This window comes from Enterobacter cloacae complex sp. P6RS (assembly GCF_014982245.1).
In the GTDB taxonomy this organism is placed as follows: domain Bacteria; phylum Pseudomonadota; class Gammaproteobacteria; order Enterobacterales; family Enterobacteriaceae; genus Enterobacter; species Enterobacter bugandensis.
In genome coordinates this window covers 1-115343 of the sequence record NZ_JADCLB010000016.1, presented here as the reverse complement: position 1 = coordinate 115343, position 115343 = coordinate 1, and the positions used below count along the sequence as shown (strand labels likewise).

The 115343-nt window shown below is 57.5% G+C and carries 99 protein-coding genes (1 of these 99 running past the window's edge); 41 read left to right on the top strand and 58 right to left on the bottom strand.

The genetic code is table 11. The annotated features are described in order from the left end of the window. Window positions 1–474, bottom strand: partial view of a hypothetical protein gene (locus tag INF73_RS10130; RefSeq protein ID WP_193540221.1) — the 5' portion only. 318 nt of this gene lie to the left of the window's left edge; 474 of the gene's 792 nt are visible here — the first part of the coding sequence; it begins with the start codon at window positions 472–474; its stop codon lies off the left edge, out of view. Between the two features lie 311 nt (window positions 475–785). Here INF73_RS10130 and INF73_RS10125 point away from each other — a divergent pair, with 311 nt between their 5' ends. Beyond that, on the top strand, window positions 786–1229 hold the full coding sequence (locus tag INF73_RS10125; protein ID WP_063438008.1) for a PACE efflux transporter: 444 nt from the start codon (window positions 786–788) through the stop codon (window positions 1227–1229). A gap of 99 nt (window positions 1230–1328) precedes the next feature. Next, on the top strand, window positions 1329–1700 hold the full coding sequence (locus INF73_RS10120) for a VOC family protein (protein ID WP_028013164.1): 372 nt from the start codon (window positions 1329–1331) through the stop codon (window positions 1698–1700). A gap of 57 nt (window positions 1701–1757) precedes the next feature. Here the strand turns inward: INF73_RS10120 and INF73_RS10115 are convergent, their stop codons facing one another. Continuing rightward, window positions 1758–2513, bottom strand: coding sequence for a DeoR/GlpR family DNA-binding transcription regulator (locus tag INF73_RS10115; RefSeq protein WP_193540220.1), 756 nt, complete (start codon window positions 2511–2513; stop codon window positions 1758–1760). 86 nt (window positions 2514–2599) lie between these two features. On the opposite strand from INF73_RS10115, the gene INF73_RS10110 reads away from it, so the two are divergent. Both INF73_RS10110 and tam read left to right on the top strand, forming a co-directional pair. Continuing rightward, window positions 2600–3184 carry an NUDIX domain-containing protein gene (locus INF73_RS10110; protein WP_063154080.1) on the top strand — a complete coding sequence of 195 codons (585 nt, stop codon included), beginning with the start codon at window positions 2600–2602 and terminating at the stop codon, window positions 3182–3184. 83 nt (window positions 3185–3267) lie between these two features. Continuing rightward, window positions 3268–4026, top strand: coding sequence for a trans-aconitate 2-methyltransferase (gene tam, locus INF73_RS10105; protein WP_193540219.1), 759 nt, complete (start codon window positions 3268–3270; stop codon window positions 4024–4026). A 6-nt stretch (window positions 4027–4032) separates the two neighbouring features. Here the strand turns inward: tam and INF73_RS10100 are convergent, their stop codons facing one another. From INF73_RS10100 to INF73_RS10075, 6 genes are all read right to left on the bottom strand, one after another. Next, window positions 4033–5223 (bottom strand): cytochrome c biogenesis protein/redoxin, encoded by a 1191-nt coding sequence (locus tag INF73_RS10100; RefSeq protein WP_193540218.1) that lies wholly within the window; start codon window positions 5221–5223, stop codon window positions 4033–4035. Between the two features lie 136 nt (window positions 5224–5359). Then, the gene (locus tag INF73_RS10095; protein ID WP_193540217.1) at window positions 5360–6658 is read right to left on the bottom strand and encodes an ATP-binding protein; all 1299 of its coding nucleotides are present in this window, start codon (window positions 6656–6658) and stop codon (window positions 5360–5362) included. After that, entirely contained in the window at window positions 6655–7395 is a 741-nt protein-coding gene (locus INF73_RS10090; protein WP_049137820.1) for a response regulator, read from the bottom strand. Before INF73_RS10090 ends, INF73_RS10095 begins: the two co-directional genes overlap by 4 nt. 44 nt (window positions 7396–7439) lie before the next feature. Continuing rightward, window positions 7440–8435, bottom strand: coding sequence for an alpha/beta fold hydrolase (locus tag INF73_RS10085; RefSeq protein WP_193540216.1), 996 nt, complete (start codon window positions 8433–8435; stop codon window positions 7440–7442). Window positions 8436–8580: 145 nt separating this feature from the next. Then, window positions 8581–9021 (bottom strand): GNAT family N-acetyltransferase, encoded by a 441-nt coding sequence (locus tag INF73_RS10080; protein WP_028013156.1) that lies wholly within the window; start codon window positions 9019–9021, stop codon window positions 8581–8583. A 12-nt stretch (window positions 9022–9033) separates the two neighbouring features. Then, window positions 9034–9504, bottom strand: a complete 471-nt coding sequence (locus tag INF73_RS10075) for a GNAT family N-acetyltransferase (RefSeq protein WP_193540215.1) — start codon at window positions 9502–9504, stop codon at window positions 9034–9036. A gap of 144 nt (window positions 9505–9648) precedes the next feature. On the opposite strand from INF73_RS10075, the gene INF73_RS10070 reads away from it, so the two are divergent. Then, entirely contained in the window at window positions 9649–10197 is a 549-nt protein-coding gene (locus INF73_RS10070) for a GNAT family N-acetyltransferase (protein WP_028013154.1), read from the top strand. On the opposite strand, the gene INF73_RS10065 is transcribed toward INF73_RS10070, so the two are convergent. The 8 genes from INF73_RS10065 to sad form a co-directional block, all read right to left on the bottom strand. Beyond that, complete coding sequence (locus INF73_RS10065; RefSeq protein WP_193540214.1) at window positions 10185–11099, bottom strand: bestrophin family protein; 915 nt, start codon at window positions 11097–11099, stop codon at window positions 10185–10187. The genes INF73_RS10070 and INF73_RS10065 overlap by 13 nt on opposite strands. 200 nt (window positions 11100–11299) lie before the next feature. Continuing rightward, the gene (locus tag INF73_RS10060; protein ID WP_193540213.1) at window positions 11300–12751 is read right to left on the bottom strand and encodes a tagaturonate reductase; all 1452 of its coding nucleotides are present in this window, start codon (window positions 12749–12751) and stop codon (window positions 11300–11302) included. Between the two features lie 116 nt (window positions 12752–12867). Next, window positions 12868–13395 carry a GNAT family N-acetyltransferase gene (locus INF73_RS10055; RefSeq protein WP_059355145.1) on the bottom strand — a complete coding sequence of 176 codons (528 nt, stop codon included), beginning with the start codon at window positions 13393–13395 and terminating at the stop codon, window positions 12868–12870. 83 nt (window positions 13396–13478) lie between these two features. Further along, window positions 13479–14444: a sensor domain-containing diguanylate cyclase gene (locus tag INF73_RS10050; protein WP_028013150.1), complete on the bottom strand. Its 966-nt coding sequence runs from the start codon at window positions 14442–14444 to the stop codon at window positions 13479–13481. Window positions 14445–14614: 170 nt separating this feature from the next. Next, window positions 14615–14977 carry a DUF4186 domain-containing protein gene (locus INF73_RS10045; protein ID WP_193540212.1) on the bottom strand — a complete coding sequence of 121 codons (363 nt, stop codon included), beginning with the start codon at window positions 14975–14977 and terminating at the stop codon, window positions 14615–14617. Then, on the bottom strand, window positions 14977–15903 hold the full coding sequence (gene glsB / locus INF73_RS10040; RefSeq protein WP_028013148.1) for a glutaminase B: 927 nt from the start codon (window positions 15901–15903) through the stop codon (window positions 14977–14979). The genes INF73_RS10045 and glsB overlap by 1 nt, the downstream gene beginning before the upstream one ends. Before the next feature lie 62 nt (window positions 15904–15965). After that, window positions 15966–17555: a methyl-accepting chemotaxis protein gene (locus INF73_RS10035; RefSeq protein WP_193540211.1), complete on the bottom strand. Its 1590-nt coding sequence runs from the start codon at window positions 17553–17555 to the stop codon at window positions 15966–15968. A 107-nt stretch (window positions 17556–17662) separates the two neighbouring features. Next, on the bottom strand, window positions 17663–19051 hold the full coding sequence (gene sad / locus INF73_RS10030; RefSeq protein ID WP_193540210.1) for a succinate-semialdehyde dehydrogenase: 1389 nt from the start codon (window positions 19049–19051) through the stop codon (window positions 17663–17665). Between the two features lie 98 nt (window positions 19052–19149). Between sad and INF73_RS10025 the strand changes: the two genes are divergently transcribed. Beyond that, window positions 19150–20028: a LysR family transcriptional regulator gene (locus INF73_RS10025; RefSeq protein WP_028013145.1), complete on the top strand. Its 879-nt coding sequence runs from the start codon at window positions 19150–19152 to the stop codon at window positions 20026–20028. Here the strand turns inward: INF73_RS10025 and INF73_RS10020 are convergent. The 3 genes from INF73_RS10020 to INF73_RS10010 form a co-directional block, all read right to left on the bottom strand. Then, complete coding sequence (locus INF73_RS10020; protein ID WP_193540209.1) at window positions 19982–20464, bottom strand: GNAT family N-acetyltransferase; 483 nt, start codon at window positions 20462–20464, stop codon at window positions 19982–19984. The genes INF73_RS10025 and INF73_RS10020 overlap by 47 nt on opposite strands. A 90-nt stretch (window positions 20465–20554) precedes the next feature. Next, a complete protein-coding gene (locus INF73_RS10015; protein WP_048999560.1) occupies window positions 20555–21349 on the bottom strand; it encodes a PhzF family phenazine biosynthesis protein in 795 nt (264 codons plus the stop codon). Window positions 21350–21375: 26 nt separating this feature from the next. After that, window positions 21376–22164 carry a PhzF family phenazine biosynthesis protein gene (locus INF73_RS10010; protein WP_028013142.1) on the bottom strand — a complete coding sequence of 263 codons (789 nt, stop codon included), beginning with the start codon at window positions 22162–22164 and terminating at the stop codon, window positions 21376–21378. 177 nt (window positions 22165–22341) lie between these two features. Here INF73_RS10010 and INF73_RS10005 point away from each other — a divergent pair, with 177 nt between their 5' ends. Next, window positions 22342–23538 carry a sugar transporter gene (locus INF73_RS10005; protein ID WP_041909997.1) on the top strand — a complete coding sequence of 399 codons (1197 nt, stop codon included), beginning with the start codon at window positions 22342–22344 and terminating at the stop codon, window positions 23536–23538. 46 nt (window positions 23539–23584) lie between these two features. Here the strand turns inward: INF73_RS10005 and INF73_RS10000 are convergent, their stop codons facing one another. Beyond that, window positions 23585–24250, bottom strand: a complete 666-nt coding sequence (locus tag INF73_RS10000; protein ID WP_028013140.1) for a MarC family NAAT transporter — start codon at window positions 24248–24250, stop codon at window positions 23585–23587. Window positions 24251–24506: 256 nt separating this feature from the next. On the opposite strand from INF73_RS10000, the gene marR reads away from it, so the two are divergent. The 3 genes from marR to marB are packed head-to-tail and all read left to right on the top strand — an operon-like array spanning window position 24507 to window position 25594. Further along, entirely contained in the window at window positions 24507–24941 is a 435-nt protein-coding gene (gene marR, locus INF73_RS09995; RefSeq protein WP_028013139.1) for a multiple antibiotic resistance transcriptional regulator MarR, read from the top strand. Window positions 24942–24961: 20 nt separating this feature from the next. Next, window positions 24962–25342 carry an MDR efflux pump AcrAB transcriptional activator MarA gene (marA, locus tag INF73_RS09990; protein ID WP_008502237.1) on the top strand — a complete coding sequence of 127 codons (381 nt, stop codon included), beginning with the start codon at window positions 24962–24964 and terminating at the stop codon, window positions 25340–25342. 33 nt (window positions 25343–25375) lie between these two features. Beyond that, complete coding sequence (gene marB / locus INF73_RS09985; protein WP_028013138.1) at window positions 25376–25594, top strand: multiple antibiotic resistance protein MarB; 219 nt, start codon at window positions 25376–25378, stop codon at window positions 25592–25594. Between the two features lie 38 nt (window positions 25595–25632). On the opposite strand, the gene eamA is transcribed toward marB, so the two are convergent. Then, window positions 25633–26532, bottom strand: a complete 900-nt coding sequence (gene eamA / locus INF73_RS09980) for an O-acetylserine/cysteine exporter (RefSeq protein WP_028013137.1) — start codon at window positions 26530–26532, stop codon at window positions 25633–25635. A 194-nt stretch (window positions 26533–26726) separates the two neighbouring features. Here eamA and ydeE point away from each other — a divergent pair, with 194 nt between their 5' ends. After that, window positions 26727–27920: an efflux MFS transporter YdeE gene (gene ydeE / locus INF73_RS09975; RefSeq protein WP_028013136.1), complete on the top strand. Its 1194-nt coding sequence runs from the start codon at window positions 26727–26729 to the stop codon at window positions 27918–27920. Window positions 27921–27963: 43 nt separating this feature from the next. Here ydeE and zinT read toward each other — a convergent pair whose 3' ends face one another. The 8 genes from zinT to INF73_RS09935 form a co-directional block, all read right to left on the bottom strand. Next, a complete protein-coding gene (zinT, locus tag INF73_RS09970; RefSeq protein ID WP_028013135.1) occupies window positions 27964–28605 on the bottom strand; it encodes a metal-binding protein ZinT in 642 nt (213 codons plus the stop codon). A gap of 52 nt (window positions 28606–28657) precedes the next feature. Further along, the gene (urtE, locus tag INF73_RS09965) at window positions 28658–29356 is read right to left on the bottom strand and encodes an urea ABC transporter ATP-binding subunit UrtE (RefSeq protein WP_193540226.1); all 699 of its coding nucleotides are present in this window, start codon (window positions 29354–29356) and stop codon (window positions 28658–28660) included. Between the two features lie 9 nt (window positions 29357–29365). Continuing rightward, window positions 29366–30163 (bottom strand): urea ABC transporter ATP-binding protein UrtD, encoded by a 798-nt coding sequence (gene urtD, locus INF73_RS09960; protein WP_193540208.1) that lies wholly within the window; start codon window positions 30161–30163, stop codon window positions 29366–29368. Continuing rightward, window positions 30163–31236: an urea ABC transporter permease subunit UrtC gene (gene urtC, locus INF73_RS09955; RefSeq protein ID WP_193540207.1), complete on the bottom strand. Its 1074-nt coding sequence runs from the start codon at window positions 31234–31236 to the stop codon at window positions 30163–30165. The genes urtD and urtC overlap by 1 nt, the downstream gene beginning before the upstream one ends. Then, window positions 31236–32810 carry an urea ABC transporter permease subunit UrtB gene (gene urtB, locus INF73_RS09950; protein WP_028013131.1) on the bottom strand — a complete coding sequence of 525 codons (1575 nt, stop codon included), beginning with the start codon at window positions 32808–32810 and terminating at the stop codon, window positions 31236–31238. The genes urtC and urtB overlap by 1 nt, the downstream gene beginning before the upstream one ends. Window positions 32811–32834: 24 nt before the next feature. Beyond that, a complete protein-coding gene (gene urtA / locus INF73_RS09945; protein ID WP_193540206.1) occupies window positions 32835–34106 on the bottom strand; it encodes an urea ABC transporter substrate-binding protein in 1272 nt (423 codons plus the stop codon). Between the two features lie 202 nt (window positions 34107–34308). Beyond that, window positions 34309–35412 (bottom strand): cobalamin-independent methionine synthase II family protein, encoded by a 1104-nt coding sequence (locus INF73_RS09940; RefSeq protein ID WP_193051945.1) that lies wholly within the window; start codon window positions 35410–35412, stop codon window positions 34309–34311. Between the two features lie 150 nt (window positions 35413–35562). Continuing rightward, complete coding sequence (locus INF73_RS09935) at window positions 35563–35982, bottom strand: rhodanese-like domain-containing protein (RefSeq protein ID WP_193540205.1); 420 nt, start codon at window positions 35980–35982, stop codon at window positions 35563–35565. A 73-nt stretch (window positions 35983–36055) separates the two neighbouring features. Here INF73_RS09935 and ftrA point away from each other — a divergent pair, with 73 nt between their 5' ends. Further along, on the top strand, window positions 36056–37063 hold the full coding sequence (ftrA, locus tag INF73_RS09930; RefSeq protein WP_063154049.1) for a transcriptional regulator FtrA: 1008 nt from the start codon (window positions 36056–36058) through the stop codon (window positions 37061–37063). Between the two features lie 156 nt (window positions 37064–37219). On the opposite strand, the gene INF73_RS09925 is transcribed toward ftrA, so the two are convergent. After that, window positions 37220–37582, bottom strand: a complete 363-nt coding sequence (locus tag INF73_RS09925; RefSeq protein ID WP_045260501.1) for a hypothetical protein — start codon at window positions 37580–37582, stop codon at window positions 37220–37222. A 246-nt stretch (window positions 37583–37828) separates the two neighbouring features. Here INF73_RS09925 and INF73_RS09920 point away from each other — a divergent pair, with 246 nt between their 5' ends. After that, a complete protein-coding gene (locus INF73_RS09920; RefSeq protein WP_047368536.1) occupies window positions 37829–38059 on the top strand; it encodes a DUF2554 family protein in 231 nt (76 codons plus the stop codon). On the opposite strand, the gene INF73_RS09915 is transcribed toward INF73_RS09920, so the two are convergent. Together INF73_RS09915 and INF73_RS09910 are read right to left on the bottom strand one after the other, a co-directional pair. Next, entirely contained in the window at window positions 38060–40024 is a 1965-nt protein-coding gene (locus INF73_RS09915) for a U32 family peptidase (RefSeq protein ID WP_193540204.1), read from the bottom strand. A gap of 80 nt (window positions 40025–40104) precedes the next feature. Further along, entirely contained in the window at window positions 40105–40632 is a 528-nt protein-coding gene (locus INF73_RS09910; protein ID WP_045260498.1) for a helix-turn-helix domain-containing protein, read from the bottom strand. A 92-nt stretch (window positions 40633–40724) separates the two neighbouring features. On the opposite strand from INF73_RS09910, the gene INF73_RS09905 reads away from it, so the two are divergent. Continuing rightward, window positions 40725–41897: a benzoate/H(+) symporter BenE family transporter gene (locus INF73_RS09905; RefSeq protein ID WP_028013122.1), complete on the top strand. Its 1173-nt coding sequence runs from the start codon at window positions 40725–40727 to the stop codon at window positions 41895–41897. Here the strand turns inward: INF73_RS09905 and INF73_RS09900 are convergent. Next, complete coding sequence (locus INF73_RS09900; RefSeq protein ID WP_047365191.1) at window positions 41871–42743, bottom strand: helix-turn-helix transcriptional regulator; 873 nt, start codon at window positions 42741–42743, stop codon at window positions 41871–41873. The genes INF73_RS09905 and INF73_RS09900 overlap by 27 nt on opposite strands. A gap of 172 nt (window positions 42744–42915) precedes the next feature. Here INF73_RS09900 and INF73_RS09895 point away from each other — a divergent pair, with 172 nt between their 5' ends. Then, the gene (locus INF73_RS09895; protein WP_047365193.1) at window positions 42916–43812 is read left to right on the top strand and encodes a DMT family transporter; all 897 of its coding nucleotides are present in this window, start codon (window positions 42916–42918) and stop codon (window positions 43810–43812) included. Between the two features lie 33 nt (window positions 43813–43845). Here INF73_RS09895 and INF73_RS09890 read toward each other — a convergent pair whose 3' ends face one another. Next, window positions 43846–44520: a DUF3313 domain-containing protein gene (locus tag INF73_RS09890; RefSeq protein WP_028013119.1), complete on the bottom strand. Its 675-nt coding sequence runs from the start codon at window positions 44518–44520 to the stop codon at window positions 43846–43848. A gap of 134 nt (window positions 44521–44654) precedes the next feature. Further along, window positions 44655–46250 (bottom strand): ABC transporter substrate-binding protein, encoded by a 1596-nt coding sequence (locus tag INF73_RS09885; protein WP_047368531.1) that lies wholly within the window; start codon window positions 46248–46250, stop codon window positions 44655–44657. Window positions 46251–46361: 111 nt separating this feature from the next. Between INF73_RS09885 and pepT the strand changes: the two genes are divergently transcribed. After that, complete coding sequence (gene pepT / locus INF73_RS09880) at window positions 46362–47591, top strand: peptidase T (RefSeq protein ID WP_136485857.1); 1230 nt, start codon at window positions 46362–46364, stop codon at window positions 47589–47591. Here pepT and tehB read toward each other — a convergent pair. Together tehB and tehA are read right to left on the bottom strand one after the other, a co-directional pair. Further along, the gene (tehB, locus tag INF73_RS09875) at window positions 47588–48181 is read right to left on the bottom strand and encodes a tellurite resistance methyltransferase TehB (RefSeq protein WP_193540203.1); all 594 of its coding nucleotides are present in this window, start codon (window positions 48179–48181) and stop codon (window positions 47588–47590) included. The two genes, pepT and tehB, sit on opposite strands and share 4 nt — an antisense overlap. Beyond that, window positions 48181–49182: a dicarboxylate transporter/tellurite-resistance protein TehA gene (gene tehA, locus INF73_RS09870; RefSeq protein WP_041910036.1), complete on the bottom strand. Its 1002-nt coding sequence runs from the start codon at window positions 49180–49182 to the stop codon at window positions 48181–48183. Before tehA ends, tehB begins: the two co-directional genes overlap by 1 nt. Window positions 49183–49304: 122 nt before the next feature. On the opposite strand from tehA, the gene ydcK reads away from it, so the two are divergent. Then, entirely contained in the window at window positions 49305–50285 is a 981-nt protein-coding gene (gene ydcK / locus INF73_RS09865; protein ID WP_193540202.1) for a YdcK family protein, read from the top strand. On the opposite strand, the gene rimL is transcribed toward ydcK, so the two are convergent. From rimL to INF73_RS09845, 4 genes are all read right to left on the bottom strand, one after another. Further along, complete coding sequence (gene rimL / locus INF73_RS09860) at window positions 50280–50828, bottom strand: 50S ribosomal protein L7/L12-serine acetyltransferase (RefSeq protein WP_193540201.1); 549 nt, start codon at window positions 50826–50828, stop codon at window positions 50280–50282. The genes ydcK and rimL overlap by 6 nt on opposite strands. Before the next feature lie 44 nt (window positions 50829–50872). Continuing rightward, window positions 50873–52528, bottom strand: a complete 1656-nt coding sequence (locus tag INF73_RS09855) for a glucan biosynthesis protein D (RefSeq protein WP_193540200.1) — start codon at window positions 52526–52528, stop codon at window positions 50873–50875. A gap of 242 nt (window positions 52529–52770) precedes the next feature. Further along, window positions 52771–53544, bottom strand: a complete 774-nt coding sequence (locus INF73_RS09850) for a transporter substrate-binding domain-containing protein (protein WP_025756391.1) — start codon at window positions 53542–53544, stop codon at window positions 52771–52773. A 22-nt stretch (window positions 53545–53566) separates the two neighbouring features. Then, window positions 53567–54736: a pyridoxal phosphate-dependent aminotransferase gene (locus tag INF73_RS09845; RefSeq protein ID WP_063438032.1), complete on the bottom strand. Its 1170-nt coding sequence runs from the start codon at window positions 54734–54736 to the stop codon at window positions 53567–53569. Window positions 54737–54850: 114 nt separating this feature from the next. Here INF73_RS09845 and INF73_RS09840 point away from each other — a divergent pair, with 114 nt between their 5' ends. Then, window positions 54851–55693 (top strand): LysR family transcriptional regulator, encoded by an 843-nt coding sequence (locus INF73_RS09840; RefSeq protein WP_193531858.1) that lies wholly within the window; start codon window positions 54851–54853, stop codon window positions 55691–55693. On the opposite strand, the gene INF73_RS09835 is transcribed toward INF73_RS09840, so the two are convergent. Both INF73_RS09835 and INF73_RS09830 read right to left on the bottom strand, forming a co-directional pair. Continuing rightward, a complete protein-coding gene (locus INF73_RS09835) occupies window positions 55680–57185 on the bottom strand; it encodes a carboxylesterase/lipase family protein (RefSeq protein WP_193540199.1) in 1506 nt (501 codons plus the stop codon). The genes INF73_RS09840 and INF73_RS09835 overlap by 14 nt on opposite strands. 43 nt (window positions 57186–57228) lie before the next feature. Further along, the gene (locus tag INF73_RS09830; protein ID WP_048999543.1) at window positions 57229–58572 is read right to left on the bottom strand and encodes a VOC family protein; all 1344 of its coding nucleotides are present in this window, start codon (window positions 58570–58572) and stop codon (window positions 57229–57231) included. A 506-nt stretch (window positions 58573–59078) separates the two neighbouring features. Here INF73_RS09830 and INF73_RS09825 point away from each other — a divergent pair. The 8 genes from INF73_RS09825 (at window position 59079) to INF73_RS09790 (ending at window position 65617) form a co-directional block, all read left to right on the top strand. Next, entirely contained in the window at window positions 59079–59264 is a 186-nt protein-coding gene (locus tag INF73_RS09825) for a general stress protein (protein WP_004150795.1), read from the top strand. 94 nt (window positions 59265–59358) lie between these two features. Continuing rightward, window positions 59359–59853 carry a ferritin-like domain-containing protein gene (locus INF73_RS09820; RefSeq protein ID WP_048999542.1) on the top strand — a complete coding sequence of 165 codons (495 nt, stop codon included), beginning with the start codon at window positions 59359–59361 and terminating at the stop codon, window positions 59851–59853. A 23-nt stretch (window positions 59854–59876) separates the two neighbouring features. Next, window positions 59877–60080 (top strand): hypothetical protein, encoded by a 204-nt coding sequence (locus INF73_RS09815; protein ID WP_008502273.1) that lies wholly within the window; start codon window positions 59877–59879, stop codon window positions 60078–60080. A gap of 25 nt (window positions 60081–60105) precedes the next feature. Further along, window positions 60106–60612: a ferritin-like domain-containing protein gene (locus INF73_RS09810; RefSeq protein WP_028013107.1), complete on the top strand. Its 507-nt coding sequence runs from the start codon at window positions 60106–60108 to the stop codon at window positions 60610–60612. A 17-nt stretch (window positions 60613–60629) separates the two neighbouring features. Then, window positions 60630–61502, top strand: coding sequence for a manganese catalase family protein (locus INF73_RS09805; RefSeq protein WP_028013106.1), 873 nt, complete (start codon window positions 60630–60632; stop codon window positions 61500–61502). Window positions 61503–61569: 67 nt separating this feature from the next. Further along, a complete protein-coding gene (locus INF73_RS09800) occupies window positions 61570–62973 on the top strand; it encodes a cytochrome ubiquinol oxidase subunit I (protein WP_028013105.1) in 1404 nt (467 codons plus the stop codon). Then, window positions 62973–63983, top strand: a complete 1011-nt coding sequence (gene cydB, locus INF73_RS09795) for a cytochrome d ubiquinol oxidase subunit II (RefSeq protein WP_048999541.1) — start codon at window positions 62973–62975, stop codon at window positions 63981–63983. Before INF73_RS09800 ends, cydB begins: the two co-directional genes overlap by 1 nt. 8 nt (window positions 63984–63991) lie before the next feature. Beyond that, window positions 63992–65617, top strand: coding sequence for an alpha-amylase family protein (locus INF73_RS09790; RefSeq protein ID WP_048999540.1), 1626 nt, complete (start codon window positions 63992–63994; stop codon window positions 65615–65617). Here INF73_RS09790 and INF73_RS09785 read toward each other — a convergent pair whose 3' ends face one another. From INF73_RS09785 to INF73_RS09770, 4 genes are read right to left on the bottom strand one after another with little or no spacing between them, the layout of a single operon-like run. Further along, window positions 65618–66604, bottom strand: a complete 987-nt coding sequence (locus tag INF73_RS09785) for an SDR family oxidoreductase (RefSeq protein ID WP_048999539.1) — start codon at window positions 66602–66604, stop codon at window positions 65618–65620. It abuts the gene before it with no gap. Between the two features lie 17 nt (window positions 66605–66621). Then, the gene (locus INF73_RS09780; RefSeq protein WP_047368522.1) at window positions 66622–67140 is read right to left on the bottom strand and encodes a 2-oxo-tetronate isomerase; all 519 of its coding nucleotides are present in this window, start codon (window positions 67138–67140) and stop codon (window positions 66622–66624) included. A gap of 11 nt (window positions 67141–67151) precedes the next feature. After that, on the bottom strand, window positions 67152–67598 hold the full coding sequence (locus INF73_RS09775) for a DUF421 domain-containing protein (RefSeq protein ID WP_028013100.1): 447 nt from the start codon (window positions 67596–67598) through the stop codon (window positions 67152–67154). 9 nt (window positions 67599–67607) lie between these two features. Beyond that, window positions 67608–68111 carry a hypothetical protein gene (locus tag INF73_RS09770; protein ID WP_048959564.1) on the bottom strand — a complete coding sequence of 168 codons (504 nt, stop codon included), beginning with the start codon at window positions 68109–68111 and terminating at the stop codon, window positions 67608–67610. 139 nt (window positions 68112–68250) lie between these two features. On the opposite strand from INF73_RS09770, the gene INF73_RS09765 reads away from it, so the two are divergent. From INF73_RS09765 to INF73_RS09750, 4 genes are all read left to right on the top strand, one after another. Further along, window positions 68251–68640: a YdeI family stress tolerance OB fold protein gene (locus tag INF73_RS09765; protein ID WP_045630393.1), complete on the top strand. Its 390-nt coding sequence runs from the start codon at window positions 68251–68253 to the stop codon at window positions 68638–68640. Between the two features lie 64 nt (window positions 68641–68704). Next, window positions 68705–69589: an SDR family oxidoreductase gene (locus INF73_RS09760; RefSeq protein ID WP_028013098.1), complete on the top strand. Its 885-nt coding sequence runs from the start codon at window positions 68705–68707 to the stop codon at window positions 69587–69589. A gap of 182 nt (window positions 69590–69771) precedes the next feature. Then, window positions 69772–70695 (top strand): LysR substrate-binding domain-containing protein, encoded by a 924-nt coding sequence (locus tag INF73_RS09755; RefSeq protein ID WP_028013097.1) that lies wholly within the window; start codon window positions 69772–69774, stop codon window positions 70693–70695. Window positions 70696–70950: 255 nt separating this feature from the next. Then, a complete protein-coding gene (locus INF73_RS09750) occupies window positions 70951–73332 on the top strand; it encodes a glucose/quinate/shikimate family membrane-bound PQQ-dependent dehydrogenase (RefSeq protein WP_193540198.1) in 2382 nt (793 codons plus the stop codon). 76 nt (window positions 73333–73408) lie between these two features. Here the strand turns inward: INF73_RS09750 and INF73_RS09745 are convergent, their stop codons facing one another. From INF73_RS09745 to INF73_RS09730, 4 genes are all read right to left on the bottom strand, one after another. Next, complete coding sequence (locus tag INF73_RS09745; RefSeq protein WP_048959568.1) at window positions 73409–75103, bottom strand: methyl-accepting chemotaxis protein; 1695 nt, start codon at window positions 75101–75103, stop codon at window positions 73409–73411. 160 nt (window positions 75104–75263) lie between these two features. Then, a complete protein-coding gene (locus INF73_RS09740; protein ID WP_041910069.1) occupies window positions 75264–76382 on the bottom strand; it encodes an S-(hydroxymethyl)glutathione dehydrogenase/class III alcohol dehydrogenase in 1119 nt (372 codons plus the stop codon). 31 nt (window positions 76383–76413) lie between these two features. Further along, on the bottom strand, window positions 76414–76689 hold the full coding sequence (locus tag INF73_RS09735; protein ID WP_028013093.1) for a metal/formaldehyde-sensitive transcriptional repressor: 276 nt from the start codon (window positions 76687–76689) through the stop codon (window positions 76414–76416). A gap of 91 nt (window positions 76690–76780) precedes the next feature. Then, on the bottom strand, window positions 76781–77719 hold the full coding sequence (locus INF73_RS09730) for a LysR family transcriptional regulator (protein ID WP_047368519.1): 939 nt from the start codon (window positions 77717–77719) through the stop codon (window positions 76781–76783). An 89-nt stretch (window positions 77720–77808) separates the two neighbouring features. On the opposite strand from INF73_RS09730, the gene INF73_RS09725 reads away from it, so the two are divergent. The 3 genes from INF73_RS09725 (at window position 77809) to INF73_RS09715 (ending at window position 79467) form a co-directional block, all read left to right on the top strand. Further along, a complete protein-coding gene (locus INF73_RS09725) occupies window positions 77809–78285 on the top strand; it encodes a GNAT family N-acetyltransferase (protein WP_047368518.1) in 477 nt (158 codons plus the stop codon). A 121-nt stretch (window positions 78286–78406) separates the two neighbouring features. Further along, window positions 78407–79075, top strand: coding sequence for an epoxyqueuosine reductase QueH (locus INF73_RS09720; protein ID WP_028013090.1), 669 nt, complete (start codon window positions 78407–78409; stop codon window positions 79073–79075). 119 nt (window positions 79076–79194) lie between these two features. After that, on the top strand, window positions 79195–79467 hold the full coding sequence (locus INF73_RS09715) for a YqjD family protein (RefSeq protein ID WP_028013089.1): 273 nt from the start codon (window positions 79195–79197) through the stop codon (window positions 79465–79467). A 25-nt stretch (window positions 79468–79492) separates the two neighbouring features. On the opposite strand, the gene INF73_RS09710 is transcribed toward INF73_RS09715, so the two are convergent. Next, window positions 79493–80956, bottom strand: coding sequence for an EAL domain-containing protein (locus INF73_RS09710; protein ID WP_193540197.1), 1464 nt, complete (start codon window positions 80954–80956; stop codon window positions 79493–79495). Between the two features lie 283 nt (window positions 80957–81239). On the opposite strand from INF73_RS09710, the gene INF73_RS09705 reads away from it, so the two are divergent. Continuing rightward, window positions 81240–82124 (top strand): hypothetical protein, encoded by an 885-nt coding sequence (locus tag INF73_RS09705; RefSeq protein WP_028013087.1) that lies wholly within the window; start codon window positions 81240–81242, stop codon window positions 82122–82124. Window positions 82125–82158: 34 nt separating this feature from the next. On the opposite strand, the gene INF73_RS09700 is transcribed toward INF73_RS09705, so the two are convergent. The 4 genes from INF73_RS09700 to INF73_RS09685 all read right to left on the bottom strand — a co-directional run bounded on the left by INF73_RS09700 (window position 82159) and on the right by INF73_RS09685 (window position 105045). Then, window positions 82159–83334: an HlyD family type I secretion periplasmic adaptor subunit gene (locus tag INF73_RS09700; RefSeq protein WP_193540196.1), complete on the bottom strand. Its 1176-nt coding sequence runs from the start codon at window positions 83332–83334 to the stop codon at window positions 82159–82161. Then, window positions 83331–85508, bottom strand: coding sequence for a type I secretion system permease/ATPase (locus tag INF73_RS09695; RefSeq protein WP_193540195.1), 2178 nt, complete (start codon window positions 85506–85508; stop codon window positions 83331–83333). The genes INF73_RS09700 and INF73_RS09695 overlap by 4 nt, the downstream gene beginning before the upstream one ends. Before the next feature lie 72 nt (window positions 85509–85580). Continuing rightward, complete coding sequence (locus tag INF73_RS09690; protein ID WP_193540194.1) at window positions 85581–103586, bottom strand: Ig-like domain-containing protein; 18006 nt, start codon at window positions 103584–103586, stop codon at window positions 85581–85583. Window positions 103587–103707: 121 nt separating this feature from the next. After that, window positions 103708–105045 (bottom strand): TolC family outer membrane protein, encoded by a 1338-nt coding sequence (locus INF73_RS09685; protein ID WP_193540193.1) that lies wholly within the window; start codon window positions 105043–105045, stop codon window positions 103708–103710. Between the two features lie 716 nt (window positions 105046–105761). Here INF73_RS09685 and INF73_RS09680 point away from each other — a divergent pair. Beyond that, window positions 105762–106505 carry a DeoR/GlpR family DNA-binding transcription regulator gene (locus INF73_RS09680; RefSeq protein ID WP_028013082.1) on the top strand — a complete coding sequence of 248 codons (744 nt, stop codon included), beginning with the start codon at window positions 105762–105764 and terminating at the stop codon, window positions 106503–106505. A gap of 13 nt (window positions 106506–106518) precedes the next feature. Continuing rightward, entirely contained in the window at window positions 106519–107586 is a 1068-nt protein-coding gene (locus tag INF73_RS09675; RefSeq protein ID WP_193540192.1) for an oxidoreductase, read from the top strand. Window positions 107587–107630: 44 nt separating this feature from the next. On the opposite strand, the gene cybB is transcribed toward INF73_RS09675, so the two are convergent. Beyond that, complete coding sequence (cybB, locus tag INF73_RS09670; protein WP_032644876.1) at window positions 107631–108161, bottom strand: cytochrome b561; 531 nt, start codon at window positions 108159–108161, stop codon at window positions 107631–107633. A gap of 189 nt (window positions 108162–108350) precedes the next feature. On the opposite strand from cybB, the gene gap reads away from it, so the two are divergent. After that, window positions 108351–109352 (top strand): type I glyceraldehyde-3-phosphate dehydrogenase, encoded by a 1002-nt coding sequence (gene gap / locus INF73_RS09665; protein WP_028013079.1) that lies wholly within the window; start codon window positions 108351–108353, stop codon window positions 109350–109352. Window positions 109353–109405: 53 nt separating this feature from the next. Here gap and INF73_RS09660 read toward each other — a convergent pair whose 3' ends face one another. Next, entirely contained in the window at window positions 109406–110200 is a 795-nt protein-coding gene (locus INF73_RS09660; RefSeq protein ID WP_193067061.1) for a YdcF family protein, read from the bottom strand. A gap of 202 nt (window positions 110201–110402) precedes the next feature. On the opposite strand from INF73_RS09660, the gene INF73_RS09655 reads away from it, so the two are divergent. The 4 genes from INF73_RS09655 to INF73_RS09640 all read left to right on the top strand — a co-directional run bounded on the left by INF73_RS09655 (window position 110403) and on the right by INF73_RS09640 (window position 115269). Further along, window positions 110403–112055: an MFS transporter gene (locus INF73_RS09655; RefSeq protein WP_048959898.1), complete on the top strand. Its 1653-nt coding sequence runs from the start codon at window positions 110403–110405 to the stop codon at window positions 112053–112055. A gap of 22 nt (window positions 112056–112077) precedes the next feature. Then, on the top strand, window positions 112078–113160 hold the full coding sequence (locus tag INF73_RS09650) for an HlyD family secretion protein (RefSeq protein ID WP_047368507.1): 1083 nt from the start codon (window positions 112078–112080) through the stop codon (window positions 113158–113160). Beyond that, the gene (locus INF73_RS09645; protein WP_193540191.1) at window positions 113157–114536 is read left to right on the top strand and encodes an efflux transporter outer membrane subunit; all 1380 of its coding nucleotides are present in this window, start codon (window positions 113157–113159) and stop codon (window positions 114534–114536) included. The genes INF73_RS09650 and INF73_RS09645 overlap by 4 nt, the downstream gene beginning before the upstream one ends. Window positions 114537–114609: 73 nt before the next feature. Continuing rightward, the gene (locus INF73_RS09640; protein WP_045261395.1) at window positions 114610–115269 is read left to right on the top strand and encodes an O-methyltransferase; all 660 of its coding nucleotides are present in this window, start codon (window positions 114610–114612) and stop codon (window positions 115267–115269) included. Window positions 115270–115343: the final 74 nt, after the last annotated feature.

The window sequence follows — 115343 nt, the reverse complement described above, 5'->3', positions numbered from 1 at the left end:
GTTACTGACGGCAACCGGATCTTCGGCATGAACCTGACTCGAAAAGATGCTACGGGTTGTCTGCGCAATAAATTTCTCAAGATTCAGGGGCTCAGCCTGACGATTAGGCCGGGAGAGGGCGCTGAGATAACTTGAAAAGTAGGTTTTCACCCCCAACTGAACGTCAGGCATGGTTTCGACATACCAGTGGATCCGGTGAGAAAGCGGCGTCAGTCTCGCATCACTTTCCAGAGCATGCGAGAGCTTTCTGAAGCGGGCCGCCTCTTTACCGGAACGGTTATCCGCAGTCTTGAACTCAATCAGCCGCAGCGTGCCGGGGAAGGAAAGCAGAACATCAGCCAGCGCCTTGTCTTCAGGCGTCTGCTGGAGCAGATTGACAGATGCTGGCAACACATGTCCGCGAAGTTGAGCCCCGACAGAGACGCCTAATGCGTACAGAAAATTACCAATAACCACGTTCTCATATAATTTCATTGCCTGCTTTCCCTCCACAGTTTGTCGCGCGGCTCCGCAAGTATTATAATGTCCTGCAAGAAGAAGATAGGGGGATAGGTAAGTGTATGATTAATCGCATTCTGTGGGCGGTTATGAACTAAATGAACGACGGACTAAATTTAACATAATATACATTATGCGCACCAACGTAATGCCAGTCAAAATCTGCCTTTCTACGGTCGTGATTGCCCCGGTTCATTGATAGCTTGTGAAATCCCAACCTCTACGTTTATCCAATGTTAAAAGACGTTTTGATATACTCCTGGCTTTGACCACCGCTGTGTAGACTTATGGAAATCGAGCTCAATAAAAGCTTCAAAGAAAGGATTTTCCACGCTGTCATTTTTGAAGTGACGGCCAACGTTATCATCGCTCTGTCTCTTGCGTGGCTGATGAACGTTTCGGTACTCCAGTCGGGTTCGTTGTCGGTGATATCAGCGCTTACCGCAACGGTCTGGAATTTTGTCTTCAATAAGTTCTTTGACTCCCTTCAGAAAAAACATCAGTTCCAACGAACGTTTCTCGTTCGCGCCATCCATGCCGTTGGGTTTGAAACGGGCCTTATCATCTCCTTAATCCCTGTGGCCATGTTCATGCTGAATTTAACGATCGCGGAGGCATTTTTTGTTGAGATTGGCCTTGTACTGTTTTTCCTGCCATACACGATGCTTTTTAACTGGCTCTATGATTATCTGCGTTGGACATTCGTAGGAAGTAAACGGTCTGCTGTGTAGCGAGTATTGATATCGGTCACATTCGCAACCCCTTGATCGTGATGGACTCCACTCTCTTTCTATACTTCTCATTTCACCATCACTTTTGAGGAGTCCATAATGTTTGATCATGTAAAATTCGGCGTCAGCGATTATGAGAAAAGTAAAACCTTCTTCCTCATGTCGCTTCAACCGCTCGGTGTCGAACTCGTCGATGAAGGCTCTCCTGACTATGGCGTCGAAATGAGTTCCGGCGATGTTTCTCTTTGCCTTTTTCAGTCGAATGATAAACCCGCTCCGCTTCATCTGGCCTTTGTGGCCACGACACGCCAGCAGGTTGATGACTTTTACCATGCCGCGCTGCGCGCAGGCGGACGCGACAATGGCGCACCGGGATTACGCTCCTACGGTAAAAATTACTATGCCGCATTTGTCATTGCGCCTGATGGTCATAATATCGAAGCGGTATGCCATGCCCCCGAAGAAAGATAACTTAATTTCACCCGCTTGCGAGTACCCGCGCCAGCCAGTTTTCTGGCTGGCTCACGCTCAGGCCAATACGACCGATACCCCTTTTTCCGATACCGCATTGACCCAGTCGCGGTCGGTATCGCCTTCGACGACAATCGTATTCGCCAGCGCCACATCGCCAATAACAAATGATGACGCCGTATTTATTTTTTCCGGCGACGCCAGGACAACCGTCTCGGCGGCTCTGCCGGAAAATGCACGTTTGATGCACGCCTCTTCGAAATCTCCGGTCGTCAGCCCTGCTTCCGGATGGATACCTGTCACGCCCATAAAGAACAGATCCGCATGAATGTTTTCGATACCTTCGATGGCCGCCGCGCCGACGGCGACAATCGAGTGTTTATACAAACGGCCGCCGATCAGAATCACCTCAATATAAGGGTGATTAACAAGCCCCAGGGCAATGCTCGGACTGTGCGTCACCACGGTAATACGCAGGTCATGCGGTAAAAAAGCGAGCAATTCTGAAGTGGTCGTTCCACCGTCAACGATCACCACCTGGCCCGAAGAAATCAGCTGTGCCCCCTTCTGCGCCACCTTTCTTTTGGCATCCATTTTAACGGACTGTCGTTCCGCGAAAGGCACAGTAGCGGAAGACGACGGCAGCGCGCCGCCGTGAACCCGCTGTAAACGCCCTTCTGCCGCCAGCTCGCGCAAATCGCGTCGGATGGTGTCTTCAGAGACGTCGAAGAGAACGCTAAGCGCTTTAGACTGGACCTGTCCTTCGGCGCCGAGCTTTTCAAGGATCAACTGTTTTCGCTGACTGGTGAGCATGCTGTATTCCTGATGTTGCATGTTTAATCTTGAAAATGCACGATAATGCTGATATTGATAGTTACTCTACGTAAGGAGGACGAAACGTGCAATCAAAACGTGCAGATGTGCGCATCATTGACAGTGAAACCCTGTCCGATAACTGGTACTTACTTAAAAAATATACCTTTGACCTTCAAAGACGCGATGGCGAATGGCAGCGGCAAACGCGTGAAGTTTATGACCGGGGGAACGGCGCTACGATCCTGCTCTACAACCGTGACCAAAAAACGGTGATTCTGACCCGCCAGTTCCGCTTCCCGGTCTTTATTAATGGCCATGAGGACAATCTGATTGAGGCGGCGGCCGGCCTGCTTGATAACATGGATCCGGAAAGCCGCATTAGAGCAGAGGCGGAAGAAGAGACCGGGTTTAACGTGTCGAGCGTGCAGAAAATCTTTGAAGCCTACATGAGCCCAGGCTCCGTCACGGAGAAACTCTATTTCTATATTGCCGAGTATCAGCCGAAGGACAAAACCAGCGCAGGCGGCGGTATCAAAGCGGAGGGAGAAGATATCGACGTGCTGGAAATGCCCTTTGAAGAGGCATTGCGGGGAATTGATACGGGCAAAATCGTCGACGGAAAAACCATCATGCTGCTCTACCATATTGCACTGAAAGGCATTCTGTAACCTGCCGCTCGCCCGACGCCTGTCCCGGTGCAGGTGTCGGCCTGTGCTATCCTTGCTGAAACACGCAAAACGGAGATCTGAAGATGGCCGACTGGAACCCTTCGCTTTATCTGCAATACGGCGCTGAACGAACGCGCCCTGCCGCCGAGCTGCTTGCCAGAATTCCCCTGAGTGACGTTGCCACCATCGCCGATTTGGGCTGCGGGCCGGGAAACAGCACCGCGCTGTTGCAGCATCGCTGGCCAAAAGCGCAGATTGTCGGCGTTGATAACTCACCGGCTATGCTGGAAGAGGCGCGCAGCGCACTGCCCGACTGTCAGTTCGTTGAGGCCGATATCCGCCAGTTCAGGCCAGGCCAGCCGTTGAACCTCATCTATGCGAACGCATCCCTACAGTGGATACCTGACCATTACGATCTCCTGCCGCATCTGGCGTCACTGCTCGCGCTCAATGGCGTGCTGGCGATCCAGATGCCGGACAACTGGCTTGAGCCCACGCATGTGGCGATGCGTGAAGTGGCGCTGGAGCAAGGCTACCCGGACCGTGGCCGCGAGCCGCTGCCTGGCGTGCATGCCTATTACGATATCCTGGCGGAGGCCGGCTGCGATGTGGATATCTGGCGGACAACCTATTTCCATAAAATGAGTTCGCACCAGGCCATTATTGACTGGGTCAGCGCGACCGGTTTACGCCCGTGGCTCCAGGAACTGAACGAGAGCGAGCAGCAACGTTTCCTGAAACGCTACCATGAACTGCTGGAAGAGCAGTATCCGCTCCAGGAAAACGGGCAGATACTGCTGGCTTTTCCTCGACTGTTTATGGTTGCCCAGCGTCAGCCCTGAATGGCGCTATGAACGGGCCTCTTTGAGCAGCTGCTGGATAACCTTTTCCTGCTGCTCATAATTCCCTTCGCCAAACGAGGTATAGCGTAGCTGACCTTTAGCATCGAAATAGTAGTGTGCGGGCCAGTACTGGTTGCCGAAAGCGTTCCAGATCTGATAGTTGTTGTCCGTCACAACCCGGTACGGCAGTTGCCATTTATTTACCGCGTCTTTCACCGAGGCGATCGGTTTCTCCCAGGGGTATTCAGGCGTGTGTACCCCTATGACGACCAGGCCCTGAGACTGGTATTTTGTTGCCCAGTCGCGCACGTGCGGAAGCGTATGCTGGCAGTTAATGCAGTCCCAGGTCCAGAAATCGATCAGAACCACCTTCCCGCGCAGTGATTCAGACGTGACAGGGTCACCATTTACCCACCCTGTCCCACCGCTTAATGAAGGCAGCTGGCTGCTGGGTTCGGTCATGACGACCGGTTGAAGCTTCGCCGGTTGCGCGGCGGGCTTTGCCAGATTCAGCAGCGCGGTTTCAAGACGATCCGCGACGCCGTTTGCGCCTTGCAGAACAGACGTCATCCCCGTTGCGTTAAAGACGACGGCCGCTAACATCACCACGCCTGCCCCCTGACGTAACTTTTCCATCAGCGCCGATCTTGCTCTCAGCGGCGCCATCAGCGTGCGGCCTCCGAAAACGAGCAGGCCCAGCATCAGCGCGCAGCCGCTACCATAGGCGGCCAGCAAGGCTCCTGTGGCAATGGCCGAATGTCCGGCAATATTGATGCTGAAAATGGCGCCCAGAATCGGTCCCGCACAGGGAGACCAGAGCAGCCCGACGGCAAGCCCGGCCAGAAAAGCCGATGCCATACCACGCGTTTGCCCGCTTCGGGTGTTGAGGACATTTCCCGCGCTGACTGCCGGCCCGGCGATACGCTGGGCAAAGGCCGGAAAAACTAAGGCCAGCGCGGCCGTGGCCAGGACGATAAGCGCGATCCAGCGCCCGACGATAGTTGCCTCTGCTATCCACTCGCTGGCGACGGTGACGACCATCGCCACCAGGGTGAACATGACGATCATCCCCGCGAGCAGCGCCAGAATATGTCGCCGCTGCCCCTGAAAACCGGCGAACAGGAGAGGAATTACCGGGAGCGTACATGGACTGAGCAGGCTTATCATCCCGCCCAGGAAAGCAATTATCAGAAACATAGATACCTCACAATACAAGTCCTGCGACGCTGCAGTGAAGCTATTTCATCGTGCGGATGTGTTCAGGATATGTGTAAAAGCATGGGTTTTTGTCTGGCTCTGTATCGGCCACGCGGGGAGATACAGAACCGTACAATTAAAGGCGCGGGAGAGTAATCGAAACGTCCAGCCCGCCCTCTGCGCGGTTCTCCAGCTTTAGCTTTCCGTCCAACTGAGCGGTGAGCTGCGCTGCGATCGCCAGGCCAAGGCCCGTTCCGCCGGTGTCGCGGTTGCGTGATGTTTCCACCCGATAAAACGGCTGTAATACCGCCTCCAGCTCGGCATCCGGTATCCCCGGCCCGCCGTCCATGATGTGAATCACCACCTCTCCGGGAGCCGAGTCATCAATGCTAATGGTGGCGTAGTCGCCAAATTTCAGGGCGTTATCCAGCAGGTTGGTCATCACCCGGCGCAGCGCCTGTGGACGCGTGACGATGGGCAAACGGTTTTCGCCTGCCTGAAACTGCACGTTTTTACCGATGTCCTGATAATCGCAGGCGATGCTGTTTATCCAGGCGTTAAGCTCCAGTTTCAGCGAGGTCTCTTCCAGTGATTCTGATGACCGGGCATACGCAATACCCTCACGCACCAGACGAGACATATTATCAAGGTCGTTTAAGAGCTTGTCGCGCAGGTCAGGCTGATCCGCCATTTCAACACGAAGCTTCATGCGGGTAATGGGCGTCTGGAGATCGTGCGATATGGATGCCAGGATCTGCGCCCGCTCCCTGAGATAGGACTGAATGCGCGCCTGCATCGCGTTGAAGGCATGTGCTGCCCGCTGCACCTCGACCGGCCCCTTTTCCGTCATTGGCGAATTGGCAGCCGGGTCCAGGGAGTCTACCGCGCGGGTAAACTGTGAAAAAGGCCGTATCACCTGGCGTACGGCGATCCAGGAGCAGGCAGCCAGCACGAGCAACTGCAGAATAAGAACAACGGGCAGCCAGCTGGCGACCGGAGGCATCCGTGGGATCAGGTCAATGGTCAGCGGCGCGCCATCATGTAACGTTAGATGCGCCTGGATATGTGAAATGGCGCCGGGAACGGCGGTGAAGCTGAGCGGGTACTGTGCTGCAAGCGTCGCTTTTAAGGTTCGGATGGCGTCCCGGGAGCGCTTGTCCGTCGGCGCGTTGCCAGGATCTCCCGGCCCCAGAATATAGCGGTAGTTACCCCGTTCAAGGCGCGGCAACCAGGCCGCGCGCTCGCTGGCGGGTAAGCGGTCTAAAATAGCCACGCTGGTCGCGACATCGTATTCCAGATTACCGAGCATCACCGTTCGGGCGCTGTGCATTCGCTCTATCATGACCAGCGTCAGGCTCAGGGCATTGGCGAGCAACAGGCCGGGCAGCACGACGATCAGCAAGCGGGCCAGCAGCGAGCGAGGCCAGAGCGTCATTCGTTAGCCTCTATGATGGTGACCGGCATGGTAAACACATATCCCTCGCTGCGCACGGTTTTGATATACGCGGGCGTGCGGGCATCTTCATTCAGACGCTGGCGAACCCGGCTAACCAGCAGGTCGATTGAGCGTTCAAACAGCTCGGCGTCACGCCCCTGCGTCAGGTTGAGCAGCTGATCGCGGGTCAGCACCCGCTGCGGGTGGTCAAGGAAAACGCGCAGCAGGCGATACTCCGCCCCGCTGAGCGCCACAATCACCCCTTCCGGGTCGATCAGGTGGCGGGCAACGGTATCGAGCTGCCATTCGCCGAACGTCACCAGCCGCCCTGCTTCCGTCACCTGTAAATTGGGCGGCATCGTGCGAAAACGGCGTAAAATCGCTTTGATACGCGCCAGCAATTCTCGCGCGACGAAAGGCTTTACGACGTAATCGTCGGCTCCCATCTCCAGACCCAGGATCCTGTCCGTCTCCTCGTTACGCGCCGTCAGCATCAGGATGGGCAGATCTTTATATTTCCCGACGCGTAATTGCCGACACAGCGTAAGCCCGTCGTCGCCGGGCATCATAACGTCCAGCACCACCAGGTCGATATGCTGCTTGTCCAGCACGACGCGCATCTCTTTGCCGTTTGCCGCGCCGGAGGCGCGATAACCGGACTTAACGAGATAGTCGATAATCAGTTCACGAATATCCCTGTCGTCATCGACGACAAGGATATGATCAATATGCTCCACCGAAATCTCCAGACCGAAGGGTAACGTACTGAAAATAGCACATTTCAGAGTTTGTCAGCGTCAACAACTGCCTTGACGAAATCCTGCGGATCTTCCTGAGGCGGATTGTGCCCCACGGTTGCGCCGAAGGTACGGTGTTCATACTTACCGGTGAATTTACCCGCGTAGGCCTGCGGTGCCGGATGCGGCGCCCCGTTGTTTCCGCCTTCGATGGTGATCGTCGGAACGGCGATATTCGGCAGCGTGGCCAGTTTTTGCTCGTAGGCGTCGTATTTGCGCTCGCCTTTTTCCAGCCCTAAGCGCCAGCGATAGTTGCTGAGCGTTACCGCAACGTGATCCGGGTTATCAAGGGATTTGGCGCTGGCGTTAAAGACAGCGTCGCTAAATTTCCAGTCAGGTGAGGCCTGAGACCAGATCAAACGAGCGAAGTCATGCGTGTTTTTGGCATAGCCTTCAGCGCCGCGCTCGGTGGCGAAATAGAACTGATACCACCACTGCTGCTCCGCTTTTGGCGGCAACGGCTGTTTACCAATCTGCTGGCTGCTGATGAGATAACCGCTTACCGAAACGAGCGACTTAACGCGCTCTGGCCACAGCGCCGCAACGATATCGGCCGTACGGGCACCCCAGTCATAGCCTGCAAACACCGCCTGCTTGATATTCAGGGCGTCCATCAGGTTCACGATATCTTTCGCCATCGCGGAAGGCTGGCCGTTGCGCAGCGTTTTTGCCGACAGGAAGCGCGTAGTACCGTAGCCGCGCAGAGAAGGCACAATCACGCGGTAGCCTTTTGCCGCCAGCGCAGGCGCGACTTCAGCGTAGCTGTGAATATCGTAGGGCCAGCCGTGTAACAGAATGACCGGTTGGCCGTCTTTAGGACCAATGTCGACATACCCGACGTTAAGATCGCCGGCGTTAATTTGCTGTGGACGATCGAAAGCCGCCGCTAAGTTAGTGCCGGTGACTTCGGCCTGACATGACATGACGGTGCCAAGGGAAACGGTGAGAGCAAGCGTTGAATAAGCGAGTTTGCTGAACATGTTGGTATCTCCGGTTGAGTACAATTCACGGGGATATAACAACAGTTCAATGTATAGCGGATATGTGCGGAAACGCGTTTATTGCAAGCCTGTGTATGTATCTGGAACACGGATACAGTGTGATACAAACACAGGCATTTTTGCCTTAAAGGGAGAGACGATAGCGGACGTAATCGTCAGCGTCACCGTATCGATCGTAGAGTTTACGTGCCGGATTGTTCTCCCGGGTAACCCAGTAGAGCTTTGACCACCCTTCGCGCTTGCCTTCCGCTATCAAGGCATCAATCAACGCCTTACCCGCTCCCGCGCCGCGCTCGGCTGCATCAACAAACAGATCTTCCAGGTAGCAGATGGGCGCGGTTGACCAGGTTCCTTCGTGCAGAACACACATTGCGAAACCGATGACCTTTGCGTCTTTCTCTACCACCCGACAGAACATCGGTGAATGCGCTGAGAGCGCCCTTTCCCATGTCGATGCGGTAACGGACTCCTCGAGGTAGCAATCATAAAAATGGGTATAGCCATCCCACAGCGGTCGCCACTGGGGATAGTCATCTTCGCGTAGAGGTCTTACCGTGACAGCCATGCGTTCCTCACATTACAAGTCGATTGCCATTTCAAAACAGCGTAAATCAGCCCCCGCCATACGCGAGTGATGATAGTTTTCGCGCAGCGTCACAAACCCCAGCTTCTGATAAAAGGCGTGGGCGTTAGGCGTTGCATCCAGCCTCAGGCGGGGTATCCCCCGGCTGCGCGCCTCGTGTGTAAGCGCCTCGATAATTCGGGTCGCCATACCTTTTCCGGTGGCTGAAGGCAAGGTGAATATGGCCTCCAGGCAATGGGTATCGAGATCCAGATAGCCGGTAGCCGCAATGACGCCCTTCTCGTCTTCCACCACGTAAAAAGGGTAATCAATGACCATTTGACGGTAATGCTCGGGCATAAGATCCGGCGTCCAGCGTGCAATCACGTCAGCGTCGTAGCTGGTTTTGCAGCCGTGACGAATCGCCTGATTGCGTATATTCCAGAGTATTTCGGCTTCCTGTGCATGAGCAGTTCGTAACGTCATATCACCTCTTCAATATTTCGCCATGAAAGAGACGTTGCCCATTTTTGGTAGTGAATAACCACAGCACGCCTCACCAGAATGTGATAGAGGTGAAAATACCAGAACGCAAACAAAAACATAACGCTTAAATAAGGAGATCCGCAGATGACAATACCGACCCTCACGACAGAACGTCTCCTGCTGAAACCGCTGGTCGCCGAAGATGCGGTTCAGATTCAAAAGCTGTATCCGCGCTGGGAGATCGTCCGCTATTTGGTTTCTTCCGTGCCCTGGCCCTACCCGGATAATGGCGCGGAAAACTATGTGAATAACGTCGCGCTGCCGGATATGGCAAAAGGGATAGCCTGGATCTGGAGCATCCGCCGTCGTGAGGTGCCGGATGCGTTGATGGGGATTATCTGTCTGTACGATGTTGACGATAATAACCGCGGATTCTGGCTGGCGCCGGAGTTTCAGGGACAGGGATATATGCGTGAGGCCAGCATTGCAGCGACGGATTACTGGTTTAATACGCTCAACAAACCCGTTTTGCGGGCGCCGAAGGCCGCCGCGAACAGCCGCTCCCGTCGTATTTCAGACAGCAGCGGCATGCGGCTCATCAGAACAGAAAAGAAAGCCTACGTCAGCGGGATATTGGACTCCGAACTGTGGGAGATCACCCGCGACGAGTGGAACGCCCATCAGGTCAGCTGATAGTACTTATCCGGCAACAGCCTCTCCGGAATGTTCTCTTCATCGTTCATCTGCAGCAGATCGCGTTCCATCATGTTGCAGATGGCGTCCAGCGGAAGGTCGTTATCTTCTGTGCCAAACGGGTCTTCCAGCTCTTCCGCCAGGGTGTCCAGCGAGATAAAGGTGTATGAGATCAGCGCCGAGACAAACGGCGTCATGTAGTGCAGATCCACAACCAGCGCGAACGGCAGCATGATGCAGAACAGATACACCGTGCGGTGCAAAATCAGCGTATAGGCAAACGGCACTGGCGTTGTCGCAATCCGTTCACAGCCGGAAAGGACGATGGACATATCGTTGAGGCGGTTGTTCAGGCTGTGGAACAGGATGTCCGAAAGCTGCCCGTTACGCCGCCGCACGGCCAGCCACTCCCCCATGACCAGCAAAATACGGTTCGCCGGCGAGTTGGCGCCCATTACCTGAGCTAAAACGTCCGGGGCAAGATAGCGAGAGAGCTGGTCAGCGTTCATTTCTCGGCGCAGGGTCATGCGCAGGCAGTTGGCAAAGGCGATCTGCAGGCGGACAAATTCCCCCAGGTGCTTATCGTCCGGCAAGGTGTTTTTTACCTCGCGAAACAGCGAGCGTGCCGCTATCATCAGTTGCCCCCACAGCTGGCGAGCCTCAACGTAGCGTGAATAGCAGGCGTTGTTTCTGAAACCAAGAAAGATTGCGATCGCCACGCCGAGAATGCTAAATGGCGCCACCGTAAATTTGATGCCCAGCGAGGTATACCACGGCAGCATCAGGATAACGGCGATAGAAAGCAGGAAGTTGAGCAGCAGTCGGGTATAGATTTTGGGGAGTACCGAACCGTGCCAGACAAAAATCAGTTGTAGCCAGTGCTGTTTAGGACGAACAATCATAGTGAGTTTCAGGCAAGAAAAGAGCGTGGCTATTAAACGTGATCCCCATCACGGTTGCAAGCATGTTAACGGAACATTGCATTCTCTCACCTGAAGAACGAAAACCGCACGGTGCTGCATTTGATTTTAAAAACAGGGTAAATAGTATGTTGTAACTAAAATAATGCCTGTTTAAACCCGGCCGAGGCCGGGTCACGTAATTAGCAAAGCGGCTTCACCGCTGCGCGCATGCCCTTCAGCAGAATGGCATCAAGATCCCGCGTCACCTGATCAACCAGACCGTCCACCTTCGTCAGGTCCTGCTCCCAGTGCGCTTCTACGCTCAGCACGGCGTGCACCAGTTCGCGGGTAGCGAGCTGATTATCGCGATGCTGCGCCCATAGCTGTTGATAACGTTCCAGCCAGAACGCATCATCCTGCACCGGATAGTTCTCTCCGTTACGCTCCGCGCGATAAAATGCGATCAGTGCCGCTAACGCAAACGTCAGACGCGCTGGCAGTTGACCTGAGGACTTCTGCCCTGCCAGCAGCTGCGGAAGAATACGCGTGCGATACTTGGTCATGCCGTTGAGCGCGATGGAAAGCAACTGGTGTCTGATGTAGGGATTTCGAAAACGCCCTGTTACCGCGCTGGCGAACGACTCCAGTTCGTCGCGGGGCAAATCGAGAACCGGAATAATTTCCTCATAAATTGCTTTTTCGACGAAAGCGCACACGTCTTCATCATTCATCGCCTCGCCAACCGTATCCAGCCCGGCCTGATAGGCCACCGGTACCAGCGCCGTGTGCGCACCGTTGAGAATGGCGACTTTACGCTCTTTATAGGGCTTGATGTCGTCGACAATCAGCACGTTTAACGGGTACTTATCCAGGCGCAGTTCACCAGCCAGCGAGGCTGGCCCCTGAATGACAAACAGATAAAAGTGTTCAGCCGTGTCCAGGAACCCATCGTGATAACCCAGCTCGGCCTCAAGCGTGTCCACTTCATCGCGCGGGTAACCGGTTACGATACGGTCAACCAGCGTTGAGCAGAAGTGGTTTGCCTCGTTCAGCCACTGGATAAATGCGGCAGGCAGCGCCCACTCCTGGGCATAGCGCAACACAAGTTCACGCAATGCGTCACCGTTGTAGTCAATCAGTTCACACGGAATGATTACCCACCCCTTGTCAGGCGCGCCGTTAAAGTGGCTAAAGCGCTCAAACAGCAGGCGCGTTAGCTTCGCCGGGTAGCTGACGGCAGGCGCATCGTCGAACTTATCCCCCGCGTGATAGCTGATTCCGGCTTCGGTGGTGTTCGAGAAAACAAAGCGCATATCCGGACTGTGTGCCAGTTTCAGAAAGGCGTCGTAATCGTCGTAGACGCTGATTTCACGGTTAACAGAGTGGATAAGTCGGGCTTCGCTCACCTCTTCGCCCTGCTCATTCAGGCCACGAATGATGGTGGTGTACAACCCATCCTGCGTGTTCAGCGACGGCGGGAAGTCGCTCTGAATAGGACGAACGATAACCACACCGGCGTTGAGATCGGTATGTTCATTCAAAAGGTCAATTTGCCAGTCGACAAACGCACGCAGGAAATTGCCTTCGCCAAACTGAATAATGCGTTCGGGATACTGCGCACCGGGAAAATCACGACGGTTGAGCGTGTTCACAAGAGGGTTCCTTTTATGATTAGTCATACAGCCTGATAAGATTGGTACGATAACTTATCAAAACTTTACGACCAGAAACCCTGTTTCGATCAATCCCCGGCGTGGTTGTGAAAAAATTATAAGAATTTATAGAACACCGACGTGGCCGTCATAGCGCCGTCCGGCATCAGGGCATAGCGCGGGATCTCACCGACCTTTTGCCAGCCGGCACGCTGGTAGAAGGTTTCGGCGCCGCTGCCGGTGGAGGTATCGAGCACCAGAACCGAAATGTTTCTGGCCCGGGCCTCAGCTTCCAGCGCTTCCATCAGCGCCATTGCGGCCCCTTTTCGACGCGCTTTTTCATGAACCAGCAGCTTTGCCACGTCCGCACGGTGCGGCTGGTTTTCCGGCTGGTCGGTAATCAGTTGCACCGTGCCAATGACGCCCTCCTGCGGATCAATACTGGCCAGCACCACGCGCTCGTTGCGCCCTACGCTGTCAGCTATGCCGAGCCAGAATGAACGGGCCTTCTCCAGGTTAAAGGGCAGCATAAAGCTGACGGATGCGCCGCCGTTTACGCAGTTTTCGAGGATCCCGGCCAGCGCATCAAGATAGGTGAGAATGTCGTCGCGGGTGAGGTTTTTGATTTGCAGTGAGGTATTCATTTTTTTGTCCTTAGGATGAATACCCTCACTTTGCATTTAACATTTCATTAACGCAAACGGAACGGTCATACGCTTTTGTTATGTCATCTGGCCCGCTGCCGCTGCTGCTTCATGGCATACATTTTTTCATCGGCATCTTTGAGCCACTGCTGCAGGTCGTTGCCGTTATGATCGAATTCGCTCAGCCCCCAGGAGAACAGAAGCGACCACGGATGTAGCTTGCGTGCATTGTAGTTTTCGACCTGCTCGGCGAGATACTGCATGGCAATCCACGCGCCCTTCTCATCCGTATCAGCAAACAGCACGGCAAACTCATCGCCACCAAAACGAACCAGCATATCCGCTTCGCGGAAAGAGGCGCGCATCAGCTGCGCCATGGTCTTTAACGCCTTATCCCCCTCTTCGTGCCCGTAGCGATCGTTAATCTCCTTGAAACGATCCAGATCCAGCCAGCCGAGCGTTAACGGCTCCGCCCGGCGACGGGCGATGGAGAGCGTGAACCGCACGAGCTGGTTAAAGCCCCGTCGGTTGAATAATCCGGTCAATTCATCCGTGGTCGCCGCGCTGATTGCCGCAAACTCATCTTCAGCCAGCGCGCCCAAATCCCCCAGCACGGCGAGATCGGTCGCTGAGAACTCCCGCGGTGCGTAGTCAATCAGGCAAAGCGAGCCAACGCTTGCGCCGTTGCGTAAACGCAGCGGAAAGCCTGCGTAAAACCGCACGCGAGGTTCGCCGGCCACCAGCGGGTTGTCCGCAAAACGATCGTCCTGAAGCATATCCCCGACGATCAGCGGTGCTTCGGTGAGGATGGTATGGCCACAAAAAGAGATGTTGCGCGGAACGGAATCGGGTGCCTGCCCATCCGCCGACTTAACGATCAGCGTATGCTCATCAATAAGGTTGACCATGGCCAGCGGTACCTGGAAAAAGCGTTTTGCCAGACGCGTTAAGCGGTCAAACGCCGGGGAACTGTCAATCTCAAGCAGACCCGATTCGCGCAGCGCGTTAAGTCTGTCAATTTCATTTTCAGGTGTTGCAGGTGCTTTCATAATGTCTCCTGACGTAAAGCGTTACTCAAAGCGTAGCTTAAACCGAGACATTGTCAGCGTTCGACGTCCTGTTAAGCCGCTATCCATTTCACGTCAATGCGTTATGACGATTTGCTCGTCCGCCAGCCGGGTACGAAGCTGCAGGCGGTAAGCGCAGAACGCATTAAATATCATTTTTGGGCGTTCATCTGTATCACCAGCCAGCGGTGGATCACGCTGACGATATAATGTTGCTGCTGCGCGCTCAACTGCACGCCCTGGGGAATGTTATGCCATTTTGCCAGACAGCTCCGACAGCAGGTCGCGGTGGCATGCTGGGCGATAAACACCGGGTGGCCACGCATGGGCGTCTGCTTGCCGTCGTTTGCGGGTTGCGCGGGTGCAAGGCGTTTAGCGACAAAATCGGCGGCATGCTGGTCAATGGTATCGGGGCCTTTGTCCCAGCAGTACTGTCGTTCCTTATTGCCCAAGCGGAAGCGCGAGCGATACGTCGATCGCGCCAGGCGGGAAAAGAGGGGATCCAGGTCTGACATCAGTATACAGAACGTCCCAGGCGCTGGGTCAGCTTCTCCAGAACCGCCACGCCGGCAAGTGAATTTCCCGTTTCATCCAGCTCCGGGCTCCAGACGGCAATCGCCATTTCATGCGGCACAATTGCCACCACCCCGCCGCCTACGCCCGATTTGGCCGGAAGGCCAACCCGCCAGGCAAACTCCCCGGCGTTCTGATACATGCCGCTGGTAGCCATCAGGGCGTTAACCTGACGCGCCTGAAGCGGGGAAACCACCTCCTGATCGAGATGCGGCGCGTGCCCCTGGTGCGCAAGGAACAGAAACGTCTGAGCCAGCTCAACGCAGTTCATCTTCAGGGCGCAGTAATGGAAGTAGTTTTGCAGCACGGTCGCCACGTCGTTGTGGAAGTTACCGAAGGATTTCATCAGCCAGGCGATAGCCGCGTTGCGGGCGGAGTGTTCAAACTCCGAGCGCGCCACCACCGAATCATAGGCAATATCGTCCACGCCAGAAAGCTGGCGAACAATCTCAAGCATTCGCTGACGCGGTGCGCTGAGGCGGCTTTGCAGCATATCGCAGACCACCAGCGCCCCGGCGTTGATAAAGGGGTTACGCGGTTTACCCTGCTCGATTTCGAGCTGAAGCAGTGAGTTAAAGGGCTGACCGGACGGATCTTTTCCCACGCGCTGCCAGATCTCTTCTTCCTCATACTGGCGCATCGCCGCGACCAGACTCAGCACTTTAGAAATAGACTGAATAGAAAAGCGTTCAGTGGCATCGCCTGCCTGGTATCGCTGTCCGTCTATGGTACAGATAGCGATGCCCAGCTTATTCCCGCTCACCGAGGCAAGGGCCGGAATGTAGTCGGCCACCTTCCCCTTTCCCAATAACGGACGAACCTGCGCCAGAATCTCGTCCAGCATCTCATTATGGATGACCGCAGCCACTCTTTGCTCCTTGCCCTCAGGCTAAAACGGGCTGCGAGTATAACAGAGGCTAATGTATTGCGTCAGGCGCTAAGACGAAAACGCGAAACGGCCTGCAATAAAAGATCGGACTGCTTTTGCAGGCGTTCAGAGGCCTCCGAGGCGTCAGAAACCAGCAGATCCGTCTGGCGCGAGACCTGATTCAGCGCCTGTAGCTGGCGCGTCATCTGGTGAATACTTTCTCCCTGACTGAGCGTGGCGGTCGAGATTTCATTCAGCAAACTGCTTAGATTGCCCACCAGACCGGTGACCTGCTGCAGGTTCTCTTCCATCAGATTCACGGCGCGGGAGCCGTCCTCAATGCCCTGCACGGAGCGGTTGATCAAATCCTGAATGGTCTGCGTCGAGTGGCTGCTCTTTCGCGCCAGGAGCCCGACTTCCCGGGCGACGACGGCAAACCCGCGCCCCTGGTTTCCGGCATGGGCGGCCTCAATGGCGGCGTTGAGCGCCAGAATGTTAGTCTGAAACGCCACGCTGTCGATCATCGCCACGATCCCGCGCATCTCGGACGATCGCTCAACGATCGCCTGCATGGAGGCATTCACGGTCGACATCATCTGGTCGCCTCCTACGGCAGCCTGACGCGCTTCATCCGCGCGCGAGCTGGCGAGGCGGGCATAGCCGGTATTCCCTTCCACGTGGGTTTCCAGCGCCGCGATATGCGCTGTAACCTCCTCCAGCTCCTTTGCCTGACGCGCCGACTGCTGGTACAGCTTCTGGTTTCCCTCCGCGAGGGAGCCAATGTTCTCCACCATCGTGGCTGTGGCGTGGCTGACCTGCGTCACCAACTGCTGCAGGCCGCGCTGCATGGTGGCAATGCTGTCGCTGAGCTGCCCCGTCTCCCGGTTAAAGCGCATCACGTTTGGCGGCGTGCCGGAGAGATCTCCAGCGGCCAGCCGGTTAATATGCGCAATAAGCCGACGCAGCGGCGTAATCACCCACCTGGACATACCGAACCAGACGGCTGCGGCGATGGCGAGCAGCAGAACCGGTGCCAGCAGGAACAACGTTTGCAGACCGGAGAGCTGCGCCATTAAAGCCTGACGCCCCTGCATGGCCTGCTTCTCGCTGGTCTGCTGATAGCGCGCGTAGTTGGCGTTAAAGTCGGTCTGAAACGCCTGTGCCGGCACGGCAAAAAAGGCATCAATCGAGTTGGTTCTGACAAGCGCTTCCGATTGCTCCTTAATGGCATCGTAGAAAAGCTGGTAACTGTTAATCAGCGCCTCATCTTTTGGCGGGCTGAGCGCCAGCCAGGCCTTCCATGCCTGCTGAGAAACCGCCAGCGACTTTTGTGCGTCGTCCATCAGGCTGTGCCAGCTTCCTTCCGAGCCGGTTTCTTTATCCTGCATAAACCAGACGCCGGAGCGGTTGAGCAGATCGCTCGCCGCCAGCAGGGAGACGCGTGCCAGATCCAGCTTGCTCTGCTGCTGATACGCCAGCAGGTTTTGCCGTTCATTGCGCTGAGCTTCCTTCAGGGAGGCGTTCAGCAGAAAGGATGAGGAGAGCTGCAGCGCGGAGAAAAGGCCAATAATACAAAAGATACCCGTCAGCAGGCCAAACTGGCGAGGGATAAGACGCTGCGCAATACGGCGAAAAATTTGCGTTAGGTTCATAATTTTCTTCAGTAACAAGACGTTAGACGCGTGCGAGTCTACGAAACGAAAATGACAGAACCATTGCAGATAAATGACAACGGCCCTCGTGATGAGGGCCGAATAAATTACACGCGATCCTTCCACACCGTCTGCACATTACAGAACTCGTGCAAACCAAAATGGGAAAGCTCGCGGCCAAAGCCACTTTTCTTCACGCCACCAAAGGCCACACGCGCGTCGCTGGCGCTGTATCCGTTGATAAACACCCCACCGCACTCCAGCTCGCGAGAGAATTTATCCGCAAGCGCTGCGTCGGCGGTGAAGACCGTGGCAGACAGGCCAAAGTCGCTGTCATTGGCAAGCGTCAGGGCGTGCGCCGCGTCTTTCGCAACGGTAATGGCCGCGACCGGACCAAACAGCTCCTGGCGGAAGGCCGTCATCGACGGGGTGACGTTCGCCAGCACGGTTGGCGCGTAATAATTCCCCTCACCGCTGATTTTTTCTCCCCCCAGCAGCAGCGTTGCCCCTTCTGCCAGGCTCGCCTGCACCTGCTGATGCAGTTCATCGCGCAGATCATAGCGCGCCATCGGGCCAAGGTAGTTCTCTTCTTCATCCGGCGCGCCCATCTTTAACGCGGCGACGGCGTCAACGAAGCGTCGGGTAAAGGTGTCTGCAATACCCTCTTCCACAATGAACCGTTTGGCCGCCGCGCACACCTGCCCGGTATTCTGGTAGCGCCCTGCTACCGCCGCCTTCACGGCAAGATCCAGGTCGGCATCGTTGAGAACGATGAACGGGTCAGAACCCCCAAGTTCAAGAACGCATTTTTTCAGCGCCGCCCCCGCCTGCGCGCCAATGGCTGCCCCGGCGCGCACGCTGCCGGTGACGGTTACCGCCGCAATGCGACGATCGTTAATCGCCTGGCTTACGCCGTCATTGGTGGCGTTCACCCAGCCGAATACCCCTTCAGGGAAGCCGGCGTCCGCAAAAATCTGCGCGATAAGTTCCGCCGAGCCGAGCACGTTGGGCGCGTGTTTGAGCAGATAGCTGTTACCTGCCAGCAGGATCGGCACCGCGCCGCGCAGCACCTGCCAAAGCGGGAAGTTCCACGGCATCACCGCCAGAATTGGCCCCAGCGGACGATACTCGATGACCGCGTTGTTATTCTCGACCTGCGTGGGTTCAGCATTCAGCATCGCCGGGCCATGTTCGGCATACCAGTCGCAAAGGCCCGCTGATTTCGCCACTTCCGCCCGCGCCTGCTGAATGGGTTTTCCCATCTCGCGGGACATCATCCGGGCCATCTCTTCCGCGCGACCGCGCAGCGCGGTGCCGAGATCGCGCAGCTTCTGCGCCCGGTGGGCTACGCTTTCGCACCGCCAGTGACGAAAGCCCGCATCAGCCAGCGCGATGGCACGTTCAACCTCTTCCTGCGTCGCCCACGGATACGAGGCGAGCGTTTCGCCCGTTGCAGGGTTAACGGACAGAGCATGTGTAGCAGATGAATATTTCATGATGTTCTCCACGCATTTCGGTTGATTAAGTGTGGCTCACTCTGCTATTTCTTAAAAATGAATAATACTGACCACCTTATTCACGAAACGAGAATACTATGGACTTAACCCAGCTTGAAATGTTCAACGCCGTCGCGCTGACGGGCAGCATCACCCAGGCGGCGCAGAAGGTGCATCGCGTTCCTTCGAATCTGACGACCCGCATCCGCCAGCTGGAGGCCGATCTTGGCGTGGAGCTGTTTATCCGTGAGAACCAGCGTTTGCGCTTATCTCCCGCCGGACATAACTTCCTGCGCTACAGCAGGCAGATCCTGGCGCTGGTGGATGAAGCGCGCATGGTCGTAGCGGGCGATGAGCCGCAGGGGCTATTTGCCCTCGGCGCGCTGGAGAGCACCGCCGCCGTGCGCATCCCTGAGACGCTGGCGCAGTTTAACCAGCGCTATCCGCGCATCCAGTTTGCCCTTTCTACCGGACCGTCCGGGACGATGATTGATGGCGTACTGGAGGGAACCCTGAGCGCCGCCTTTGTCGACGGGCCGCTGTCGCACCCGGAGCTGGAGGGGATGCCGGTCTACCGGGAAGAGATGATGCTGGTCACCCCTGCCGGGCAGACAGAGGTAACGCGCGCTGCGCAGGTGAGCGGCAGCGATGTTTATGCCTTTCGCGCAAACTGCTCGTATCGCCGACACCTGGAGAGCTGGTTTCATGCAGACAGAGCCGCGCCGGGACGCATTCATGAGATGGAGTCCTATCACGGCATGCTCGCCTGCGTCATCGCGGGTGCGGGCATCGCGCTGATGCCGCGCTCAATGCTGGAAAGTATGCCGGGCCATCATCAGGTTGAAGCCTGGCCGCTGGCGGAAAACTGGCGCTGGCTCACTACCTGGTTGGTGTGGCGACGCGGAGCGATGACCCGCCAGCTGGAAGCGTTTATAGCGCTGCTAAACGAACGTCTTCAACCAGCGCCTTCTCCATAAACAGGCTGAGCGGATCGTCCACATACGGGGCAAACGCCGGACGCCGATCGTAGCCGCTTCGTTCATAAAGACGAATCGCGGCATGCTGTTTGATGCCCGTTTCCAGCCGTACGGTATGGCAGTGACGGCTCAGGGCCTCATCTTCCAGCGCGGCCAGCAGCTTCTCAGCCAGATGTTGCCCGCGATGGGCCGGCTCGATATAAACCCGCTTCATCTCCCCCGTTCCGTCGCCGTTAAGCACGATAGCTCCACAGCCAACGGCCTGAAGCTGCGGGTCGCGGACGATCATCAGGATAAGGGATGTCGCGGGCAGTTCTGAAAGATCGAGCAGATGGTTGCTTTCGGCGGGATAGAGTTCGCTCTGATAACGGTCGAGGGCCGCAATCAGCCTAAGAATGTCCGGGTGACGTGCAGATTCAGAGGTAATGGAATACATGGCAGGCTCCTTGCTTTATTTGTGATACTCAATGTCAACATAGCGCAGGCCTGCCAGGCTGCTTCATAGTATTAACTTATCGCGCAGCCGCTAGCGTAAAAAGATCCGCCCTTTCAGGTACAGGGTGGCCTGGCCGGCAATGAGTACGCGGTCGCCCTTCAGCTCGCAGCGAAGATCCCCGCCGCGGTACGACACCTGGCGGGCGTTGAGCGACGTCTTACCCAGCCTTTCACTCCAGTAAGGGATCAGCATGCTGTGCGTGGACCCGGTAACCGGATCTTCCGGCACCCCTTCGCCCGGGCAGAAAAAGCGGCTGACGAAGTCATATTCCCCTTCGCCCGGCGCGGTTACGCAGACCATTTTGCCCAGCGGAACCATCGCGCCAATATCCGGCATTAATGCCTCCACCTGCTGCTGGCTCTCCAGCACCACGAGGTAGTCTCGCCCGACGCGCACCTCTTTTGCCGCCGGGATGCCCAGCGCGCTAAACAGTGCAGGCGGTGGGTTATCGACGACCTCCGTGGACCATGCGGGGAAATTCAGCGTCAGCCAGTCGCCGCTGCGTTTGACCGTCAGCTCCCCTACGAAGCGCGTGGTAAAGTGGATTTCCGTATGCGGATAGTCCAGATACTCAAAAATGACGTGTGATGCCGCGAGGGTCGCATGGCCGCAGAGGTTAATTTCATGCAGCGTGGTGAACCAGCGCAGTTCAAATCCGCCGTCGGTTCGCACAAAAAACGCGGTCTCCGACTGGTTATGCTGCTGTGCCATTTTGAGAAGCGTCTCGTCCGGCAGCCACTCTTCCAGAGGACATACCGCTGCCGCGTTGCCGCCAAAGGTTTTGTCGCTGAAGGCATCCACCAGATAAAAATCAATTTCCCGCATTGTCTCTTCCTCTTTTGTTATCAGTTTTAGCGCAGATACACAGTGCCTTTCAGGTAGCACGACGCCTGACCGCTCATCAATACGCGCTCCCCTTTCAGCTCGCAGCGCACATCCCCGCCGCGCGCCGAAACCTGACGGGCAAACATTGCAGTTTTCCCCAGCTTTTCGCTCCAGTAGGGGATCAGCATCGTGTGCGCGGATCCGGTCACCGGATCTTCCGGAACGGCAACGCCCGGTGAGAAGAAGCGGCTGACAAAGTCATATTCCCCTTCACCCGGTGCCGTCACGCTCACTTTATGCTCGCCCGGCGTCATCGCCGAAAAGCGCGGCGCAAGTGCTTCAACCTGCCGGGGATTTTCCAGCACAATCACCCAGGCGCGGCCTTTACGGGCTTCAACGTAATGGCGGATACCGAGCGCCGCGAGCATCTCCGGCGGCGGCGTCTCTTCTCGGGTCGGACACGCCGGGAAGTCCAGCGTCATCCACTCTCCCTCCCGGCTGACCGTCAGTCGGCCAGAGGCGGTATCAAAGTGGATCCGCGAGTCGGGGTAATCGAGTTCATTAAACAGAACGTACGCGGCGGCCAGGGTGGCGTGACCGCAGAGATTGACTTCAGTGAGCGTGGTAAACCAGCGTAGCTCAATGCCGCCCTTAGTGCAGACGAAAAATGCGGTTTCCGACTGATTATGCTGCTGCGCCATTTTCAGTAACGTTTCATCCGGCAGCCATTTGTTCAGCGGGCAAACCGCTGCCGGATTGCCGCCGAACGAGATATTGCTGAATGCATCTACCAGATAAAAATCAATCTCCTGCATTGTCTTACCGCCTGTTTTTGCTGTGTCGTACTTTTATATTCAATGAAAACAACGCCCCCGGCTACCGCTTTCATAAGGTAAATATTGAGATCTGCGTCACATAATGGTTGAGTTTTCGCCGTATGGCGTTTTAAGATCGCCTTCTCATCTTTCCAGCAACGAATCTCCGACATCCCTATGACAACGAACACAGTTTCCCGCAGGGTCGCGTGGCTACGCGTGGTCACGCTGGCCATTGCCGCATTTATTTTTAACACCACAGAATTTGTTCCGGTTGGGCTGTTGTCTGACATAGCAGAAAGCTTCCAGATGGAAACGGCGCAGGTGGGGATTATGTTAACTATCTACGCCTGGGTGGTGGCGCTGATGTCTTTGCCGTTTATGTTGCTGACCAGCCAGATGGAGCGGCGCAGGCTGTTGATCGGCCTGTTTGCCCTGTTCATTGCCAGCCATGTCCTGTCGTTTATGGCGTGGAATTTTACGGTGCTGGTCATTAGCCGCATCGGCATTGCCTTTGCCCACGCGGTGTTCTGGTCGATCACCGCGTCGCTGGCTATTCGACTCGCGCCGGCGGGTAAACGCGCCCAGGCCTTGAGCCTGATTGCCACCGGTACCGCGCTGGCGATGGTGCTGGGGCTGCCCATTGGCCGCATCGTGGGACAGTACTTCGGCTGGCGTACCACCTTCTTTGCCATCGGCATGGGCGCGCTGGTGACGCTGGTGTGTCTGATTAAGCTGCTGCCCGCGCTGCCAAGCGAACACTCCGGCTCGCTGAAAAGCCTGCCGCTGCTGATGCGTCGCCCGGCGCTGCTGAGTATCTACCTGCTTACCGTTATCGTGGTCACCGCGCATTACACGGCGTACAGCTACATTGAACCGTTTGTGCAGGTGGTCGCGGGCTTTAGCGCAAACTTTGCCACCCTCTTACTGCTCATTCTCGGCGGCGCGGGCATTATTGGCAGCGTGCTGTTTGGTAAACTGGGTAACCAGCATGCCTCCTTGCTGGTGAGCAGCGCCATCGGCCTGCTGCTGGCGTGCCTGGTGCTGCTGCTCCCTGCGTCAGGCAGCGAAAGCCAGCTGGCGATCCTGAGCCTGTTCTGGGGCGTGGCGATCATGATTATTGGTCTCGGCATGCAGGTGAAAGTCCTGGCCCTGGCGCCGGATGCCACGGACGTGGCGATGTCGCTGTTCTCGGGGATATTCAATCTGGGGATTGGCGCGGGGGCGCTGGTGGGCAATCAGATTAGCCTGCACGTATCGATGTCGGCGATTGGCTATCTGGGGGCGATTCCGGCGCTCGTCGCGCTCGTCTGGTCGGTACTCATCTTCCGCAAGTGGCCGGTGGCGCTGGAGGAACAGGGGCAACACGGGTGAGGTGCGCTTGTGCCGGGCAAGGCGTAGCCGCCACCCGGCAATGACATCAGTGGTAGGTCTTAATAATCTCCAGCACGCCGTTAATAATAAACTGCACGCCCATACAGACCAGTAAGAAGCCCATCAGACGGGAAATCGCCTCGATACCGCCCTTGCCCACCCAGCGCATGATCGCACCGGAACTGCGCAGAGACGCCCACACGATAATCCCAATAAGCGCAAAAATTAGCGGCGGCGCAACGGTCAGTACCCAGTCCGGGAAGGTAGAGCTGTCGCGCACCGTCGATGCAGAACTGATGATCATCGCGATGGTACCCGGCCCGGCCGTACTCGGCATGGCCAGCGGTACGAAAGCAATATTCGCGCTCGGTTCGGACTCCAGCTCTTCAGATTTGCTGGTTGCCTCCGGAGACTCGTGCGCTTTTTGCGCCGGGAACAGCATGCGGAAGCCGATAAAGGCCACAATCAGTCCGCCCGCTATACGCAGCCCGGGAATTGAAATCCCGAAGGTGTTCATCACCAGCTGTCCGGCGTAGTAGGCCACCATCATAATGGCAAACACATACACCGAAGCCATCATCGACTGATGGTTGCGCTCGGCGCTGTTCATATTCCCTGCCAGCCCCAGGAACAGCGCCACCGTCGTTAACGGGTTAGCTAACGGCAGCAGTACCACCAGCCCGAGACCAATTGCTTTAATCAAATCCAACATAGTGCGTCGTTGTCCTTATCCACATTTAACATCGCAATTATAGGGTGAAAGTGTGACGTTCAGCCATCGGCGCAACGTAACGATAGTTTTCCTTTGGGAACGATACCCGTTTGTTATCTTCCTGATTTGAAAGGTTGCAAAAATCGTTCATGAAACGTTTTAGCAATTCGTGGCATCGGCTGATTCATTCAGTTGACTTATACTTGCCTGAGCAATAATATCTGCCGTGATTAAACTACTTGCCAGGGCAACCATTGTGAAAAGCACCAGTGATATCTTTAACGACGTTGTTCCGCTGGGTCGTCTTATTCATATGGTTAACCAGAAAAAAGATCGCCTGCTCAATGACTACCTGTCACCGCTGGATATCACCGCAACACAGTTCAAAGTGCTGTGTTCCATTCGCTGCGAAGTGTGTATCACGCCGGTTGAGCTGAAAAAGGTGCTCTCTGTCGATCTGGGTGCGTTAACCCGCATGCTCGATCGTCTCGTCTGCAAAGGATGGGTAGAACGAAGCCCTAACCCGAATGACAAACGCGGCGTACTGGTCAGGCTCACCAGCGATGGTGCGGCTATGTGCGAGCAATGTCATCAATTAGTAGGACAAACACTGCATCAGGAACTAACAAAAAACTTAACGGCAGATGAAGTGGCTACCCTTGAGCTTTTGCTGAAGAAAATACTGCCGTAAACAGAAAAAGAGGTATGACGATGTCCAGACGCAATACTGACGCTATCACTATTCATAGCATTTTGGACTGGATCGAAGATAACCTGGAATCGCCGCTCTCCCTTGAAAAAGTGTCTGAGCGTTCAGGTTACTCCAAATGGCACCTGCAACGGATGTTCAAAAAAGAGACCGGTCATTCATTAGGTCAATATATTCGCAGCCGCAAGCTGACGGAAATTGCCCAGAAACTGAAAGAAAGCAATGAACCGATCCTTTATCTGGCGGAGCGTTACGGATTTGAATCACAGCAAACCCTCACGCGTACGTTCAAGAACTATTTTGACGTGCCGCCTCATAAGTACCGAATCACCAGCGTGCCGGGTGAATCCCGTTACCTGTATCCGTTAAAACACTGTAGTTAATCATCGCCTGTAAAAGACGTAACCGAGGAAAAAATGAAAGTTACCGCCTCCGCCGCCCTCGCCTTGCTGGTGCTGTTTTCCAGCCAGACCTTCGCGGAGCAAACCCCAGGTGCAACGCAGCAAAATAATCATGACACGATGATTTTGCCGTCAGCACATGACCAGTCGCCTTATGATTTCAACCACATGGGTGCTGGTAGCGACAAATCCGACGAATTAGGCGTGCCTTATTATAATCAGCACGGCCTCTGATTCGTTTTTGCCCCGCAGCCGCGGGGCTTTTTTATGCCCTATCCCCTTACCCGCGCCGCCCGGCGAACCCGCAGGCCAAACACGTTGATGTACAGCCCGGCCATGATCAGCACGGCACCGAGCAGCTGCAGCGCGCTCAGCGTTTCATCCAGCAGTATCGCCGCACTGGCAAGCCCCACTACCGGAACCAGCAAAGACAGCGGCGCGACGCGCCAGGTCTCATAGCGTCCCAGCAGCGAACCCCAGATCCCGTAGCCCACGATGGTGGCGACAAACGCCAGATAGATAAGAGAAAGGATCGTGGTCAGATCGATCTCGACCAGGCTGTTCAGCATCACCTCCGGGCCATCCAGAATAAACGACGCCACCAGAAACGGGATTATCGGAATCAATGCGCTCCAGACCACCAGGGACATCACCTGAGGCCTCGCCTCGTGCTGCATAATCAGCTTATTGAAAATATTGCCGCACGCCCAGCTCAGCCCCGCCGCCAGCGTGAGCATAAACCCGAGCAGCGCCACATCCTGACCGTTCAGGCTGGCTTCAATCAGCACCAGCACGCCAAATACCGCCAGCGTTATCCCCGCCAGCTGCTTGCCCTGCAGGCGTTCGCCAAACACAAATGCGCCGAGAATAATGGTAAAGAACGCCTGCGCCTGTAACACCAGCGAGGCCAGGCCGGCCGGCATGCCGAACTTGATGGCGCAGAAGAGAAACGCGAACTGGCCAAAACTGATGGTCAGACCGTAGCCCAGTAGCAGTTTTAACGGGATTTTCGGACGGGCGACGAAAAAGAGCGCCGGGAATGCCACCAGCATAAAACGCAAACCTGCCAGCATCAGCGGGGGCATGTTGTGCAATCCCAGCTTGATGACCACAAAATTGAGCCCCCATACCACGACCACCAGCAACGCCAGCAGTCCGTCTTTACGCGTCATACCCTGCCCCTGAATTATTAATAATTTGTTAACACTTCAAGGTAACAGAAAAAAGTGTGCCGCGAGAAGATCATTATTTCTGGCAGGCAGCTGAAGCACTTAGGGATAAATCGGGTGCTATACAAGCCCCTTATGTCATGGTAATCCTGTTAACACTCGTCTAAAAAAAGCATAAGCAACCGTCGGGAAGGAATATGAAACCATCTCTCAGGCGCTCAACCGCAGCGCTGCTGGCATCGTCATTGTTATTAACCATCGGTCGGGGGGCAACGCTGCCGTTCATGACCATTTATCTCACGCGCGTGTTTAATATGAGCGTCGAGAATATTGGTTATGCCCTGACGATTGCGCTGACCGTTGGCGTGGTGTTCAGCCTGGGATTTGGCATTCTGGCCGATAAGTTTGATAAAAAACGCTATATGCTGATCGCGATCGTGGCTTTTATCGCCGGTTTTGTCGCGATCCCGCTGGTGGATAACGTCACCCTGGTAGTGCTGTTCTTTTCCCTGATTAACTGCGCCTATTCCGTCTTTTCGACGGTGCTGAAAGCCTGGTTCTCGGACGTGCTGACCTCCAGCCAGAAAGCGCGCGTCTTCTCGCTCAACTACAGCTTCCTGAACATTGGCTGGACGATAGGGCCGCCGATTGGCACCCTGCTGGTGATGTACAGCCTGCAGCTGCCGTTCTGGCTGGCGGCCTTCTGCGCCGCGCTGCCGCTCGGGTTTATACATTTCTTCGTGCAAAAAAGCGTCGCGCTGGATACCGCCGAGGAGAAGATGCCCTGGCAGCCGTCGGTGCTGCTGAAAGATCGCGCCCTGTTCTGGTTCACCCTCTCCGGCCTGCTCGCGTCTTACGTGGGTGGATCGTTCGCCAGCTGCATTTCGCAATACGTACTGGCCGCCAATGCCGACAGCGATTTTGCCCAGAAGGTGGTCGCCGTGGTGCTGCCCGTTAACGCCGCCGTGGTGGTAACGCTGCAGTACGCGCTGGGGCGGAAGATCTCCGCCAGCAATATTCGGCCTTTAATGACCGCCGCAACGCTGTTTTTTATCCTGGGGCTCGGAGGCTTTATGCTCTCCGGGGAGAACCTGATTTACTGGGGCATCGCCGCCGCCATCTTTACGCTGGGTGAGATTATCTACGCACCGGGTGAATACATGCTGATCGACAACATCGCCCCGCCGGGGATGAAGGCGAGCTATTTTTCCGCGCAGGCGCTGGGCTGGCTCGGCGCGGCGGCAAACCCGATGATCACCGGCATCATCCTGACCAACCTGCCGCACTGGTCGCTGTTTGCAATCATGATGGTTGCCATCGTCGTTGCCTGGCTGATGATTTTGCGGGGAATGAGCGTGAAGGCGTGGAACGAATCCCCCAAAGCGGCGTAAAATATGGCCGGGTAAGGCGAAGCCGCCCCCCGGCAATAACGCATCAGTGGTGCAGCATCTCCTCCACCACCTGCTCTTTGTACATCTCGTTTGGATAATAGGTCGGCCAGTTGTCCATCTCTTTCAGCAGCGCCTCGTGGGAGGTATTGCCCATAAAAATATGGAAGTGCGATGAGGCTTTCGGCCCGATGATGTGGTCGCTGAACTGCACGAACTTCGGCGCCTTGCTGTCGGCATCCTTACACTCAAACAGATAGCGAACGCCTTTTTTGCCCGATGCGTAGGTCAGAATTTTGTAGCCACTGTAGTCATACTGACAGCTGCTGACCGCCTTGCCTCTGTGGAATTCCATTACGTTATTTTCAATGCCGATGGCATCCACGTCCGTGGCATATCCCTTGCGGTAATACGCTTTCACCTCGTCAAAGGTTTTGCTTTTATCCTTCTGCGCTTTCTGTTTGAAGACCGGATCCAGCGAACCGTCAAGCAGGAACGGATACACCGACTGCCAGGTGCCGTCCCAGTCAGACAGCGTTCTGTCCTTCACGTCTTTATCCTCAAACACGCCGTTCGCCGCTTTCTGTTCCGCTTCGGTCATCTGATGGCCGTGCGAGTGAGCAAACAGCTGGCCGCTGACCAGCAGCGCCCCCAGAGTCATGGCAAATTTTCCAATATGTGCAGCCAAAGTAACGCCCTCATTCCGTTTTATAAGAATGAAGATGTTATATTATAACATTTCAGATCGCAACCAGCCCGCGAACGCCCTCCTGCTCCATATTTTCGCCCCTTCCGCGCTGAATGATAGTGCCGCGGGACATCAGGAGATAGCTGTCGGACAGCTCGGCGGCAAAGTCGTAAAACTGCTCGACGAGCAGGATTGCCATATCGCCTCTGTTTGCCAGGGTGCGGATCACCTGGCCAATCTCTTTGATGACGGAAGGCTGTATGCCTTCCGTCGGTTCGTCCAGAATCAGCAGCTGCGGACGGCTCGCCAGCGCGCGCCCAATCGCCAGTTGCTGCTGCTGTCCGCCGGAGAGATCGCCCCCGCGGCGGTGCTTCATCTCTTTGAGAACCGGAAACAGCTGCCAGATCTCGTCAGGAACCTGCTTTGCCTCGCGGGCGGAAAAACGCGACAGCCCAAGCAAAAGGTTCTCTTCCACGGTCAGGCGCGGGAAAATCTCGCGACCCTGCGGGACATACGCCACGCCGGACTGCACCCGCTGGTGCGGCCTGCTGTGGGTGATCGTTTTACCCTGCCAGATGACCTCCCCGGTTTTCGCCGGGATCAGCCCCATCAGGCACTTCAGCAGCGTGGTTTTCCCGACGCCGTTGCGTCCCAGCAGACAGGTGACTTCACCGGGAGCGGCTTCGAAGCTCACGCCGCGCAGGATATGGCTGCCGCCGTAGTACTGATTCAGTTCGTTAACCTGTAACATCATCGCTCCTTAGCGGCCCAGATAGACCTCAATCACCTGCTCGTTGGCCTGCACCTCGCGAAGCGAGCCTTCCGCCAGCACGCGCCCCTGATGCAGCACCGTGACGTGGTCGGCAATCGTTTCAACAAAGCCCATGTCGTGCTCCACCACCATCAGGGAATGCTTGCCCGCCAGGGTTTTGAACAGCTCGGCGGTGTATTCCGTTTCCGCATCGGTCATCCCGGCGGCGGGTTCATCCAGCAGCAGCAGGTGCGGGTCCTGCACCAGCAGCATGCCGATCTCCAGGAACTGTTTCTGCCCGTGCGAAAGCAGCCCGGCGCGACGGCCCCGCTCGCTGCCAAGGCGCAGAAGAACCAGCATCTCGTCAATGCGGTCCCGCTGCTCGCCGTTGAGTTTTGCCCGCAGGCTCGCCCAGACGGATTTATCGGTTTTCATGGCGATCTCAAGGTTCTCCCACACCGTCAGCGCTTCAAAGACCGTGGGTTTCTGGAATTTTCGGCCAATCCCCTGACGGGCAATGGCCGCAGGCTCCAGCCCGGTCAGGTCGATGGACTGGTCGTAAATCGCTCTCCCGCTTTTGGGTCGGGTTTTGCCGGTGATCACGTCCATCAGCGTGGTTTTACCCGCCCCGTTGGGGCCAATCACGCAGCGCAACTCGCCCACGCCGATATTCAGGGAGAGATCGGTCAGCGCCTGGAAGCCGTCGAAACTGACGTTAATGGCCTCAAGCTGAAGCACCGGGTCAGTCTGGTCCCGGTAGCGATCGCCGGGCAACTGGCGGGTAAATAACTCTTCCGTTGGCTGCATTATTTCTCTCCCTTACGCAACAGACCGTAGACGCCGCGCGGCAGGAACAGCGTGACGGCGATAAAAATCAGCCCCAGAAACAGCTGCCAGTACTCCGGCATGGCAACGGTAAAGAAGCTTTTCGCCCCGTTCACCAGCGCCGCGCCAATCACCGGCCCCACCAGGGTGCCGCGCCCGCCCAGCGCCACCCAGATGGCGGCTTCTATCGAGTTGGTCGGCGACATTTCACCGGGGTTAATAATGCCCACCTGCGGAACGTACAGCGCCCCCGCCAGGCCGCACAGCACGGCAGAGAGCGTCCAAACCAGCAGCTTGAACCCGCGCGGATCGTACCCGCAGAACGTCAGGCGGTTTTCCGCGTCGCGCACGGCGGTAAGGATGCGGCCAAACTTGCTCTTCGCCAGCGCAAATCCGGTGCCCAACGCCAGAAGCAGCAACAGCACCGTCGCCAGGAACAGCGCGATGCGGGTTGCCGTTTCCGTCACCGAAAACCCGAGCAGCGTGGTGAAGCCGGTAAAACCGTTATTGCCGCCAAAGCCGGTTTCGTTGCGAAAGAACAGCAGCATGCCCGCGTAGGTCAGCGCCTGGGTCATAATCGAGAAGTAAACCCCTTTGATCTTCGAGCGGAAGGCAAACCAGCCAAACACCAGCGCCAGCAAACCCGGCACCATCACGATCAGCACCAGCGCCCAGGCAAAGTGCTGGGTGCCCCACCAGAACCACGGCAGCTCGCTCCAGGAGAGAAACGACATAAACGCGGGCAGGCCGTCGCCTGACGCCTGGCGCATCAGGTACATGCCCATCGCATAGCCGCCCAGGGCGAAAAAGATGCCGTGTCCAAGAGAGAGCATGCCGGCGTAGCCCCACACCAGATCCAGCGCCACCGCAACGATGGAATAGCAGAGGATCTTGCCGATGAGCGTCAGCATCCAGGTCGACAGCGCCAGCGGATGCGTGGCGGGCAGCAAGGCGAAAAACGGTAAAATCAGCAGACACGCCACCAGCAGGCTGCCCGCAATCTGTGTCGTGCGCGGCGCTTTACGCGCCAGCGTTAAGGTCAGCGGCTGGCTCATCAGTCAATCACCCTCCCTTTCAGCGCAAACAGCCCCTGAGGGCGCTTCTGGATAAACAGGACGATCGCCACCAGAATCACGATCTTGCCCAGCACCGCACCCATCTGCGGCTCAAGGATTTTATTGAATATGCCCAGCCCGAACGCGGCGGCCACGCTGCCTGCCAGCTGGCCTACGCCACCGAGAACGACTACGAGGAACGAGTCGATGATGTACCCCTGACCAAGCTCCGGCCCGACGTTACCAAGCTGGGATAACGCCACGCCGCCTAACCCGGCGATCCCTGAGCCCAGCCCAAACGCCAGCATATCGACGCGCCCGGTCGGTACCCCGCAGCAGGCGGCCATGCTGCGGTTTTGCGTCACCGCGCGCACGTTCAGACCAAGACGGGTTTTATTCAGAATCAGCCAGGTGAAGAACAGCACCAGCAGCACGAAGCCCAGCACCACAATGCGGTTCCACGGCAGGGTCAGGTTGGCAAAAACCTGCACCCCGCCGGAAAGCCATGCCGGGTTTGCCACCTCGAGGTTCTGGGCACCAAAGGTCATGCGTACCAGCTGGATGAGCATCAGGCTGATCCCCCAGGTCGCCAGCAGCGTTTCCAGCGGACGACCGTACAGGTGACGGATCACGGTGCGCTCCAGCACCATTCCAATGCCCGCCGTCAGGCAGAACGCTACCGGCAAGGCGATAACGGGATAGAGCGCCAGCCACTGAGGGGCAAGCCCGGCCATAGCCTGCTGCACCATCCACGTGGCATACGCCCCCAGCATCAGCATCTCGCCGTGCGCCATGTTAATGACGCCCAGCAGACCGTAGGTGATCGCGAGCCCCAGCGCGGCCAGCAGCAGCACCGACCCCAGAGAAAGCCCCATAAACGCCTGGCCCAGCAGATCGCCCCACATCAGGCGATGCGTAATCTGGCTAAGGCTCTCTTCTGCGGCCGCGCGCACGCCGGCATCCGGCTCGGTCTGCGCCTGGGTAAATGGAGTGAGTCTGGACTGTACGTCCGGATCGTCTGACTGGCCCAGCAGTTCGACGGCCCTGCGGCGCACCTCCGGCTGCGGGCTCGCCAGCTGGAGGTTTGCCACCGCCAGCAGCAGCGCCTGACGCGCCACGGCGTCCGCTTCATCCCCGGCGCGCTTTTCAAGAAAAGCGAGCATGTCGGGCTGAGCATCACGCTGGAGCTGACGGGCTGCAGCCCGTCTTTCGGTGACACTGTCACTAACAAGCTGATGCGTGGCAATGGCCGTTGCAGCCAGCACGCGCAGCCGGTTTGTCAGGCGTACGGCTTTGGTTTGCCCTACTGCCGCGCGGGCCTCATCGAGCGAAACCATTTCGCCATTACGCTTCGCAAAGGCGTGCTTTTGGCTGTCGGTATACAGGTTTTCCTTTTGCAGGGACTGAAGCAGCGGAAGCCTGGCGGCATCCGGCGCGGCGGCCCACTGCGTGAGGAGCTCCGCCTGCTGGCCGCGGCTGGCGGCAACAAAACGATCGGCATCCGATGCCTGCGCCATCCCTGGCAGCAGTCCGGAAAGCCATACAAGAGCGCTGAACATGCGCATGGCGTTCATGACGTTTCTCCCTGTGGCAATGGCCTAGTTGCTGGCGGTTTTCATCGGCTGGTCGGGCTTTTTGTCATTCCCGGCGATGAACGGACTCCACGGCTGGGCGCGCACCGGCTGTTCCGTCTGCCAGACCACGTTGAACTGCCCGTTGCCTTCAATTTCACCGATCATGACCGGCTTATGCAGATGATGGTTGGTAGCATCCATGGTGAGCTTAAAGCCAGACGGCGCCTTAAATGACTGACCGGCCATCGCCGCGCGCACCTTATCCACGTCGGTGGTGCCCGCTTTTTCCACCGCCTGCGCCCACATATGGATCCCCACGTAAGTCGCTTCCATCGGGTCGTTGGTCACCACGGTATCGGCATTCGGCAGCTTGTGCGCCTTCGCATAGGCTTTGTAATCCGCGACGAACGCCTGGTTGGTTGGATTATCCACGGACTCAAAGTAGTTCCACGCCGCTAGGTTACCCACCAGCGGTTTGGTGTCGATTCCGCGCAGCTCTTCTTCGCCGACGGAGAACGCCACCACCGGCACGTCGGTGGCCTTCAGCCCCTGGTTAGCCAGCTCTTTGTAGAACGGCACGTTGGAGTCGCCGTTAATGGTCGACACCACGGCGGTTTTGCCGCCGGCGGAGAATTTCTTGATGCTGGCGACGATGGTCTGGTAGTCGCTGTGACCAAACGGGGTGTAAACCTCTTCGATGTCCTTATCCTCAACCCCTTTTGAATGCAGGAACGCGCGCAGGATCTTGTTGGTGGTGCGCGGGTAAACGTAGTCGGTACCCAGCAGGAAGAAGCGCTTCGCCCCGCCGCCGTCCTCGCTCATCAGATATTCCACCGCCGGGATGGCCTGCTGGTTCGGCGCCGCGCCGGTATAGAAGACGTTTGGCGACATCTCTTCGCCTTCATACTGCACCGGATAGAACAGCAGGCCGTTCAGCTCCTCAAACACCGGCAGCACGGATTTGCGCGAAACCGACGTCCAGCAGCCGAACACCACCGCCACTTTATCCTGGCTCAGCAGCTGGCGAGCCTTCTCGGCAAACAGCGGCCAGTTTGAGGCTGGATCCACCACCACAGGCTCCAGTTTCTTACCCAGCACGCCGCCTTTGGCGTTGATCTCGTCGATGGTCATCAGGGCGACGTCCTTCAGCGGGGTTTCGGAGATGGCCATCGTGCCGGACAGAGAGTGCATGATCCCCACTTTGATGGTGTCGGCCGCCTGCACGCCAAAACTCATTCCCATCGCCACGACGGACGCGGATAACGCAAAGGCTTTTAATAAGGTACGACGCTGCATATTTTCACTCCTGAAAAAGAACGCTGTGCGAAAACGTCCGTTACGGCATGGACGCGGAAATAAAGGTGTCAGCGAAGCAGGAGCAAAAAGGATGCCAGAATGGAGGAAGCGCTATTGCAGGAGACAGACGGCAGGATGTAAAGAGAACGACTCAGAATGGCACAGCGCTGCACTTTTATAATGCAGCGCTGAGGAAGCGCTTTTACCAGACTTCGCTGGCGATCTGCGTCACCAGACGGACCTTATCCCACTGCTGGGACTCGCTCAGGCTGTTGCCCTCTTCGGTGGAGGCAAAACCGCACTGCGGGCTGAGGCAGATTTGATCTTTCGACACGTATTTCGCCGCCTCTTCCAGACGGGCCTTCACGCCTTCCGGGTTCTCCAGCTCACCGTTTTTCGTGGTGATCAGGCCCAGCACCACCTGCTGCTTGCCAGGGCGAACGAAGCGCAGCGGCGCGAAATCCCCGCTGCGGTCGTTATCGTATTCCAGGAAGAATGCGTCAACGTTGACCGTCCCGAACAGCACTTCCGCCACCGGCTCGTAGCCGCCTTCGGAAATCCAGGTTGAACGGAAGTTACCGCGGCAGACGTGCAGCCCGATGGTCAGGTCCTCTGGCTTGCCTTCCAGGGCCTTGTTCAGTACGCGGGCATAGATTTGCGCCAGCTCATCGGCATCGTCGCCGCGCTCGCGGATCTGACGGCGCTGGTCGTCCGAGCAGAGGTAGGCCCAGACGGTGTCGTCCAGCTGCAGATAGCGGCAGCCCGCGTCGTAGAATGCGCGTATCGCGTCGCGCCAGGTGGTCGCCAGATCGTCGAAATAGTCGTTCAGATCCGGATACACCGTCGCGTCGATGTCTTTGCGCCCGCCGCGGAAATGGAGCACGCTTGGGCTGGGAATGGTCATCTTCGGCTGGGCATTGCCGCTGATGCTTTTCAGATAGCGGAAGTCTTCCAGCATCGGGTGATCGCCAAAGCCCAGCTTGCCGGTCACGCGCACGCCGTGGGCTTTGGTTTGTACTCCGTTGAACTGAATCCCCTGCTGTGAATCGTAACGCTCAACGCCCTGAAGACCGTCGAAGAAATCGAAGTGCCACCAGGCACGGCGAAATTCACCGTCGGTCACCACATGCAGGCCGCACGCGCACTGCTGCTCGACGACGTGGCGAATAGCCTCGTCCTCCACCGCGCGAAGCTGTCCGGCATCAATCTCGCCGCTGGCGAACTTCAGGCGAGCCTGCTTGATGGCATCCGGGCGTAAAAAGCTGCCGACTACGTCGGCGCGGTATGGGGCGTGCTGTCGTTGCATGGAAATCTCCTCAGTCTGCCGGTATTAATTGCCCGCAGTGATAATTCATCATTTGAATCTTTAGACTTCTGGATGTCTAAATGTCCAAAAAAGATGTCATACCTGACCGTTTCCGGCAAACGAGAAAATTTCACGGGTGTTGAAAAAAATTCATCTTAACAGCGCGTCAGCGTGCGCCTGGCTGGCAAAGGCGTAGCGTTCATCTTCCCAGCCGGTGATACCGCCGAGCATGATTTTGACCGGCAGCCCGAGACGCGCCAGCTTCAGCGCCGCCCTGTCCGCGCCGTTACAGTGTGGCCCCGCACAGTAGACGACAAACAGCGTCCTTTCCGGCCATTGAGCCATGCGCTCAGCGGTCATCTGGCTCCAGGGCATATGCAGTGCGCCCGGCACATGGCGGCGGGCAAACTGCTCCGGGCTCCCCACCACGTGCAGCAGCACGAAGTCCTGCTCATTATTGGCGATGGCGTGATGCACGTCGGCGCAGTCGGTTTCGACGCTCAGGCGACGCAGAAAATGGGTAACGGCTTCCTGCGGCTCGGCAGCCGGAAATTCAGTAACATAGCTCATGATCCTTCCTCATCTTTGGCGTTTGTGTTAACACTACTCTATCCACAAATTCAGCCCGTGAATGCGCTCGCTTATGCCAGAAAACAGCAAAAAGATGACAAACTTAAGACAGGTTACCCGTCCGCAGGTGGTGGTGCTGGCGTATGACGGGCTATGTACCTTTGAGTTTGGCGTGGCGGTTGAGATTTTTGGCCTGCCGCGTCCTGAGCTGGGCGACGACTGGTATCGTTTTGCGGTGGCGAGCGTAGATAGCGGAGAATTGCGGGCGACCGGCGGGATCCGCATCGTTACCGATGGGGACTTGAGCCTGCTTGCGTCGGCGGACCTGATCGTGGTTCCCGGCTGGCGGGGGCTGGACTCACCGGTTCCTCCGGCGCTCTGCGAGGCGCTGCGCCAGGCCAGCGCGCGCGGATGTCAGCTGCTGTCCATCTGCTCGGGCGTGTTCGTGCTGGCCGCTACGGGGCTGCTGAACGGACGTAAAGCCACGACGCACTGGCGCTACATTGACGCGCTTAAGGTCCGCTACCCTGACATCGAGGTGGTTGAGGATGTGCTCTACCAAGACGAGGGCGATATCCTGACCTCCGCGGGCAGCGCGGCGGGAATCGATCTCTGTCTGCACATCGTCCGGCGGGACTATGGCATGGAAACCGCCAACAGCGTGGCGCGTCGGCTGGTGATCCCCCCTCACCGGGATGGTTCACAGCCGCAGCAGTTGAGCCGCCCAGTGGCGCAGCTGCGGGAAAGCCAGCGCCTGGGCCAGCTGTTTGATTTTCTGCACACGCACCTTGTCGAGCCGCACAGCGTCGACTCGCTGGCGCGTCGGGTCGGCATGAGCCAGCGCACCTTTCTTCGTCGCTTCGAGGCGGCAACGGGCACGACGCCCGCACGCTGGCTGCTTAATGAACGCCTGCTGAGAGCAAAAGATTATCTGGAGAGCAGCCGTTTAAGCATCGACAGCATCGCGGAACAGACCGGGTTTGGTCAGGCGTCGACGCTGCGTCATCATTTTCGTCAGCAGTTTGCGCTTTCCCCGGCTCAGTATCGCAAACAATTTTCACGTTCTGATACTGCCCGCTAGCGGCAAAAGCGCAAAAAAAAACCGCCATTATCTGGCGGTAAATGCTTGCATGGATAGATTTGTATTTTGGTCTCTACGTCCCCGACGCTCCATGGTCGGGCAGCGGATCTCATACAAACTAACACTGGCTGTCTCAACGAAAGCTAAACAGCCTGATTAACTCGCGCTGGTGTTGATTTGCAAATAGCGCATCAGGCCCTGCTCAGCGCTCTGCCTGGCATCATCGTTAAGGGCCTCGAGATAAAACGATCGCGATACGCCATAGGGAGCCTTTTCAGAGGGATAAACCGCAAACTGGAATGTTTTTCCCCGTGCCGGATGGGTGCAGTCTAATTCCCAGCGCTGTTCATTTACTCTTTTACTAGTGCAGGCTACGCGTCCATAGTCGCTGGTTAAATAGGAACCAACGCGAATTTCAGCGGACTGAATATATTCTGGTTCGTCATTACCTGCATAACGAATCGCTGCAACGGCACCTACCGCAACAGCCAGAAGCGAAAACGCTATTATTTTTTTCATTTATGAATGACCCATTCCTTAGCCAGAGATTCACTATTATATAGGATTTATCCTTAATGCGAACATCCAACTGTGGACCAGAAATGGGAGGTTTGCAAAAACGCACATATATTTTAAGAAAAATCTTAATCGGTATTATGAACCCACGTTATTTGACATTTTCTTTGCGCTATTTTGAAATATTGAATAATAACCCCAAACAATAATTGGCATGATTAACCCGCGCTGTTCTTATTGGGTGAATTTATGTTCAAAAAAGGGCTATCTTTTATCATGCTTATTTGTGCCCTCTTTTCCGGCCAGCTGATGGCCGGGCACAAAGGCCATGAATATGTTTGGGTAAAGAATGTGGAGCATCAGCTGCGGCATGAGGCCGACAGTGACGAGTTACGCAGTGTAGCGGAAGAGTCAGCGGAGGGTTTGCGCGAACACCACCTGTGGCAGAAATCGCGCAAACCGGACACGCACGTAAGGTAATTAACTGCCCTTGCGTTTCGGAAGGGTTTTCATCAGATCGTCCGGGCTCACGGACGCAACGATGCTGCCCGGCGGTGGCATTTTGAAAATGTGGTTTTTCATTTTGCCAATAACATGCATTTCACAAGGACGGCAGTCAAACTTCAGGGTCAGGACTTCGTCACCGTTGACCAGCTGCATGGGGGTGGCCTTCCAGCTTTTAATATTCCCTTTCGCCTGTTTCGGGCACAGGTTAAAAGCAAAGCGCAGGCAGTGCTTGGTGATCATCACCGGCACATCGCCCCTCTCTTCGTGCGCTTCATAGGCCGCGTCGATAAGCTGCACGCCGTGGCGATGATAAAATTCACGCGCTTTATGGTTGTAAACGTTGGCCAGAAACGATAAATGGGTGTCCGGATACACAGGCGCAGGAACGGATTCGGCCTTACGGCTGCCGCGCGGGTACTGCGCCAGGCGTGCGGCATCCAGCATCTCTGCCGTTTCGCGGCGGAACTGGTTCAGCAGGCTGTTCGGCACGAACAGCGCGTCCGGCAGATTAACCTCGATGGCGCGCGCGTAGTAAATCGTCTGGCCCAGCTTCGCTACGCCGTCCTTCAGGCTGTTAAGCGCTTTCTCCGCGTTGTTTGCCACCTCGAACAGGCCATCAAGCGTATGCGTTACGCTGATGCCGTCTTCGCAGGTCATGGTCAGGATCAGCTGCTCTTCCCAGCCGCCCAGCTCAATGTCCACCGCGATGCGACGCTCGCTGGAGGTTTTCAGCAACGCCTGCTGCCAGTTATGATCCAGGTTACGGTTGAGCGGCGCGTTCGGCCTTGCCTTGTAGAGATCGGCAGGCATTTCATTCGGCCAGACGCGGTAGCGGTTCTCGCCGGTTTTTTCGACCGTGTTGGCGCGGAAGCCCACCACTTCACGCTTAATCATCACGTTCAGGCCGTCGCCGTTCGCCAGCGGCTCGGTCACTTCAACGTCCAGGTGATCTTTCGCCACTTTCAGCACCTCGCCGACCGGTAAACCGATAAACTTCGGTGAGTCAAACGCGCCAATATCCCCTTTGCGGGCGTTCACGAAATAGTCCGTGCTGCCGCGGTGGAAGGTTTTGTCCGTTGACGGAATAAAGAAATGTTCGGTACGACCGGCCGAGGCGCGCGCCAGGTCACCGCGATCTTCGATGATGGCGTCCAGCATCTGGCGATAGTGCGCGGTGATGTTCTTCACGTAGCTCATATCTTTGTAGCGCCCTTCAATCTTAAAGGAACGCACGCCCGCGTCGATCAGCGCGCCCAGGTTGGCGGTCTGATCATTATCCTTCATGGAAAGCAGGTGTTTTTCGAACGCCACCACGCGACCTTGATCGTCTTTCAGGGTATACGGCAGACGGCAGGCCTGCGAGCAGTCGCCGCGGTTGGCGCTGCGGCCCGTCTGGGCGTGGGAAATGTTGCACTGGCCGGAATAGGCCACGCACAGCGCGCCGTGGATAAAGAATTCGATCGTCGCGTCGGTTGCCTGGTAAATATCGCGGATCTGATTGAGGTTCAGCTCGCGGGCCAGAACGATCTGCGAAAAGCCCACGTCGGAGAGAAACTTCGCCTTCTCAACCGTGCGGATATCGCACTGGGTGCTGGCATGCAGCTCGATAGGCGGAATATCCAGCTCAAGCACGCCCATATCCTGAACAATCAGGGCATCGACGCCGGTCTGGTAGAGATCGGTAATCAGACGCTGCGCGGGCTCCAGCTCATCATCATGAAGAATGGTGTTCAGGGTCACGAACACTTTCGCCCCGAAACGGTGGGCGAACGGCACCAGATCGGCAATATCGCGCAGGCTGTTGCTGGCGTTATGGCGGGCACCGAAGCCAGGGCCGCCGATGTAGACGGCGTCAGCGCCATGAAGGATCGCTTCACGGGCAATGGCGGCGTCGCGGGCCGGGCTTAAAAGTTCAAGATGATGGGATTGCAGGCGCATACTTCGTCGTTATCCGTTATGGTCAAAATGGCGGCTATTGTAGTCAGAAGTATGCGCCAGCGAAACAGTTTTGCGTAGCCTCAGCGGGGATAATGGATCAGAGAGTGAAAATGCACCGGCCTGTCGCTGCTGTTGCGGTAGGCGTGCGGTTTATCACCGGCAAAACGGACGCCAGAATCGGCATGCACCGTCTGCCACTCGTCGTTGATGTTCATCTCCAGCTCGCCGCTGATGACCACCACATGTTCAATCACGCCTGCCTCATGCGGCGTGGACTCGCTCAGGGCACCCGGTGCCAGCGTGATGGAGAAATGATCGAACCGGAGCGTCTCATCCCAGGGAAAGAGCGGTTTGACCACCATCGCCTGCTGCTGTGAATCAAACACAGCCGGCCTGTCCGCCTCGGGCGTAATGAAAGCGGAAAACGGGACGTTCAGCCCGGTGGCAATTTTCCACAGCGTCGACACCGTCGGGCTGGACTCATTGCGCTCGATTTGCCCGAGCATCGCTTTCGACACGCCCGTTTCGTCCGCCAGCTTCGACAAACTCCAGCCGCGCGCCTGGCGCAGCGTTTTCAGCGTTGCTGCAAGATGTTGTGTAATGTCCATGCTCCCTCCTGATGGCCCTGAGCATACCACTTGTACGCTATAGCGCACAGTGTTACCTTATCGCGGACGTTATAACGCACAGCGGAGTTTCTATGCGCCCTACCTCTCATCTCGTTCCAGTCGTACTGGCTGGATTTGTCGCCGTTCTGGTCGGTTACGCCAGTTCGGCAGCCATCATCTGGCAGGCCGCCGCGGCGGCAGGCGCCAGCGCGCAGCAGATTGCGGGCTGGATGACCGCGCTGGGGGTTGGGATGGGCGTCAGCACGCTGGCGCTCTCCTGGTGGTATAAAGCTCCGGTGCTGACCGCCTGGTCTACGCCCGGCGCGGCGCTACTCGCCACCAGCCTGCACGGCGTGACGCTGGCCGAGACAATCGGCGTGTTTATCTTCGCCAACGCGCTCATTTTACTCTGCGGCATGACCGGGCTTTTCGCCCGCCTGATGAAGCTAATCCCACACTCACTGGCTGCGGCCATGCTGGCAGGCGTACTCCTGCAGTTTGGGCTGCATGCATTTGCCCATCTGGACGGGCACTTTCTGCTGTGCGGCAGCATGATTGCCGCGTGGCTGCTGGCGAAAGCGCTGGCACCGCGCTATGCAATCGTCGTTACGCTGCTGGTGGGCGGGATCGTGGCATGGGCGGGAGGTGACGTTGTCACCGATAAAATCACCATTTCCTTCGTGACACCTGAGTTTATTGCGCCCACGTTCACCTTCACCAGCCTGGTGAGCATCGGCTTGCCCTTCTTCCTGGTGACCATGGCCTCGCAAAATGCGCCCGGTTTCGCGACCATGAAAGCGTCCGGCTATCCGCTGGCGGTCTCACCGCTCATTATTTTTACGGGCGGGCTGGCGCTGCTGCTGTCCCCCTTCGGCGTCTTTTCCATCTGCATAGCCGCCATTACCGCCGCTATCTGTCAAAGCCCGGATGCCCACCCCGATGCCGGTAAACGCTGGCTGGCGGCCATCGCGGCCGGCGGGTTTTATCTGCTGGCGGGAGTGTTCGGCGGATCCATCACCGGGATAATGGCAGCGCTGCCGCTCAGCTGGATCCAGACGCTGGCCGGTCTGGCGCTGCTGGGCACCATCAGCGGAAGTTTATATCAGGCGCTGAATCATGAAGCGGAGCGCGACGCGGCTATCGTCACGTTTCTGATGACCGCAAGCGGCGTCACGATCCTGGGCATCGGCTCGGCATTCTGGGGGCTGGTGCTGGGCGGCGTAAGCTATGCCCTGTTTTCACGCGCTCGCCGCGCGCAGCTGTGACGGCGTGATGCCCATGACGCTGCGAAAACGGTTACTGAAGTGGCTGGCGGAGTTAAACCCGCAGGCCAGCGCGATATCCGTCAGCGGCGTCGAGGTATGCTGCACCAGGTTTTTCGCTTTTTCCATGCGCCGTTGCATGACGTACTGATGCGGCGCCAGCCCCGTCGACTGGCGGAACATGCGGGCAAAATGGTATTCGCTGAGTGCGGCCTGCGCCGCCAGATCGGCCAGCGTCAGGGGCTGTCCGAGGTTTTCTTCAATAAAAGCCAGCACGTTGCGCAGAACAAACGGCGATAGCCCGCCGGTAACGACCGGGAGCTTCCACTGAACGTTGGCGTAGTTTTGCAGCAGGTGGGTCAACAGCAGCGTAGAGGCCGTGCTCAGGGTGAGCTGGTTGGCCTGCTGCTGCCAGTCGCAGCCGAGCAGAAACTGGCGGTACAGCGCGGTGATCTTCGGGTCGCTGCCAAAAATGCGCTCGTCCAGAGTCAGCGACAGGGGCCGCTTGTCCCAGATTTTTTCGCCCACATCGCGCAGGTGTTCATCGGTGCAGTAGAGATGGACAAACGACAGGTCATCGCGAATATCCCAAGTCGATTCGCTCTCTTTCGGCATCAGACAGAAACGGTCCGGTCCCCCGCCGTTCTTCCAGCCGCCCGGCGTCTTTTGATAGCTTTCGTAACCGTCGGCAACGTACAGGCTAAGGGTATGATGATTGCTTTTAACCGTTATCGTATCGTGCTTGTTGTACCACGCCGCCAGCTGAATGCCGGAATTGAGCGCGACCGTTTCCCGCAGGACCGCATTCTGCTGGCGAAGCGTTTCAAAGGTATCGTAAGCGTGAGACATAACCGTTAGCGCGTTATTGAGTGAACTGTCAGTCTAAGAACTGTTGTCCCCCGTTGCCAGCCCCGGAAAAGAAAAAAGCGCAAGATTTTGCAAGTCTACCGCAAGCCGGTGAAAGCCCCAGAGCGATGACAGCGCCATACTGCGGGCTTCCGTGGTTTGATAAGAGAAAAATATGAACGCGTTATTATACGGACTGGTGGTGATCATCTGGGGAACCACCTGGATTGCCATTTTTCTGCAGCAGGGTCCCGTACCCGCCCCCGTCTCTATTTTCTGGCGTTTCGCGGTGGCCAGCGCCACGATGATGGTGGTGTTACTTGCCCTGCGCCGGTTGCGTAAGCTGGCGCTGCGGGATCATCTGTTCTGCATGCTTCAAGGATGCTGCGTCTTCTGCTTTAACTTCTGGTGTTTTTATACCGCGGCGGCACACATCAACACCGGGCTGGAATCGGTGATCTTCTCCATGGCGGTGCTCTACAACGCCATTAACTGTTTTATTTTCTTTGGACAGCGCCCGCCCGCGCGTTTTTGGACGGCGGCGGCGCTGGGTCTTGTAGGGATCGTGACCCTTTTCTGGGACGACCTGCTGGCCAGCGGCTGGAGCGTATCGCTTCTGACGGGCATTGGCCTTTCCGCCCTCGGCACGTACGGCTTCTCGCTGGGCAATATGATCAGCATGCGCCATCAGCGCAGAGGTCTGGAAACCATGACCACCAACGCCTGGGCTATGCTTTACGGCACGCTGGTGATGGGGGGTATTGCGCTCTTCAGAGGCGACAGTTTTACCCCGGAATGGACGGTCACCTATATGGGCGCGCTGCTCTATCTGGCCCTCTTCGGCTCGGTGATTGCCTTTGGCGCCTACTTCACGCTGGTGGGACGTATCGGCCCCGGGAAAGCGGCCTACAGTACGCTGCTCTTCCCGCTGGTGGCGCTCTCTATCTCAACGGTGTATGAAGGTTACGTCTGGCACATCAACGGTATCGTCGGTTTGCTGCTGATTCTGGGCGGGAATATGGTGATGTTCACGAAACCAGAGACCTGGTTCAGGCGCCTGCGTACGGCGTAAAAAAACGGCCTGCGCAATGCAGGCCGCTTAACGTTATTTCGCTGTTTTATGCACGTCAAACATGGTGGCGTCCGTCGCCATGTCGTCAACAACCTGCTTCAGCGTCGCAAAGGTCATCGGCGTACTTTCGTTATTCAGCTCTTTACCTTCACCTTTACGAACCACCTTCATCACCGGTTTATTGGTGGCCGCGTCGATCAGCTCACCTTCAAAGTAGAGATGGGTATCCATGGTGCGATGGCCGGTAGCCATCTGCGTACCTGCTACCACCAGCGCGACCGGCACCACTTCATAGAACTGCAGGCCTTCTTTCTGCGAACTCACCCCGGTAATAGCACCGCGGAAAATCAGGCTGTGTTTACCCGGCGTGGTCACAATCGGCTTACGGGTACCAATAGCCGTTTTCATTTTGTTATTGGTGTAATTCAGCAGCTCATCAAGGGTTTGTTTCCCGATCTGAGTCGTCGGTTTTGGCGTTGGATAATAGGTGATTGGCGTCCAGATAATGCTGTCATAGTTGGCTTCGTTATAGGAAGGGTCAACCCAACGCAGCGTTGGTTTACCCGTTGCAGACGTCGTCTGCTGCAAGCCGGAATAATCTTTTAAAAAGCCTGAATATTGTTCTGGAGCCGCGACTTTTGAAGAACAGCCCGCCACTGCCAATAAACCCGTAAGCACTGCAACTTTAAAAAAAGTTTGAGTACGCATGATAGTTTTCCATGTAATCTGCAAGTATGCATTTGAAGTTATAGCAAAAGTTCGGTGGGTTTGTTGTGACAAAAAATGACGTGGGGAGCACAAATTGCGAAAAGAATGCCCGGCAGCGTACCGGGCAGAGAAAATTACTGATTAATATCCACCTGCCAGAACAAATGTTTACCAAACGGATCGATTTCGTAACCTGTCACCTCTTTGCGCACCGGTTCGAAGATCGTTGAATGCGCAATCATAACCGCCGGCATCTGGTCATGCATGATCTGCTGCGCCTCTTTATACAGCGCCACGCGCTTGTCGCGATCGGTAGTTGATTTTGCCTCCGCGATAATTTTATCGAACGGCTTATAGCACCACTTCGCCGAATTCGAACCGCCGTTGGCCGAGGTGCAGGTAAACAGCGGGCCAAAAAAGTTATCCGGGTCGCCCGTTGCGGTCGTCCAGCCCATCAGGGCAGCCTGATGTTCACCGTCCTTCACGCGCTTGAGATATTCGCCCCATTCGTAGGTGACAATTTTGGTCTGCACCCCCACCTTCGCCCAGTCAGCCTGAATCATCTCCGCCATCCGTCTGGCGTTCGGGTTATAGGGCCGCTGGACGGGCATCGCCCACAGGTCAATACTCATGCCGCCGGCTAAACCGGCCTCTTTCAGCAACGCTTTGGCTTTTTCAGGATCGTAATCGTAATCCTTCAGCTCGCTGTCAGCGCTCCAGACGCCCGGCGGCAGCAGGTTTTTCGCAGCGGTGCCGGTGCCGTGGAACACCGCGTCGATAATGGCCGGCTTATTGATCGCCATCGCCAGCGCCTGGCGAACCTTCACGTTATCCAGCGGCGGCTTTTGGGTATTAAACGCCAGGAACCCCGTGTTCAGCCCGGCCTTGCTCATCAGCGTAATATCTTTATTAGCCTTCATACGCGGCAGATCCGCCGGGTTCGGGAACGGCATCACCTGGCATTCGTTTTTCTCAATTTTGGCAAAACGCACGGAGGGATCCGGGGTGATGGTAAAGACCAGCCTGTCCAGCTTTGATTTCCCCTGCCAGTAGTCGGCAAACGCCGTAAACAGAATGCGGGAATCCTTCTGATATTGCGCCAGCTTAAACGGCCCGGTGCCAATGGGCTGCATATCCACCTTCTCCGGCGTGCCCGCTTTCAACATTGCATCGGCATACTCCGCGGAGAGGATCGAGGCAAAATACCATGCCAGATCCGCAACAAACGGCGCTTCAGGGTGCGCCAGGGTAAAGCGCACCGTGTGGTCATCGACTTTATCAATAGCGGTAATCAGGCTGCCAAACTCCAGGCTTTCGAAGTTGGAATAGCTGCCGTTAGAGACGTTGTGATAGGGATGGTTCACGTCCTTCTGGCGCATAAACGAGAAGATCACGTCATCGGCGTTAAAATCGCGGGTCGGCGTGAAGAATTTATTGCTCTGAAACTTCACCCCTTTACGCAGATGGAAGGTATAAACCTTGCCGTCGTCGCTCACCTCCCAGCGCTCTGCCAGGCTCGGCACCAGCTCCGTGGTACCGGGTTTGAAATCGACCAGCCGGTTGTAGACCGGCACTGCGCTGGCATCCACGCTGGTGCCCGAGGTGTATAACTGGGGATTAAAGTTTTCCGGTGACCCTTCGGAGCAATACACCAGCGTTTTCGCGGCTACGGTGGAACTGACCGTGAGCGCAGCGAGTGCCAGCGTTAACGTTGTGCGTTTGCTTGTCATCATTTATTCCTGTCTTTTTAATTCGACGGCTAATTAATTCTTTTGCCATTTCATAAATAACATTAAAGTGATGTGGCAAACACCCAAAAAATAAATAAGGAAGAAAACACTATGGGCTCGCCGCTTTCCAGACAATTAACGCACCGTTTTTTCCGCTATCTTGCGATTACCAGCCAGAGCGATCCGAAAGTGAAAACTCTGCCCTCGACGCCGGGCCAGCACGACATGGCGCGAGAGCTGGCGCAGGAGCTGGCGCAGCTGGGGTTAGACGACATCGTGATTGACGAATTCGCGACCGTGACGGCAGTGAAAAAAGGCAACGTGCCCGGTGCGCCGCGCATCGGCTTTATTACCCACATTGATACCGTAGACGTCGGTTTATCACCGAATATTCATCCGCAAATATTAACGTTTAATGGTGAAGATCTCTGTCTGAATAAAGAAAAAGACATCTGGCTGCGCGTGAACGAGCACCCGGAAATTCTGGCTTATCCGAATGAGGAGATTATTTTCAGCGACGGTACCAGCGTATTGGGCGCAGACAATAAAGCGGCGGTGACGGTGGTAATGACCGTTCTGGAAAACCTCACCGCTGAGCATCAGCATGGCGACATTGTGGTCGCGTTTGTGCCCGACGAAGAGATTGGCCTGAACGGCGCCAAGGCGTTGGATCTGAAACGCTTCGACGTGGACTTTGCCTGGACCATCGACTGCTGTGAGCTGGGAGAAATTGTTTACGAGAATTTTAACGCGGCAGCGGCAGAGATCCACTTCACCGGCGTGACGGCGCACCCGATGTCCGCCAAAGGGGTACTGGTGAACCCGTTACTGATGGCGACCGACTTCATCAGCCATTTCGACCGCCAGCAAACCCCGGAGTGTACCGAAGGCCGCGAGGGCTATATCTGGTTTAACGGCATTCAGGCCGGACAGAACGACGCCGTGCTAAAGGCTAATATTCGCGATTTTGATAAAGCCAGCTTTGCCGCCCGCAAGCAGCAGATTGCGGACGTCGCCGCGCTGATTGCCGCCCAACACCCGACGGCGAAGGTCGACTATCGCATTGAAGATACCTACAGCAACATCAGCAATGCGATTGGTGAAGACCGGCGCGCCATCGACCTGATGTTTGAGGCGATGGAATCGCTCGGCATCACCCCAAAACCGATCCCTATGCGCGGCGGCACGGACGGTGCGGCGCTGTCGGCAAAAGGGCTACTCACCCCGAACTTCTTCACCGGCGCGCATAATTTCCACTCGAAGTTTGAGTTCCTGCCGCTGTCGTCGTTCGAGGCGTCTTACAAGACTGCCCTGCAGATCTGCCTGCTGGCCGCCCGTTAAGCGGGCTTGCGCGCCAGCATGGTGGCAAAGCGCAGCTTGATGCGGTTGCCGTTTTCATCGGTGCGGTGCAGTTCGCCAACCTCTTCGTTGTATTTGAGCAGCTCCCAGCCTTCGTAGAAGCTGCTCAGCTCACCGCTTTTGAACGCAAACGGGAAGCCGACGGTGCACGGGTAATCCGCCGTGTCCATCGCGGCAACGATCAGGTTGTAGCCGCCGGGTTTGGTGCAGCGCTGCATGTTGGCGATAAGGCCCGGAATGGTTTTCGCCTCCAGGAACATCAGCACCACGGTGGAGAGAATAAAGTCGTACTCGCCGTCAAAGCTCAGGCTGTTAAGATCTTTGACGGCAGTGTGCAGATTCTCAATCCCTTCTGCCGCCTTGATGCGCTCAATGTTATCAACGCTCATCGGGTTTTTATCCCAGGCGGTCACCTCGTGGCCGTTGGCCGCCAGGTAAAGGCTGTTGCGGCCATTTCCGCAGCCCAGATCCAATGTCTTTCCGGGCTTTACGATCCCGGCGCTGTACAGCACCTCTGAATGCGTACGGGTTAAGCCATATTTCTCTGTGAAGTAATTTTCATCGACAGCCATTATTTTTCCTCAGATTGCATAAGCAGTGCCTTATCAGTGCGCACCAGAAGTTTGCCCTGAATCAGCAGAATAAACGTACGGACCAACAGCATCCCAATGATGAGATTGGTAAAGATAAACAGCGGCACGGCAATGGCGTGGAAGAATCCAGACGAACTGCCGTGACCCAGATGCAGCCCGGTGGTAGCCAGAGCCGACACGCCAAACGAGAAGCTCCAGAAGGAGGCGTTAAACGGCTGAGACACGTACCACGGCAGCAGGCGCAGCATAAAGAGCAACTGCAACAGGCCGTAGCCGAACAGCATTTTGGCGAAGGTGTCGGCTTCCCCACCGTTGACGCTAAACCAGGCGCTGCACGCCACCAGCGCGGGAGCCAGCTGAATGCCTAAAGCGGTGCGCTGCGCGGTGGGAAGCTCCCCGGCGCTGCGAAGACGCTGGAGGATCACCGGCTCCAGGCTGAGCCAGGAAAAGACGCCCGCGCCGAGAAAAACGAGCCCTGCATCGTTAAACCCCAGAGCACCGCACGCCATCGCGCTGATGAAATTATTCGCCACGGTCGGCAGATACAATCCGGGCGTGGTGGCCTCCTGCGGGTGCCTGCCTCGCCAGAGCCCGGCGCTTTGCCAGGCGGAATAAGCAAGCTGTAACACCACGCCCACGCCGAACAGCGCCAGCGATACCGGGCGGAACCAGGGCACGAAACCGATGGCGACCAGCATGGTGGTGGCCGGAAAAAGGCTGACGAAGCTGCTCATTACCGGGTGGCGCATCTCTGCCAGCACGCTGTGCGGGAAACGGATCGCACGGGTGATAAACGCCGTCGTCAGTAAAAACCAGCAGGCAACTGCGAGAGCGACCAGTATCTCACCCGGCCAGCGCGTCACCGGCCACAGGGTGCTGGCGTATCGCCAGGCGAAACCCATGCCGATGATGCCCAGCACCATGCCAAAATAGCCTGCGGGAAGGTTAAGCGCCTGTTCAGGTTTGTTTAATTTATCCATTAATTTGAATTATTAAAATGTATTTTAAATGCCATTTTAAGGGGTTTCAGCAACGGATGCCAGCACAACGGAAAGCCGAAAGTTTGCTACGTTTAGTGAAGACGCATATCAGGGACCCCACGATGAATAAGTATCGGCTCAGCGATGAAACCCGGCTCTGGCAATGGAAAAATGGCGAAACATCCCACTCAACGACGCTGCGGCAGATTATCGCTACGGTGGACTTTAACGATGTGAAGGCCGGCACGAAAGGCGGCTGGATTGACGATGAGCGCGCCCTTGCGCAGGACGGAGACTGCTGGATCTACGATGAAAACAGCGTGGTATTCGCTGGCGCAACCGTGTCCGGCAACGCGCGCCTGACCCTGCCGTGCACCGTCAGCCATGACGCGCATATCGGCGATAACTGCTGGCTTGACGCCGCAGAGGTCAGCCACGGGGCGCGAATAAGTGACAACGTCACAATTCAGCACTCCTGCGTGCGAGGTGAGTGCCATCTCTACGGCGACGCGCGCGTGCTGCACAACAGCGTTATCATTGCCGCTAAAGGCCTCACGCCGGACCACGACCAGATCCTGCAAATTTACGGCAAGGCGACGGTAAGCCGGTCGCGCATTGTGCATCAGGCACAAATATACGGCGAGGCGATGGTGAATAACGCGTTTGTTGAGCACCGCGCCGAAGTGTTCGACTGCGCGATCCTCGAAGGTAACGAACTCAACAATGTCTGGGTGTGCGACTGCGCCAAAGTGTACGGCAACGCCCGCGTGATAGCCGGTTTCGACGATGATGCCATCCCTACCGTGCGCTACAGCTCTCAGATTACCGAGAATGCCGTGGTGGAAGGAAACTGCATCATCAAGCACCACGTTCTGATCGGCGGTCAGGCATGGCTGCGCGGCGGGCCGATCATGCTGGATGATAAAGTGGTGATTCAGGGACGCGCGCGGATCAGCGGCGACGTGCTGATTGAGCATCGGGTAGAAATCACCGACGATGCGGTGATAGAGGCCTTTGCTGGTGAGAGCATTCACCTGCGCGGTGAAAAGGTGATCAACGGCGACCAGCGCATCACCCGCACGCCGCTGCTGGGGGCGCTATAAGGTATAAATTTTGCCGTAGATGTTCACATCGTCATAGGCGCCATTGAGGTATTCCGCTTCCCGCAGGCACCCTTCCAGCGTAAAACCGTTGCGCAGGGCCACGCTGTTGCTGTGCTGATTCGCCACCCGACACTTGATCACAAATCGGCGGACCTCACCGCGCTCAGCGTAGTAGCGCATAAACGCCTGCAGCGACTGCGAGAGGATCCCCTGCCCCTGATGTGCTTCATCCAGCCAGTAGCCGATGTACGCGGCTTTGTTGGCAGGCTCAATCGCATTAAACGACAGTACGCCGACCAGCGCATCCTCCCTGAAGATCAAAAACATTTTGGCGTAGCCGCGCTGGTGCAGCATCTGGTTACTCTGCACGTTGCGTCGGGTGTCATCTTCAGTCCCCACGTGCTGTGCCCAGTCAAAGGCGGTTTGCAGATAGGCCCTGTTTTTGACGACGAGGTTATGCAGTTCGGCGGTGTAGCGCTCTTCAACGGCGCGAAGCTCGAGCGCGTCAGATACGGGAATAGTTTCGGATTTTGTTGCGGCCATTGCCCCTCACCCTAACCCTCTCCCGTGGGAGAGGGAATCGATCGTTAACGCATTACCCGGTCATCAACGTAATGACGTTTATCCGGCGCTGGCGGGAAATACTGATACAGCCAGGTTTCGCTGATGGCATCGCCCTGACAGCGCAGGAACAGGCGCATATCCACCGGCTCCGTCGAATCCGACGTCGGGTACCAGTCAAACAGAATGCGATACCCGTCAAACGGCTCAACGTAAAGGATCTCCACCTGCTTCGCTTCACCGCTGGAGAGCGTAATCACCGGCTCGATGCCCTTCGGCGCAGCGGCCTTCAGGTCGCCGCCGACGAAATCAATCGCAAAGCGACGGGCCCACACTTTCGGATAGTGTTCGCCCGGCGCCCAGCCCTCCGGGAAGCCGCCCATGCCGGTGCGGGTCGCGTAAACGTTGGCCAGCGGGGAACGCACCGGCGGCTGCGCGCTCCAGTAGAGACGATATTCAAAGTCCAGCTCGTCGCCCGCTTTCACCGGTTTTTCCGGCTGCCAGAAGCAGACCACGTTATCCAGCGTTTCACCGGTGGTTGGGATCTCCATCAGCGCGATAGATCCTTTCCCCCAGTCGTTGCGCGGCTCAACCCACAGGCTCGGGCGTTTGTTATACCAGCCCATCACGTCCTGATAGTGGGAGAAATCGCGATCGAGCTGCAGCAGGCCGAACCCTTTCGGGTTTTTGTCCAGATAGGCATTAAACTGCAGCTTTTGCGGGTTATTGAGCGGACGGCAGATCCACTCCCCGTTGCCGCGCCACATTGCCAGGCGGTCGGAGTCGTGGATTTGCGGGTGAATGGTGTCGCACATGCGGCGTTCGTTGTTGCCGCAGCTGAACATGCTGGTCATCGGCGCGATGCCCAGCTGCTTAATGTCCTTACGCGCGTAGAGATGGTTTTCCACCTCCATGATCACCTGGCTCTTCTCGCAGTGGATCACGAATTTATAGGCACCGGTGACGCTCGGGCTGTCCAGCAGCGTATAGACGGTAAAGGTGGTATCGCCAGGCTTGACGGTTTCAAACCAGAAGGAGGTAAAGTCCGGGAACTCTTCCGGGGTGTCGGTAAAGGTATCTACCGCCAGACCGCGCGCGGAAAGCCCGTACTGGTAGGTGTCGTCCACCGCGCGGAAATAGCTCGCCCCGAGGAAAGAGACGATATCGCGGCGCGCCAGCTCAGGCGCTTTAAAGGCGCGGAAGCCCGCAAAGCCGAGATCGCTTTGCCCTTCCAGCTGTTTGGTATCGACACCCGTGTCACCGTAGCTGAACAGCTCAGGGCGGAAGTGGATCTCGCGCGCCATAGAGGTAGACTGGTCCAGCGAGAACATCCGCACACGGCGGCGGAACCCCATTCCCATGTGGAAGAACTGCACGTCCAGCTGACGCCCTTCAATGTTGTTCCACAGAGACTGTTTTTCATCGTAGCGGATGGCGTTATACGCCTGCGGCGTCATGGTCGCCAGCGTCTCCGGCAGCGGACGCGGCGCGCCACCCCACGGGGTTTTCGCCAGGTCATGCGCCATGGATTGCAGTACGGAGAAGTCAAACCGACGGCTCTGACCGTCAGCGATGTCAGAGTCAGCCGCATATGCCGCTTTGGAAAACAGGGAAGCAAGGCCGGAGGTGCCGCTCAGGGCTGCCACAGCCAGCGAGCCTTTTAGAAAACGTCTGCGATTCATGCCTGGAAAAACGTCCTTATGGTCGTGTGAATGTGTTTCGCGCTCGGCGAAATGACGGCAAGAAAGAACGCACAGCCTAAACAAAAATGGTTAAGAATCCAATTGTTGGCCGGTGATTATATGAACAAAGTGAGAAATATTTTCTGTCGACCAGAACGGCCCGAAAGTGGTGTAAAGAAAGCCTGGAAAATGTGTAGAAAAATGCCCCGTCAGGACATCAGCTGACGGGGCCAATGAGGCGGTTATTTTACGCTGACATCGATACCCGGGAAGTACTTATCAGCGAGTTTGGCGATCGTGCCGTCGGCACGTACTTTATCAATGGCGGCATCAAGCTGCTTTTTGGTGGCCTCGTCACCTTTGCGCAACCCAAAGCCGATCCCACTGCCGAGGATTGTGTCGTCAGACACCGGTTTGCCGATGAAGCCAAACCCTTTTCCCTGCGGCTTGCTGAGGAAACCCGCCTGCCCGGCCGCGGACATGACCAGCGAGGCGTCAATGCGGCCATTCAGCAGGTCACCCCAGGCCATATTCTGATCTTTATACGACACCACGGTGACACCCTGCTTTTCCCAGTGCTCTTTGGCATAGGTTTCCTGAATAGACCCCTGCAGCACGCCGATGGTTTTCCCCTTCAGCCCTTCAGGCGTTGCTTCGACCGCCGTACCGGCCTTGCCCACCAGCTGAGACGGAATGCGGTAGATCGGCTGGGTAAAATCGATGCTCTTGCGGCGCTGCTCGGTAATGTTCATCGCCGAGTTGATGGCGTCAAACTTCTTCGCCACCAGCCCCGGGATCAGCGCGTCAAACGAGGTTTCGACCCAGCTGCACTTCAGCGCTGCCGCTTTGCAGATGGCATTTCCCAGCTCAACGTCAAACCCTTCCAGTTCGCCTGCCGCATTACGGCTTTCAAACGGCGGATATTCCGCTTCCAGACCGTAGCGCAGCTCGGTGGCCGCGAAGGAGGAAAAGGTACACAGCAATCCCATGCCGACTACTAACGCGCGTAATTTCATTTCAAACTCCTCAGAGCCTATCTCAGCGTGGTTTAACCCGACACAGGGCTTGAGCACCTGCCCGTAACGTCGCCTCATCTTTCGCAAAAGAGAGACGAATCAATTTATTATCCGTGCCGTCGGCATAAAACGCCGACAGCGGAATGGTGGCAACACCGTACTCAACAATCAGCCGCTTCACCAGCTCGCTGTCGCGCTCGTCGCTAAACTGGCTGTAGTCCGCCAGCATAAAGAACGACCCGGCGCTCGGAAGCAGGGTAAACGGCGAATCGGCCAGCAGGCCGTGCAGCAGATCGCGCTTACGCTGGTAAAACGCCGACAGCGACAGCCAGGTTTGCGGATCGGTCATGTGTTCTGCAAACGCGTATTGCATTGGCGTATCGGCAGAGAACATCAAAAATTGATGGACTTTACATATCTCGTCCATCAGCTCTGCTGGCGCCACACAATAACCCACGCGCCAGCCGGTGACGTGATAGGTTTTTCCGAAAGAAGAAATAATCACGCTACGCTCCGCCAGCTGCGGGTGCGTGGCCATCCCGTGGTGCGGTTCCCCATCAAACACGACGTGTTCATACACTTCGTCAGACAAAATAATGATGTCGGTATTGCGCGTCAGCGCCGCCAGCTGCTGCAGGTCATTAGCGGAGAAGACCTGGCCGCTCGGGTTGTGCGGCGTATTGATGATGATCATGCGCGTGCGCGGGGTGATTGCCGCACGGACCTCATCCCAGTTGACGGCAAAATCCGGCACCGTGAGCTTGATGGCGACAGGCGTTGCCCCCTGCAGACGAACAATCGGCGCGTAGCTGTCAAACGACGGCTCAAAGTAGATCACCTCATCGCCGGGGTGCACCAGTCCGCTTATCGCCGAATAGAGCCCTTCGCTGGCGCTGGCGGTGACCAGCACCTCGCTGGCAGGGTTATACTGCGTGCCGTAGAGCGCGGCAATCTTATCGGCGATGCGTTCTTTGAGCGGCTGCAGGCCGGTCATCGACGCATACTGGTTATGCCCTGCCTCCATCGCGCGGGTAACGCCGGCGATCAGCTTCGGGTCGCAGGAAAAATTCGGTGCCCCCTGAGAAAGGTTGATGGCGTTATGCTGGGCCGAAAGCTGGCCGATAACGGTAAAAATGGTGGTCCCCACGTCTGGCAGCTTGGAGCGCGTTTGCACCGGCGTTCGTAAAGTCATCCTCTTTCCCTTCTCATGGATATTGCATAACTATTCAAACAACAACTCCGTTGCCGGGACAATCGAATTGTTGTCATAATAGCCATGAGAAAAATGCATAGCTGAGGTGTTTCAATGTCACGCCGTTCGCTCCCGCTCAATGCCATCGACGCATTTTTAGTCACCGCGCGTCATCTGAATCTTACCCACGCCGCCGCGGAACTCTGCCTGACGCAGGGGGCCGTGAGCCGTAAGATTGCCTCCCTTGAAGCCTGGTTTGGCTTTCCGCTGTTTGAGCGCCACGCGCGCGGGTTGCGCCTCTCCCCTCAGGGCAGCGCCCTGCTTCCCGAACTGCAGTCCTCCTTCGAACAACTGCTGAGCGTGGCCGACCAGGCCCGCAGCCAGCACACGGTGATCCGCCTCAAGGCCCCCACCTGCGCGATGCGCTGGCTGGTGCCGCGCCTGCTGGAAGTGGAGCGCGAGCAGCCGGATCTGCAGATCGCGCTCACCACCACGACCGATCATAACGTCAATTTCAAAACCGAATCTTACGATGCCGCCATCGTCTTCGGCACGCACATGAGCGCAGGCGATCTGCTGTTCGAAGAGGCGCTGACGCCGGTGTTCAGCCCCGTGCGAGCGGGTGCCGCGCTGGGTTCGCTGACGTTTCTTCATCCGACAAGGGATAAGACAGACTGGTCACTGTGGCTGGCGAATCAGGAAGGTCCGGGCTTTGCTATGCACAAAAATCAACACTTCGATACGATGGATCTCGCCATTACCGCCGCCATTCAGGGACTGGGCGTAGCCATTGCCGACGAAACGCTGGTGGCAGAAGATATCCGCGCCGGAAGGCTAATGCGGCCCTATGAGACCAGCATTAAAACCGGCGCGAGCTACCGGCTGGTGCTGCGCGAAACGCCTTGTCAGGAGAATGGTCTGGCGGCGTTTCGCGCCTGTTTGCTTAATCGAGGCTGACGTGGTGCTTCATTACGCGCTTGAAGAGGCTCATGCGGGCGCGCATAAAGCGGTTTTCAAGCCTGAAACCTGCATGTTTATTCACACCAATGCGTAACAGCACGTCCCGCCCTTTGCGGCAGGCGGGCCAGCGCGTCGGCCCGTGAAGGCTGTCATGCGTTCCGGCATCGCGCGCAAAGCTCACCCAGTAATCAGCTACCTGGGCGGCAAACGCCAGATCCCGTTCGTTAACGTACTGGCGCGAAGGCTCCACCTGCCCGAGGGTATCGAACGCGTACGGCACCTCATTGCCGTGCCAGGCACCGTTGATATAGGTGGCGTGTTCCGCTTCGGCCACATAGTCAAACCAGTAGCGCCAGCAAAGCCCGCCGACGCGCTGCTGGGCCTGCATCACCACGTAGCCCATAGTGGTGAAGGCCATGTCGCGGCACACCTGCCTGCCGAGCTCCTCGTCGCCCTTCACGCCCGGATAAAGCAGCTTGATGAGCCCCAGCCCGAAGCGGCGCTCCCGGCGAAGCTTCTGGATCTGCCCGGCGAGATCGACACCAAACACCGCCATCACGCTGGCTTCATCGCTGTTGGAGCCAATCATCACCGGCACGGGATGCTGGCGGGCGGCGAAAAAGACGTCCAGCATCGCCTCCGGCAGAACGCAATCCCCAACGATAGGGGCCGGGGCGACGTTCAGCGGCGCGGTCAGCGGCCAGAACGCCTCGGGCGGGATCGCGCGCAGCTGCTCTGCCGTCGCATTTCCCAGCCCGAAGTGGGCGGCCAGCGCTTCCCCTTTTTGCAGGGCCTGCGCGCGCGGCGTATCCGGCAAAGTGTACCCGCTTTGCACTATCGCCTTATGGAATAGTCCTTTCGCCAGCGGCGAGGCCAGCAGCGACAGCACGCTGCGCGCGCCGGCGGATTCACCAAACAGGGTCACGTTATTCGGGTCGCCACCAAACGCGGCAATATTATCCCGCACCCATTCGAGCGCGGCGATCTGGTCCAGCAGGGCAAAATTATGCACCACCCGCTCCTCTTCACCTTCCAGAGCGGGATGGGCGAAGAAGCCGAGATGGCCGAGACGGTAGTTAATCGTGACGACAACCACACCGCGGGATGCCAGGGCTTTGCCGTTATACGGCGGCAGGCTTCCGGCGCCGATCGTAAACCCGCCGCCGTGCAGCCAGACCATGACCGGCAGCGGCCCGGTACGGTCGATAGGGGACCAGACGTTCAGATAGAGGCAGTCTTCAGAAAACTGGCCGGGATCGCCCCCGCCCAGCTCCTGACAATATTCACTGCTTTGCCAGCTTGAGGGCGAAAAGTCGGTAGCTACACGCACGCCATCCCAGCGTTCCGGCGGCCGGGGTGAGCGCCAGCGCCAGTCGCCAACGGGAGGTGCGGCATAGGGAATACCGCGCCAGAGGTGAACGTTTTCATCGGTTAAACCAGACAGTGCGCCCTGGCGCGTTTCAACCACAGGGGCGGAAGGATTTTGCATAACGACCTTATTTTTTCCATCACACCCCTGAAGAGTAACGATTTCAGAGCAAACCGCAACGCTGTTTGCTGCGCGTTTCCGCCTCCTCGTAGAGCGTAAATTCGTCATACACCGGGCAGCCGAGTGCGGCTTCAAACGCATTGCGGCTGGCATTCCCGTGGCTGCGCGCCTGGGTTTCATTCCCGAGATTGGACTGGAAAATCCCCGCCGCGCTGACCGGAAGGAAATCTTCGTAAATTATCGGCTGGGCCACCACCCACCCTCGCTCGATCAGCGGCTGCGGGTCATCCCCCGGACGAAACGCGTGACGATGGGCCTCTCCCGCCGGGGTCAGGCGATAGCGAAAATACGCCAGCTCCTGACGGCGCAGGAACATTTCGCTGTCCGGGAAGGCGCTGAAAATCTCGCGCAAATGCAGCTGGTGCGTGAGGTTATCTTTTCCGGTTCCGGCCTGGGCCAGCAGGCTATCGTACAGTTCACGGCCTTTCGGGGTCAGCGCCACGCCGCGCTGTTCAATTTCACCGAAGCGCGCGGTGTGGGTGCCTTTATGTTCCCCGGCGAAAAGCACCGGCTCTTCGAGGGCTTTAAAGCTGGTCTGACGCAGCAGGATCGGCACTTCACGACGCGGCGGCCCTTCGATCAGAATTTTGGGCTCAATCCCGTACTTCGGCATTAGCTCCTGCACCCGGTCAATGTCCAGCGTGCGCGGCGTGAGGTGGTTGATATGGCACCCCGGGAAGCAGACAACGTCAGCTATCAGGCGGTGCTCGTTACTCAACGCCAGGTAGGTCTCCTGGTCGACCGTTGCATGACGGTGCCAGCGGAAGGTTTCTAACGCTTCCTGCACAAACTCGCGCGCCTGCGCTTCGGTAAAGTGCCCTTCCGACTCATGGAGGTCAATAAGTTCCAGACAGCGGGGCGTAAAGATGTTCCGCTGAGAGAGAATTTCTGCCGCCCGCTCGCGTAACGCCACGTTTTCAATCAGCTCAAGGCGCAGCAGTGAGGTAAAGATACGAAACGGATTGCGGCACAGCGCCGCATCGTCAACCGGACGAAACGCCGTTGAGTGGACCGGTACCCCCGCCTGAGAAAGATCGTAATAGCTGACCGGGAACATGCCCATGATGGCAAACATACGACGCAGGGTGGAAAGCTCTTGTGCCGTACCGACGCGGATCGCCCCGTGACGCTCTACGTTCAGGCGCGCCAGCTCGTCGGCGTTCGCCAGTTGTTCATGTAATAGTGGATTATTTTCCAGAACCGCCAGGTTTACGTCCGCGACCAGCTCAAGCAAGGTGCCGTACTGCGGAACTTCCTGCTGGTACATCGCCGACATAGCCTGCGAAAAATGTTCCCGAATATCATCAGCCGTGATGGTGTTCGCCATGATGTCATGCCTCCAGTGAATATTACCTGGAGTGTAGAGAAGGCCGTTCCTTCCGGGGGGAAGAATTTCTGATTTGTGATCTTAAGACGCCAGTGGTTAAACCGTGTGCTACCGCCCCCTGTCAGCCGCCTCGTCATTTTTTCCAGGATTTTCCTTATAATTCGTAGCGGCTATTTTCTCTAGCCCTAAAGGGGTAATTTCCCCCAAATCACCGCTAGCAAATTATTCGTTTTTGCTACGCCATTATTATTGGCCTCAACCTTCCGCTTTTTAAATGAAACTTAGGACTAATCTGAACATTTTTTTACAAGTCCTTCCCACACCTCCATATTTCCAAACCAAGCGAAGCGCAAACGCAGCAATAATTAAATATAACGCAACCGCTAATGGCGAAACGAATTTGACGTATGCCTCACAGCGACTAGAGTTATTACTCGAACGACGAGTGATACGGAATATTTTTCGTATCGTACTGACATAACCAATATATGACTATGAGGTTTAATATGGCAGAGCATCGTGGTGGTTCCGGTAATTTCGCTGAAGACCGTGAAAAAGCATCAGAAGCTGGACGTAAAGGCGGCCAGCACAGCGGTGGTAATTTCAAAAACGATCCGCAACGCGCATCTGAAGCGGGTAAGAAAGGGGGACAGAACAGTCACGGCGGAGGCCGTAAATCTGATAATTCCTGATCTTATTTAGTACTCTTTTAATAAAACCTGAGAGCATGCTGCGGGCTGAAAAGCTCGCAGTACCCTTTCCTTATTTTACCGGAGCGTAATTATTATGAATATGAAAAGTGTTGAGGATGTATTTATTCATCTTCTGTCCGATACCTACAGCGCTGAAAAACAACTTACCCGAGCGTTAAGCAAACTCGCTCGCGCCGCCGCCAGCGAGAAGCTGAGCGCCGCCTTCACCGCGCACCTGGAGGAGACGCAGGGTCAGATTGAACGTATTGACCAGATCGTCGAACAGGAAGACGGTATTAAGCTCAAGCGCATGAAGTGCGTGGCAATGGAAGGCTTAATTGAAGAAGCCAACGAAGTTATCGAAAGTACGGAAAAAAATGAAGTGCGTGATGCCGCGTTAATTGCCGCTGCGCAAAAAGTGGAGCATTACGAAATAGCCAGCTACGGTACCCTTGCGACCCTCGCAGAACAACTGGGCTACAAAAAAGCCGTTAAACTTCTTGCCGAAACGCTGGAAGAAGAGAAAGAGACCGACCTTAAACTCACCGACCTGGCCGTTGGCAATATTAACCAAAAAGCGCAGAAATGACGCGATAAGACAGGTTAAATAAAATGAGCATCAGTCCCAGGACAATTAAACGGTGCCATTTAGCGGCAGCAATAATATGGTTCATTCTCGCTATCCCTTCCGTAATATGGTGGAAGAATAGCGTACTATGGGTCATTATCATCAGCATTTACGCCAATATTGTCGGCCACTTATCTGGCTACAGTGCCGCACGTGCCGATCAGGCTGCTGAAAGTGAGACCAAATAAGCGAACCCCTAATGAGGATACAATGATGAATCACGTAGAACACTACCATGACTGGCTACGCGATGCCCATGCAATGGAAAAGCAAGCCGAATCTATGCTGGAGTCCATGGCCAGCCGTATTGATAATTATCCTGATGTTCGCGCCAGAATTGAGCAACATATTAATGAGACAAAACGGCAAATTACATTGCTGGAGGAAATCCTCGACCGTAATGATATTTCTCGTTCGGTCTTAAAAGACTCGATGAGCAAAATGGCGGCCCTGGGTCAATCCATCGGCGGTATGTTCCCGTCCGATGAGATCGTTAAGGGCTCGATCAGCGGCTATGTCTTCGAACAGTTTGAAATCGCCTGCTATACCTCTCTGCTCGCTGCGGCGAAAAAAGCGGGCGATACCGCCTCTGTGCCTGCCATTGAGACGATCCTCGCAGAAGAGCGCGAAATGGCCGACTGGCTGATTCGCCATATCCCGCAAACGACGGAACAGTTCCTGCTGCGTTCAGACGCAGACGGTGTCGAAGCGAAAAAATAATCCACAGGAGAGTGCCTATGTTTCGACACGTCAAACAGCTGCAATATACGGTTCGCGTCGCCGAACCCAACCCCGGTCTTGCTAACCTTTTACTGGAACAGTTTGGCGGGCCGCAGGGCGAACTGGCTGCCGCCTGCCGTTACTTCACTCAGGGCCTGAGCGATGACGATCCGGGCCGCAAGGATATGCTGATGGATATCGCCACCGAGGAGCTAAGCCACCTCGAAATCATCGGTACGCTGGTTGGTATGCTGAACAAAGGTGCCAAAGGCGCGCTGGCGGAAGGGGTGGAAAATGAGGCTGAACTGTATCGGTCCATGACCGAAAACGGTAACGACAGCCACATCACCTCTCTGCTCTACGGCGGCGGTACCCCGCTCACTAACTCGGCGGGCGTGCCCTGGACGGCAGCCTACGTCGATACCATCGGCGAGCCGACGGCGGATCTGCGCTCGAACGTGGCGGCAGAGGCCAGGGCGAAAATCATCTATGAACGGCTGATTAACGTCACTGACGATCCCGGAGTGAAGGATGCGCTGGCGTTTCTGATGACGCGTGAGGCGGCGCATCAGCTCTCCTTTGAGAAGGCGCTGCAGTCCATTCGTAATAATTTCCCGCCGGGAAAACTGCCGCCAATCGAGGAATTCACCAACAAGTACTACAATATGTCTGAAGGTGGAGAGGTTCGCGGAAGCTGGAACAGCGATAAGCACTTTGATTACGTTGAGTCCCCCCAGCCTGCGGTTGATGGCGGAGACGGTAGCGCCAGCGTGACGCTCACAGCTGAACAGGCAACCCTGGTTAAGGCGATGTCTGCCCGCACCAAGTCCGATCCCCATTCCGACCCGCTGACCGGTGCCGAGCTGGGTGCCGGAAAGAGTAAACCGTAATCGGTTTTGCCGGGCATCCTGACCTGCCCGGCAATTCTCGTGCCCCATCGCTTCAGAGGTACGGACCATGTTCGAACTTGATGCATTTCATCTCGCCAGAATTCAGTTCGCTTTTACCGTCTCGTTTCACATTCTTTTCCCGGCGATCACCATCGGTCTTGCCAGCTATCTGGTCGTGCTTGAAGGCATGTGGCTGCGCACCAAAAACGACGTCTGGCGCTCGCTGTACCACTTCTGGCTCAAGATATTTGCCGTTAACTTCGGGATGGGTGTCGTTTCCGGGCTGGTCATGGCGTATCAGTTCGGCACCAACTGGAGCGGGTTCTCCCAGTTCGCAGGCAGTATTACCGGTCCCCTGCTGACCTACGAGGTGTTAACCGCCTTCTTCCTGGAAGCTGGCTTTCTTGGCGTAATGATGTTTGGCTGGAACAAGGTCGGCCCTGGGCTGCACTTCTTTTCAACCTGCATGGTGGCGCTCGGCACGCTGATGTCGACCTTCTGGATCCTCGCCTCAAACAGCTGGATGCACACCCCGCAGGGTTTTACTATCGAGAACGGGCAGGTCATTCCGCAGGACTGGCTGGCGATTATCTTTAACCCCTCCTTCCCTTACCGCCTGATTCATATGGCCATCGCCGCATTTCTGAGCAGCGCGCTGTTTGTCGGCGCGTCGGGCGCATGGCACCTGCTGCGCGGTAACGATACCCCTGCCATACGCACCATGTTCTCCATGGCGATGTGGATGGCGCTGCTGGTTGCCCCCATTCAGGCCGTCGTGGGCGATATGCACGGCCTGAACACGCTTGAGCATCAGCCAGCCAAAATTGCCGCCATAGAGGGGCACTGGGAAAATCCGCCCGGCGAGGCCACGCCGTTGCTGCTGTTTGGCCTGCCCGATATGGACGAGGAGCGCACCAAATACGGTCTTGAAATTCCCGCGCTCGGCAGCCTTATCCTGACGCACAGCCTCGATAAGCAGGTTCCGGCGCTGAAGGACTTCCCGAAAGAGGATCGCCCAAACTCGACCATCGTCTTCTGGTCGTTTCGCATCATGGTCGGAATGGGCCTGCTGATGATTACCCTCGGTCTGGTCAGCCTCTGGCTACGCTATCGCCACCGGCTCTACCACTCGCGTCCGTTCCAGTGGTTTGCTCTTTGCATGGGGCCCGCGGGTCTGGTGGCGCTGCTCGCCGGCTGGGTGACCACCGAAGTGGGCCGCCAGCCGTGGGTGGTTTACGGTTATCTGCGCACGATTGACGCGGTCTCCCTGCACAGCACCCTGCAGATGAGCATCAGCCTGCTGGCGTTCTTCGTTGTCTACTCGTCGGTGTTTGGCGTGGGCTATGTGTACCTCATCCGGCTGATTAAGAAAGGCCCGCAGCCCGTCGATACGCTGACGTCAAACACGTCGGGCACCCCCGCCCGTCCACTGTCTGCCGCGGAGTCTGTTCCGGAACAGGAGAGAAACTGATGGGCGTCGATATCTCTGTTATCTGGTTTGCCATCATCGTCTTTGCCACGCTGATGTACATCATTATGGATGGCTTTGATTTGGGCATCGGCCTGCTGTTTAACTTCGTGGGCGATGCGAAAGAGCGCGATGTGATGGTCAACAGCGTAGCGCCCGTATGGGACGGCAACGAGACCTGGCTGGTGCTCGGCGGCGCGGGGCTGTTCGGCGCGTTCCCGCTGGCTTACGCGGTGATCATTGATGCGCTCACTATCCCCCTCACCGCGATGCTGATCGGCCTCATCTTTCGCGGCGTCGCCTTTGAGTTTCGTTTTAAAGCGACGCCTTCGCACCGCAAGTTCTGGGACTACTCCTTCGCCGGTGGCTCTCTGCTCGCCACCTTCAGCCAGGGGATCGTCGTGGGGGCGGTAATCAACGGCTTTGAGGTTGAGGGCAGACGCTTTGTGGGCTCGCCGCTTGACTGGCTGACGCCCTTTAACCTTTTCTGCGGTATCGGCCTGGTGGTCGCCTACACGCTGCTGGGCACCACCTGGCTTATCATGAAAAGTGAAGGTACCCTGCAACGCCGCATGCGCGAGCTAACCCGCCACGTGCTGCTGGCCCTGATGGTGGTGATCGCGGTGGTCAGCGTCTGGACGCCGCTCGGCTGGCAGTACGTGGCCGACCGTTGGTTTACCCTGCCCAACTTCTTCTGGTTCATGCCGGTTCCCCTGCTGGTAGGCCTGTTTAGCGTGCTGATCTGGCGGCTGACCCGCAACCCGGCCAGCCACTCGCGTCCCTTCCTGCTGACGCTGGGGCTGATCTTCCTCGGATTTAGCGGCCTGGGTATCAGCCTGTGGCCAAACATAATTCCGCCGCGCATCACCCTGTGGGAAGCCGCGGCGCCCCCCGCCAGCCAGCTGTTTATGCTGGTCGGAACCCTGCTGATAATTCCGGTGATTCTGGTGTACACCGCCTGGAGCTACTACGTCTTCCGGGGCAAAGTTTCGGATACTGAAGGCTATCACTGAGGAACGCTATGACGGACTGGCATACACGGGCCATTATCTACCAGATTGACACCGCGCTTTTTTACGATATGAACGGCGATGGCTGCGGGGACATCGCCGGGATCGCGGCCAAGCTGCGCTATATTCGCCGCATGGGGGCGACGGTTATCTGGATCACCCCGTTTTACCTCACGCCCTTTCTCGATGAGGGCTACGACGTCAGCGACCATCTGCAGGTGGACCCCCGCTTCGGAAAACTGGCCGATATCATCGCTTTTATCGAACAGGCCCGGGAGCTGGGCATGCAGGTTATTATTGAGCTGCTGATCCAGCACACCTCGGACGCCCATCCCTGGTTCCAGCAGGCCCGCCGCAGCCCCGCCTCGCCCTATCGCGATTACTATATCTGGTCGGATAACGACGACGACGATACGCCCCCCATGTTTCCCGGCGTGGAAAAGAGCGTCTGGAGCTGGGACGACGAGGCGGGACAGTATTACCGGCACATGTTCTACCGCCACGAGCCGGACCTGAACCTGACCTCGCCCGCCGTGCTTAAGGAGATTGAGAATATTATCCTCTTCTGGCTCAAACTGGGGGTATCGGGATTTCGGCTGGATGCCGCATCACACCTCACGAAGCAGGCGGGCAGCGGTGACGAGGAAAAGGGCCTGTGGATCCTGGAGCACATGCGCCGTCTTATCGAGCAGCGTAATCCGGACGCGATCCTGCTCGGCGAAGTGGACGTAGACGTTGAGGTTTATAAAGACTATTTCGGCAATAACGACCGCCTGCATCTGGTGCTCAACTTCTGGCTCAACAAGTATTTCTACGTCAGCCTGGCCAGAAAAAGCGCCCGCCCGCTGCGCAACGCGGTGAAGAAGATGATCGTCCCGCCAGATTCATGCTGTTTTGCCAACTGGCTGCGCAACCATGACGAGCTGGATCTGGAAGGGATTAGCCAGAAAGATAAACAGTTCGTGCTCGACACCTTCGCCCCTGACGAGGAGATGAACGTCTATCAGCGTGGGATCCGCCGACGTCTGGCCCCGATGCTGAATGGCGATCCAAAGCGGCTGGCGTTCTGCCACGCGGTGCTCTTTTCCCTGCCGGGCGTCCCGGTGATGCGCTACGGGGATGAGATCGGCATGGGTGACGACCTTGAACTGGAGGAGCGCTACGCCGTTCGCACCCCAATGCAGTGGGCGGGTTCACAGGGCGGTGGTTTTTCGGCGGCCGATCCTGAAAAATTTATTGCGCCGATAATCGACCACGGGCCCTACCGCTATCAGAAAATCAACGTCGCCGATTCGCTGCTCCACCGCAACTCACTCCTGCACCGGATTATTGATATTGCCAATACCCGCTCGGAGTTCCCCGAAATTGCCGTGGCGCCCTTTCGCCTCATCACCCTCAATCATGACGCGGTGCTGGGGATCTATTACGAGACCGACGAGCGCAGCATTCTGACCTTCGTAAACTTCAGCGACCAGCCGGTGCAGTTCACCGCCAGAGGGATCCGCAACGCCACCTGGACCGCCTGCCTCGCGGACAAACGCTACGACGACGCGCTGGTTTGCGGCAAAACCGTCGAACTCAGTATTGGCGCCTACGGCTACCGCTGGTTCTGGACGCACCGCAGCGCGCTGCGCTGATTAGCGTTTCCGGCAGGTTATCAGACGCGTCAGCATAATCCCCGCCACCGCGAGGGCCCCCAGCGCCACCTTGCCCGGCATACCGGAGGTGACGGAAGTAGCGCGGTTCTTCGCTTCGTCGGTAAAACGACCATGGATTTTGTGCAGGTCGTCAATCGGCTGGTCGAGATAGTCCCGCCGATCCGCTGCGTTCAGATCGTCGGTCATCTGGCCTTCCCAGGCTTTTTTTACCATCAGACGGTCAAGGTAGCCCGGAAAGAAGAATTGCCCGACGATGGACTGGATAGTGCTGCTGCCCACCCACAGCTCGCGCACCGGTTTCTGCGCAACCTTAAAGATGGCGCTGGCGGCCACTTCAGGCTCAAAGACCGGCGGCACCGGTCGCATCGCCCAGGCGAACTTATTCCTTGCCCATTCGAACTGCGGCGTATTGAGTCCCGGCATCTGCACCATGGAAAGCTGAACCCGGCTGTTCTCGTGCATCAGCTCCGTGCGCACCGCATCGGTGAATCCGCGGATCGCCGCTTTGGCCCCGCAGTAGGCCGACTGCAAAGGGATGGAACGGTAGGCCAGTGCGGACCCCACCTGAATAATCACCCCCCTGTCGCGGGGTACCATCAGCTCCAGCGCGGCGCGGGTGCCGTTAACAAATCCGAGATAGGTAACATCTGTCACGCGACGAAACTCATCCGGCGTCAGGGTACGAAACGGCGCCAGCACGGCCCCCATCGCATTGTTGACCCAGACATCAATCGCCCCGAGGCGATACTCGATCTCGTTAGCCGCATCCACCACCGCCTGGCTGTCGGCGACGTCCGCCTGCACCGCGTGGGCATTAACGCCGAAGCGGCGCAGCTCTTCCTGGGTAGAGTGCAGGCTGGCTTCATCGCGGGCGATAAGCCCCACATCGTAACCTGCCTTTGCAAATTTCAGCGCCGTGGCTTTTCCCACGCCCGCCGTCCCGCCGGTAATCACTATGACCGCCATAGAACCTCCGCGTGAATTTAGCCGTTATTGCCGTCCGACAATGTTGTCACCAGTTCAGCGAGCGAAAATTGCACCGCTTTTTCCACCACATCTTGGCAGTCGCCGGAGAAAAGGACGGTGCGGGTTTTCGTCTCACCGCAGATATTCCAGGCAAAGCAGACTGTTCCCGCCGCCGTGCCGTCATCGCCTCCTTCCGGGCCCGCGTAGCCGCTGATGGCGATGCTGATATCCGCCTGGGCAATGTCGCGGATGCTGGCGGCCATCTCGGTCACCGTCTGTTCACTGACGGCGGTATAGCGCGCCAGCGTCTCCTGACGCACGCCGAGGATCCGCGATTTCGCTTCATCGCTGAACACAACCAGCCCGACGTCATAAAAATCGGCCGTGTTTTCCTCTGCACACAGCGCCACCGAGAGCTTTCCTCCCGTGCAGGATTCCGCGGTGGTTAAGCGCAGCCCGGCATCGGTTAATTTACTCGCCAGCTTTTTGGTGAGTTCACTCACGGTATAATGACTGTCGTGTAAAAGATTGCTCATCTTGCCGCCTCTTATTTTTCAACAGGAATGATTGAAATATGTCCATTGCGCTCAAGTATGGCATATTTAATTTCGCTAAGTTCTGTAATGCCATTATTTTGACGCGCTGACACCAGAATATCATCACAAGATACGTCGACTTTTTTTAGCTTATCCGCTAATGGAACGCCATTCTCAACCAGAATCACAGGGGTCCCATCAAGAATATTCTCCACCGGGGAAAAATATTTCTTCATCAGGCCAAATATAATGTCAACGACCACCAGCGTGGTAATGGTAATCATTGCACCGGTAACGGAGAAATCCTGCCCCAAAAGCGCCTGTTGCGTCGCCTCACTAATAATTAAGAGGAGGATGAGATCAAAGCTGGTCATCTGCAGCAGCGCCCGTCGCCCTGCCACTTTAAATACCACCACGAGAAACAGATAAATCGCCAGCGCGCGAAAGACCATATCCATATCAGCCTCCTAGGGATAAATAAATTGCCAGAGGTTAATCTCCGGCTCGTTGTTGACGCGGATGACGGTGTTCCATTTACCGGCTCTGGAAGGTGTCGTGAAGTATAAAACAGAGAAGTTGTCTGATTTTTGCAGGTCGTCATAGACCAAATAGAGGGTTTTGCCGTGGCTATACATTTTGTCTGGCTGCGGCCAGACGCTGCCGGGCTCGTACACGTCGCTGCTGTCGGTGGTCAGGCTGAGGGTATAGCTGCCCTCCGTCTTCACCGGGAAGGTGACCTGCATTCTTGACTCCGTCTCCCGCCGGCCGAAGCGTTCATAGTTTATGCTCAAGGAGTTAGCGGAATTGGTTTTGGCCGTATCGCTCACCACTCCGCTGGAAAACAGACCAGCAACCGCTGCGATGATAATAGCCAGAAGGACCACAAAACCCACCTGGCGAAATGAATATTCAAACCTCAACAAGCGATAACTCTCATCTATCCCGGGTAACTTTTCATTTTCATGCTTCATAGTCGTTGTCACCGTTTCGCTTATTTCAAGATAGTTTTGATTTCCAAAGAAAATGTTTTTAAGACTTATCACATTTGCCACATAAAGGAATAGCAACAATACTTAATATGTCAAGACACTCAAAAATGAAGGATATCAGATGAAATTATCACTTATTTCCGCTTTTTTGATATTTCTGGTTCCAGTTGCATGGGCAGATAATAACGGCGGGTTACAAAAAGGTGAAGCACCGCCACCGCCCCACGCGCTGGACAGCGGATATCGTGGAACCGATGACGCGCGTATTATGACCATCGATCAGGCAAAACAATTGCACGATGGCGCGACAATTTCATTGCGCGGTAATCTTATTGACGGTAGCGGCGATAAGTTTGTATTCCAGGATAAAACCGGAAAAATCGACGTTATTATTCCCCAGGCAGTCTTCGACGGCAGAACGGTAAAACCCGATCAGATGATCAGTATCAACGGTTCGCTTGATAAAAAATCATCGCCTGCCGTCGTTCGTGTTGATCGTTTGCAGAAATAATTCAGCGAAGCGTTAACGCTGCAACTATCCATCAAATCTCACCCCTTGGCTTAAGGAGTCAGCTATGAGTGATACTACACAACGTACGAACGCTTACCCGAAACCCCCGTTCCCGGAACAGCCGCAAACGCCGCCGGGACTGGCGTCTGAAATGCAGCCTGTACCCGACCACGGTGAAACAAGCTATAAAGGGCATGGCCGCCTTGCCGGCAAAAAAGCGCTGATCACCGGTGGTGACTCCGGGATTGGACGCGCAGTGGCTATCGCCTACGCCCGTGAAGGGGCAGACGTCGCCATCAACTATCTGCCTGAAGAAGAGAAAGATGCCGCCGAGGTCATCGACCTGATCAAAGCGGAAGGCCGCAAGGCCATCGCGCTGCCCGGAGACGTCCGGGACGAGACCTTTTGCCAGAATCTGGTCGAAGAAGCCGTTTCGAAGCTGGGCGGGCTGGATATTCTGGTCAACAACGCAGGCCGCCAGCAGTTCCGGGAATCCCTTGAAGAGCTGACCACTGAAGATTTTGACGCGACGTTTAAAACCAACGTTTACGCCCCCTTCTGGATCACCAAGGCCGCCCTGCGCCACCTGAAAGCGTCGTCCGTGATCATTAACACTTCCTCCGTTCAGGCGGTGAAGCCCAGCCCCGTACTGCTGGACTATGCTCAGACGAAGGCCTGTCTGGCGGTGTTTACTAAATCCTTAGCCAAACAGCTGGGTCCGAAAGGCATTCGCGTCAACGCGGTCGCCCCCGGCCCGTACTGGACGGTACTCCAGTCCAGCGGCGGCCAGCCGATGGAGAAAGTGAAGGAGTTCGGGGGGGATACCCCGCTGGGTCGTCCGGGACAGCCCGTCGAGATTGCCCCGCTGTACGTCACACTGGCCTCGGATGAGTGTTCCTTTACCTCCGGTCAGGTATGGTGCTCTGACGGCGGCGACGGCGTGATCTAAACCGGTTTGCAGCTTATCCCTCCGCAGTGAGCAATAAATGAACAAGGACGTTCATCACCCACCTCGCCTGAAAAACATGTTGTAACTCAAACAGATCAAATGTTAAAAATATTTTGCTATCAAGTTATCAAAATTAAACAACTTAACTTGTCACCCGCATCGCTCTGTTTTTAACATCGCCTATGGAAAAAAATGGTCTGTTCAGTCAGCGCATACGCTTGCGCCATTTGCATACATTTGTGGCCGTCGCTCAACAGGGAACGCTGGGGCGCGCGGCTGAAACTCTTAACCTGAGCCAGCCCGCGCTCTCGAAAACCCTTAACGAGCTAGAACAGCTGACCGGCGCCCGTCTATTTGACCGCGGTCGGCTGGGGGCACAGCTGACTCTGGTGGGCGAACAGTTCCTGACGCACGCCGTGAAGGTGCTGGATGCGCTCAACACCGCAGGCCAGTCCCTGCACCGAAAAGAAGAGCAGACCAGCGAGGTGGTGCGCGTCGGCGCCCTGCCAACCGCGGCGCTGGGGATCCTACCGCCCGTTATTGGTCAGTTCCATAAGCAGCAGCGAAATACCACTATTCAGGTTGCCACCATGAATAACACCATGCTGCTCGCGGGGCTGAAATCGGGTGAGCTTGATCTCGGTATCGGTCGAATGTCCGACCCCGAGCTGATGGGCGGTCTCAATTATGAACTGCTGTTCCTGGAATCCCTGAAGCTGGTGGTTCGACCCGATCATCCCCTGCTGCAGGACACGGTGACGTTAAGCCGGGTGATGGAGTGGCCGGTGGTGGTTTGCCCGAAAGGGACCGTCCCGCGCCAGGCCGCCGAAACCTTGCTGCAGATGCAGGGGTGTACGCTACCCTCAGGGTGCATCGAAACGCTTTCGGCTTCTCTTTCGCGCCAGCTTACCCTGGATTATGACTACGTCTGGTTCGTCCCCTCCGGTGCGGTAAAAGATGATTTGCGTCAGGGCACGCTGACCGCCCTGCCGATCGCCTCCCCGGGTGCGGGTGAACCCATCGGTATTTTGACCCGGGTGGATACTCCCCTTTCCACGGGCGCACAAACGCTACTGAGCGCTATCCGTAAATCTATGCCTGTCTGATTCCCTTCACCCCTCACCCAGTTCCCTCTCCCACAGAGAGAGGGAACTGGGCTGTGCGTTAATCAAATAATGCGGAATGATTCATTAACAATTGCGTAAAACAAATTAACAGTTTTATCATAACGGCGGATTAACCATTTGGTTCGCGAATCGTTATATAAACAATAATTCACTCGTTTTAATCATTGCTCTACCCGCATTTATTATCCAGATGGTACACACCCGGCAATGCGGAGAGATTCAAAGGAGACAGAAATGGCATTTGGCAGCGCGCCGCGCGGGATACCTCGTATTTTGCAGTGGCTCCTTGCCGGACTGATGTTGCTCATCGGTCTGGCGGTTGGCGGGTTGGGCTTCAAGCTCGCCGCCGTAGGCGGAAGTTTTTACTTCGTGATAATGGGCGTGGTGATGGTCATTGCCGCGCTCCTGATTTTCCTCAATCGCAGCAGCGGGATCGTGCTTTACGGCATCGCGTTTATTGCCTCGCTGTTCTGGGCGGTAAGCGATGCGGGCTGGGATTTCTGGCCGCTCTTCTCGCGCCTGTTCACCTTTGCCGTACTGGCCTTCCTCTGCGCCATCGTCTGGCCTTTCCTGCGCGCGGCAAACCGCGGCGCAGCGAATAAAGCCCCGGCTAATGGCGTTGCGGCGGTTCTCGCACTGGCGATGCTGGTCAGCCTCGGCTGGATGTTTAAGCCTCAAACCCTCGTGGCGGCGAACGAGCCCGTTCCGGTGAAACCCGTTGCTCCCGGCGAACAGCAGAAAAACTGGGAACATTGGGGCAACACCACCCACGGCGACCGCTTCGCCGCGCTGGACCAGATTAACAAGCAAAACATCAGCAATCTGAAAGTTGCCTGGGTGGCGCACACCGGGGATATTCCGCAGAGCAACGGCTCCGGTGCGGAAGATCAGAACACGCCATTGCAGATTGGCGACACGCTCTATGTCTGCACGCCGTACAGTAAAGTGCTGGCGCTGGACGTGGATTCCGGGAAAGAAAAATGGCGTTATGATTCGAAAGCCACCGCCCCGAACTGGCAGCGTTGTCGTGGTCTGGGCTACTTTGAAGATCATGCAAAAGTGACAGTGTCACAGACCGAAACATCGCCAGCGGCATGCCCTCGCCGCCTGTTCCTGCCGACCACCGACGCCCGTCTGATTGCCATTAATGCGGATGATGGCAAGCTCTGCGACGACTTTGGCGACCATGGCACCGTTGACCTGAGCATCGGCATGGGTGAGATCAAGCCGGGCTATTATCAGCAGACCTCCACGCCGCTGGTAGCCGGAAACGTCGTTGTCGTCGGCGGTCGCGTCGCGGATAACTTCTCCACCGGCGAGCCGCCGGGCGTGGTGCGCGCCTACGACGTTCACACCGGTAAGCTCGCCTGGGCGTGGGATCCGGGTAACCCGAACCTGACCGGCCTGCCGCCGGAAGGCCAGACTTATACCCGCGGTACGCCGAACGTCTGGTCTGCGATGTCTTACGACGCTAAGCTGAACCTGATCTACCTGCCAACCGGCAACGCCACGCCAGACTTCTGGGCAGGCGAGCGTACCGCGCTGGACGATAAGTACAGCTCCTCCATCGTCGCCGTCGACGCCGCCACCGGACAGGTACGCTGGCATTTCCAGACCACCCACCACGACCTGTGGGACTTCGACCTGCCTTCCCAGCCGCTGCTGTACGACCTGCCGGACGGCAAAGGCGGCACCACGCCTGTACTGGTGCAGACCAGCAAGCAGGGCATGATCTTTATGCTCAACCGTGAAACCGGCAAGCCGGTGGCGAAGGTGGAGGAACGTCCAGTTCCGGCGGGTAACGTTGAAGGTGAACGCTACTCTCCGACCCAGCCGTACTCCGTAGGCATGCCGATGATTGGCAACCAGACGTTGACCGAGTCCGACATGTGGGGGGCGACGCCTGTCGACCTGCTTCTGTGCCGCATTCAGTTTAAAGAAATGCGTCATCAGGGCGTCTTCACCCCGCCGGGTCTTGACCGTTCCCTGCAGTTCCCCGGCTCGCTCGGCGGGATGAACTGGGGCAGCGTCTCCGTTGACCCGAACAACAGCCTGATGTTCGTCAACGATATGCGTCTGGGGCTGGCAAACTACATGGTGCCGCGCGCGAACGTCGCGAAAAACGCCAGCGGCATTGAGATGGGGATTGTCCCGATGGACGGCACGCCGTTCGGCGCAATGCGCGAACGCTTCCTGTCGCCGCTGGGCATTCCGTGCCAGAAGCCGCCGTTCGGGACCATGTCGGCCGTTGACCTGAAAACCGGCAAGCTGGTGTGGCAGGTACCGGTTGGTACCGTGGAAGATACCGGCCCGCTGGGCATTCGCATGCACATGCCAATCCCAATCGGGATGCCAACGCTGGGCGCGTCGCTGTCAACCCAGTCCGGCCTGCTGTTCTTCGCCGGCACCCAGGATTTCTACCTGCGCGCGTTTGATACCGCCACCGGGAAAGAGATCTGGAAGGACCGCCTGCCGGTCGGCAGCCAGTCCGGCCCGATGACCTACGTCTCGCCGAAAACCGGTAAGCAGTACATCGTCATTAACGCCGGGGGCGCTCGCCAGTCGCCGGATCGTGGTGATTACGTTATCGCGTACGCGTTACCCGATAAGCAGTAACGGATGAAAAAAGGGACCGAAAGGTCCCTTTTTTGTCGGTCGGGAAAGCGAAGCGCCACCCGACACGGCCGGCGACTCAGAACGTTTCCCAGTTATCACCGTTATTCGCTACCGCCGGACGTAATGCAGCAGGTTTTACTGCCGCAGAGTTCTGCTGTTGAGTACGCCCCTGAGCCTTGCCGCTCAGACGAAACGCCCCGACCGCCTCTGTCAGACGCGCGCCCTGTTCTTCCAGCGACGCCGCCGCCGCGGAGGCCTCTTCCACCAGCGAGGCGTTCTGCTGGGTCACTTTATCCATCTCCGAAATAGCCTGGCTGACCTGCACGATACCGCGGCTCTGCTCGTCAGACGCGGCGGCAATCTCCAGCATGATGTCGGTGACGCGCTTCACCGCCTCGACGATCTCATTCATGGTATTGCCTGCGGCAACGACCTCACCGGAACCCTGGTCTATCAGCGAGACCGATTCGTTGATCAGGCTTTCGATCTCTTTTGCGGCGTTGGCGCTGCGGCTTGCCAGGGTACGAACTTCGCTGGCCACTACGGCAAACCCGCGTCCCTGCTCGCCCGCCCGCGCCGCTTCTACCGCCGCGTTAAGCGCCAGGATATTGGTCTGGAAGGCGATGCTGTTGATCACCGCGGTAATCTCAGAGATTTTCTTCGAACTGCTTGAGATATTGCCCATAGTTTTCACCACACCGGAGACCATCTGGCCGCCGCGGCTGGCTTTCCCGGAGGCATCTTCCGCCAGCTTGCTGGCATGATGGGCGTTATCGGCGTTCTGCTTCACCGTCGCGGTCAGCTGCTCCATGCTGGCGGCAGTCTGCTCAATCGCCGCGGCCTGCTGCTCGGTGCGTGATGAGAGATCGGTGTTACCGGCAGAGATCTCGCTGGTACCCCGGTAGATCTCCTCCGCTCCCTGACGGACGGTGCCGACCGTTGTTTCAAGGGAGTGCTGCATGGTTTGCAGATCGCGCGTCAGGCGGCCAATTTCGCTGCGTCCGGCCACGTCGTCCGGCATCGTCAGGTCGCCTTTAGCGATATTCTCGATACGTTTCGCTGCACGCTGCAGCGGATTAATGACCGTGCGGCGGAGCACGACGAAGGTCATCGCGGTCAGCACCAGCGCCAGCGCAAACGCGCCCACCATAAACATCAGACCCAGCTGCGTGCGGCTGTGCGCCTGCGCCGTCAGCGCATTGGCGCGGTCGGTGCGGATCTTAATCGCCTTCAGCAGAACGGCGTTGTAAGCATCGTCCAGCGGGCGCGCGGTCTCATTTTCGTGGTTGATGATCGCCTCGAACATGCCGTTTTTGGCAAATTTGACCATCGGCTGGAGGCCCGCGATATAGGCGTCGTAGCGTGCCTTCAGGTCTGCATCCAGCGCTTCGTCCGCAGCGCTGCGCACGGAACGATGCATATAGGCGGTAAAGCTATCCTGGGATTGCTTAATGCGCGTTTCCGCCTCACGGATGTTCTGCTTCATGGCCTCCATCTCCGCGATACGGCTTGCCGCGCCGGCGTGGATCATATTGATACGCGCGGTGCGCAGATGGTTTGAGCTGTTCGACAGCCCCATACGCACCTGAATTTCGGACGTAACGTCCTGCTGATCGTTGTCGGCCTGTAGCAGGAAATACCCCGCCAGACCCGAACTCAAGGCAAACAGCAGAATAATGCCACCGAGAATGGAGGAAAACAGCGGAACCAGCCTGATGTGATGCAGGAAGCTCAGCTTGCGCTGCGCCTGCATCGAAGAAGTGTTGTCCATGACCGTCGACTCTCTTATAGGTAAGATGCGCAAAAACACGCCTGTTAGATAGTCATCGGCACGGCAGAGATTTAGATTACGGCTAAAAACGCCGCACTGGTCACACTTTAGAGAAGATTATTAAAGAAATGCCAGCGGCTAAAAACCGCTGGCAGAAGAGTTACTTGTCGCCGAAATGAATGACGGTACGGATGGATTTTCCTTCGTGCATCAGATCGAACGCCTCGTTGATCTGCTCCAGCGGCAAACGGTGGGTAATGAACGGGTCGAGCTGAATTTTACCGACCATCGCGTCTTCCACCATGCCGGGAAGCTGGGTACGCCCCTTCACGCCGCCAAACGCGGAGCCGCGCCAGACGCGTCCGGTCACCAGCTGGAATGGACGGGTTTTGATCTCCTGTCCTGCCCCGGCCACGCCGATGATGATGCTCTCACCCCAGCCCTTGTGGCAGCATTCCAGCGCAGAACGCATTACGTTGACGTTGCCGATACACTCGAAGCTGAAGTCCACGCCGCCGTCGGTCATCTCAACGATGACGTCCTGAATCGGTTTCTCGTGATCCTTCGGGTTCACGAAATCGGTCGCGCCCATTTCACCCGCCAGCTTGAATTTTTCCGGGTTGGTATCGACCGCGATGATACGCCCGGCCTTCGCCTGCACCGCGCCCTGAATAACTGCCAGACCAATACCGCCGAGACCGAACACCGCCACGGTGTCGCCCTCTTTGACTTTTGCCGTGTTATGCACCGCGCCAATGCCGGTGGTTACGCCGCAGCCCAGCAGGCAGACTTTATCCAGCGGCGCCTGCGGGTTGACCTTCGCCAGCGAGATCTCCGCGCAGACGGTGTATTCGCTGAAGGTGCTGGTACCCATGTAGTGATAGATTGGCTCACCGTTGTAGGAGAAACGGGTGGTGCCGTCCGGCATCAGCCCTTTCCCCTGAGTTGCGCGCACGGCCTGGCAGAGGTTAGTTTTACCGGATTTACAGAACTTACACTCGCCGCATTCCGCCGTGTACAGCGGGATAACGTGATCGCCTGGCTTCAGGCTGGTCACGCCCTCGCCCACTTCCACCACAATCCCGCCGCCTTCATGACCCAGCACCGCCGGGAAGACGCCTTCCGGATCGTCACCGGAGAGGGTAAACGCATCGGTATGGCACACGCCGGTATGGGTGATTTTGATCAGCACTTCGCCTTTTTTCGGCGGTGCGACGTCGATGTCGACGATTTTCAGCGGCTGGCCGGGGCCAAATGCAACAGCTGCGCGAGATTTCATCATGTCTTCCCTTTTTGTCAGGTGTGTGGATTTATTTTAGATAAGAGCGCAGCAAATGGCCGACTTCCGCCATGCGTACGGCTCGCTGATCCGGCGTTGTGTCTCCCGTCACCAGCTCGTCTTTGAGATGTATTTCAACCATTTCGCCCATCAGGCCATTGGCAGCCCCGCGCACGGCGGCAATTTGCTGCAGGATGGCCAGACAGGGGTCGCCCGACTCCAGCGCGCGTTCAAGGGCATCAACCTGGCCCCGAATGCGGCGGACGCGAGTAAGAATACGTTTTTTATCTTCGGGTGAATGCGGCATACGCCCTCCTGATACTATAGGGGGGTATGGTATATGAGTTATCTTACATATGTAAACTTACTTTTAACGTGAAATCTAGATCGGGCTGAGCTTATCCGGCACTCATCCCCCTGCAATCTTGCGCCAGCATTTGCAGCTCCTCCTGAAGCCATCGGGTCGCCCCCCGCTGGCCGCTGCGCTTATGCGAGTAAATTTTCACCTCAAATTTGGGAATAGAGAACGGCAAGGCAAAAATCCTCAGTTCCGCCGCCGCAACCAGCTTCTCGGCGGCGTAACGAGGAATGGCCATCAGCAGGTCGCTTTCCGCAACGATAAATGGCGCGCTCAGCATCGACGGCGTTTTGATCGCAATGTGCCGCGTATAGCCCAGCTGCTCGAGCCGCACGTCCAGGACGCCCTGCTTTTCATTCCACGGCGTCACCACCAGGTGTCGGGCCGCGAGATAATCCTCCAGCGTTAGCCGGGTCCGGCTTGCGTTGCTGATAACCACATACTCATCCTCAAACCAGCCGATCTCTTCCAGTTCCGGATGGCGGATATCGTCCTCGGTGCTGAAACCCAGCGCCAGATCCACCTCGCCCGCCAGCAGCTCCGTCAGCGCCGGGCTGTGCGGCAGATAGCGCAATTCGAAACGCAAGCCCGGGGCAGCAGTCTGCAGCTTGTGCATCAGGGCGGGAAAAATACATAGCGCGGTAAAATCCGTAATCCCAATTTGCAAGCTTTCGGTACTGCTGGCGGCGTCAAACTCCGGCTGCGGGGTCAGCTCCTGATTAAGGAACGACAATGCGGAAGCAATAGAGGGCGCAAGCTGAGTGGCATACACGCTGGGCGACATACGATGCCCTTCCCGAAAAAAGAGCGGATCGTTAAGGGCCGTGCGCAGACGCGACAGCGCATGGCTCAGCGCCGAGGTGCTCATCGCCAGCTCGTCGGCTGCGAGGCGAACGGAACGGTGGCGGTAAATGGCGTCAAAAACGGGCAGCAGGTTTAAATCAAGACGTCTCAGCGCCGGATGCATAATATTCATCATTTGTTGATTTCATTGCACTTAATTCTTCGGACAATACTCCGTATGCTTAACGCCATCAATCGCGAACCGTGCAAAAAACAGGAAAAACAATGAGCATAACCCTTCGTCAGGCCCGTCCCGAAGATGCAGCGGCTATTTACGCCATGATCTATGAGCTGGCGGTATATGAAAAAGCCCCCGAAGAGGTCGTAACCACGCCGGACGAGATCCGGGAAACCCTCTTTGGTGCGGGCAGTAAAACCGAGGCGTTGATCGCTGAGTTTGACGGCAGGATCGTCGGCTATGCCGTGTTCTTCACCAGCTATTCGACCTGGCTTGGACGCAACGGGATTTATATGGAAGACCTGTACATTTCCCCGGACTACCGCGGTAAAGGCGCGGGGAGAGCGCTGCTGAAACATATCGCTCAACTCGCGGTAAAACGGCAATGTGGCCGCCTTGAATGGAGCGTGCTGGACTGGAACCAGCCCGCCATCGATTTTTATCTGAGCATTGGCGCGCTGCCGCAGTCCGAATGGGTGCGCTACCGTCTTGACGGCGAAGCGCTGCTCAAATTTGCCGAATAGCGGCACCGCTCAGCGCGAGGATCCCAACCAGGCGGATCCTCGATTCCCACCAGTACCGTCTGAAGACATTAATAACTTGTGCTACAATTCCATAAATTTCATTAACATATTGTAGAACAACATGAGTACAACCCCCTTCATCCGCCCGCAGCTCACCCTGCCAAACGGCGCCGATAAACTTCTGCTGCACTCCTGCTGCGCCCCCTGCTCCGGTGAAGTCATGGAAGCTATCCAGGCCTCGGGCATTGACTACACCATTTTCTTCTATAACCCCAACATCCATCCGCAAAAGGAATACCTCATCCGTAAGGAAGAAAACATTCGTTTTGCAGAAAAACACGGCGTGCCGTTTGTTGATGCCGATTACGATACTGATAACTGGTTCGAGCGTGCCAAAGGCATGGAGTGGGAGCCCGAGCGCGGCGTCCGCTGCACCATGTGCTTCGATATGCGCTTCGAGCGTACGGCGCTCTACGCGGCGGAAAATGGTTTCAGCGTTATCAGCAGCTCGCTGGGGATCTCTCGCTGGAAGAATATGCAGCAGATCAATGACTGCGGCCAGCGTGCGGCAGCGCGCTATCCGGGGATGGTCTACTGGGACTACAACTGGCGCAAACAGGGCGGCTCATCACGCATGATTGAGATCAGCAAGCGGGAACAGTTTTACCAGCAGGAATACTGCGGCTGCGTGTATTCCCTTCGGGACAGCAACCTGCACCGCAAGTCTCAGGGCCGCCCGCTTATCCGCATTGGCAAGCTGTATTACGGCCAGGATGAGAACGAAAAATAACGGCCTCTTCTAGTGTAGATATATCCGAAAACCGGCCAATTCCCTCCGAAATTTAGCGTTCCGCCTCTCATCTTTTCAAAGAGAGGCTATCCTTTAACTATCAACAAAAGGAGGCAAAAATGTCTGATTTCGGTACTGATAAAAACACCCAGTTTGCTGAAGACAAAGCAAAAAATAAATTTGATGAACTTTCAGGTTCAGCCCAGCAGCAGTTCGGTGAATTCGTTGATTCACCGAAGCATCAGGTAAAAGGCGCTGCGAAAAAATATGCCGCACAGGCCAGCGATGCTGTCTCTGACGTGACTGAAGCGGTCAGAAATAACCCGCTCACCGGTCTTATCGCCGCGGGTGCGGTTGGTATTGTGCTTGGCCTGTTGCTGGGACGCAAATAAACAAGGCCCTTCGGGGCTTTATTTTTTAGCTGAACAATCTCACCATGCGGTCTAATTCCTCCTCTTTTACGGCGCGCGAGAGATAATATCCCTGAAAGTTTTTCACACCCAGCTCGACTAATTTTTCAAACTTCTCCTCACTGTCAACGCCCTCTGCAATGCAAGCTGTTCCGGTCATGTCGCTGTAAATCTGTATCGCTTTAATAAGATTATAATCGTTGTCGTTCGCCACAAAATGATCGACGATGTCCCGATCCAGTTTCAGCCCATCAAAATGCACCTGCCTCACGGGGAACATGGCATGATGGCTTGAGAAGCAGTCGTCAAGAAACAGTTTGCACCCCGTATTACGCAGGTGCCGCATGGTTTCTGGGATGCTTTTATCTTTCGTTACATCAATATCTTCCGCGAATTCAAAGACCAGCTTTTCCGCCCACTGGGGGTTAAGCAGCATGTCGATGGCTTTCTTGGCCATCTCTGGCAGCGCGCTCCCGGACGCCAGGCGAGGCGGTATATTAACGGAAAAATAGAATTTACCGTTATATTTATTAATCCCGGACACGGCAGCGTGGATCACCATAGCCGTAATCTTTAGCCATACTTCATAATTAGCGATATCATTCAGAAAACGGGCTGGCTTGACTATTTTACCGTTCTTATTCCAGCGAATAAGTATCTCAAACCCCACCCCTTTCTTGTCACGATCGGTAATGATCTGGTAGGCGGGAAATATCTCCCTTTTCACCAGCGCATTAAAAACTTCCGCTTCTTTATCCGTGAAGTCAACTCTTTGATTTTGGCTTTTAATCCGCCTTTCCACTTTTACATTGCGCGGTTCATTCAACCATCGCTTGATACAATGTAATTTCTGCAGACCTTCTTTACGATGAGTGTAAACCGTTTTATTAGAAAGCCTCAGTTTGTCGCACAGGTCTTTTATAGACATGCCGCGATAGAAGTTCAATAAAACATCAACCTCTCTTCTTGTCAGCCATTTGAGCTTTTCTGACGAAGAACAGTCCAGATAGTAATCGCGTAATAAGCGCGAGCGGTCTTTAAAGCCATTATTGTGGGTGTGGAAACAGGTTATTACATCAGATACGCTGGCTATGCGAATCAATGATAATTGATGACTGTTATTTAGAAGACTACCCAGGGTTCGATACAGCCAGCTGTCCGGTATATCACCATACAGGGTAACACGACGAATAACAGGAAGTGCATTGAGTACGGATGCCAGTCGCGTCAGGCTCTCCAGGAGAGCTACCGTACCTTTTCCCAGGAACACTACGATGTGAGCGTTTTGATGAATAAGGATATTTTCCTTGTCAGGATCAGATAACTCATCTCCATCAAAGTGAATATGCGCAGTCTCTATGCCGTACTTTTTGAGCAGCAGGTGATATCCCTGAAACGTAAAGCCGCAGGTTGAAATGACAAATCTTTGCTCGTTGCGCGCATCATTACTGAGAGAAATTGGGTGGATCATAACCTGCTCCTGGGCACGAAAGCGCCATTATTATTATGAGTATGTAAACCAACAGCGGTGTGTATAATAATTTTACAATACACCATCAGGTTAAGATACTGTTATCAACGCCATGCACTGTAACATCTTTGCGTTAATCACCTTTTTTTTCCACACATAAATATAACTCTATATTTCTTTTAAAATACCGACCGCAAGCTACTTTTTCTCAGGTATAATGAAAATTCCGAAAAAGAAGGCTGGATACTTCATCTATCGGCTCATCAAATACGAGAAAAATGCTATGGATAATCACATCTCATCCAGGGCCTTGCTACATCGAAGGGATGTTATAAAAAGCAACCCGCGGTTTAGTGAGGCAATATTAGAGCACTACACAATCAATGACGCCATCTACAAAAAACAACCCTTGTTCTACAAGACAATGCTTCAGGAATCACGGTTTAACATTATTCTTTCCATGTGTTGTTTTATATTTGGCAATCAGGCCGAATCCGTCTCAGAGATAAAAGAGTTATGTTCCCGCTATAAAATAGCCAGCCCCAACAGCGTTATTGCGATCATTACGTTACTCAGAACCACGGGACGCATCAGGACCTGGCGCTGTACGGAAGACCGACGAAAAACGAGAATTGCCCCAACCGAAAAAGGATTGAATGAACTCAAACGCTATATGTCCGGTGCATTTTTACCCGTCAGCATTCTTTACCCGACGTTTAATATTGATGTTAACCTGCTGGATAATGACACATTGAGAAATAATTTCTTCCGCCGCGCGGCAGAATATCTTTTTAGGGGATTAACGTTCAGAAAAGTTTTACCGGAAGTGGGGTTATTTATTGATAAGGATGGAGGCCGCATGATTATGCTGTATCTTTACCTGCAGGCCATAAAAAACAAATCCGCCCACGGCGCGGTTATTCAATACTCCGCCAGCACGCTCGCTAAAGAATTCTTTGTCTCCCGGATCCACGTCAACCGGATTATCAAATCGGCGCATGAGGCAGGTTATCTTAAAGATCGCGGTGACGGTCGCCTGTCGGTGTATCCGGCGTTTTTCGAACTGGTCGAAAACTATGCCGGATTATATTTCGCCTATGTTACTCATTACATTAACGTGGTGCCGAAGGAGCGACGCCACCCAAACAACGTAACGTCAACGGTATAATACAAATGGCGTTCGGTATACCGAACGCCAATCTTTATCTTTCGCGCAGCGCCTCTTTTGCCTTGTTCAGCGGTTTCAACAGATAATCCAGGATGGTTTTGCTGCCGGTTTTAATATCTACCGTTGCAATCATCCCTGGAAAGACCGGAAAGTCTTTGCCCTGCTTATTGGTCAGGTGGTTACTGTCGGTGCGGATATAGACGCGGTAGTAGTAGACATCTCTTTTCACCTCGTCCTGCAGGGTGTCCGGCGAAATCATGGTCACCTCGCCCTCCAGCCCGCCATAGATGGAGTAGTCATAGGCCGTAATTTTCACCAGCGCTTTCTGGCCGGGGTGGATAAACGCGACATCGCGCGGCGAGATTTTCGCCTCAACCACCATCTGGTCGTCCAGCGGGACCAGGCTCATCAGCTTGCCGTTCGGGGGAATAACGCCGCCCACGGTCGTCACGTCAATATCCTTCACAATCCCACGTACCGGCGCGTTGAAGGTCAGCCGGGTCAGGGAGTCCTCACGCCCTTTCATCACCGAACGCTGGGCTTCAATCTCCGCGTTAGCTTTCGCCAGCTCTTCGCGGGCGCGGACGTAATACTGATTTTTCATCTCGGTGATTTTATTCTCAAGCTCATTTTTTTGACGCTCAAGACGTAACACCTCAACCTTGCTGGCCGCCCCCTGGGTCACCAGCGGACGGGTCAACGACAGCTCGCGCTGCACCAGCTCGGCGCCCTGATGTAAGCCGGCCAGCCCTTTTTCAAGGCTCTCGCGACGGGACTGATAGAGCGCCGTTTCCTGTTTGACCAGCTCAACGTCATCGTCCAGTTCCTCGGGAAACGCGAGTTCCGTGTCGTTAACTTCGGCCTTCAGACGCGCAGCCGTTGCCAGCGCCGCGTTCAGACGAGACTCGCTCTCCAGCACGCTGGACTCGGTCTTAGTCCGGTCAAGCTGTGCCAGCTGCTGACCGCGCTCAACGATATCGCCTTCGCGCACCAGCAGGCTGTGGATAATCCCTCCTTCCAGGGACTGAATCACCTGCTCATGGGAGGACGGTATCACCTTGCCGCTGCCGGTCGTAACCTCATCCAGCTGGAACAGGCTCGCCCAGGCGATAAACACTGCCAGCAGGGCGAACAGCGACCATGCTACCAGCGAGGAACGCGGCAGGCGCGGCTCTTTCAGACGGCTGTTATAACGGGAGAAATCGTTCATGCCGCACCCTCCTCTGCTACAGCCGCCGGCTTCATGGTCACGGTGCGCTGTGCCGCTTTTTGCGGCGCCAGCCCGTGCTGATGCAGGATCGCGTCGCGCGGGCCGTCCATCACCACCTTGCCGTTTTCCAGTACAATAATGCGGTCGACCAAGTCCAGAATCGGCAGGCGATGGGTTGCTACCACCAGCGTCCGGCGCTTGCCCAGCCATTTGTGAAGATGCTGAATAAACTGCTTCTCGCTCATCTCGTCCAGCCAGGCGGTAGGCTCATCCAGCAGCAGGATATTCGGGGCAGTGATCAGCGCGCGCGCCAGCAGCAGCGCCTGACGCTGTCCGCCGGAGAGGCCCGTTCCGCCCTCGTTGATGATGGTGTTCAGCCCCATTTTCTGCTTACGCACGTACTCCAGCGCGCCGCTATTGACCAGCGCCTGATGAATTTCATCGTCGGTGGCGAGCGGGTTCCCCATCAGGATATTGTCCCGCACGGAGCCAAAGAACAGCCGCGCCTGCTGGCTAAGCAGCTGCATGTCGCGACGCAGGTCGGCCGGGTCCAGATGATTGAGAGCAATATCGTCCAGCAGAATGCTCCCCTGCTGCGGCTCCTGCATGCCCGCCAGAAGCTGCAGCAGCGTGCTTTTACCGGAGCCGTTACGCCCGAGCACCGCCACGCGCTCACCGGCGCGAATCTGCAGTTTGCCGAGGTTCAGCACGGTGAGTTTCTCTTCCTCGTCATAGTAGAAGCCGACGTCTTCCAGCCGGTAATCCCCGCGCAGGTGCGCTTTATGCACCTTCTTCCCGTGCTGCGGATCGTCAATCGGGCGCTGCATCAGGTCGTCCAGCCCCTTGCGGGCCACTTTTGCCGACTGCCAGCGCGAGAGCACGCCAGAGATCTGCGACAGCGGCGCGATGGTGCGCGATGCCAGAATCGAGGTTCCCACCAGCGCACCGGTGGTCATGTCGCCGCTGATGACCAGGTAACAGCCCACCAGCAGGACCACCGCATAGACGATGGACTGCACCTCCTGGGTCCAGGTCAACAGCAGCCCCGTCAGCCAGCGCTGCTTCATGCCGACGCTGGCGGCCACGTCGTTAGTGTTGTTCCACTGGTTCTGGAAACGCTGCTCGGCGCGCATCAGCTTGATGTCTTCAATACCCTGCACCGCCTCCACCAGCGTCGCGTTACGAATGGCGGATTCACGCATCCCTTCGCTGGAGAGTTTCCCCAGCGGGCGCTGCACCAGCAGGCCCGGAATGAGCAGCAGCGGCACGGCGAGCAGGACCACCAGCACCAGCGGGCCGCCAATCATCCACAGAATAAAGACGAACAGCAGGAAGAACGGCAGATCGGAGATCGCCGCAATGGTGGTCGAGGTGATGAGCTCGCGCACCGACTCCAGCTCGCGGATCTGGGCGATAAACGATCCGGTTGATTTGGAGCGCGCCCCGTTTTTAATTCGCAGCGCGTGGGCAAAGACGCGTTCTGAGATGCGCAGGTCGGCGCGTTTCCCCACCACGTCCGAAATATGCACGCGCAGCATGCGCATGATGAATTCAAACACGATGGCGAGCATGACGCCGCCAAACAGCACCCACAGCGTGGCCTCCGACTGCGACGGCACCACCCTGTCGTACACCTGCATGGAGAAGACCATGCCGGAGAGTGCCAGCACGTTAGCGACCAGCGCCACCAGCATGATGTCGCTGTAGCGGCGCCAGTCCTTCAGCGCCAGCTGCCAGAACCAGTTTTTCTCATACGGTTTGATGTAGTCGTCCACGCGGGCATCCGGCGTAGACTCTAGCGGGCGCAGCACCAGCAGCGTTTTCAACCGTGAGCCGAGCGCGTCCCGCGTTAGCGTCGTCTCCAGCCCGCCGTCGCCGCTGAACTGCAGGCTGACGTTGCCTTTGTTGTCCATGCGGTTAATGACCGCGATTTGACCGCCGGTGAATTCCGCCAGCAGCGGCAGGCGCCACGGATCGAGAGATGTTGCATCCGTCGCCACGCGCATTCCCAGCCCTAGCTGGCGCGCCATCTCCTCCAGCACCAGCTGGCGCGGAGACTGACTTTCATGGTTAATCGTGACCCGAACGTGCTCCACCGAAAAGTCCAGCCGGTAGTGCTTCGCGATGATGAGCATGCCCTGCAGCCAGGGTTCGTACTGTGGATGTGTCTTCATAATCTCCGGGTTAACGCCATTGGTGTAAAGTAACGACAAAAGGCCGCGAGGATTGCTCCCCGCGGCGTTGGTTTACGCAATTAACAGCTGATGGTTCGCCAGCAGCGTCGCCAGGTCCGTCTGCACGCCGTTCAGCGTCACCAGGGTGGTTGGCGAGAACTGGCCGCCTGTACCGTCCAGATCCACCTGGATTTCGGTATTGCTGCCGTTCTGCACCACGCGGACGTAATCGGTGATGTTGCCCGCGCTGCTGTCAAGCGTGGCCACGCCGTTCACGTAGCTCGCCGAGCCCGTGCCGGTATAGCCGCTGCCGGAGAGCAGATCGCGCAGGTCAATACGATCCGTGTCCGCGGTCCCTTCCCAGGTGCCGACGGTGAAGCCGTTCACCACGTCGTGACCGTTCCCGCCCGTCGCGTCCGACGCGTTGATCAGCTTATAGAGCAACGTGTCGTGACCGCCGCTGCCGATGTTGAAGGTGTCGTTCCCGCCGCGGCCTTCGAACTGGTTATCACCGCTGTTGCCGGTGATCACGTCGTCGTAATCCGAGCCGTTGATGCCCTCAATGTTGAGCAGTCGTGACGTACCGAACCCGGTGTCCTGCGCGGTAGAGAGACGCAAATCAACGGTTACGCCGGAAGTCGCATTGCGGTAATCCACCACGTCCATCCCGCCGGTGTTGCTCCAGGTGTCGTAGTCGGAATGGGTATTCCAGCCGCCGGAGCCGTTGTAGGTATAGGTGCCATCCTCTGCGATAAAGGTGTCGTTATACCCAGTCCCGGTGAGGGTCCCGCTGTGGCCGCCGGTGGCCGCTTCGGCCGTCAGGACGTAGCCCTCTTTGCCGTTGCCCGCCTCCAGACCGCTCCAGGTGACGTTATCCGACACGCCGTTGGTAATCTTCAGGATCTCGGCCGAATAGGTTTCATTCGGATCCAGCCCGTAGAAGCTCACCAGCGCAGAGGTATCGTTCGAACCAATACCAGACTGGGCGTTAATGATCTGCGACGCCACCAACACGCCCGCGGCGTTGTACAGATTGACCGTGTTGCCGTAGTAGGCATTGATGCCCTCGCTGTCGACAATGTGCAGGTGCATCGCGGTACCTTCGGCAATTTTGGCGCTGTTTTGCACCAGCACCACCTTGCCGTTCTGCTGCGACACCAGCAGATCCTTCGCGCCGTCCCAGTTGTAGTCCACTGCCGCCACGCCGGTGGCGTAGGCCAGGCCAGTTTTAAGCTGGCTGGCGGTCCAGCTGGAACCGTAGCCGTTGTTGGTGAACAGCGTCGCCGTCTGTGAACCGCCGTAGGTGCTGAGCTTGATGATGTCCATCTGCCCGTCCCCGTTCCAGTCCACCGCCACCGACAGATACCCCGCCGTGGCGTTAGAGGCTTCCACCGCGCTCTTGGTGGTTGAGAGCTTCCCGGTACCGTCGTTGTAGTAAATCACCCCGCCGTTGTTGTTGTAGCTGCTGCCCAGGTACAGATCCATGTAGCCATCGCCGTTGAAATCCGCCCACGTCATAGACGCCGCCGTGGTGGTATTCGCGGCGTTTACCACAAACACGTTGGTCAGGTTCTGGCCGATGGAGAGCGTGCCGTTGCCGTTGTTGTTGATCACGGTTAACGAGTACGCGCCGCTGCGGTTGGTGTGCTGGACAATATCCACCGTACCGTCGTTGTTCAGGTCAACGCCGGAGATTTCACGTCCGGAGTCGAACTGACCGTAGAAACCGCCCTCCCCGCCGGTGCCGTCCGGCGACAGGACGCCGTTGTTGTTCACCAGGTAGGTCAGTGAGTCCATACCGGCATCGCCGTACGCCAGATCCAGATAGCCATCGCCGGTTTTATCGTACGCAATCACGCCGCCGTACCAGATGGTGGTCCCCATCGCCAGCTGGCTGGCGTTATAGGTGCTGCCATCGTAGGTCCACATCACCTGAGTAGACCCGGCATAGGTATTCTCGGTCGCGAAGATATCCTGCGTGCCGTTACGGTCAAAGTCGGCGGCGGTCTGGCTCACCACGTAGTAGCCGCGGGTGTTGGTCAGCGTATTGCTGGCATAGGTCGAGCTATCGCTGCTGGAGTAAGCCTGAGTGTTCGCAATGATATTCCACAGACCGCTGCTGTTCATGCCGAGGGTCATGGTGGAGTTGTTGCTGTTCCCCGCCGTGGTCGCCCAGTCGGTATTCACCGTGGTGGTATCAATCACCAGGCTGCCGGTCGCCGTACCGGTGGTATTGCCGTTACCCGCGCTGCTCTTCACCTGCGCCGTCACACTGTAGCCCGCCACGCTCAGGGCATCGCCGTCCGGGATCTGCAGGTACCAGGTATTGTGATCCGGGTCGACTACCACGGCACCCCCCGTCTGGGAGGTGTAGGTTTTCCCGTTCACCGTCACCACCAGGTATTCACCGTTCACCAGGTCGGCGGAGACGGTACCGCTGACGATTGGGGTGGTATCTGACGTGGTCTGGGCGGTAATCGCCGCCGTGGTGGTCGGGATACTGGTATCAACGTTCAGCACGAAGCCGTCCGATTCCGTGTAGTTACCGGCTTTGTCGGTCACGCGCACGATGTACGTGTGGTTGCCATCGCTCAGGCCGTTATCCTGGAAGGACCAGCTTGCGCTGCCGTTCATGGTCACCTGACCGAGCAGAACGCCGTCGCGGTATAGCTGGACGATCTCGCCGTCTTCAGGGGCGCGGTTGAGCGTACCGTTGATCAGCGGCGCGTTATCGTCCGTTGCCACCGTGCTACCAAAGGTGCCCTGACGCTCGCCTTCACCATCGGTATAGCTCACTACCGTGCCTACCGTAGCTGGCGGCGTGGTGTCCACCGTCACCACCTGAGAGGCGGTGGAGCCGACGTTGCCCGCCTGGTCGATAATCCGCACCTGGTAGGTGTAATCTCCGTCAGGCAGATCGCGGGTATCGGTGTAGGTCCAGCGCTGATTAGTCACCGTGGTGTCAACCCAGGTGTTTCCGCCGTCAAGGCTGATCTGCACCCTCTCGTCGCTCGCCAGCGCGCTGCCCAGCGAGCCGTTGATGGTCAGGGTGGTGTCCATAGTGATGAAATCACTCCCGGACTGCCCGGTATCATCGCTGATGCTGTCGATGGTGATGCCGTACTGCGGCGCCTGGGTATCCACCGTCACGGTCTGGGTGGTAGTGGCACCGACGTTGCCCGCCTGATCGACTACCCGCACCTGATAGCTGTAATCGCCGTCGGCCAGAGTGCGCGTGTCGTTATAGCGCCACTGGGTACCGCTTACCGTGGCATACACCCAGGTGCTGCCGCCGTCCATGCTCACCTGCACGTACTCACCCGCTCCTAACTCTGCGCCAAGCGTGCCATGCAGGGTGTACGAGGTCGAACTGGTCAGGAAGTCGTTATTGTCGAAGCCAGTATCCACGGTGATGTTATCCACCGTCACCGTAATCGCCGCACCCGGGGCGACCGTATCGACGGTCACCTGCTGATGGGCGCTGGCGCCCACGTTGCCCGCCGCATCCACCACGCGCACGTAGTAGTCATAGGTCTGGTTACCCAGCGTACGTCCGTCCACGTAGTACCAGCTGTTGCCGGTGACAATCACGTTCTGCCAGGTGACGCCGCCGTCGATGCTGATCTGGGCATACTCGCCGTCGGCCAGCGTCGCGCCGAGCGAGCCGTGCAGCGTCAGGGACGTATCGTTGGTGATAAAGTCGCTGCTGCTCAGGCCGGTATCGTCGCTGATGCTGTCGATAGCGATCGTTTTGCTGGCGTCCGGCGCAACCGTATCAATCGACACGACCTGGCTGGCGGTGGCGCTGATGTTGCCCGCGTCGTCAATCACGCGCAGCTGGTAGTTGTAATCCCCGTCGGCCAGCGTACGACCGTCCACGTAGGTCCAGGTCAGGCCGCTCACGCTGACGTCGGTCCAGGTGACCCCGCCGTCGAGGCTGATCTGCGCGTGGTCGCCGCTGCCCAGCGCCGCGCCGAGCGTCCCTTTCAGGCTGATCTGGTTGTCGCTGGTGATAAAGTCGCTGCCGGACAGGCCGGTATCCTGGGTGACGGAATCCACGGTAATGGTCGTTGCCGCAGGCTTCGTCAGGTCAATCACCACGTCCTGGCTGTCCGTTGCCCCCACGTTGCCCGCGCTATCGATCACCCGCACCTGGTACTGATACGTACCGTCCGTCAGGGTGCGGCCATCGGTGTAGCGCCACGTGGTGCCGGTCACCGTCAGGTCAATCCAGATGGTGCCGCCGTCGAGGCTGATCTGCGCCTTCTCGTTATTGCCGAGCTGCGCGGTCAGGGAGCCGTTGACCACTACCTGCTTATCGTTGGTGATGAAATCCGTCGCGCTCAGGCCGGTGTCGTTTTGCAGCGAATCAATGCTGATGCCCATCGACGGCGCGGTGAGATCGACGGTGACGGTGTGGTTATCGCTGCCGCTGTTGCCGATGGCGTTGCTGACCTGCGCCTTAATCACGTACGAACCGCCGTCTGCCAGCGCGGTGACGTCTGCGCTGCCCACCGTGTAGCTCCAGGTGCCGTCATTCTGCACGGTCGCAGCGTAGGTTTTGCCGTTCAGGGTGATGGTCACCGTCTGGCCCGCAGGCGCGTCGGTGGTGCCGCTGACGACCAGCGGCGTGCCGTGTTCGGCCGCGTTGACGATATCGTCCTGCGCAAAGGTGTTAATGGTGATGGTTGGGACATCGCCATTCAGCGTCACGTCATGCGTTGCGCTACCCGGGTTGCCCGCCCTGTCGCTTACCGACGCGGTAATGGTGTAATCCCCGTCGCTCAGGCCGAGGAAATCACGCCCCGGCACGAAGACCGACCATGTTCCGTCCGCCCCGACGGTCGCCTGATAGCTGTGCCCGCTGAAGGAAACGGTCACCGTCTGGCCCTGTTCTGCCGTGGTGGTGCCGCGGATGGTCTGACCCGCCAGCTGCTCCGCGTTGTTGACGATATCGTCATCCGCCACGGTGCTGATGGTCACGGTCGGCGCAGCGGTATCCACCGTTAAGGTGTGCGTGGTCTGACCGCCGTTACCGGCTTTGTCGTTGACCGACGCGGTGACCGTCAGCGCCCCCTGGCTCAGAATAGCCAGATCTGCCGCCGGCACATCGAGCGTCCAGGTGCCGTCGCTGCCCACAAGCGCAGTGTAGGTTTTGCCGCCCAGCGTCACGGTGACGGTCTGGCCCGCCTCCGCGCTGGACGACCCGTGTACCGTCAGCGGCTGCTGCGCTTCCAGCGCGTTCAGCATGTCGTCACCCGACAGCGTCGCAATGCTCACGACAGGCGCAGTGGTATCCACGCTGATGCCGTGCGTCGCCGAGGCGCTATTGCCCGCGCTGTCCTGCGCCGACACGGACACCTGATAGCTCGCGCCATCGGCCAGGGCACCCACGTCTGCGGCCGGAACGGTGGTCGTCCAGCTGCCGTCGTTCTGGATGGTGGCCGTATAGGTCTTGCCGTTCAGCGTCACGGTGACCTGCGTCCCGCTGGCGAACTGGGCGCTGGAGCCGTTAATCACCAGCGAACTACCCGCTTCTGTCGCGTTGATGACGTCGTCACCGCTGAGGGTGTTCACCGTCAGCGCCACGGAAGCCGTATTCACCACCACATCGTGGGTCTGGGTGCTGCTGTTGCCCGCGCTGTCGGTAATGGTCGCGCTAATGGTCACGGTGCCGTCGGTCAGGGCAGAAATCACGCTGGCCGGAACGCCCACGCTCCAGTTGCCGCTGGCGTCAACGGTGGTGGTGTACTGGTTTGAACCGATGGTGATGACCAGCTTATCGCCGACGCTCGCGCCGGTTGCCGTTCCGCTCACGATCTGCGCCTGCCCGTGCTCCACGCTGTTGATGACGTCATCGCCCGCCACAGCCTTAAAGCTGACGGACGGCGGTGTGGTATCAAGCGTAATCGCTTTGCCCGCGCTGCCCGGGTTACCCGCAGCGTCGCTCACGCTGACCTGCACGCTGTAGCCGTTATCGGCCAGTGCGGAGAGGTCGGTGCCCGGTACGTTGACGCTCCAGATACCGCCCTGCTGCACCTGAGCGATATAGCTCTTGCCGCCCAGCGTCACGGTGACCGTCTGCCCGGCTTCCGCCGTGGTGGTGCCGGAGATGGCCACGCCCGCAGCCGCTTCGCTGCCGTTAATCACGTTATCACCTGCCACCGTATCAATCGTCACGGTCGGCGCGGTCGCATCCACGCTGTACTCGCGGCCTGCCGTCGCGCTGTTGCCGTGCACGTTGGTGACGCTCACCTGCACGCTGGCGTCGCCGTCCTTCAGGCCCGCGAGATCCGCGGAAGGCACGGTGGCCGTCCAGTTGCCGTCGGCATCCACTTTCGCAGTGTAGGTTTTGCCGCCGAAGGCGATTGTGACGGTCTGGTTTTCCTCCACGTTCGAGGTGCTGCCCGAGAGCACCAGATCCGCGCCTTTCTCCGCCGCGTTAATCACGTCGTCGGTGGCGATCGCATCGATGCTGATAGCCACGGCCGCCAGATCGACGGTGACGTCGTGACTGATGGAGACCGGGTTGCCCGCGCTGCTCTGACCTGCCACGGTGACGGTCACCGCGCCTGCTGCCAGGGCACCCACGTCTGCGGCCGGGATCGCCGCGCTCCAGGTACCGTTCGCCAGCACGGAGGCCGCATAAGTTTTGCCGTTAACGGTCACGGTGAGCGTGGTGCCCGCCGCCAGCCCGTCGCTGGAACCGGTGACGATCAGGTTCTGTCCGTGCTCGATGCTGTTGATCACATCATCGCCCGCCACGGTATTAATACGCAGTCCCGGCAGGCTGGCGTCTATAACGATTTCGCGCTCGCCCGCGCCGGTATTACCGTGGCCGTTGGTGACGGTCGCCGACACGGTCAAATCGCCGTTGCCCAGCGCCGTCAGGACGGACTCCGGCACGCTCACGGACCAGGTCAGATCGCTCTGCACCGTCGCGGTGTAGCTGTTGCCGCCGATGTTCACCGTCACCGTGTTACCGGCTTCCGCGTTCGCCACCTTACCGGTGATGGTCTGGCCTGCCGCCACTTCTGCCGCGTTGATGACGTTATCACCCGCCACGGTGTTGATGGTGACGGTCGGCAGCGCGGTGTCGACCAGCAGGTTCGCCGTATTGCTGACGCTATTGCCCACGCCGTTGGTCGCGGCTGCGCTCAGGGTGTAATTCGCTTCGCCCAGACCCGCCAGATCCGCCGCCGGAACCGTCAGGCTCCAGGTGCCGTCTGCGGCGGTCGTTGCAGTGTAGCTTTTTCCGTTGAGGGTCACGGTCACGAGGGTGCCTTCCGCGAGGTTGGCGCTGGTGCCGCTGACGCTTAGTTCCTGACCTTTTTCCACCGCGTTCAGGACGTTATCGCCGCTGATGGCGTTAAAGCCCACGGACGGCAGCCCGGTGTCCACGGTGACGTTATGGCTGCCGCTGCCGGTGTTGCCCGCCGCGTCGGTAACAGACGCAGTGACGGTCACGGTGCCGTCGCTGAGGCCGGAAATCACGCTGGCCGGGACGCCCACGCTCCAGTTACCTGCTGCGTCCAGCACGGTGGTGTAAGTCTGGCCGCCAATCGTGACGGTGACCTTATCGCCCGCTGCCGCGCCTGTGGCAGTGCCGCTGATGATTTGCGCTTGCGCGTGCTCAGCGAGGTTAATCACGTCATCGCCCGCCACGGTGTTGATGGTCACCGCAGGCACGGTCACGTCCACCGTCAGGTTATGGTTTACGGATGCCGGGTTGCCCGCCTTGTCGCTCACGCTCGCAGTAACGGTGACGCTGCCGTCGCTGAGCGACGCCAGATCCGCTGCCGGAACGTCCAGCGTCCAGCTGCCGTTCGCGCTGACGGTTGTGGTGTAGTCCTTGCCGTTCAGCGACACGGTCACGGTCTGGCCCGCTTCGGCGGAGCTGGTGCCGGAAACCGCCAGGTCAGACTGCGCTTCCGTGGCGTTCAGGATGTCGTCAGTCGCCATCGTATTAATGGTGACGGATGGCGCGGTGGCATCCACGCTGTACTCGCGGCCCGCCGAGGCGCTGTTGCCGTTCACGTTGGTGACGCTCACCTGCACGCTGGCGTCGCCGTCCTTCAGGCCCGCCAGATCCGCAGCCGGCACGGTATAGGTCCAGTTGCCGTCTGCTTCTACGGTAGTGGTGTAGATTTTACCGTTCAGGCTCAGGGTGACGGTCTGCCCGGCTTCCACGTTGGTGGTCGCGCCGGACAGCACCAGATCCGCCCCTTTCTCCGCCGCGTTGATCACGTCGTCGGTGGCAATGGCGTTGATGCTGATGGCAACAGAGGCCAGATCGACGGTGACGTCGTGGCTGATGGTAATCGGGTTACCCGCCGCGCTGTCGCCGGTGACGCTGATTTTTACTGTGCCTTCCGGCCACGCGCTCACGTCCGCAGACGGAACCGCCGCGCTCCAGGTGCCGTCCGCCAGCACCGTCGCCGCATAGTCTTTGCCGTTCACGGTAACGGTCAGCGCCGTGCCCGCCGCCAGCCCGTCGCTGGAGCCGGAAACGATCAGGTTCTGCGCATGCTCAATGCTGTTGACCACGTCGTCGCCCGCCACGGTGTTCACGCGCAGGCCCGGCAGGTTAGCGTCTATCGCGATCTCACGCTCGCCGCTGCCGGTGTTGCCGTGGCCGTTGGTGACGGTTGCCGTCACGCTCAGGCTGCCGTTGCCGAGTGCGGTCAGCACATCAGACGGCACGTTCACGGACCAGCTCAGATCGTTCTGCACCGTTGCGGTATAGCTGTTGCCGCCAATGGTCACGGTTACGGTGTTGCCCGCTTCGGCATTCGCCACGGTACCGCTCAGGGTCTGGCCTGCCGCCACTTCCGCCGCGTTGATAACGTTATCGCCCGCCACGGTGTTGATGGTGACGGTCGGCAGCGCGGTGTCGACCAGCAGGTTCGCAGCGCTGCTCACGCTGTTGCCCACGCCGTTGGTGGCGGTCGCATTGAGGGTGTAACTGGCCTGACCGAGACCGGCCAGATCCGCAGCCGGAACCGTCAGGCTCCAGGTGCCGTCCGCCGCGGTCGTTGCGGTGTAGTTCTTACCGTTCAGGGTCACGGTCACCACGGTGCCTTCCACCAGGTTGGCGCTGGTGCCGCTGACGCTCAGATCCTGACCTTTTTCCACCGCATTCAGAACGTTATCGCCGCTGATGGCGTTGAAGTTGACCGATGGCAGACCGGTATCGACGGTGACGTTATGGGTGCCGCTTCCGGTGTTGCCCGCCGCGTCGGTAACAGACGCAGTGACGGTCACGGTGCCGTCGCTGAGGCCGGAAATCACGCTCGCCGGGACGCCCACGCTCCAGTTACCTGCCGCGTCCAGTATGGTGGTGTAAGTCTGGCCGCCGATGGTCACGGTGACCTTATCGCCCGCTGCCGCGCCTGTGGCAGTGCCGCTGATAATCTGCGCCTGACCGTGCTCGGCAACGTTAATCACGTCGTCGCCCGCCACGGCGTTGATGGTGACCGCAGGGACGGTCACGTCCACCGTCAGGTTATGGTTTACGGATGCCGGGTTGCCCGCCTTGTCGCACACGCTCGCGGTTACGGTCACGCTGCCGTCGCTGAGCGCCGCCAGATCCGCCGCCGGAACGTTCAGCGTCCAGCTGCCGTCCGCGCCGACGGTTGTGGTGTAGTCTTTGCCGTTCAGCGTCACGGTCACGGTCTGGCCCGCTTCGGCGGTGCTGCTGCCGGAAATCGCCAGGTCAGACTGCGCTTCCGTGGCGTTCAGAATGTTGTCGGTCGCAATCGTATTAATGGTGACGGACGGCGCGGTGGCATCCACGCTGTACTCGCGGCCCGCAGAGGCGCTGTTGCCGTTGACGTTGGTGACGCTTACCTGCACGCTGGCGTCACCGTCCTTCAGGCCCGCCAGATCCGCAGCCGGCACCGTGGCGGTCCATTTACCCGCCGCGTCCACCGTGGCGGTGTAGTTCTTGCCGCCGAAGGTGATGGTGACGGTTTGATTTTCCTCCACGTTTGAGGTGGTGCCGGAGAGCTCCAGATCCGCCCCTTTCTCCGCCGCGTTAATCACGTCGTCGGTGGCAATGGCGTCGATGCTGATAGCGACGTTCGCCAGATCCACCGTCACATCGTGGCTGATGGAAACCGGGTTACCGGCGCTGCTCTGGCCCGCAACGGTCACGGTAACCGTGCCTGCGGCCAGCGCACCCACGTCCGCCGCCGGGATTGCGGCGCTCCAGGTGCCGTCCGCCAGCACGGTCGCCGGATAGGTTTTGCCGTTTACGGTCACGGTCAGAGCCGCACCCGCCGCCAGCCCGTCGCTGGAGCCGGTGATAATCAGGTTCTGTCCGTGTTCGATGCTGTTGATCACGTCGTCGCCCGCCACGGTGTCCACGCGCAGGCCCGGCAGGCTGGCGTCTATCGCGATCTCACGCTCGCCGCTGTCGCTGTTGCCCACGCCGTTCGTCACGCTGGCGGTTACAATCAGATCGCCGTTGCCCAGCGCCGTCAGGACCGATTCCGGTACATCGACGGACCAGGTCAGATCGCTCTGTACCGTCGCGGTGTAGCTGTTGCCGCCAATCGTTACGGTCACGGTGTTGCCCGCTTCGGCATTCACCACGGTGCCGCTAATAGTCTGACCTGCGGCCACTTCTGCCGCGTTGATGACGTCATCGCCTGCCACGGTGTTGATCGTGACGCCCGGCAGAACGGACTCCACGTTCACGGTGTGCGAAGTGCTGGTGCTGTTGCCGACGCTGTCCGTTGCGGAGGCAGTGACGGTGTAAAGCGCTTCACCCAGCTGCCCCACCTCGCTCGCCGGAACCGTCGTGGACCATTGGCCGTTGGCCTCAACCGTGGCGCTGTAGGCTTTGCCGTTGAGCATCACGGTCACCACCGCGCCCGCCGCCAGTCCGGAAGCCGTACCGGTGATGGTCAGATCCTGCGTTTTCTCGCTGCTGTTGATCACATCGTCACCGGAGACGGTGTCGATGGTCAGCACCGGCGCGCTCAGGTTGACTTCCACCTCGCGCGTCGCGCTGTTGCTGTTTCCGGCTTTGTCGGTCAGCGCCGCGGTGATGGTGTAATCCCCGGCGGTCAGGGCACCGACGTCCGCCGCAGGCACGCCCACGCTCCAGTTGCCGGACGCATCCAGCGTCGCCGTGTAATCTTTGTTATTGATGGTGACGGTCACCACGTCGCCCGCCGCCGCGCCGGTCACTGAGCCGGTAACGATCAGAGCCTGCCCGTGCTCGGCGCTGTTGATCACGTCGTCATCGGAAACGGTGTTGATGGTCAGCTGTGGCACGGTGGTATCGACCAGCACATCGCGAGCAGCGGAGGCCGGGTTGCCCGCTTTGTCCGACACGGCGGCGCTGACGGTATAGTTCCCGTCGGTAATCGCGCCCAGATCCGCAGAAGGCACGGTCACGCTCCAGCTGCCGTTTGCCTGCACGGTGGTGGTGTAATCCACGCCGTTCAGCGTGACGGTCACGGTCTGGCCCGCTTCGGCGTTAGAGACGCCGTTGATGACCAGATCCTGCTGCGCTTCGGCGGCATTGATGATGTTGTTGTCGCTGACGATTTCGATGGAGACCGTCGGCGCGGTGGCGTCCACGCCGTACTCGCGTCCCGCCGAGGCGCTGTTGCCGTTCACGTTGGTGACGCTCACCTGCACGCTGGCGTCGCCATCCTTCAGCCCAGCCAGATCTGCCGACGGCACGGTCGCCGTCCAGTTGCCGCTGGCATCCACTTTCGCCGTGTAGGACTTGCCGCCGAACGTGATGTAAACCGTCTGGTTCTCTTCCACGTTGCTGGTGGAACCTGAAAGCACCAGATCTGCGCCTTTTTCTGCCGCATTAATCACGTCGTCGGTCGCAATCGCGTCAATGCTGATAGCAACCGTCGCCAGATCGACCTTCACGTCGTGGCTGATGGAGACCGGGTTGCCTGCCGCGCTATTTCCCTCGACCTTCACGGTGACCGTGCCTGCGCCGAGCGCGCTGACGTCTGCCGCCGGAATGGCCGCCGTCCAGGTACCGTCTGCCAGCACCGTGGCCGCGTAGGTTTTGCCGTTGACGATCACGCTCAGCGCCGCGCCCGCTGCCAGGCCGTCGCTGGAGCCGGTAATAATTAGGTTCTGCGCATGCTCAATGCTGTTAATCACGTCGTCGCCCGCCACAGTATCGACGCGCAGGCCCGGCAGATTGGCGTCGATGGTGATCTCGCGCTCGCCGAAGCCGGTGTTGCCGTGGCCGTTAGTGACGCTGGCTGACACCGTCAGATCGCCGTTACCGATGGCGGTTAAGGCCGCGGACGGCACGTTGACCGACCAGCTCAGATCGTCCTGAACCGTCGCGGTATACGTATTGCCGCCAATTGAAAGGGTGACAGTGTCACCGCTCGCCGCGCCGCTCACCTTCCCGCTCAGGGTTTGTCCGGAATCGACTTCCGCCGCGTTAATCACGTCATCGATGGCGATTACGTTAATGGTAACCTGTGGCAGCGCGCTGTCGACCAGCACGCTATGGCTGGCGTTCGCGCCGTTGCCTGCGCTATCGGTCACGCTTGCCGTGACGGTATAGCTCGCTTCGCCCAGCGCAGAGACGTTCGCCGCCGGAACGGTCACGCTCCAGCCGCCGCTGGCGTTGGTGGTCGCGGCATAGCTGATGCCGTTCAGGATCACCGTAATGGCAGTACCTTCCGGCTGGTTGCTGGTGCCCGAAATCAGCAGATCCTGGCCTTTCTCGACCGCGTTAATCACGTCGTCAAGCGCCAGGGTATTGAAGGCAATCTCCGGCGCGGCCAGGGAGACGTCAAATTCATGCGTGGCGGTGGTGCTGTTACCCGCTTTGTCGGTGAGGGTCGCGGAGATCGTCTGCTCGCCGTTAGCCAGCGCGCCCACGTCTGCCGCCGGAACGCCCACGCTCCAGCTTCCGGACGCGTCCAGCATCGCGGTGTAGTCTTTGCCGTTCAGGGTGACGGTAATGACGTCACCCGCCTGCGCGCCCGTGACCTTGCCGGAGACGATCAGCGCCTGGCCGTGCTCGGCAATATTCACGATGTCGTCGCCCGCGACGATGTTGAAACTGATCTGCGGCACGGTGGTATCCACCAGCACGGAGGCATCCGCGCTGGCCGGGTTACCCGCCTTATCGGACACGGTCGCCGTGACCGTGGCGTTACCGTCGGTAATGCCCGCCAGATCGGCTGCCGGCACGTCCAGCGTCCAGCTGCCGTCAGCCTGCACCTGCGCGGTGTACTGGTTGCCGTTGAAGGTTACGGTGACCGTCTGGCCTGCTTCGGCAGTGGACGTACCGCTCAGGGTCAGATCCTGCGCTGCCTCAGCCGCATTCAGCATGTTATCGCCGCTGATGGTGTTGATGGTCACCGTTGGCGCGGCGGTATCGACGCTGAACTCCTGCGCAGACGACGCCGCGTTGCCGTTCACGTTGCTCACGCTGACCTGCACGCTGGCGTCACCGTCCTTCAGTCCGCTCAAATCGGCTGCCGGTACGGTGTACGTCCAGTCGCCGTTGGCGTTCACCGTCGTGGTGTAGGTTTTACCCGCAAAGGTGATGGTGACGGTCTGGCCCGCTTCTACGTTCGCGGAGGAGCCGGAAAGCACAAGATCCTGGCCTTTTTCTGCCGCGTTGAGCACGTTGTCCGCGGTCACGCTGTTGATGCTGACGGCGACCGGCGCGAGATCGACGTCCACGACGGTGCCGATAGTCACCGGGTTACCGGAAGGATCCTGCGCGCTTGCCTTGATATCCAGCGAACCGTCCGCCCACAGGGACACGTCCGCTGCCGGAACCGCCGCCTGCCAGGTACCGTCCGCCAGTACGGTTGCGGAATAGATCTTGCCGTTAATGGTCACCGTGACGGTGCTGCCCGCTGCCAGATCGGTGCTTGAACCAGAAACAATCAGGTTCTGAGCGTGCTCAATGACGTTAATGACGTCATCACCCGCAACGGTATCAATACGCAGGCCCGGCAGTTGGGCGTCGATGGTGAAGTCCAGCGAAGACGAACCGGTGTTGCCGTGTGCGTTGGTGACGCTGGCCGATACGGTCAGTTCGCCGTTGCCGAGCGCGGTTAACTGGCTCTCGGTTAACGGCAGGCTCCATGAGAGATCGTCCTGCACGGTAGCGGTGTATGTCTGCCCGCCGAGGATAATCGTGACGGTATCGCCCGATGCCGCGTTAGAGACCTTCCCGGTCAGGGTTTGCCCTGCGGTGACTTCCGCCGCGTTGACGATATTGTCGGTCGCGAAAGTGTTGATAGTGACTACCGGCAACGCGCTGTCCACCAGCACATCGTGCGAGGTTGAGGCGCTGTTGCCCACATTATCGGTAACGCTCGCCGTCACGGTGTAATTGGCTTCGCCCAGCGCGCTCACCGCAGAGGCGGGCACGGTGACGCTCCAGCTGCCGCTGGCGTTAGTGGTGGCGGTGTAGTTGATACCGTTCAGGTTTACGGTGATTGTGGTCCCTTCCGGCTGGTTGCTGGTACCGGAAAGCAGCAGATCTTCACCCTTCTCTGCCGCATTGATCACGTCATCTACGGCCAGCGTGTTAATACCGATAACAGGCGTCACGGTATTCACCACCACATCCAGAGAACTGCTGCCGGTGTTGCCGGAGCGATCGGTCACGGAGACGTTAATGGTCCAGGTACCGTCCGTCAGCCCCTGAACGACGGATGCAGGCAGGCCGAGGCTCCAGTTGCCCGCCGCGTCCACCGCGGTGGTGTAGTCCACGTTATTAATAGTGATGGTGACCAAATCGCCCGCCGCCGCGCCGGTGACGGAGCCGCTCAGGATCTGCGCCTGAGAATGGGCCAGCTGGTTAACGGTGTTGGTGTCGGTGACAAAGTCATTAATGGTCACCTGCGGCACGGTGGCATCCACCAGTCCAACGCGGTCCGCACTGCTGCTGTTACCTGCCACGTCGCTGACGGAGGCCGTCACGGTGACAGTGCCGTCTGCCAGCGCGCCAACGTCGGCGGCAGGCACGTTCAGCGTCCAGGTGCCGTCAGCTTGCACGGTAGTTTGATAGTTTTTGCCGTTCAGCGTCACGGTGACCGTCTGGCCCGCTTCAGCGGTTGTGCTGCCGCTGAGCACCAGATCCTGCTGCGCTTCTGCCGCATTGATGATGTTGTCGTCGGTCAGATTATCGAGCGTAATGGTCGGCGGCTGCGTATCGACGGTCACCACGCGTGAGGCGTCCGCGCTGTTGCCGCTGACGTTGGTCACGCTGACGCTTACCTGCGCCCGCCCGTCAATCAGCGTTTCCATGGCGTGCGCCGGGACGGTCAGGCTCCAAGAGCCATCCTGCTGCACCTGCGCGGTAAAAGTCTGGTCGGCAAATTTCACTACAACGGTTTGCCCCGCCTCCACGCCCTGCGTCTGGCCGGAAAGGGTTAAATCGCTCCCTTTTTCTGCCGCGTTCAGCAGGTCATCGCCGGAGACGGTATCAATGGTGACCGCCACGGCGTTGAGATCGAGTTCAATCGGGTGTTCAGCCGCAACGGTGTTGCCCCAGGCATCTTCCGCGCTGACGCTGACCGTCATACCTCCGGCCGTCCAGGCCTGCAGATCCGCAGCAGGAACGCCAATGCTCCAGCCGCCGCTGGCGGTCACCACGGCCTGATAGTCGACGTTGTTGATGGTGACGACAATCGGCGTACCTGCGGCCAGATGGGTGCTGGCGCCGGTGACGGTCAGATCCTGCTGTTGCTCGATGGCGTTGATTACGTCATCGCCGGAAATGGTGTTTACGCGCAGACCCGGCAGTTCCGCGTTGATATTGATATCGCGCTCGCCGGTGCCGGTATTACCGTGCCCGTTGGTCACGGAGGCGGTAAAGGTCAAATCCCCGTCGCCGAACGCCTGAAGATCCGCTGAAGGGATCGTGACGTTCCAGGTCAGATCGCTGCCCACCGTGGCGCTGTAACTCTTACCGCCAACGGTAACAGACACCGTATCGCCCGCCGCCGCGCCGGTAACGCGGCCACTGAGGGTTTGGTCCACGCCCGCTTCGGCGTTATTAACCAGGTTATCCCCCGCAAAGGTGTTAATGATCACCTTCGGCAGCACGGTATCGACCAGCAGATTCGCCTCTGCGGAGCCGCTGTTACCCACGCTGTCGGTGCCGCTGACGCTGACGCTATAAAGGGTGTTCGCCAGATTCAGGACGTCGGATACCGGCACCTGAACCGCCCAGATACCGTTTTCGACGGTCGCCTGATAGCTGACGTTATTCAGCGTCACGGTAACGGCGCTGCCGTCCGGCAGGTTGCTGGTGCCGCTCAGGCTCAGCGGCTGCATCGCCTCCCGGGCATTCAGCACGTTGTCCTGGCTGATGGCGTCAATCGTAAATTCCGGCGGGTTGCCGCTCAGCGCAATGCCGTGCGTGGCGCTACCGGTGTTCCCCGCTGCGTCGGTGACGGAGACGGCAATGGTGTGGTTGCCCTCACCCAGCGCGCCGACGACGGAGGCAGGAACGCCCACGCTCCAGCTGCCGTCTGCCTGTACGACGCCGGTGAAGGTCTGGCCGCCAACGGTCACGGTGACGACATCGCCTGCCGCCGCGCCGCTCGCCTGCCCGGAAATAATCTGCGCCTGGCCCTGCTCGCTGGTGTTGAGGATATCGTCGCCCGCGACGGTGTTGATGGTGACGACCGGCGCGTTGGTATCTACCGTGAAATCCGCGGTCACGGACGAGCCGTTGCCAGCTTTGTCGCTGACGTTCACCGTCAGGGTGTGGTGACCTTCATTGAGGGCCTGCACCTCGCTGGCCGCCAGCGTGACGGACCAGGTGCCGTCGCTGCCCACCGTGGCGTTATAATTTTTGCCGTTCAGCGTCACCGTCACAATCTGCCCGGCTTCCGCGTTGGTTTTACCACTCAGCGTCAGCGGCTGGTTGTGCTCAGCGGCATTAATGATGTTGTCCTGCGCGAGCGTATCGACGGAGAGCGTTGGCGCAGCGGTATCCACGCCAATCGTCTGGCTTCCGCTCACGGTGTTACCCGCCGCGTCTTTGCCGCTGACGCTAACGGTCCAGGTACCGTCGCTGAGCGCCTGCGCGTCTGCCGCAGGCACGTTAACGCTCCACGCGCCGTCTGCTCCCACCTGAGCGGTGTAGGTTTTGCCGTTCAGCGTTACGGAAACGTCGGTTCCCTGCGCCAGATGCTGGCTGCTGCCGGACAGCGTAAAGCCTGCGGACTGTTCGCTGGCGTTAATCACGTTGTCACCCGCCGTTGTCGCCAGCGTAAGCGTGGCCTCGGACGTAGAAACGGTCACGGTGATGTTGCCCGCTGACGTGGTTTTACTGCCGTCGATCTGCACCACCGACCAGGTGTGCTCTCCGTCGGCCTGGGTCGGGAGTTTTACCGTCCAGGTGCCGTCTTTACCGACCATCGCGCTGGCGATGGTGCTGCCGCTGCCGTCTTTAATCTGGATGGTCGCGCCCGGCTGACCGGTACCGCTGAAGGTCGGCGCGTTATCGTCCGTGAGGGCGTTTGCGCTCAGCACTCCCTGCTTGTCGCCCACCTTGTCCGACAGCAGGAAGGTAGGCGTGGCGCTTTCCACTTCTTTGGTGTTATCAATGACTTTCGTTTTGGTTTCGCCGTCACCGCCGTGGGCCAGCAGTGCGCCGATAGCACCGCCGCCTAACGCCGCCCCTGCAATCCAGCCCCACGGGGCATCGCTCAGGGCGCTTCCCTGCTCCAGGAAGGGTTCAATGCTGCTAATGGGTGTGGCCTGCGCGGTTAATTCAGTCGCGGCAACGCCTGACGCTTCCCCGGCATCGGCAAAAGAGAGATGAGTCAGTTCCTGCCCGTCGTTGAACACCAGCTCTGACTGATGTTGGGTTTCAGGATCTTCAACAAAATAGTTATTGCAGCGAATAACACTGCCGTCCTTCATATAAATGAGAAGGTCTTTACCCTGGCGGACATAACGCACCACGTCCTGAGCAGAGCCCTGAATTTCAATCACGCTCGGCGATGAAATAGAGACCGACAGATTTCCTTCGCCGGTTAATTTCGTTTTCTCCGCCGTTTTGCGAATGATGACATCAACAACCTTTACGTTACTCATATTCCTCTCCTTGCAGGTGTACGGATCCCTGTGGATATATCCACCAGACGGATGTAACTATCCCTGGGAAAAAACACCCATTATTTTCAAACTTATTTCGTGCAGCTATGCGTAGCTTTTGTTAACTCAAATCGGGTAATTTTGCGGCAGCGTTTTTCTCTATTCCAATAAGCGGCATTAAATTATCAACCGCGGAAGCATAATTAATTGCCGAACTCCAGCCATCATACTCGGCGATTATTTTCGCCGACGTGGCCTGCCAGACATCCTGCTCAACGCTGAGCAAATCATTAATGCTCCGCTTGCTCAGGGTGTATTCATTTTTATAAACCTCGCGGGCCCGCAGCGCATTTTCCAGCTGCCGCTTCCCGGCCTCCATTCTTCCCCGTGCGCCGGTCCAGTCAGCTTGCGCGACGGAGGCCTTTTGCAGCACGTCGAAACGCGCCTGATCGACCTGAGAGGACGCCATCGCCCGGGCGCCCTCAGCCTGACGCACGCGTGCGGATACCGCGCCGCCCTGATAAAGCGGTGCGTCAATATTGAGCTGGATCTGGTCGTCCCAGTATGAGCGGTTGTCCGACTCGTAACGCGTGCGTCCCCCCTTCAGGCTCAGGGTTGGCCAGTGCTGGGACTTAGCCGTTTCAACACCATACTGGGCCGAACGTTCCATATTCTGCGCGGCCATTACCGCCGGTATTAACGAATAATCAATGCGGTTGAGCGAATCCGGCTCAACGGCGAGGTTTGCGGGTACCGGCGAATAATGATCTGCCTGCATTCCGGTTAATACCGCGAGCCTTGCGCGGGCGCTGTTCAACGCGGCGTTATACTGCGCCACCGTCGCCTGCATGCCGGCAATACGCGTGCGGGTCTGGAGTTCATCGGAGGTGGAACTCACGCCCGCATCGGCGCGCAGTTTTGCCAGCTGCTCCACGTTTTTCAGTGCCTGAACATTCTCTTTTGCCGCCTGTAGCAGGTCGGAATAACGTTTGACCTCCACGTAGCCGAGCGCCGTTTTTTCCGCCACGTCAGAAAGCGTGCTCATCAGCTGGTAGCGGTAGCTATCGCGCTGGGCGGAAGACTGGCTGATGCTATTGTTAGTCTTGCCAAAATCGTATATCAGCTGGGTCAGGCTCACTCCCCAGGCCGCAGAGTTCTTCAGCGAACCGCTGGAATCGGTGGTCTGGCTATGCCCCGTACTCCCGTTCAACGCTATTTGCGGCATCCAGCCGCTGCGCGCCTCGTCTATTTGCGCCTGACCAATACCTAACTGCGCGGCCTGCTGGCTAATTGACGGATCGCGATCGATAGCGAAAAGAATACTTTCCTTTAAGGTCGTCGTTGCCATCGGGGCAATACCTACCGCGTCACTATTGGCATAAGCCGTATTTAGGGCTAATGAAATTAACGCCAGCGTAGCTATAAATTGGCGTGAAACAGGCTTGCGTAATATCGTCATTTTATCTCCCTGACTCTGAGTGATACTCAAGCAATTACCCAAAAAGAGGTACAGATAATTAGACAAATATCTTATTTAACTTCCTCGCTAAATTTCAGGTAAAGCTCCCCATACCCATTTCCGATGGAGATGAGATCCGCCTTTGTCTTATTAAATTTAAGAAATTACTTATTTCATAAGTTGATTTGCAGCATAACAAAATGTGGTATAGGCCACTACACCCACAATGTTAATGCGGTGTTACATATAAGAAAAAACATGGGGTTTCTGGACAAAACTCCGAAAGTAGCCTTTCAGATGAAACATCAAAACACACTGTAATTTAAGGAAAATTCTTAATCTCCTCTGCGCACATTTTTGCGTTAATTTCTGAGCGGGTCAGACACAAAGATTTTCAAAGAAGTGTCAACTTAAGTAAGAGCCATCGATTTGTTGAAAAATAATTCCAATAAAAAACATAAATCAGACATTAAATGCTTTATTTTAATTTCATATCAGCACATTCCACCAATTAATGACAATGCGTTGGTTACATAACCCAAATCGTTGATTAAAACATAACATTAACACTGTGGTTAACATTCAGAACGGCTTAATGATATCCGCTTAATATAATTCCAATAATCAAACATCAACCTGGTTTATGATGCCCCTTCCTTCTGCGTCAAAATGCTGTATTATGCGATTTATTGCGACATTTTGCAGGATTGCTGCCCATGCACAAAACCGCACGTCAACGCTATGTCCTTGATATTCTCAGTGAACAAGGTCAGGCCAGCATCACCGAGCTGGCAGAAAAGCTGCAGGTTTCGGCGGACACCGTTCGTCGGGATCTGACCGATCTGGAAAATCAGGGGCTTGCCCAGAAGAATCACGGCGGGGCTATTGCTCTGAATCTTTCGGCCATGAATCGTCAGGGCCGCAATACCCTGCTGCCGGAAACCAAGCAGCGTCTGGGGAAACAGGTTGCGCAGGCGGTTCCGCCGGGTTCCACCCTGTTTCTGGATGCCGGCAGTACGGTGATGGCCGTCGCTACTTTTCTGCAGGGACCTCACACCGTGATCACTACCTCGCTGGATATCGCCCAGCATTTTAGCGACCGGGAAGACATTGAGCTTATTCTGCTCGGCGGAAAATGGGACCCGAAGCAGCGCCTGTTTGCCGGCAGCGCCACGTTGTCCCTGCTGTCACGCTATCGGGCCGATATCGCCATTCTCGGTGCGTGCGCCCTTCATGCCGAACTCGGTTTGAGTGCCGGTAAAGAAGCGGATGCCGAGGTGAAACGCGCGATGCTCGCCGCAAGCCATGCGCACTGGATTGTTGCCGATCACCTGAAAGTTAACCGCTGCGAGCCGTATCTGGTCTCCGGGCTCACCGATATTCATCAACTCTTTTTAGATCGTCCCTGGCCTGAGCTTGGGGACCCTGGCGCATTACGGGTCACGGTGTGCGCGCAATAACGTGGAGAAGGTCATGAGTAAAGTTCAAACAATCAACATTGCGCTGATCGGGTATGGTTTTGTCGGTAAAACCTTCCATGCCCCGCTGATCCAGTCCGTGGACGGGCTCAAGCTGGCGGTTGTCTCTTCCCGTGATGAAGAGAAAGTGAAGCGCGATCTTCCGGATGTGCTGGTGGTAGCCACGCCCGAAGAAGCCATTCAACATCCTGATGTCGACCTGGTGGTCATTGCCTCCCCTAACGCCACCCACGCGCCGCTGGCGACGCTGGCCCTGAACTCGGGAAAACACGTGGTCGTGGATAAGCCTTTCACCCTGGACATGCAGGAAGCCCGGGACCTGATTGCCCTGGCGGATGAAAAGCAGCTTCTGCTCTCCGTTTTCCACAACCGCCGCTGGGACAGCGATTTCCTCGGCATTAAGCAGATTATTGAGCAAGGCACGGTTGGCAAGGTTAAACATCTGGAGTCGCATATTGACCGCTTCCGCCCGGAAGTGCGCGTGCGCTGGCGCGAGCAGAACGTCCCCGGCAGCGGTCTGTGGTTTGACCTGGGCCCTCACCTGATCGACCAGACGCTTCAGCTGTTTGGCCTGCCAGAGTCTGTTCAGGGAAATATCGCCACGCTGCGCGACGGCGCAGAGGTTAACGACTGGGCGCACGTGGTCCTCAATTACCCGGATCATAAGGTGGTTCTGCATGCCAGCATGCTGGTGGCTGGCGGTACGGCGCGCTTTACCGTTCACGGGGACAAAGGCAGCGTGGTGAAAGCCAGAATCGATCAGCAGGAAGCGCAGCTGCTGGCTGGCGTAATCCCCGGCAGCGACGCCTGGGGCGAAGACGACGACAGCATGGTGTTCTTCGGAGCTGATGGTGAACCCCAAACGATTGCCACGCCAAAGGGCGATCAGCGGCAGTACTACATCAACGTGCGGGATGCGATGCTCGGGAAGATCGCCAATCCCGTTCATCCTGTCGAGGCGTTAGCGGTCATGGCTATTCTGGAAGCGGCGGTGAAATCGTCAGAGACGGGGTCAACGCAGACGCTGGCGTTAACTGATGAAGAGCGTATTCTTCTGGGTTAAAAAACAAGCCGGGTGGCGCTGCGCCGCCCGGCAAGAGTTAAAGACTACTGACGCTTATTCGGCATCATGCGCAAAAGAGTATTATCTTTCCAGAAATAGTGGTGCATCAGCGCCGCAAAGGCGTGCAGACCAATCACGAAATAGCCCAGGTTTGCCAGCGTAACGTGCCACTCCTTCAGCACATCCACCAGGTCAAAATTCCCCTCCGCCGCGTGAGGCATCGCCAGACCAAAGGCGAACCAGTCGTTTCCACGGTTATACATCATTACAATGCCAATCAGCGGCAGCGCAATAAACAGCAGATAGACGATCAGATGCCCAAGGTGGGACATACCGGTAATCATCGCTTTGGGTTTAGGCTGAATGGGCGGTGCGGGAAACTTCAGGCGGATCAGCAATCTCGCCACCATCAGCACCAGAACCGAGATGCCGCAGGAGACGTGGATCATGTTAATAAGCGGTCGGTCGGAACGCGGGAAAAAGCCCCTGAATTCCATCGCGCAGTAGGCGACGACGATTAACAAAAACACCAGCCAGTGAATCGTGATTTGCAGGCTTGTATATTTAGTGCGCATGGGATTTCCTGAAAAAAAACAGTCACCGCGCCAACATAATCTCCTTTCCTTAAAAATTCATTAACTTTTCTGTATGGTTTTTCAAATACTTCCCCTCGCATGAAGCATCTTCAATTGCTGCCCTGCCCGTGATGGTCTAAGCCTGGATGAGTTCAAACTGTCGTATCGACACGTTCACAGGAGAACACCATGAGTAAAATTGGCATTAACGGATTTGGACGCATTGGACGCCTTGTGCTGCGCCGCCTTCTTGAAACCCAGGACAGTAATACCGTCGTCGCCATCAACGACCTCACCTCCCCGAAAGTCCTGGCCTACCTGCTCAGGCATGATTCCAACTACGGTGGCTTCCCCTGGAGCGTGGACTTCACCGAGGATGCGCTGATTGTCGACGGTAAAACCATCGCGGTGTACGCCGAAAAAGAGGCAAAGCACATTCCGTGGAAAGCCGCGGGCGTGGATATCGTCGTGGAGTGCACCGGCTTTTATACCTCAGAAGAAAAATCGCGGGCGCACCTGGACGCCGGTGCGAAGAAAGTGCTGATTTCGGCGCCCGCGGGTGAGATGAAGACCATCGTCTATAGCGTGAATGACGATACCATTGACGCCAGTGATACCATTATTTCCGTCGCGTCCTGCACCACCAACTGCCTCGCCCCGCTGGCAAAAGCCCTGAACGACGCGTTTGAAATTAAAGTGGGCACCATGACCACCATTCATGCCTATACCGGCACCCAGGCGCTGGTGGATGGCCCGCGCGGGAAAGATCTGCGCGCCTCGCGGGCGGCGGCAGAAAATATTATTCCGCATACCACGGGTGCGGCGAAAGCCATCGGCCTGGTGATCCCCGCGCTCAGCGGCAAACTAAAAGGTCACGCCCAGCGCGTGCCGGTGAAAACCGGATCGGTAACCGAGCTGGTAGCGATTCTGGGTAAAAAGGTGACGGTCGAGGAGATCAACGCCGCGTTGAAAAAGGCGACCCAGGGGAATAAATCGTTCGGGTATACCGATGACGAGATTGTGTCGTCAGATGTGATTGGCTCGCACTATGGTTCGGTGTTTGACGCCACGCAGACGGAGGTGTCAGAAGCGGGAGACCTGCAGCTGGTGAAAGCCGTTGCCTGGTATGACAACGAGTATGGGTTTGTGACGCAGCTGGTGCGGACGCTGGATAAGTTTGCGGCGCTGTGATTTTCCCCGCACCCTAACCCTCTCCCCAATGGGGCGAGGGGATTGTTCCGTGCTCAGATGATTTTACGCGCCACCTTCAGGACTGGGTCCTGTTGAAGCTGTCTCCATGCGGCGGTGACGGTTTCAGGGAATTCAACGTGGGCGATAAAATCCCGCCCGGCCGGGCCATAGCCGTTGACGTCATCATACAGGCGCGGCAGTTCCCCCATAACCAGTGAAAGATAACGGTCAACGGGCCACAGCCCGGCGTTGCCCCCACTAAACTCTACGCCCTCAGTGCCGTTTTGCAGCGCTGGCGTAAACCCGGGATGGCTGATCCACTGCGGTGATGCGGGTTCATCGCGGCACACGCGGGCAAACGTCGCCATCGTGCGGCGCTGCATCGTTGGGTCCTGCACCACCAGCACGCGCCCGCTTGTCCGCTGACGCTCTTTCAGCATGTTCCAGCTAAAGCGCGCGTTTTCACCGCAGTTGGTGGAGCGATCTTCAACCCACACGCGCGCCTCGGGGATCTGCCAGAACGCCCGCGCAATATCGGCGAGAATGCTCGCTTCGGCCCGCCCTTCGACTTGTAAGGTGTGATAACGCGGATGATTGCCGATAGCTGAATATAAAAACGCGGTTGAATGACCAATACCGCCGCTAATCAGGAGCGGGATTTCTCGCTGCGCGGCAATACGGCAGGCTGCCTCAATGGTCGGGATCACCGCGTTCCCTGCCAGAATTACCGCATCGACGTCCGGGGGCTGGCGGCTGCCGCTCAGGTCATCCTGCGCCAGCCATTCACCGACAGTATTAATGGCCGCCAGTGTGGCATCCGGCAGGATGGGAAAATGGGTCTGTTCCATGATGAACTCCTTCTCGCTATCCCTGCAGGGTAGCGACTTCAGGTTCTCAACACAACGGCGACATCGTGCCGCTCTTTTTCCTTAAATTTCTCTCGTACATTTGATTAACATGCGCAAATCATATTCACTTGAATTATCATTTGCGGCAGACGTAGAATCGCTAGCCCGCTAATTATTCAATCATTTCTAAGGTAATGACGTTATGCGCCTGCCCGAACGCGACCCTTATGCTCCTCGCGAGTGGCAGCCCCATGAGAAACCCGCCCTGCTGGGTTCGCCTTCCACTCCCGAGCACAGTACGCCAAAACGCGTCGCCTATGGCGTCGTTGGGCTGCTGGTTTGCCTGACGGGGGCACTGGGCAATGCGGTGGTTACCGCCAACCTGCAAAACCTGCAGGGAACCTTCGGGGCCTGGTCGACCGAAATCGCCTGGCTGCCCGCAGTCTATGTGATGACCAACATCTCCATTAACCTGCTGCTGGTCAAATTTCGTCAACAGTACGGCCTGCGCGCCTTTACGGAAGGTTTTCTGGTGCTGTACGTGCTGGTCACCTTTTTCCACCTGTTCGTTAACGACCTCAGTTCCGCGCTGATGGTACGCGCCGCGCACGGGATGGTGGCCGCAGCGCTCAGCTCGCTGGGGATTTACTACCAAATCCAGGCCTGGCCTGCGAAGCATCGCCTGAAGGCGCTTACCATCGGGATCACCGGATCGTCGCTCGCTATTCCGCTGGCGCGTCTGTTTTCCACTGAGCTTCTCCAGCTGGACGAGTGGCGCGGGCTCTATTTCTTTGAACTGGGGCTGGCGCTGATCTCCCTGGCCTGCGTAATCGCCTTAAAACTGCCGCCGGGTGACCGACGCAAGGTCTTCGAGAAGAAAGACTTTGTCACCTTCTTTTTACTGGCTCCCGGAATGGCCCTGCTCTGCGCCGTGCTCTCTTTAGGCCGTCTTGACTGGTGGTTCGAGGCGCCGTGGATCGGCTGGTCGCTGGCGCTATCGCTGGTGCTGATTGTTTCCGCCATCGTGTTTGAACATAACCGCGCCAACCCGCTGCTGAACACCCGCTGGCTGTCGAGCGGCAGCATCGTTCGCCTGGGGCTGATCATGCTGCTGATCCGCATCGTGCTGGCGGAGCAAAATACCGGCGTCATCGGCTGGCTACAGTACGTGGGGTTACAGAATGAGCAGATGACCCATCTGGCGTGGTCTATTTTCGCCGGGATCGTCTGCGGGATCGTCACCAGTTGCCTCACCATCAAGCCCACAAAGCTGGCGTGGCCGATTATCACCTCTCTGGCGCTGATGATTGTTGCCTCGCTGCTGGACAGCCAGTCCAATAACCTGACCCGCCCGGATCAGCTGATGGTCAGCCAGTTCCTGCTGGGCTTCGGCAGCGCCTTCTTCCTGGCGCCCGCCATGCTGGCCGCCATTGGCGGGGTAATTGCCGACCCGCGTAACCTGGTCAGCTTTTCGGTCATGTTTGGCATGAGCCAGAACCTCGGCGGCCTGCTGGGATCGGCGATTCTCGGCACCTTCCAGACCTGGCGCGAGAAATACCACTCCAGCCTGCTGGCGGATCAGCTCACCACGCTTAACCCGCTGGTCAACGAGCGGATTCAGCTTTATACCCAGATGTATAAAAGCCTGATTGGCGACAGTACGCTGCTGGGAACGCAGGCCATTACCCAGCTACAGACGGTGACCACCCTTGAGGCAAATATTCTGGCCTACAACGATACTTATCTGCTGACGGCAAGCATCGCTGCCGCCACGCTGGTCTGGATTTTATGGCGCTTGCTGCGCCTGCGCATTACTGCCCGTATGGCGCTGAAGAACGCCACCGGCAACAAATAATTGTAATATTTCTGGAGAGTTTATGAGTCAGCAGGATGCCGCCAAAGAGCAGGCCAACACCCGCAAAAATGTGCGCATTGTTTCCGTTTTCACCGCCGCTGCCATCGGTATTGTCGGCGTGCTGGTCATTCTTTACGCCTGGCAGCTGCCGCCGTTTACCCGCCACGCGCAGTTTACAGACAACGCCTACGTGCGCGGCCAGACGACGTTCATTAGCCCCCAGGTTAACGGCTATATCACCGAGGTGAAGGTTCAGGACTTTGTGCAGGTCAAAAAAGGCGATCTGCTGCTGCAGATCGATGACCGCATCTACCGCCAGCGCGTCCATCAGGCCGAGGCGCAGCTGGCGATGAAAATTGCCGCGCTGAATAACAACCTGCAGCAGCGGAAAAGCGCCGAAGCGACCATTGCCAAAAATGAAGCCGCGCTGAAAAATGCCCGCGCCCAGAGCCTGAAAACCCAGGCGGATTTAAAGCGCGTGAAGGATCTGACGGCGGATGGGTCGCTTTCCATTCGCGAGCGCGATGCCGCGCTGGCCAGTGCGGCTCAGGGCAGCGCAGATATCGACCAGGCGAAAGCCACGCTTGAGATGTCGCGTCAGGATCTGCAGACGGTGATTGTGAACCGCGGCGCGCTGGAGGCAGATGTTGAAAACGCCAAAGCGGCGCTGGAGCTGGCGCAGATTGACCTGCAAAACACCCGCATTATCGCCCCGCGCGACGGCCAGCTCGGCCAAATTGCCGTGCGTCTCGGCGCGTACGTGACCGCCGGAACGCACCTCACTACGCTGGTGCCGCCGCAGCACTGGGTGATTGCCAACATCAAAGAGACCCAGCTGGCGGAGCTGCGCGTCGGTCAGCCGGTGAAGTTTACCGTCGATGCCTTAAACAACAAAGCGTATCAGGGCCGCGTGGAGAGCATCTCTCCGGCGACCGGGGTTGAATTCAGCGCGATTACACCGGATAACGCCACCGGCAACTTTGTCAAAATCGCCCAGCGTATTCCGGTGCGCATTGAGGTGCTCGGTAAGCCTGAAGAGTCTGCGCTGCTGCGTCCGGGTATGTCGGTCCAGGTGACGATTGATACGCGGGAGGCGAAGCCATGATCCTTCGCCCGATAGCCGCGCTGGTGGGGGCGCTCATGCTGGCCGGATGCCAGTCCGTTGACGTCAAGCCGGCGCAGCCGACCCTGCAAATTCCGGCTCAATGGCGCACCGTCTCAGGGCCAACCAGCCCGGCGGAGCAACTCTGGTGGCGCAATTTTCATGACAACGACCTGAACCGCTATGTGGACCAGGCGCTAAAAAACAACAGCGATGTGCTGATTGCCCGCGAGCGGATAAACGAATATCAGGCGCGGGTCTTTGCCGCCGACGGCAGCCTGTTTCCTTCGCTCGACGCGGGCGTAACCGGGACGCGCGCCCGTTCGCAATCCGCCGCCACTGGGCTTCCGGTTTACAGCACGCTGTACAGAGGCAGCCTGACGGCGAGCTATGACGTTGATATCTGGGGCGTCAACCGCAGCACGTCCAATGCCGCCGAAGCCTCGCTGGAGGCACAAAAAGCCGCCGCCGCGGCTGCGGATCTCACTGTCGCCTCGTCCGTTGCCTCCGGGTACGTCACCCTGCTCTCGCTTGATGAACAGCTGCGCGTGACCGAATCCACGCTGAAATCGCGCGAAGAGGCGTTTAATCTTGCCAAACGCCAGCTTGAGACGGGCTACAGTTCGCGCCTGGAGCTGATGCAGTCGGATTCCGAGCTTCGCTCAACGCGAGCGCAGGTGCCCGTGCTGCGGCATCAGATTGCGCAGCAGGAGAATGCCCTGAGCCTGCTGCTGGGAAGCAATCCCGGTGCGGTAGCGCGTAGCGAAAGCTTTGCGGCGCTAACGCCGCTCACGCTGCCGTCACAGCTGCCCTCCACGCTCCTGAATCGTCGGCCGGATATCGTGCAGGCCGAGCGACAGCTGGTCGCGGCTGATGCCTCGCTTGCCGCGTCACGCGCCAGCCTGCTGCCGTCGATCAATCTGACCGCAACCGGATCGATCCAGGATCGCACCCTTTCCGGCCTGCTGGATAACCCGCTCCAGCTCTGGAGCACAGGCGGCAGCATTCTCGCCCCGCTGCTGAACCGCCAGGCGCTGAACGCGCAGGTGGATATTTCCCAGTCCCAGCGTAACCAGGCGCTGTATGCGTATGAAAAAACCGTGCGTAACGCGTTTGCCGAAGTGAACAACAGCCTTGATGCCATTACGCGCTATCAGGAACAGCTGACGGAACTGCTTGCCCAGCAGGATGTGGCCCGGGAGACGCTGCGCATTGCGCAGAACCGCTATCGCAACGGTTATTCATCCTATCTTGACGTGCTGGACGCGCAGCGCACGCTGTACTCGGTCCAGACCAGCGTGGTGCAGGTAAAAAATAACCTGCTGCTGGCGCAGATTGATTTGTATAAAGCACTGGGCGGAGGATGGGTCAGTGCCTGAAAACCTGCCCGGTGGTGCTTTGCTTACCGGACCTGCATTTCGCACCCGGCAATCCCTCTTAAGGAGTCAGTCTATGCAACAACAATGGTCTGCAGTAGATAATTACATGATTTCTTCGCTTATCCCTGAGGATGAGGTTCTTCAGAAGGTTCTTGAAAACAACAAACGCGCCGGGCTACCCGAACACGATGTTGCGGCCAATCAGGGGCAGCTGCTGGCGCTGTTCGTGCGAATGACGCAGGCAAGACGCATTCTTGAGATCGGGACGCTGGGCGCCTATAGCTCAATCTGGATGGCGCGCGCCCTGCCGCCGGACGGAAAGCTGGTTACGCTCGAGGCTGACCCGACGCATGCCGATGTTGCCCGCCAGAATATTCGCCTCGCGGGGCTGAACGATCGTATTGAATTAATTGAAGGCCCGGCGCTGAACTCGCTGGAGAATTTCGGTGACGTTCCGCCGTTCGACCTGATCTTTATTGATGCCGATAAGCCAAACAATCCCGGCTATCTGGAGTGGGCACTGCACTATTCCCGTCCCGGCACGGTGATTATCGGCGATAACGTGGTCCGCGACGGCGAGGTCATTAACGGGCAAAGCGACGACGCGCGCGTGCTGGGCGTGCGGCGTTTTATCGAGATGACGGGGGATAACCCGCGCTTAACCGCCACCGCGCTGCAAACGGTGGGGGTTAAGGGATGGGATGGGTTTACGCTGGCGATTGTGAATGGGTGAAAAAATGTGCGGGCTGATGCCCTCACCCCGACCCTCTCCCACAGGGCTGAGGGTTCCCCAGTAATTTTTAAGCA

Coding starts and splice junctions, on each gene's coding strand:
- rimL (WP_193540201.1), bottom strand. CDS start 50,828: ATGGCCGCAACAAAATCCGAAACTATTCCCGTATCTGACGCGCTCGAG.
- INF73_RS09805 (WP_028013106.1), top strand. CDS start 60,630: ATGTTTCGACACGTCAAACAGCTGCAATATACGGTTCGCGTCGCCGAA.
- INF73_RS09820 (WP_048999542.1), top strand. CDS start 59,359: ATGAATATGAAAAGTGTTGAGGATGTATTTATTCATCTTCTGTCCGAT.
- INF73_RS09690 (WP_193540194.1), bottom strand. CDS start 103,586: ATGAGTAACGTAAAGGTTGTTGATGTCATCATTCGCAAAACGGCGGAG.
- ftrA (WP_063154049.1), top strand. CDS start 36,056: ATGCCAGAAAACAGCAAAAAGATGACAAACTTAAGACAGGTTACCCGT.
- INF73_RS10100 (WP_193540218.1), bottom strand. CDS start 5,223: ATGTTTCTGATAATTGCTTTCCTGGGCGGGATGATAAGCCTGCTCAGT.
- INF73_RS10075 (WP_193540215.1), bottom strand. CDS start 9,504: ATGACGTTACGAACTGCTCATGCACAGGAAGCCGAAATACTCTGGAAT.
- urtD (WP_193540208.1), bottom strand. CDS start 30,163: ATGCAGCCAACGGAAGAGTTATTTACCCGCCAGTTGCCCGGCGATCGC.
- urtB (WP_028013131.1), bottom strand. CDS start 32,810: ATGAACGCCATGCGCATGTTCAGCGCTCTTGTATGGCTTTCCGGACTG.
- INF73_RS10045 (WP_193540212.1), bottom strand. CDS start 14,977: ATGTCAGACCTGGATCCCCTCTTTTCCCGCCTGGCGCGATCGACGTAT.
- INF73_RS10035 (WP_193540211.1), bottom strand. CDS start 17,555: ATGAACCTAACGCAAATTTTTCGCCGTATTGCGCAGCGTCTTATCCCT.
- tehA (WP_041910036.1), bottom strand. CDS start 49,182: ATGGATAAATTAAACAAACCTGAACAGGCGCTTAACCTTCCCGCAGGC.
- INF73_RS09715 (WP_028013089.1), top strand. CDS start 79,195: ATGTCTGATTTCGGTACTGATAAAAACACCCAGTTTGCTGAAGACAAA.
- eamA (WP_028013137.1), bottom strand. CDS start 26,532: ATGACGCGTAAAGACGGACTGCTGGCGTTGCTGGTGGTCGTGGTATGG.
- INF73_RS09790 (WP_048999540.1), top strand. CDS start 63,992: ATGACGGACTGGCATACACGGGCCATTATCTACCAGATTGACACCGCG.
- INF73_RS09675 (WP_193540192.1), top strand. CDS start 106,519: ATGAGTAAAGTTCAAACAATCAACATTGCGCTGATCGGGTATGGTTTT.
- INF73_RS10010 (WP_028013142.1), bottom strand. CDS start 22,164: ATGCAGGAGATTGATTTTTATCTGGTAGATGCATTCAGCAATATCTCG.
- INF73_RS09780 (WP_047368522.1), bottom strand. CDS start 67,140: ATGAGCAATCTTTTACACGACAGTCATTATACCGTGAGTGAACTCACC.
- marB (WP_028013138.1), top strand. CDS start 25,376: ATGAAAGTTACCGCCTCCGCCGCCCTCGCCTTGCTGGTGCTGTTTTCC.
- urtC (WP_193540207.1), bottom strand. CDS start 31,236: ATGAGCCAGCCGCTGACCTTAACGCTGGCGCGTAAAGCGCCGCGCACG.
- cybB (WP_032644876.1), bottom strand. CDS start 108,161: ATGCGCACTAAATATACAAGCCTGCAAATCACGATTCACTGGCTGGTG.
- INF73_RS09685 (WP_193540193.1), bottom strand. CDS start 105,045: ATGACGATATTACGCAAGCCTGTTTCACGCCAATTTATAGCTACGCTG.
- INF73_RS09900 (WP_047365191.1), bottom strand. CDS start 42,743: ATGTCTCACGCTTACGATACCTTTGAAACGCTTCGCCAGCAGAATGCG.
- INF73_RS09650 (WP_047368507.1), top strand. CDS start 112,078: ATGAGTCAGCAGGATGCCGCCAAAGAGCAGGCCAACACCCGCAAAAAT.
- ydeE (WP_028013136.1), top strand. CDS start 26,727: ATGAAACCATCTCTCAGGCGCTCAACCGCAGCGCTGCTGGCATCGTCA.
- INF73_RS09925 (WP_045260501.1), bottom strand. CDS start 37,582: ATGAAAAAAATAATAGCGTTTTCGCTTCTGGCTGTTGCGGTAGGTGCC.
- urtA (WP_193540206.1), bottom strand. CDS start 34,106: ATGCAGCGTCGTACCTTATTAAAAGCCTTTGCGTTATCCGCGTCCGTC.
- INF73_RS09680 (WP_028013082.1), top strand. CDS start 105,762: ATGCACAAAACCGCACGTCAACGCTATGTCCTTGATATTCTCAGTGAA.
- INF73_RS09695 (WP_193540195.1), bottom strand. CDS start 85,508: ATGAAGACACATCCACAGTACGAACCCTGGCTGCAGGGCATGCTCATC.
- INF73_RS09750 (WP_193540198.1), top strand. CDS start 70,951: ATGGCATTTGGCAGCGCGCCGCGCGGGATACCTCGTATTTTGCAGTGG.
- INF73_RS09940 (WP_193051945.1), bottom strand. CDS start 35,412: ATGCAACGACAGCACGCCCCATACCGCGCCGACGTAGTCGGCAGCTTT.
- INF73_RS09810 (WP_028013107.1), top strand. CDS start 60,106: ATGAATCACGTAGAACACTACCATGACTGGCTACGCGATGCCCATGCA.
- INF73_RS09725 (WP_047368518.1), top strand. CDS start 77,809: ATGAGCATAACCCTTCGTCAGGCCCGTCCCGAAGATGCAGCGGCTATT.
- pepT (WP_136485857.1), top strand. CDS start 46,362: ATGGGCTCGCCGCTTTCCAGACAATTAACGCACCGTTTTTTCCGCTAT.
- INF73_RS09905 (WP_028013122.1), top strand. CDS start 40,725: ATGCGCCCTACCTCTCATCTCGTTCCAGTCGTACTGGCTGGATTTGTC.
- INF73_RS10025 (WP_028013145.1), top strand. CDS start 19,150: ATGGACTTAACCCAGCTTGAAATGTTCAACGCCGTCGCGCTGACGGGC.
- INF73_RS09825 (WP_004150795.1), top strand. CDS start 59,079: ATGGCAGAGCATCGTGGTGGTTCCGGTAATTTCGCTGAAGACCGTGAA.
- INF73_RS10120 (WP_028013164.1), top strand. CDS start 1,329: ATGTTTGATCATGTAAAATTCGGCGTCAGCGATTATGAGAAAAGTAAA.
- INF73_RS09705 (WP_028013087.1), top strand. CDS start 81,240: ATGGATAATCACATCTCATCCAGGGCCTTGCTACATCGAAGGGATGTT.
- tam (WP_193540219.1), top strand. CDS start 3,268: ATGGCCGACTGGAACCCTTCGCTTTATCTGCAATACGGCGCTGAACGA.
- INF73_RS09850 (WP_025756391.1), bottom strand. CDS start 53,544: ATGAAATTACGCGCGTTAGTAGTCGGCATGGGATTGCTGTGTACCTTT.
- sad (WP_193540210.1), bottom strand. CDS start 19,051: ATGAAATATTCATCTGCTACACATGCTCTGTCCGTTAACCCTGCAACG.
- INF73_RS09885 (WP_047368531.1), bottom strand. CDS start 46,250: ATGACAAGCAAACGCACAACGTTAACGCTGGCACTCGCTGCGCTCACG.
- INF73_RS09935 (WP_193540205.1), bottom strand. CDS start 35,982: ATGAGCTATGTTACTGAATTTCCGGCTGCCGAGCCGCAGGAAGCCGTT.
- tehB (WP_193540203.1), bottom strand. CDS start 48,181: ATGGCTGTCGATGAAAATTACTTCACAGAGAAATATGGCTTAACCCGT.
- INF73_RS09745 (WP_048959568.1), bottom strand. CDS start 75,103: ATGGACAACACTTCTTCGATGCAGGCGCAGCGCAAGCTGAGCTTCCTG.
- INF73_RS09855 (WP_193540200.1), bottom strand. CDS start 52,528: ATGAATCGCAGACGTTTTCTAAAAGGCTCGCTGGCTGTGGCAGCCCTG.
- cydB (WP_048999541.1), top strand. CDS start 62,973: ATGGGCGTCGATATCTCTGTTATCTGGTTTGCCATCATCGTCTTTGCC.
- INF73_RS09735 (WP_028013093.1), bottom strand. CDS start 76,689: ATGCCGCATTCACCCGAAGATAAAAAACGTATTCTTACTCGCGTCCGC.
- INF73_RS09700 (WP_193540196.1), bottom strand. CDS start 83,334: ATGAACGATTTCTCCCGTTATAACAGCCGTCTGAAAGAGCCGCGCCTG.
- INF73_RS09645 (WP_193540191.1), top strand. CDS start 113,157: ATGATCCTTCGCCCGATAGCCGCGCTGGTGGGGGCGCTCATGCTGGCC.
- INF73_RS09755 (WP_028013097.1), top strand. CDS start 69,772: ATGGAAAAAAATGGTCTGTTCAGTCAGCGCATACGCTTGCGCCATTTG.
- INF73_RS09915 (WP_193540204.1), bottom strand. CDS start 40,024: ATGCGCCTGCAATCCCATCATCTTGAACTTTTAAGCCCGGCCCGCGAC.
- INF73_RS10020 (WP_193540209.1), bottom strand. CDS start 20,464: ATGTATTCCATTACCTCTGAATCTGCACGTCACCCGGACATTCTTAGG.
- INF73_RS09785 (WP_048999539.1), bottom strand. CDS start 66,604: ATGGCGGTCATAGTGATTACCGGCGGGACGGCGGGCGTGGGAAAAGCC.
- INF73_RS09710 (WP_193540197.1), bottom strand. CDS start 80,956: ATGATCCACCCAATTTCTCTCAGTAATGATGCGCGCAACGAGCAAAGA.
- INF73_RS09920 (WP_047368536.1), top strand. CDS start 37,829: ATGTTCAAAAAAGGGCTATCTTTTATCATGCTTATTTGTGCCCTCTTT.
- INF73_RS10005 (WP_041909997.1), top strand. CDS start 22,342: ATGACAACGAACACAGTTTCCCGCAGGGTCGCGTGGCTACGCGTGGTC.
- INF73_RS09910 (WP_045260498.1), bottom strand. CDS start 40,632: ATGGACATTACACAACATCTTGCAGCAACGCTGAAAACGCTGCGCCAG.
- INF73_RS09640 (WP_045261395.1), top strand. CDS start 114,610: ATGCAACAACAATGGTCTGCAGTAGATAATTACATGATTTCTTCGCTT.
- INF73_RS09775 (WP_028013100.1), bottom strand. CDS start 67,598: ATGGATATGGTCTTTCGCGCGCTGGCGATTTATCTGTTTCTCGTGGTG.
- INF73_RS09770 (WP_048959564.1), bottom strand. CDS start 68,111: ATGAAGCATGAAAATGAAAAGTTACCCGGGATAGATGAGAGTTATCGC.
- INF73_RS09840 (WP_193531858.1), top strand. CDS start 54,851: ATGTCACGCCGTTCGCTCCCGCTCAATGCCATCGACGCATTTTTAGTC.
- INF73_RS09890 (WP_028013119.1), bottom strand. CDS start 44,520: ATGCGTACTCAAACTTTTTTTAAAGTTGCAGTGCTTACGGGTTTATTG.
- INF73_RS10055 (WP_059355145.1), bottom strand. CDS start 13,395: ATGAATACCTCACTGCAAATCAAAAACCTCACCCGCGACGACATTCTC.
- INF73_RS09720 (WP_028013090.1), top strand. CDS start 78,407: ATGAGTACAACCCCCTTCATCCGCCCGCAGCTCACCCTGCCAAACGGC.
- INF73_RS09815 (WP_008502273.1), top strand. CDS start 59,877: ATGAGCATCAGTCCCAGGACAATTAAACGGTGCCATTTAGCGGCAGCA.
- INF73_RS10050 (WP_028013150.1), bottom strand. CDS start 14,444: ATGAAAGCACCTGCAACACCTGAAAATGAAATTGACAGACTTAACGCG.
- INF73_RS10000 (WP_028013140.1), bottom strand. CDS start 24,250: ATGTTGGATTTGATTAAAGCAATTGGTCTCGGGCTGGTGGTACTGCTG.
- INF73_RS09730 (WP_047368519.1), bottom strand. CDS start 77,719: ATGATGAATATTATGCATCCGGCGCTGAGACGTCTTGATTTAAACCTG.
- INF73_RS10095 (WP_193540217.1), bottom strand. CDS start 6,658: ATGACGCTCTGGCCTCGCTCGCTGCTGGCCCGCTTGCTGATCGTCGTG.
- INF73_RS10015 (WP_048999560.1), bottom strand. CDS start 21,349: ATGCGGGAAATTGATTTTTATCTGGTGGATGCCTTCAGCGACAAAACC.
- INF73_RS09895 (WP_047365193.1), top strand. CDS start 42,916: ATGAACGCGTTATTATACGGACTGGTGGTGATCATCTGGGGAACCACC.
- marA (WP_008502237.1), top strand. CDS start 24,962: ATGTCCAGACGCAATACTGACGCTATCACTATTCATAGCATTTTGGAC.
- INF73_RS09660 (WP_193067061.1), bottom strand. CDS start 110,200: ATGGAACAGACCCATTTTCCCATCCTGCCGGATGCCACACTGGCGGCC.
- INF73_RS10080 (WP_028013156.1), bottom strand. CDS start 9,021: ATGGCTGTCACGGTAAGACCTCTACGCGAAGATGACTATCCCCAGTGG.
- INF73_RS09845 (WP_063438032.1), bottom strand. CDS start 54,736: ATGACTTTACGAACGCCGGTGCAAACGCGCTCCAAGCTGCCAGACGTG.
- INF73_RS10125 (WP_063438008.1), top strand. CDS start 786: ATGGAAATCGAGCTCAATAAAAGCTTCAAAGAAAGGATTTTCCACGCT.
- INF73_RS10115 (WP_193540220.1), bottom strand. CDS start 2,513: ATGCTCACCAGTCAGCGAAAACAGTTGATCCTTGAAAAGCTCGGCGCC.
- INF73_RS09800 (WP_028013105.1), top strand. CDS start 61,570: ATGTTCGAACTTGATGCATTTCATCTCGCCAGAATTCAGTTCGCTTTT.
- INF73_RS09655 (WP_048959898.1), top strand. CDS start 110,403: ATGCGCCTGCCCGAACGCGACCCTTATGCTCCTCGCGAGTGGCAGCCC.
- INF73_RS09740 (WP_041910069.1), bottom strand. CDS start 76,382: ATGAAATCTCGCGCAGCTGTTGCATTTGGCCCCGGCCAGCCGCTGAAA.
- INF73_RS09765 (WP_045630393.1), top strand. CDS start 68,251: ATGAAATTATCACTTATTTCCGCTTTTTTGATATTTCTGGTTCCAGTT.
- INF73_RS09830 (WP_048999543.1), bottom strand. CDS start 58,572: ATGGCGAACACCATCACGGCTGATGATATTCGGGAACATTTTTCGCAG.
- INF73_RS09835 (WP_193540199.1), bottom strand. CDS start 57,185: ATGCAAAATCCTTCCGCCCCTGTGGTTGAAACGCGCCAGGGCGCACTG.
- INF73_RS09760 (WP_028013098.1), top strand. CDS start 68,705: ATGAGTGATACTACACAACGTACGAACGCTTACCCGAAACCCCCGTTC.
- INF73_RS10085 (WP_193540216.1), bottom strand. CDS start 8,435: ATGTTCAGCAAACTCGCTTATTCAACGCTTGCTCTCACCGTTTCCCTT.
- urtE (WP_193540226.1), bottom strand. CDS start 29,356: ATGTTACAGGTTAACGAACTGAATCAGTACTACGGCGGCAGCCATATC.
- gap (WP_028013079.1), top strand. CDS start 108,351: ATGAGTAAAATTGGCATTAACGGATTTGGACGCATTGGACGCCTTGTG.
- INF73_RS10070 (WP_028013154.1), top strand. CDS start 9,649: ATGACAATACCGACCCTCACGACAGAACGTCTCCTGCTGAAACCGCTG.
- INF73_RS10065 (WP_193540214.1), bottom strand. CDS start 11,099: ATGATTGTTCGTCCTAAACAGCACTGGCTACAACTGATTTTTGTCTGG.
- ydcK (WP_193540202.1), top strand. CDS start 49,305: ATGAATAAGTATCGGCTCAGCGATGAAACCCGGCTCTGGCAATGGAAA.